The 115014-nt window shown below is 59.3% G+C and carries 111 protein-coding genes (2 of these 111 cut by a window edge); 83 read left to right on the top strand and 28 right to left on the bottom strand.

Going from position 1 to position 115014, the window contains the following annotated elements; all coding sequences use genetic code 11:
- The 3 genes from BM079_RS01905 to BM079_RS01895 all read right to left on the bottom strand — a co-directional run.
- Positions 1–43, bottom strand: partial view of a carboxymuconolactone decarboxylase family protein gene (locus BM079_RS01905; RefSeq protein ID WP_090130251.1) — the 5' portion only. 755 nt of this gene lie to the left of the window's left edge; the window shows 43 of its 798 coding nt (coding positions 1–43); its start codon is at positions 41–43; its stop codon lies beyond the left edge, outside the window.
- Between the two features lie 86 nt (positions 44–129).
- Positions 130–594, bottom strand: a complete 465-nt coding sequence (locus BM079_RS01900; RefSeq protein ID WP_090130249.1) for a (R)-mandelonitrile lyase — start codon at positions 592–594, stop codon at positions 130–132.
- Between the two features lie 267 nt (positions 595–861).
- The gene (locus tag BM079_RS01895) at positions 862–1737 is read right to left on the bottom strand and encodes a LysR family transcriptional regulator (RefSeq protein ID WP_090130247.1); all 876 of its coding nucleotides are present in this window, start codon (positions 1735–1737) and stop codon (positions 862–864) included.
- A gap of 131 nt (positions 1738–1868) precedes the next feature.
- Here BM079_RS01895 and BM079_RS01890 point away from each other — a divergent pair, with 131 nt between their 5' ends.
- From BM079_RS01890 to BM079_RS01845, 10 genes are all read left to right on the top strand, one after another.
- Positions 1869–2270 carry a (R)-mandelonitrile lyase gene (locus tag BM079_RS01890; protein WP_090130245.1) on the top strand — a complete coding sequence of 134 codons (402 nt, stop codon included), beginning with the start codon at positions 1869–1871 and terminating at the stop codon, positions 2268–2270.
- Positions 2271–2379: 109 nt separating this feature from the next.
- On the top strand, positions 2380–3111 hold the full coding sequence (locus BM079_RS01885; protein WP_090130243.1) for a dihydrofolate reductase family protein: 732 nt from the start codon (positions 2380–2382) through the stop codon (positions 3109–3111).
- A gap of 148 nt (positions 3112–3259) precedes the next feature.
- Positions 3260–4459, top strand: coding sequence for an MFS transporter (locus BM079_RS01880; RefSeq protein ID WP_090130242.1), 1200 nt, complete (start codon positions 3260–3262; stop codon positions 4457–4459).
- A 57-nt stretch (positions 4460–4516) separates the two neighbouring features.
- On the top strand, positions 4517–5161 hold the full coding sequence (locus tag BM079_RS01875) for an NADPH-dependent F420 reductase (protein WP_090130240.1): 645 nt from the start codon (positions 4517–4519) through the stop codon (positions 5159–5161).
- Between the two features lie 204 nt (positions 5162–5365).
- Positions 5366–6220 (top strand): SMP-30/gluconolactonase/LRE family protein, encoded by an 855-nt coding sequence (locus tag BM079_RS01870; protein WP_090130788.1) that lies wholly within the window; start codon positions 5366–5368, stop codon positions 6218–6220.
- A 629-nt stretch (positions 6221–6849) separates the two neighbouring features.
- The gene (locus BM079_RS01865) at positions 6850–7224 is read left to right on the top strand and encodes a hypothetical protein (RefSeq protein ID WP_090130239.1); all 375 of its coding nucleotides are present in this window, start codon (positions 6850–6852) and stop codon (positions 7222–7224) included.
- Between the two features lie 265 nt (positions 7225–7489).
- Positions 7490–8242 carry a ComF family protein gene (locus BM079_RS01860; protein ID WP_245742785.1) on the top strand — a complete coding sequence of 251 codons (753 nt, stop codon included), beginning with the start codon at positions 7490–7492 and terminating at the stop codon, positions 8240–8242.
- 34 nt (positions 8243–8276) lie between these two features.
- On the top strand, positions 8277–9251 hold the full coding sequence (locus BM079_RS01855; protein WP_090130784.1) for a serine/threonine protein kinase: 975 nt from the start codon (positions 8277–8279) through the stop codon (positions 9249–9251).
- A gap of 95 nt (positions 9252–9346) precedes the next feature.
- Positions 9347–9901: a GTP cyclohydrolase I FolE gene (gene folE / locus BM079_RS01850; protein WP_217639618.1), complete on the top strand. Its 555-nt coding sequence runs from the start codon at positions 9347–9349 to the stop codon at positions 9899–9901.
- A 126-nt stretch (positions 9902–10027) separates the two neighbouring features.
- Positions 10028–11485 carry an NAD-dependent succinate-semialdehyde dehydrogenase gene (locus BM079_RS01845; protein WP_090130235.1) on the top strand — a complete coding sequence of 486 codons (1458 nt, stop codon included), beginning with the start codon at positions 10028–10030 and terminating at the stop codon, positions 11483–11485.
- A 115-nt stretch (positions 11486–11600) separates the two neighbouring features.
- Here the strand turns inward: BM079_RS01845 and BM079_RS16540 are convergent, their stop codons facing one another.
- The 9 genes from BM079_RS16540 to ppa all read right to left on the bottom strand — a co-directional run bounded on the left by BM079_RS16540 (position 11601) and on the right by ppa (position 20796).
- Positions 11601–11957, bottom strand: a complete 357-nt coding sequence (locus BM079_RS16540) for a hypothetical protein (RefSeq protein ID WP_139215234.1) — start codon at positions 11955–11957, stop codon at positions 11601–11603.
- Between the two features lie 54 nt (positions 11958–12011).
- Positions 12012–13625 (bottom strand): bifunctional phosphoribosylaminoimidazolecarboxamide formyltransferase/IMP cyclohydrolase, encoded by a 1614-nt coding sequence (gene purH, locus BM079_RS01840; RefSeq protein WP_090130233.1) that lies wholly within the window; start codon positions 13623–13625, stop codon positions 12012–12014.
- A 52-nt stretch (positions 13626–13677) separates the two neighbouring features.
- A complete protein-coding gene (fis, locus tag BM079_RS01835) occupies positions 13678–13974 on the bottom strand; it encodes a DNA-binding transcriptional regulator Fis (protein ID WP_245742784.1) in 297 nt (98 codons plus the stop codon).
- A complete protein-coding gene (dusB, locus tag BM079_RS01830; RefSeq protein WP_090130231.1) occupies positions 13971–14984 on the bottom strand; it encodes a tRNA dihydrouridine synthase DusB in 1014 nt (337 codons plus the stop codon). Before dusB ends, fis begins: the two co-directional genes overlap by 4 nt.
- Before the next feature lie 94 nt (positions 14985–15078).
- A complete protein-coding gene (gene prmA, locus BM079_RS01825; RefSeq protein WP_090130229.1) occupies positions 15079–15999 on the bottom strand; it encodes a 50S ribosomal protein L11 methyltransferase in 921 nt (306 codons plus the stop codon).
- Positions 16000–16109: 110 nt separating this feature from the next.
- Positions 16110–17453, bottom strand: a complete 1344-nt coding sequence (accC, locus tag BM079_RS01820) for an acetyl-CoA carboxylase biotin carboxylase subunit (protein WP_090130226.1) — start codon at positions 17451–17453, stop codon at positions 16110–16112.
- A 12-nt stretch (positions 17454–17465) separates the two neighbouring features.
- Entirely contained in the window at positions 17466–17948 is a 483-nt protein-coding gene (accB, locus tag BM079_RS01815; RefSeq protein WP_090130224.1) for an acetyl-CoA carboxylase biotin carboxyl carrier protein, read from the bottom strand.
- A 228-nt stretch (positions 17949–18176) separates the two neighbouring features.
- Positions 18177–20156, bottom strand: coding sequence for a protein-disulfide reductase DsbD (gene dsbD, locus BM079_RS01810; protein ID WP_090130222.1), 1980 nt, complete (start codon positions 20154–20156; stop codon positions 18177–18179).
- A 103-nt stretch (positions 20157–20259) separates the two neighbouring features.
- Positions 20260–20796: an inorganic diphosphatase gene (ppa, locus tag BM079_RS01805; RefSeq protein WP_090130220.1), complete on the bottom strand. Its 537-nt coding sequence runs from the start codon at positions 20794–20796 to the stop codon at positions 20260–20262.
- Positions 20797–21025: 229 nt separating this feature from the next.
- On the opposite strand from ppa, the gene BM079_RS01800 reads away from it, so the two are divergent.
- A complete protein-coding gene (locus BM079_RS01800) occupies positions 21026–22708 on the top strand; it encodes a bifunctional protein-serine/threonine kinase/phosphatase (protein ID WP_090130780.1) in 1683 nt (560 codons plus the stop codon).
- A 106-nt stretch (positions 22709–22814) separates the two neighbouring features.
- Here the strand turns inward: BM079_RS01800 and BM079_RS01795 are convergent, their stop codons facing one another.
- Positions 22815–24074: a 6-phosphofructokinase gene (locus BM079_RS01795; RefSeq protein ID WP_090130218.1), complete on the bottom strand. Its 1260-nt coding sequence runs from the start codon at positions 24072–24074 to the stop codon at positions 22815–22817.
- 276 nt (positions 24075–24350) lie between these two features.
- Between BM079_RS01795 and mpl the strand changes: the two genes are divergently transcribed.
- Positions 24351–25730 (top strand): UDP-N-acetylmuramate:L-alanyl-gamma-D-glutamyl-meso-diaminopimelate ligase, encoded by a 1380-nt coding sequence (mpl, locus tag BM079_RS01790; protein WP_090130216.1) that lies wholly within the window; start codon positions 24351–24353, stop codon positions 25728–25730.
- 141 nt (positions 25731–25871) lie between these two features.
- On the opposite strand, the gene BM079_RS01785 is transcribed toward mpl, so the two are convergent.
- The gene (locus tag BM079_RS01785) at positions 25872–27290 is read right to left on the bottom strand and encodes a bifunctional DedA family/phosphatase PAP2 family protein (RefSeq protein WP_090130214.1); all 1419 of its coding nucleotides are present in this window, start codon (positions 27288–27290) and stop codon (positions 25872–25874) included.
- Positions 27291–27496: 206 nt separating this feature from the next.
- Between BM079_RS01785 and BM079_RS01780 the strand changes: the two genes are divergently transcribed.
- From BM079_RS01780 to msrQ, 14 genes are all read left to right on the top strand, one after another.
- Complete coding sequence (locus BM079_RS01780; protein ID WP_245742783.1) at positions 27497–28777, top strand: glutamate-5-semialdehyde dehydrogenase; 1281 nt, start codon at positions 27497–27499, stop codon at positions 28775–28777.
- A complete protein-coding gene (gene nadD / locus BM079_RS01775) occupies positions 28764–29426 on the top strand; it encodes a nicotinate-nucleotide adenylyltransferase (protein WP_245742782.1) in 663 nt (220 codons plus the stop codon). The genes BM079_RS01780 and nadD overlap by 14 nt, the downstream gene beginning before the upstream one ends.
- A 92-nt stretch (positions 29427–29518) precedes the next feature.
- On the top strand, positions 29519–29884 hold the full coding sequence (gene rsfS / locus BM079_RS01770) for a ribosome silencing factor (RefSeq protein WP_090130212.1): 366 nt from the start codon (positions 29519–29521) through the stop codon (positions 29882–29884).
- Complete coding sequence (gene rlmH / locus BM079_RS01765; protein WP_090130210.1) at positions 29881–30348, top strand: 23S rRNA (pseudouridine(1915)-N(3))-methyltransferase RlmH; 468 nt, start codon at positions 29881–29883, stop codon at positions 30346–30348. The genes rsfS and rlmH overlap by 4 nt, the downstream gene beginning before the upstream one ends.
- A gap of 73 nt (positions 30349–30421) precedes the next feature.
- Positions 30422–32338 carry a penicillin-binding protein 2 gene (mrdA, locus tag BM079_RS01760; RefSeq protein ID WP_090130208.1) on the top strand — a complete coding sequence of 639 codons (1917 nt, stop codon included), beginning with the start codon at positions 30422–30424 and terminating at the stop codon, positions 32336–32338.
- A 5-nt stretch (positions 32339–32343) separates the two neighbouring features.
- The gene (gene rodA, locus BM079_RS01755; protein WP_090130774.1) at positions 32344–33480 is read left to right on the top strand and encodes a rod shape-determining protein RodA; all 1137 of its coding nucleotides are present in this window, start codon (positions 32344–32346) and stop codon (positions 33478–33480) included.
- A 10-nt stretch (positions 33481–33490) separates the two neighbouring features.
- Positions 33491–34516 (top strand): lytic murein transglycosylase B, encoded by a 1026-nt coding sequence (mltB, locus tag BM079_RS01750; RefSeq protein WP_090130206.1) that lies wholly within the window; start codon positions 33491–33493, stop codon positions 34514–34516.
- Position 34517: 1 nt separating this feature from the next.
- Positions 34518–35471: a septal ring lytic transglycosylase RlpA family protein gene (locus BM079_RS01745; protein WP_090130204.1), complete on the top strand. Its 954-nt coding sequence runs from the start codon at positions 34518–34520 to the stop codon at positions 35469–35471.
- A gap of 25 nt (positions 35472–35496) precedes the next feature.
- A complete protein-coding gene (locus tag BM079_RS01740) occupies positions 35497–36690 on the top strand; it encodes a D-alanyl-D-alanine carboxypeptidase family protein (RefSeq protein WP_090130773.1) in 1194 nt (397 codons plus the stop codon).
- Positions 36691–36813: 123 nt separating this feature from the next.
- Positions 36814–37140, top strand: coding sequence for an HP0495 family protein (locus BM079_RS01735; protein WP_090130202.1), 327 nt, complete (start codon positions 36814–36816; stop codon positions 37138–37140).
- Positions 37141–37190: 50 nt separating this feature from the next.
- Entirely contained in the window at positions 37191–37895 is a 705-nt protein-coding gene (gene lipB, locus BM079_RS01730; protein WP_090130200.1) for a lipoyl(octanoyl) transferase LipB, read from the top strand.
- Positions 37895–38869, top strand: coding sequence for a lipoyl synthase (lipA, locus tag BM079_RS01725; protein ID WP_090130198.1), 975 nt, complete (start codon positions 37895–37897; stop codon positions 38867–38869). The genes lipB and lipA overlap by 1 nt, the downstream gene beginning before the upstream one ends.
- Positions 38870–39045: 176 nt before the next feature.
- Entirely contained in the window at positions 39046–40056 is a 1011-nt protein-coding gene (msrP, locus tag BM079_RS01720) for a protein-methionine-sulfoxide reductase catalytic subunit MsrP (RefSeq protein ID WP_090130771.1), read from the top strand.
- Complete coding sequence (msrQ, locus tag BM079_RS01715; protein WP_090130196.1) at positions 40056–40679, top strand: protein-methionine-sulfoxide reductase heme-binding subunit MsrQ; 624 nt, start codon at positions 40056–40058, stop codon at positions 40677–40679. The genes msrP and msrQ overlap by 1 nt, the downstream gene beginning before the upstream one ends.
- Before the next feature lie 49 nt (positions 40680–40728).
- Here the strand turns inward: msrQ and BM079_RS01710 are convergent, their stop codons facing one another.
- Positions 40729–41751, bottom strand: coding sequence for a zinc-binding alcohol dehydrogenase family protein (locus tag BM079_RS01710; protein ID WP_090130194.1), 1023 nt, complete (start codon positions 41749–41751; stop codon positions 40729–40731).
- 125 nt (positions 41752–41876) lie between these two features.
- On the opposite strand from BM079_RS01710, the gene BM079_RS01705 reads away from it, so the two are divergent.
- Both BM079_RS01705 and BM079_RS01700 read left to right on the top strand, forming a co-directional pair.
- Positions 41877–42500, top strand: a complete 624-nt coding sequence (locus tag BM079_RS01705) for an NUDIX hydrolase (RefSeq protein WP_090130192.1) — start codon at positions 41877–41879, stop codon at positions 42498–42500.
- Positions 42500–43432, top strand: a complete 933-nt coding sequence (locus tag BM079_RS01700; RefSeq protein ID WP_090130190.1) for a DUF429 domain-containing protein — start codon at positions 42500–42502, stop codon at positions 43430–43432. The genes BM079_RS01705 and BM079_RS01700 overlap by 1 nt, the downstream gene beginning before the upstream one ends.
- A gap of 143 nt (positions 43433–43575) precedes the next feature.
- Here the strand turns inward: BM079_RS01700 and pyk are convergent, their stop codons facing one another.
- The gene (gene pyk, locus BM079_RS01695; protein WP_090130187.1) at positions 43576–45045 is read right to left on the bottom strand and encodes a pyruvate kinase; all 1470 of its coding nucleotides are present in this window, start codon (positions 45043–45045) and stop codon (positions 43576–43578) included.
- A gap of 319 nt (positions 45046–45364) precedes the next feature.
- Here pyk and topA point away from each other — a divergent pair, with 319 nt between their 5' ends.
- The 4 genes from topA (at position 45365) to BM079_RS01675 (ending at position 49635) form a co-directional block, all read left to right on the top strand.
- Positions 45365–48025 carry a type I DNA topoisomerase gene (topA, locus tag BM079_RS01690; protein ID WP_090130185.1) on the top strand — a complete coding sequence of 887 codons (2661 nt, stop codon included), beginning with the start codon at positions 45365–45367 and terminating at the stop codon, positions 48023–48025.
- Positions 48022–48480, top strand: coding sequence for a DUF6586 family protein (locus BM079_RS01685; protein ID WP_090130183.1), 459 nt, complete (start codon positions 48022–48024; stop codon positions 48478–48480). Before topA ends, BM079_RS01685 begins: the two co-directional genes overlap by 4 nt.
- Before the next feature lie 89 nt (positions 48481–48569).
- A complete protein-coding gene (locus BM079_RS01680; RefSeq protein ID WP_090130178.1) occupies positions 48570–48815 on the top strand; it encodes a hypothetical protein in 246 nt (81 codons plus the stop codon).
- Between the two features lie 88 nt (positions 48816–48903).
- Positions 48904–49635, top strand: coding sequence for a lipopolysaccharide kinase InaA family protein (locus tag BM079_RS01675; RefSeq protein ID WP_090130176.1), 732 nt, complete (start codon positions 48904–48906; stop codon positions 49633–49635).
- A 6-nt stretch (positions 49636–49641) separates the two neighbouring features.
- On the opposite strand, the gene lexA is transcribed toward BM079_RS01675, so the two are convergent.
- On the bottom strand, positions 49642–50286 hold the full coding sequence (gene lexA / locus BM079_RS01670) for a transcriptional repressor LexA (RefSeq protein ID WP_090130174.1): 645 nt from the start codon (positions 50284–50286) through the stop codon (positions 49642–49644).
- Positions 50287–50450: 164 nt separating this feature from the next.
- Here lexA and BM079_RS01665 point away from each other — a divergent pair, with 164 nt between their 5' ends.
- From BM079_RS01665 to BM079_RS01650, 4 genes are read left to right on the top strand one after another with little or no spacing between them, the layout of a single operon-like run.
- Positions 50451–51161, top strand: coding sequence for a TetR/AcrR family transcriptional regulator (locus BM079_RS01665; RefSeq protein WP_090130172.1), 711 nt, complete (start codon positions 50451–50453; stop codon positions 51159–51161).
- The gene (nagZ, locus tag BM079_RS01660; protein ID WP_090130170.1) at positions 51158–52195 is read left to right on the top strand and encodes a beta-N-acetylhexosaminidase; all 1038 of its coding nucleotides are present in this window, start codon (positions 51158–51160) and stop codon (positions 52193–52195) included. Before BM079_RS01665 ends, nagZ begins: the two co-directional genes overlap by 4 nt.
- 40 nt (positions 52196–52235) lie before the next feature.
- Entirely contained in the window at positions 52236–53519 is a 1284-nt protein-coding gene (locus BM079_RS01655; protein WP_090130168.1) for a mechanosensitive ion channel family protein, read from the top strand.
- Complete coding sequence (locus tag BM079_RS01650) at positions 53512–54099, top strand: hypoxanthine-guanine phosphoribosyltransferase (protein WP_090130769.1); 588 nt, start codon at positions 53512–53514, stop codon at positions 54097–54099. The genes BM079_RS01655 and BM079_RS01650 overlap by 8 nt, the downstream gene beginning before the upstream one ends.
- A 139-nt stretch (positions 54100–54238) precedes the next feature.
- Here the strand turns inward: BM079_RS01650 and mfd are convergent, their stop codons facing one another.
- Complete coding sequence (gene mfd, locus BM079_RS01645; protein WP_090130166.1) at positions 54239–57688, bottom strand: transcription-repair coupling factor; 3450 nt, start codon at positions 57686–57688, stop codon at positions 54239–54241.
- A 394-nt stretch (positions 57689–58082) separates the two neighbouring features.
- Between mfd and BM079_RS01640 the strand changes: the two genes are divergently transcribed.
- From BM079_RS01640 to BM079_RS01595, 10 genes are all read left to right on the top strand, one after another.
- A complete protein-coding gene (locus BM079_RS01640; RefSeq protein WP_380059482.1) occupies positions 58083–59531 on the top strand; it encodes a glyceraldehyde-3-phosphate dehydrogenase in 1449 nt (482 codons plus the stop codon).
- A gap of 277 nt (positions 59532–59808) precedes the next feature.
- On the top strand, positions 59809–61164 hold the full coding sequence (locus tag BM079_RS01635; RefSeq protein ID WP_090130162.1) for a Na(+)-translocating NADH-quinone reductase subunit A: 1356 nt from the start codon (positions 59809–59811) through the stop codon (positions 61162–61164).
- 2 nt (positions 61165–61166) lie between these two features.
- Positions 61167–62393 (top strand): NADH:ubiquinone reductase (Na(+)-transporting) subunit B, encoded by a 1227-nt coding sequence (locus BM079_RS01630; protein ID WP_090130160.1) that lies wholly within the window; start codon positions 61167–61169, stop codon positions 62391–62393.
- Entirely contained in the window at positions 62390–63178 is a 789-nt protein-coding gene (locus BM079_RS01625; RefSeq protein WP_090130158.1) for a Na(+)-translocating NADH-quinone reductase subunit C, read from the top strand. Before BM079_RS01630 ends, BM079_RS01625 begins: the two co-directional genes overlap by 4 nt.
- Positions 63179–63180: 2 nt before the next feature.
- A complete protein-coding gene (locus BM079_RS01620) occupies positions 63181–63861 on the top strand; it encodes an NADH:ubiquinone reductase (Na(+)-transporting) subunit D (protein WP_090130156.1) in 681 nt (226 codons plus the stop codon).
- Entirely contained in the window at positions 63861–64481 is a 621-nt protein-coding gene (gene nqrE, locus BM079_RS01615; RefSeq protein WP_090130154.1) for an NADH:ubiquinone reductase (Na(+)-transporting) subunit E, read from the top strand. Before BM079_RS01620 ends, nqrE begins: the two co-directional genes overlap by 1 nt.
- Positions 64482–64515: 34 nt before the next feature.
- Positions 64516–65748 (top strand): NADH:ubiquinone reductase (Na(+)-transporting) subunit F, encoded by a 1233-nt coding sequence (nqrF, locus tag BM079_RS01610; RefSeq protein WP_090130152.1) that lies wholly within the window; start codon positions 64516–64518, stop codon positions 65746–65748.
- A 165-nt stretch (positions 65749–65913) separates the two neighbouring features.
- Positions 65914–66165, top strand: a complete 252-nt coding sequence (gene nqrM / locus BM079_RS01605; RefSeq protein WP_090130150.1) for a (Na+)-NQR maturation NqrM — start codon at positions 65914–65916, stop codon at positions 66163–66165.
- Between the two features lie 6 nt (positions 66166–66171).
- Positions 66172–67563 (top strand): Si-specific NAD(P)(+) transhydrogenase, encoded by a 1392-nt coding sequence (gene sthA, locus BM079_RS01600; protein ID WP_090130148.1) that lies wholly within the window; start codon positions 66172–66174, stop codon positions 67561–67563.
- An 87-nt stretch (positions 67564–67650) separates the two neighbouring features.
- Positions 67651–67935: a YrhK family protein gene (locus tag BM079_RS01595; RefSeq protein WP_175489557.1), complete on the top strand. Its 285-nt coding sequence runs from the start codon at positions 67651–67653 to the stop codon at positions 67933–67935.
- Here BM079_RS01595 and BM079_RS01590 read toward each other — a convergent pair whose 3' ends face one another.
- From BM079_RS01590 to BM079_RS01580, 3 genes are all read right to left on the bottom strand, one after another.
- Positions 67936–68796 (bottom strand): DNA replication terminus site-binding protein, encoded by an 861-nt coding sequence (locus BM079_RS01590; protein ID WP_090130765.1) that lies wholly within the window; start codon positions 68794–68796, stop codon positions 67936–67938.
- A gap of 141 nt (positions 68797–68937) precedes the next feature.
- A complete protein-coding gene (locus BM079_RS01585; RefSeq protein WP_090130146.1) occupies positions 68938–69837 on the bottom strand; it encodes a carbon-nitrogen hydrolase in 900 nt (299 codons plus the stop codon).
- A 16-nt stretch (positions 69838–69853) separates the two neighbouring features.
- A complete protein-coding gene (locus BM079_RS01580) occupies positions 69854–70915 on the bottom strand; it encodes an agmatine deiminase family protein (protein WP_090130763.1) in 1062 nt (353 codons plus the stop codon).
- 164 nt (positions 70916–71079) lie between these two features.
- On the opposite strand from BM079_RS01580, the gene BM079_RS01575 reads away from it, so the two are divergent.
- Complete coding sequence (locus BM079_RS01575) at positions 71080–72321, top strand: lipoprotein-releasing ABC transporter permease subunit (protein ID WP_090130143.1); 1242 nt, start codon at positions 71080–71082, stop codon at positions 72319–72321.
- Complete coding sequence (gene lolD / locus BM079_RS01570; RefSeq protein WP_245742781.1) at positions 72314–73033, top strand: lipoprotein-releasing ABC transporter ATP-binding protein LolD; 720 nt, start codon at positions 72314–72316, stop codon at positions 73031–73033. The genes BM079_RS01575 and lolD overlap by 8 nt, the downstream gene beginning before the upstream one ends.
- Before the next feature lie 84 nt (positions 73034–73117).
- Here lolD and BM079_RS01565 read toward each other — a convergent pair whose 3' ends face one another.
- Entirely contained in the window at positions 73118–73915 is a 798-nt protein-coding gene (locus BM079_RS01565) for an SDR family NAD(P)-dependent oxidoreductase (protein ID WP_090130759.1), read from the bottom strand.
- Between the two features lie 131 nt (positions 73916–74046).
- Positions 74047–74568, bottom strand: coding sequence for a DUF2062 domain-containing protein (locus BM079_RS01560; protein WP_090130141.1), 522 nt, complete (start codon positions 74566–74568; stop codon positions 74047–74049).
- A gap of 166 nt (positions 74569–74734) precedes the next feature.
- Between BM079_RS01560 and BM079_RS01555 the strand changes: the two genes are divergently transcribed.
- The 7 genes from BM079_RS01555 to murB all read left to right on the top strand — a co-directional run bounded on the left by BM079_RS01555 (position 74735) and on the right by murB (position 82306).
- On the top strand, positions 74735–76948 hold the full coding sequence (locus BM079_RS01555; protein WP_175489556.1) for a DNA internalization-related competence protein ComEC/Rec2: 2214 nt from the start codon (positions 74735–74737) through the stop codon (positions 76946–76948).
- 112 nt (positions 76949–77060) lie between these two features.
- Positions 77061–78815, top strand: a complete 1755-nt coding sequence (gene msbA / locus BM079_RS01550) for a lipid A export permease/ATP-binding protein MsbA (RefSeq protein ID WP_090130137.1) — start codon at positions 77061–77063, stop codon at positions 78813–78815.
- A 24-nt stretch (positions 78816–78839) separates the two neighbouring features.
- Complete coding sequence (gene lpxK / locus BM079_RS01545; protein ID WP_090130135.1) at positions 78840–79823, top strand: tetraacyldisaccharide 4'-kinase; 984 nt, start codon at positions 78840–78842, stop codon at positions 79821–79823.
- 14 nt (positions 79824–79837) lie between these two features.
- The gene (locus BM079_RS01540; RefSeq protein WP_090130133.1) at positions 79838–80047 is read left to right on the top strand and encodes a Trm112 family protein; all 210 of its coding nucleotides are present in this window, start codon (positions 79838–79840) and stop codon (positions 80045–80047) included.
- Positions 80044–80823: a 3-deoxy-manno-octulosonate cytidylyltransferase gene (kdsB, locus tag BM079_RS01535; protein ID WP_090130131.1), complete on the top strand. Its 780-nt coding sequence runs from the start codon at positions 80044–80046 to the stop codon at positions 80821–80823. The genes BM079_RS01540 and kdsB overlap by 4 nt, the downstream gene beginning before the upstream one ends.
- Complete coding sequence (locus BM079_RS01530; protein ID WP_175489555.1) at positions 80820–81299, top strand: low molecular weight protein-tyrosine-phosphatase; 480 nt, start codon at positions 80820–80822, stop codon at positions 81297–81299. The genes kdsB and BM079_RS01530 overlap by 4 nt, the downstream gene beginning before the upstream one ends.
- On the top strand, positions 81299–82306 hold the full coding sequence (gene murB, locus BM079_RS01525) for a UDP-N-acetylmuramate dehydrogenase (protein ID WP_090130129.1): 1008 nt from the start codon (positions 81299–81301) through the stop codon (positions 82304–82306). Before BM079_RS01530 ends, murB begins: the two co-directional genes overlap by 1 nt.
- An 82-nt stretch (positions 82307–82388) precedes the next feature.
- On the opposite strand, the gene rne is transcribed toward murB, so the two are convergent.
- Complete coding sequence (rne, locus tag BM079_RS01520) at positions 82389–86045, bottom strand: ribonuclease E (protein ID WP_217639617.1); 3657 nt, start codon at positions 86043–86045, stop codon at positions 82389–82391.
- 563 nt (positions 86046–86608) lie between these two features.
- On the opposite strand from rne, the gene BM079_RS01515 reads away from it, so the two are divergent.
- Genes BM079_RS01515 through BM079_RS01505 form a run of 3 tightly spaced genes read left to right on the top strand, consistent with a single transcriptional unit; the run spans position 86609 to position 89302 of the window.
- Positions 86609–87547 carry an RluA family pseudouridine synthase gene (locus BM079_RS01515; RefSeq protein ID WP_090130128.1) on the top strand — a complete coding sequence of 313 codons (939 nt, stop codon included), beginning with the start codon at positions 86609–86611 and terminating at the stop codon, positions 87545–87547.
- 59 nt (positions 87548–87606) lie between these two features.
- A complete protein-coding gene (locus tag BM079_RS01510) occupies positions 87607–88299 on the top strand; it encodes an HAD-IA family hydrolase (RefSeq protein ID WP_090130126.1) in 693 nt (230 codons plus the stop codon).
- Complete coding sequence (locus BM079_RS01505; RefSeq protein ID WP_090130124.1) at positions 88292–89302, top strand: S49 family peptidase; 1011 nt, start codon at positions 88292–88294, stop codon at positions 89300–89302. Before BM079_RS01510 ends, BM079_RS01505 begins: the two co-directional genes overlap by 8 nt.
- A gap of 38 nt (positions 89303–89340) precedes the next feature.
- Here BM079_RS01505 and BM079_RS01500 read toward each other — a convergent pair whose 3' ends face one another.
- Entirely contained in the window at positions 89341–89925 is a 585-nt protein-coding gene (locus BM079_RS01500; RefSeq protein WP_090130122.1) for a Maf family protein, read from the bottom strand.
- Positions 89926–90065: 140 nt separating this feature from the next.
- Here BM079_RS01500 and BM079_RS01495 point away from each other — a divergent pair, with 140 nt between their 5' ends.
- The 16 genes from BM079_RS01495 (at position 90066) to BM079_RS01420 (ending at position 103981) form a co-directional block, all read left to right on the top strand.
- Entirely contained in the window at positions 90066–90593 is a 528-nt protein-coding gene (locus tag BM079_RS01495) for a YceD family protein (RefSeq protein ID WP_090130753.1), read from the top strand.
- A gap of 38 nt (positions 90594–90631) precedes the next feature.
- Positions 90632–90808 (top strand): 50S ribosomal protein L32, encoded by a 177-nt coding sequence (gene rpmF / locus BM079_RS01490; RefSeq protein WP_090130120.1) that lies wholly within the window; start codon positions 90632–90634, stop codon positions 90806–90808.
- Positions 90809–90820: 12 nt separating this feature from the next.
- The gene (gene plsX / locus BM079_RS01485; RefSeq protein WP_090130118.1) at positions 90821–91831 is read left to right on the top strand and encodes a phosphate acyltransferase PlsX; all 1011 of its coding nucleotides are present in this window, start codon (positions 90821–90823) and stop codon (positions 91829–91831) included.
- Positions 91832–91929: 98 nt separating this feature from the next.
- On the top strand, positions 91930–92886 hold the full coding sequence (gene fabD / locus BM079_RS01480) for an ACP S-malonyltransferase (protein WP_090130116.1): 957 nt from the start codon (positions 91930–91932) through the stop codon (positions 92884–92886).
- A gap of 51 nt (positions 92887–92937) precedes the next feature.
- Positions 92938–93678: a 3-oxoacyl-ACP reductase FabG gene (gene fabG / locus BM079_RS01475; protein WP_090130115.1), complete on the top strand. Its 741-nt coding sequence runs from the start codon at positions 92938–92940 to the stop codon at positions 93676–93678.
- A gap of 93 nt (positions 93679–93771) precedes the next feature.
- Positions 93772–94005 carry an acyl carrier protein gene (gene acpP / locus BM079_RS01470; protein ID WP_019951639.1) on the top strand — a complete coding sequence of 78 codons (234 nt, stop codon included), beginning with the start codon at positions 93772–93774 and terminating at the stop codon, positions 94003–94005.
- Positions 94006–94272: 267 nt separating this feature from the next.
- Positions 94273–95511, top strand: coding sequence for a beta-ketoacyl-ACP synthase II (gene fabF / locus BM079_RS01465; RefSeq protein WP_090130113.1), 1239 nt, complete (start codon positions 94273–94275; stop codon positions 95509–95511).
- A gap of 10 nt (positions 95512–95521) precedes the next feature.
- Positions 95522–96355, top strand: coding sequence for an aminodeoxychorismate lyase (gene pabC / locus BM079_RS01460; RefSeq protein ID WP_090130111.1), 834 nt, complete (start codon positions 95522–95524; stop codon positions 96353–96355).
- A gap of 14 nt (positions 96356–96369) precedes the next feature.
- Positions 96370–97371, top strand: a complete 1002-nt coding sequence (mltG, locus tag BM079_RS01455) for an endolytic transglycosylase MltG (RefSeq protein WP_090130109.1) — start codon at positions 96370–96372, stop codon at positions 97369–97371.
- 8 nt (positions 97372–97379) lie between these two features.
- Positions 97380–98021 carry a dTMP kinase gene (tmk, locus tag BM079_RS01450; RefSeq protein ID WP_090130107.1) on the top strand — a complete coding sequence of 214 codons (642 nt, stop codon included), beginning with the start codon at positions 97380–97382 and terminating at the stop codon, positions 98019–98021.
- Entirely contained in the window at positions 98012–98995 is a 984-nt protein-coding gene (locus BM079_RS01445) for a DNA polymerase III subunit delta' (protein ID WP_090130104.1), read from the top strand. Before tmk ends, BM079_RS01445 begins: the two co-directional genes overlap by 10 nt.
- A 67-nt stretch (positions 98996–99062) precedes the next feature.
- Entirely contained in the window at positions 99063–99359 is a 297-nt protein-coding gene (locus BM079_RS01440) for a PilZ domain-containing protein (protein WP_090130102.1), read from the top strand.
- 146 nt (positions 99360–99505) lie between these two features.
- The gene (locus BM079_RS01435; RefSeq protein ID WP_090130100.1) at positions 99506–100363 is read left to right on the top strand and encodes a TatD family hydrolase; all 858 of its coding nucleotides are present in this window, start codon (positions 99506–99508) and stop codon (positions 100361–100363) included.
- 10 nt (positions 100364–100373) lie between these two features.
- Positions 100374–100943, top strand: a complete 570-nt coding sequence (locus tag BM079_RS01430; protein ID WP_245742780.1) for a DUF1285 domain-containing protein — start codon at positions 100374–100376, stop codon at positions 100941–100943.
- The gene (locus tag BM079_RS01425; RefSeq protein WP_090130098.1) at positions 100940–103120 is read left to right on the top strand and encodes an ATP-dependent helicase; all 2181 of its coding nucleotides are present in this window, start codon (positions 100940–100942) and stop codon (positions 103118–103120) included. Before BM079_RS01430 ends, BM079_RS01425 begins: the two co-directional genes overlap by 4 nt.
- A gap of 15 nt (positions 103121–103135) precedes the next feature.
- Positions 103136–103981, top strand: coding sequence for a sulfurtransferase (locus BM079_RS01420; RefSeq protein ID WP_090130096.1), 846 nt, complete (start codon positions 103136–103138; stop codon positions 103979–103981).
- A gap of 77 nt (positions 103982–104058) precedes the next feature.
- On the opposite strand, the gene BM079_RS01415 is transcribed toward BM079_RS01420, so the two are convergent.
- Positions 104059–105705, bottom strand: a complete 1647-nt coding sequence (locus BM079_RS01415) for an electron transfer flavoprotein-ubiquinone oxidoreductase (RefSeq protein WP_090130094.1) — start codon at positions 105703–105705, stop codon at positions 104059–104061.
- A 314-nt stretch (positions 105706–106019) separates the two neighbouring features.
- Here BM079_RS01415 and BM079_RS01410 point away from each other — a divergent pair, with 314 nt between their 5' ends.
- From BM079_RS01410 to BM079_RS01375, 8 genes are all read left to right on the top strand, one after another.
- Entirely contained in the window at positions 106020–106769 is a 750-nt protein-coding gene (locus tag BM079_RS01410) for an electron transfer flavoprotein subunit beta/FixA family protein (RefSeq protein ID WP_090130092.1), read from the top strand.
- A complete protein-coding gene (locus tag BM079_RS01405) occupies positions 106769–107704 on the top strand; it encodes an electron transfer flavoprotein subunit alpha/FixB family protein (RefSeq protein ID WP_090130090.1) in 936 nt (311 codons plus the stop codon). Before BM079_RS01410 ends, BM079_RS01405 begins: the two co-directional genes overlap by 1 nt.
- Positions 107705–107973: 269 nt before the next feature.
- Positions 107974–108723, top strand: coding sequence for a DUF3450 domain-containing protein (locus BM079_RS01400; RefSeq protein WP_090130086.1), 750 nt, complete (start codon positions 107974–107976; stop codon positions 108721–108723).
- A complete protein-coding gene (locus BM079_RS01395) occupies positions 108720–110117 on the top strand; it encodes a MotA/TolQ/ExbB proton channel family protein (protein WP_090130084.1) in 1398 nt (465 codons plus the stop codon). The genes BM079_RS01400 and BM079_RS01395 overlap by 4 nt, the downstream gene beginning before the upstream one ends.
- On the top strand, positions 110114–110650 hold the full coding sequence (locus BM079_RS01390; protein WP_090130082.1) for a MotA/TolQ/ExbB proton channel family protein: 537 nt from the start codon (positions 110114–110116) through the stop codon (positions 110648–110650). The genes BM079_RS01395 and BM079_RS01390 overlap by 4 nt, the downstream gene beginning before the upstream one ends.
- Positions 110643–111050, top strand: coding sequence for an ExbD/TolR family protein (locus tag BM079_RS01385; RefSeq protein WP_090130079.1), 408 nt, complete (start codon positions 110643–110645; stop codon positions 111048–111050). The genes BM079_RS01390 and BM079_RS01385 overlap by 8 nt, the downstream gene beginning before the upstream one ends.
- Complete coding sequence (locus tag BM079_RS01380; protein WP_090130077.1) at positions 111050–111832, top strand: energy transducer TonB; 783 nt, start codon at positions 111050–111052, stop codon at positions 111830–111832. Before BM079_RS01385 ends, BM079_RS01380 begins: the two co-directional genes overlap by 1 nt.
- 5 nt (positions 111833–111837) lie before the next feature.
- Positions 111838–113124, top strand: a complete 1287-nt coding sequence (locus BM079_RS01375) for a tetratricopeptide repeat protein (protein ID WP_139215233.1) — start codon at positions 111838–111840, stop codon at positions 113122–113124.
- Positions 113125–113205: 81 nt separating this feature from the next.
- Here BM079_RS01375 and xthA read toward each other — a convergent pair whose 3' ends face one another.
- Both xthA and BM079_RS01365 read right to left on the bottom strand, forming a co-directional pair.
- Complete coding sequence (xthA, locus tag BM079_RS01370; protein ID WP_090130073.1) at positions 113206–114021, bottom strand: exodeoxyribonuclease III; 816 nt, start codon at positions 114019–114021, stop codon at positions 113206–113208.
- A 1-nt stretch (position 114022) separates the two neighbouring features.
- A complete protein-coding gene (locus BM079_RS01365) occupies positions 114023–114277 on the bottom strand; it encodes a hypothetical protein (RefSeq protein ID WP_090130071.1) in 255 nt (84 codons plus the stop codon).
- A gap of 171 nt (positions 114278–114448) precedes the next feature.
- Between BM079_RS01365 and BM079_RS01360 the strand changes: the two genes are divergently transcribed.
- On the top strand, positions 114449–115014 hold the 5' portion of the coding sequence (locus tag BM079_RS01360) for a DEAD/DEAH box helicase (protein WP_090130069.1). 802 nt of this gene lie beyond the right edge of the window; 566 of the gene's 1368 nt are visible here — the first part of the coding sequence; it begins with the start codon at positions 114449–114451; its stop codon lies off the right edge, out of view.

The raw sequence follows: 115014 nt of genomic DNA, 5'->3' as shown, positions 1-115014 counted from the left end.
GAATACCCAGTAGTGGAACAAACCACAGATACACGGGACGCATGTCTTCATTCCTCTTGGCAGTCAGCAGACTCGAAAAGGCGACACCTGCTGATTCAGCACGAGGTGTCGCAAGTCACAACGTTTCGATCAGTCGTCGTACTGTTCGTCGCTGACAGGCTCCATCCATTCAACAGCACTGCCGTCAGCCTTGTCCTGAATGGCAATATGCGTCATGGAGTGGGTGTCGGAGGCGCCATGCCAGTGCTTGACGCCCGGTGGCGTCCAGATAACGTCGCCGGCCTTGATGACGTGCTTCTCACCGCCTTCTTCCTGTATCCAGCCGACACCATCCGTGACGACCAGCGTCTGACCGGCAGGGTGGGTGTGCCAGTTGGAGCGGGCACCCGGCGCGAAGGTCACTTCACCACCTGTGGTATGGCGGACATCGTTGCTGTCAAACAGCGGATTGATCAGGGCGTTGCCGACAAATAGATCGCTGCTGCCAACCACAGTATCGCGATCCTGAGTCGAGGTGATTTGTGTGCTTTCAGCATGCGCCATGCCTGCCACCATTGTCAGGCCTGCTGCTGCGATAAGATTCCTTGCTTTCATTGTGTCAGCCTCTTGTTTATCCGTAATTTGCTGGCTTTATGGGTCATGAGGTATGCAAAAAGCGAGTCTGGGAGACAGACTCGTTTATCAACCCTTGCACAGCTTTTCCCTCAACACCATTTCAACGAGCTGAAAACACACATGAGGCAAGCTCATGAAATTTAAGTATTAAGTTATATTTCAACATGGGCTGGCAGAACAGGTATGTGCTGCGATGTTGAAGCCTTGCAGGAACGTCATGCCCTGAGCAGGTGGCGAGTCGACTGGTCAGGCATGACTCAGGGCATCAACGAGAATCGAGAAGGCAGGGGAGGACTGCCGACGATGCGGATAGTAGAGGAAATAACCTGTAAAGGGCGGTGACCACTCTTCAAGAACAGCCTCGAGTTCTCCGGAAGCAATCGCGGGAGCCGCCAGACCATCCGGCACATAACCGATGCCATAGCCATCAATGGCGGCCTTGAGAACGGGCTCGATCGTATTGAAGGTTAATTGCCCCTGTACCTTGACCCGGACCTCTCTGCCATCCTTTTCGAATTCCCACGCATAAAGCCCGCCATGCGTCGGCAATCGGAGGTTGATGCACCGGTGCTGCGTCAGCTCCTGAGGGGTGGCGGGTTTCCCATTGGCAGCAAAATAGCCGGGTGAGCCGACGGCACGCATTGCGAAATCGGGGCCGATGCGAACCGCGATCATGCCTTCACTGACTTGCTCGCCAAGTCTGACACCGGCATCAAACTGCGACTCAACGATATCCGTCAATTGATAATCCGTGACCAGCTCGACGTGGATATCCGGGTATTTTTGAAGTACCGGGCGGAGCTTCGGCCAGAGCAGCATATCAGCGGCATAGTCGGTAGTCGTAATACGGAAATTGCCCATCGGTTTTTCCCGCGTATCGATGACCGACCAGAGCTCGTTCTCGATTTCGTCCAGCATGGGGACGACGCGATCCAGAAGACGCTGCCCTTCAACGGTCGGAGCCACCTTGCGGGTTGTGCGCGCCAATACCTTGATACCCAGGCGTTCTTCGAGGTCTCGTACGGTATGGCTAAGGGCTGACTGTGAGACACCCAGCTGCGCTGCGGCTCTGGTAAAGGTTCCTGCCCTGGCGATGGTGGCGAAGGCGACCAGTCCGGTCATGTTCTCTCTTAGCATTCATGAGTTCCCTTCATAGGTGCTGCCTGAACAGTTTTCTTATCAATTCCGATCTTGCTGCTAACCTAAGGATGCTATCACTTTGGATGGCAACTGCATTTTTTCTGGAGGACGTTATGCAAATCAATCGCATCGGCACTCAGTCATCCGTACCGGGACCGGAAGACTACTTTACGGGAACCGTTCGCATCGATCCTCTTTTCACCGCTGAAGAGCCGGGGCGTACCAGCGGTGCTGCCGTGACCTTTGAACCCGGTGCCCGTACGGCCTGGCACACACATCCTGCCGGACAAACCCTGATCGTAACAGCCGGATTTGGTCGCGTTCAGCGCGAAGGCGGACCCATCGAAGAGATTCGGCCCGGCGATGTTGTCTGGTTTCCGGCCGGAGAAAAACACTGGCATGGCGCATCACCTGACGTGGCGATGACCCACATTGCCATTCAGGAATCCATCGATGGCAGCCCGGTCACCTGGCTGGAAAAGGTCAGGGACGATCAATACGAAGGCAAGGCATAACGTCTCGCTGACAGGCTGTCAGTCGGGAGCAGTGTGACTTTCGGTCTTCACTGCTCCTGATTTTTTGTGTGCCGGCTCTGGTCCGGGCGAGATCCAGGAGAAAAAGGATATGCGACCCACGGTCATTTCACACATGATCATGTCGCTGGATGGCAGGTTGTTGCCACAGCGATGGGATACCGGCACCGGTGAGCGGCAGGTCGGCTTCATCGAGCGCCTTTATGAGACGGCCGCCAGTCGCCTTGAGGGCGATGCCTGGATGGTGGGGCGAAAAACGATGAAGGGCTTTTTTCCAGAGCGAGAGCCCTCCATTGAAACGCCCGCTTCATCGGCATCGGAGCGCGTCGTTTTTCATGGGGATCGCCGTGACCGCGGGTTGGCGATCATCATGGATCCGAGCGGACGCCATGAATACGATTCGCCCTATCTTGATGAAGACCATCTGCTGATCGTGTTGTCCACCAGCGTTGATGATGCCTATCTGGATCGCCTGCGTCGTGTCGGTGTGTCATACACGTTTGCAGGGCCGGATGGCAGGGACATTGACGCAGCGCTTGACAGTCTTGGCGATGACTTCGGCGTGTCAAGGCTTCTGCTGGAAGGTGGCGGTATCCTCAATGGTGCCTTTCTGGCAGCAAAGGCGATTGATGAAGTCAGTACGCTTGTATTCCCGGTCATTGATGGTCTGGCAGACATCCCTTCGATCTATAATCACCGTGGAGAGGTTGCCCGGTTTCCACATGCGCTTGCAGCACTGACGCTGGCTTCTCATGAAGTTCTGGATCAGGGCGTAGTGTGGCTTCGCTACTGTGTGAACAAACATGCAGAAGCAAAGGCCTGATTACCTGTCCCCGCCATGAAGATGCGTGCGGTAACTGTCTGAACCAATAATATGGGCCATTCTGATCCGTGTGCCGCCCGACCGTCATATGAGTGTTCATATGGCGGGCTTTTTTGACCTCCAATAAAACATTCGCCCGAGGATAATCATGTCATCTGCCCATACACAGCCTGACAGGTTGGGATTCTGGGCGGCATCACTGTCGCTTATTGCGGTCTTTGCCGCCTCGGCGACCCCCATACCGCTTTACGCCATTTATCGTGCTGCTGAAAATCTCACCTATTTTGAGCTGTCATTGACGGCAGTGTTTTATTTCATCAGTGCGATTACGGCGCTATTGATCCTGGGCCGTCTGTCCAATCATGTCGGACGACGTCCGGTTGTATTGTTGTCTGTCGTGCTCGGCATGCTCGCCTGCGTGGTATTCATGAACGTTTCGGGCGTGGTGTCGCTGATCATCGGGCGCATTTTACAGGGACTTTCCTGTGGGTTGGCCTCCAGTGCAGCGGCAGCCTATGTGACGGACAATGCCCCCTTGAAACCGGCCTGGCTTGCGCCGGCAGTGACAAGTACCGGCACGATGGTCGGTCTGACCATCGGGGCCATTACCTCCGGCGCGTTGACTGAATATGCGCCGTTGCGAACGGTGATTCCCTATCTGCCCATTTTTATTGGTCTGGCGGGATGTGCTGTATTGCTCCTGTTGAGTCGTGAGACTTCTCCACGACATGCCGGGGCACTGGCCTCCCTCAAACCGCGCTTTTCCATGCCGACCATGAGCTGGAAGCTGTTTCCCGTTGCAAGCTGTATTTTTGTGGCGACCTGGGCGCTGGGGGGCTTTTTCCAGGCCTTTGGTCCCTCTCTGGCAGCAGACAAGCTTGGCTCTACCAATGCCCTGATTGCCGCCATTGTCTTTTCTTCCTATATGGCACCCAGTGTTCTCGGTGGACCATTAACGACCAGGCTTTCGCCTGCTGGGGCGCAGCGTCTTGGCAGCATATTCTTTGCATTGTGCGTCGGGGGGCTATTGGCGTCGCTGATGGCTGAAGCTGTAGTGCCTTTCCTTCTGGCCAGTGCCTGCGCCGGTATCGCTCAGGGGGCTGTCCTGTCAGGCAGCATTCGAGGGCTTCTGGCCAATGCCGGGCCAAACGAGCGGGCTGGTGTCTTCGCGGTCATTTTCACTACCTGCTACTCCGGTGCCGCGATACCTTCGCTGATCGCCGGTCAGTTTGCTCGATTTGCCAGTCTGCCTCAGGTGCTGAGCGGTTACTGGATATTGGCCATTATTGCCTGCGTCGTTACTCTGATTGCAGCACGCAATCCCGTCACCTCCGCCGACACACGGTAAATCGCTCGCGGCAGCGACCATGATGGCAGCAGTTGTCACCTTTACAGGGAGAAGAGCATGAAAATCGGGATACTGGGATCGGGGCTTATGGGCGGCAAGCTTGGTGTACTGTTCGCGCAGGCCGGCCATGAAGTGATTTTCAGCTATTCGCGGCGCCAGTCGAAACTGGATGACCTCGCTCGGCGTGCCGGCCAAACGGCTGCAAGCGGGACACCTGCGGAAGCCGCGAGGGCGGATGTGATTCTGCTGGCGGTGCACTGGTCACGCCTTGACGATGTGCTGTCGCAGGCGGGCAGTCTGGTCGGCAAGACAGTTGTGACCTGCTGTGTACCGCTTGATGAGACGGATTCAAAACTCGTTGTTGGGCATACTGACTCCGGTGCCGAGCAGATTGCCAGAAAACTGCCCGGCGCGAAGGTCGCAGCGGCCTTTCAGAGCACGCCGAGCGAGGTATTTGCCGAAGTGTTCGACGCGCGTCAACACCCCGGAAAGGCAAGCTGCGTTTATTGTTCGGATGATGCTGATGCCGGACGCGCCGCGGCAGAACTTTTAACCACTATCGGATTTTCTCCCGTTAATGCGGGACCGCTGGCAATCGCACGATACATTGAACCATTCGCGCTGCTAACGGCCCAGCTTGCCTACGGCACCGAGGATGGGCCTGATTGGGCTTATCGGTTTGGAAAGTTCAACACACTATGAAAACAACAACTCTGCCTGGCGTCTTTACAGGTCTTGCCTGTACCTGATGATCCTAGTTGATTGATGAGTCAACTTGACACCGAATACGCTTCGGGTGAGGTCCGGGCCAACAGCATCCTCTGCAATGAACGCATCAAAGTCATTACTGCTGTGCGCTTTCATGAGTGGGCACTGATTCATTAAATAATATGTAAAAGGTTGGGAATGAATTTGAACGTTCACTCGACTTCTTTATTTGCAGATGATCTTGTCTTTCCTGAGGCGCCGCGCTGGCAGGGCAACAGGCTTTGGATTTCCGATGTTTTTGATAGAAAGCTTTATACCTTTGATCGCAAGGGTGATCGTGCTCTGGTTCACGACATGCCGGGGCGGCCATCTGGTATTGGTTTTTTCCCGGATGGCACGCTTCTGGTTGCTTCTTCGGAAAATCGGAAATTGATGAAAAACGTTAATGGACAGCTGGTCGTTCATGCTGATCTGCAAGATTTTGCCACTGGAGATGTCAACGATTTTGTTATAGACGATTCAGGCCGAACTTATGTCGGTAACTTTGGATCCGACCTCATGAAAGGCGCTCCTGCCGTTCCAGCGCAAATGCATGTTGTCGCGCCTGACGGTGCCATCCGAGTAGCTGCGGATGATCTGCATTTTCCCAATGGGGCCGTCTTGACGCAAGATGGCAGCACACTGATTGTCGCAGAAACCCTGGCCTGCCGTTTGACGGCTTTTACCCGCAATGCCGGGGGTGAGCTTGCTGATCGCCGTGTTTATGCCGACCTAGGGCATCGAAAACCCGATGGCATTTGTATCGATGCTGAAGATGGAATCTGGGTGGCCTGTTTCAATACCGGAGAGTTTATCCGTATAACGAGATCAGGAAATTTTTCAGACAAACTGATATTCGGAGGGTGTTCAATTTCCTGTACGTTGGGAGGGGAAGGTGGCAACACGCTCTTTTGCACTACCTTCTACGGTAAATTCAGAGAGGTGCTGACACATAAGCGTCTGGGCAGAATCTACCAAATCGACGTCGACGTCCCGGTGATGCAACATGTTTAGATATCACTTCGCCGCTTATTGGCTTGGTAGGCTGTTTCCAGCATCTAGACGACCTGAATGTATGCCTTCAATATTTTTGATGTGCGCAAGACATTGTTTTTAACAAAAGGAATTGTTCTCGCCTTCGCACCGTGTCAGTTCAATGGTTTGCGTTTTTTAACGATGTACCGAGCGCATTGAATCATGATCATGACCCCATCGCCTCTTCACTGCGATTGATCACACCCCGTTCATCCCCTCAAGCTATTCTCTCATTGCTTCATTAATATTACTGACTATCCATGAAGCAGCAGGCTCAGGATTGTATGTATCTGGGTTTGTATTTTTAAATTCTAGTGTTCTCGTTGAATGCACTTCGGATCGGCGGTGTTTGATCTCCTGCGAATATTCGTGGTGAGCTGGCGTAGTGAAACGGCTTTCTATGACCCCCTATTGAAGCTTGCGTAATTTCTGAGACAGTCGCCTCATTGTTGTTTTTTTAGCAACAGACTTTTGTCATTGCGTGCATTTATGGTGGCAGACTTAAGTCGCATAATGATTCCCACATCGAGAGAAAGACGAAATATTCCGCTGTGATACAGCGAGTGGCTCCGTTTTTCTTTTATTCGGAAGATATAAAGGAGTTTATTATGCGCACTGCACTGGTTTCCATCGTGTCCGCTTTTGTCATTGCCACTACTGCTGGCACAGCCATGGCTTCAACTCAGAGTATCTCCATCGGAAACGGCCAAAGCGCGGCCATGGCGCAAACCTATGCCAATAACAGCCAGCCCCTCGATACCTCTTTCATGCCACATCGCACCGAGAAGGGGCTTCCTGCTGTGTCCAATGGTCATAGCGTGGCGATGGCTGAAACATACGAGAACATCCATCAGCCTCTGAATCATCAGGCGCATTCAGGCGTTGCCAGGGAAAATGCCGCTTACGCATCCTATTTCGGGTATCACAGTCATAGCCCAGCCATGACGAATGCGCTGACCAGTACAGTACTGCTCAGCCAGTGAATCAGATCAGATTCGAGCAGGCCAACGATCGGATTGTCATGGACCAGGCCATTACAGCCTATCTCTGAAGAAGCACTGTTGATCCTGTTTGCCCGGCCATGACGCCGGGTTTTTTATTGTCTGGTACACCTTGCAGATACTGATAAGGCGAGCTTTGAACTCAAAAGATGGTCGGGTCAATTTCCAGACAGTTTCATTGATGAGGGGAGGTCAATCTCTCGACGATGTCAGCCGATACCTTATTGATACGGTTGAAAGGAATATCATGAAAAATAAACCAGGGTATCCCCTGCTGGCGAAAGGCCGGGGTCTGACCGACAGACTCAATCGCATGCTGGTCCGGGCCATGCCCGGGCATTGCCATTTTTGTCTGGCAGGCATTTCAGGCGACAGACCCTGGTGTGATACCTGTTTCGAAACGCTGCCGTGGCTCGAGAGTGCCTGCCCGCTGTGCAGTGAGCCCCGGCCGACCTCCGTGCCCGCTGACATGCCCTGCGGCCACTGCCTGAAAAAGCGGCCGGATTTTGATGCCAGCCGGGTGCCTTTTCTCTATGAAGGGGAGATCGCGCGGCTGATTCAGCGGTTCAAGTTCAGCGCCGATCGTCGAGCCGGTCATGTTCTTTTTCAGCTCATGCTTCATGCGCTGGTATCCCGGCCCGGTCAGATTCAGGCCATTGTCACGGCCGACCTTCATACCAGTCGCGCGCGCAGTCGTGGATTCGATCAGACCCTGTGGCTGGGCAGACAGATTGCCTGTGCACTGAAGGTACCCCTGTATCGGGCGACACGGCTGCGTCTGACGCCGACTCAGCGAGGGCTGTCGCGTGCGGCCCGAAAGCGTAACGTTCGTCACGTCTATCGCGTGACATCAGCGCTGCCTGACTCGGTCGTGATGCTTGATGATGTCATGACCACAGGCGCAACGCTTGAAGCGCTCTCCACGGCCTGCCGCGAGGCGGGCGCCGTTCATGTCGGGGCCTGTGCGATTGCCCGTACCCCGGCGGCACGCGCAATCTGATAGCATGGCGCCTTCTGACGCGGAGGTTGCCATGGTGTCCCACCCCTTTGAACAGCTCGACCCGGCCCGCGTTGTGGCGGCCATGGAAGCGCAGGGCTTTCGTATCGAAGGCGAGCCCTTTGCGCTGAACAGCTACGAGAACCGGGTTTTTTTATGGCGCGATGATCAGAATCAGCGTTTTATCGTCAAGTTTTATCGACCCGATCGGCTCAGCGACGCTGCCATCCTGGAAGAACATGCCTTCGTTGAAGAGCTTCACTCGGCGCGCTGTCCGGTCAACCGACTCTGGCGCAACGACTCTGGTGAGACGCTGCATTATCATGATGGTTTTCGTCTGGCGATCTTCCATTTCGTGCCCGGGCAGGCACCGGAACTGGATAATCCCGAGCATCTGTTTTCACTGGGCAGCATGATCGGTCGCATGCATGCCGTGGCCCGCCGCCGGCCCTTTTCGCATCGCTCGATACTGCGGCCCCATACCATTGCGCTCGAGAGTATTGAAAGCGTTCATGCCAGTCACTGGCTCAACGCTCGCCAGCAGCGTGCCCACGAGCAGGTCAGTCAGGCACTACTGGACATGCTGCCCGACAAGGCATGGCCCGATGACGCCTTTCAGCGTGTTCACGGCGACTGTCATCTGGGCAATATTCTGGGGCGGGAAGATCATTTCACGCTGGTGGATTTTGACGACTGCGTCATGGCACCCGCCATCCAGGATCTCTGGATGCTGCTGACCGGTGAGGATGAGCCGTCCTGGCAGGCGCAGCTGGCGGAATTGATAGAAGGCTATGAAGAGCACTGCGAGCTGGACAGACAGCAGTTCGGGTGGATTGAACAGCTACGAACGCTGCGGCTGGTGCGTTATAGTGCCTGGCTGGTAGAACGCTGGAGCGATCCGGCTTTCCCGCGTGCCTTTCCCTGGCTTGCCAGTGAACATTACTGGGATCAGCATATCAGAACTCTCGAACAGCAACGTGTCGCGCTCTCGTCACCTCGCTGGCTGGCGTAAAGCAGCGTGACACGGTCTCCGGGTTCGACCGGAGCTCATCCATGCCACGGTGTCCGTATGTGACGCCGGATATACCCGAAACGCAGGAAAGAAACATGAGTCAGGAGATGGAAAACCACTACCGCGAAATCCTTTCTGCGCTGGGGGAAGACCCCGAGCGTGAAGGACTTCAGGACACGCCGGCACGGGCGGCCAAGGCGATGCAGTTCCTGACGCACGGTTATCAGCAAAGTCTTGGCGACATCGTCAACGACGCCGTATTTTCATCGGATACCGATGAGATGGTCATCGTGAAGGACATCGAGCTCTACTCGATGTGCGAGCATCACATGCTGCCCTTTATCGGCAAGTGCCATATCGGCTATCTGCCCCGAGGCAAGGTGCTGGGGCTCTCCAAGTTTGCCCGTATCGTGGACATGTACGCGCGACGCCTGCAGATCCAGGAAGAGCTGACCCGACAGATCGCCAATGCCGTACAGGACGCCACCGATGCCCGCGGTGTCGGCGTTATTGTCGAGGCACGCCACATGTGCATGATGATGCGCGGCGTTGAAAAGCAGAATTCCAGCATGAAGACATCGGTCATGCTGGGGGACTTCCGCGATAATCTGCCTTCACGTCAGGAATTTCTGACGCTGGTCTACAACTAGGCGCCATGCGTTGCCCCGGGCGCTGGAAGGTGCTCGCCGGGCAACGGTTCTCCTGTTTGATGGCATGTCCTATGCTTGGCACATCTCTTGAGTGTCGCAGGAACTTCAAATCGACAGGAGAACGACATGGAAACGTTGAACGACCAGAGCCTCTTTCGCCCCTTTGCCTACATCGACGGCAGTTGGGTGGCCGCCGACAGCGGTGAGCAGATCGAGGTCGATAACCCTGCCACGGGCGAGATCATTGCCCGGGTGCCGCGTCTGGGCGCCGATGAGGCCAACCGCGCCATTGAAGCGGCGCATGCTGCCTTTCCGGACTGGCGCGGGCGTACGGCCATCGAGCGCGCCGATATTCTCTATCGCTGGTATGAGCTGATGATCGAGCACAAGCGCGATCTTGGCCGTATCATGACGCTTGAACAGGGCAAGCCCGTCGCCGAAGCCGAAGGTGAAATCGTCTACGCGGCCAGTTTCATGCGCTGGTTCGCCGAAGAAGCGCGGCGTGTCTATGGCGATACCATTCCGGGCGCGAAGGCCAATCAGCGCATCATGGTGCTCAAGCAGCCGGTCGGTGTGGTGGGCGCCATCACGCCCTGGAATTTTCCCTCTTCGATGATTACCCGCAAGGCCGCGGCCGCGCTGGCTGCAGGCTGCCCCATCGTCATCAAGCCGGCCGGCCAGACGCCGCTGTCAGCCACGGCGCTGGCAGTGCTGGCCGAGCGTGCCGGCGTGCCGCGCGGTGTGTTCAATGTTCTACCGGGCAGCGCCAGTGATATCGGCCGGGCCATGACCGATTCTCCTCTGGTGCGCAAGATTACCTTTACCGGGTCGACCGAGGTCGGACGCAAGCTGATGTCACAGGCCTCGAATCATATTCAGAAGCTCTCGCTGGAGCTTGGCGGCAATGCACCCTTTATCGTCTTTGACGATGCCGACCTTGATGCCGCAGTGGCCGGCGCCATGGCATCGAAATTCCGCAACGCGGGGCAGACCTGCATTTGTACCAATCGGTTTCTGGTGCAGTCAGGGGTGATCAACGCTTTCTGTGAAAAGCTGGCAGCCGCGATGAATGGTGATCTGGTCGTCGGCAATGGCATGGAGGATGGCGTCAATATTGGCCCCATGATCGATGACAATGCGGTCAGCAAGGTGCACGAACACGTGCAGGACGCCATTGACAAGGGCGGGGAGCTCATGATCGGTGGTCATCAGCATACGCTGGGTGGGCGCTTTTATCAGCCAACTCTGATCAACGGTGCCGATGCATCCATGAAGGTAGCCTCTGAAGAGACCTTTGGACCCCTGGCAGCGGTATTTCCCTTTGACGATGAAGGGCAGGCGATCAGCATGGCCAACGATACCGAATTTGGTCTGGCGGCCTATTTCTATACGCGTGATGCCGGGCGCATCTGGCGTGTGGGCGAGGCGCTTGAATACGGCATCGTGGGGGTCAACGAGGGGCTGGTGTCCAACGCTGCAGCACCGTTTGGCGGCATGAAAGAGTCCGGATTGGGGCGCGAAGGCTCACACTACGGGCTGGATGAGTACATGGAAACAAAGTATCTGTGCATGACGATCCAGTGATGACGCTGGCGTCACAGCCCTCCATGAACCCTCAAAAAACCCCGCTCCGGCGGGGTTTTGGGTACCGATACCGGTGTGGCCGATCATGCCGGCCGGTCCGGTCAGGCATGTGTGTTTACGAGCACATGCCGGTGCTGGCCTGAGCCGCCGGTGTGAATGACCAGCTTTCTACCTTGGAGTAGTGGTAGGTTCCTGCTGTTGTGACAGCGGTCATGGCAACGGCAATGGTGATTTTTTTCAGTGTCCATCCCTTGATGGCGAATGACTTCCACATTTGAGGCTTCTCCGGATTTTTTTGGTTTTTTGCCCTTGCAGGTGAGAACAGCCAGCACTGACCAGGCAATGCATTCTGCTGGTATAACGGTTTCAAAATTGTGCCGATTGGATTAAGTCTGGGTTCAGCGAGAAACTTTTTATCGAATAGATGCCACGCTTTTTTTGCAGTCATTGCATATAAAAAAAGAGCCGCCATTCTGTGATGGCGGCCCTTCTGGAGGGGATATGAAACTGTTTTAGGAAAACAGTTTTAGTGGCGGAAATGGCGCATACCGGTAAAGACCATGGTCATGCCGGCTTCGTCGGCGGCCTTGATGACCTCCTCATCACGCATGGAGCCGCCAGGCTGAATCACTGCCGTAATGCCGGCTGCCGCAGCATTGTCGATGCCATCACGGAAGGGGAAGAAGGCATCCGAGGCCATGACGCTGCCCTTGACCTCAAGGCCGGCATGCTCTGCCTTGATGGCTGCGATCCGGGCAGAATTGACGCGGCTCATCTGACCGGCACCCACACCCACGGTCTGGCCGTTACGGGCGTAGACAATGGCGTTGGATTTCACATATTTGGCAACCTTCCAGGCAAACAGCAGATCATCGAGCTCCTCGCTGGAGGGCGCGCGCTGTGTGACCGTGCGCAGCTCCGCTTCGGTCACCATGCCATCATCGCGTGACTGCACCAGCAGGCCGCCGGTGACACGCTTGTAATCAAAGCTTTCGGCGGCACTGTCAGGCCATGCACCGCACTCCAGCAGACGCACGTTTTTCTTGTCGGCAACCGCCTTGCGAGCGGCATCGCTGATGGTGGGTGCGATGATGACTTCAACAAACTGGCGTTCGACGATGGCAGCTGCCGTGTCGCCATCAAGCTCGCGGTTGAAGGCAATGATACCGCCGAAGGCAGATTCACTGTCAGTGGCGAAGGCGAGCTCATAGGCGCTTTTGAGCTGGCCGTCACGGCTGATGCCAACGCCACAGGGGTTGGCATGCTTGACGATGACACAGGCCGGGGCATCAAACGTCTTGACGCATTCAAGGGCTGCGTCGGTATCGGCCACGTTGTTGTAGGACAGTTCCTTGCCCTGCAGCTGCACGGCGCTGGCGACGCTACCCGATGCCGGATCATTCTCGGTATAAAAGGCGGCCTGCTGATGCGGGTTTTCGCCGTAGCGCATCTGCTGGCGCTTGTGGAACTGGGTCGACCAGGTGCGAGGCAGGGCTTTAGTGTCGCTGTCACCGGTTTCAACGATGCCGCCAAGGTAGCTGGCAATGGCGGCGTCGTAACCTGCTGTATGCTCAAAAGCCTTGACGGCCAGATCAAAGCGCAGGGCGTTGTCGGTTCCCTGAGCATTACCCTCCATCGCGTCAAGCACCCGGGTGTAATCGGTCGGATCCACTACGATGGTGGTGTAGGCATGATTCTTGGCGCAGGCACGCACCATGGTGGGCCCGCCGATATCGATGTTTTCGATGGCGCGCGCCAGCGTGCAGTCCGGGTCGGCTACGGTCTCCTCGAAGGGATAAAGATTGACCACCACCATGTCGATCGGGGCGATGTCATGCTCGGCCATGACGTTATCATCCTGACCGCGACGTCCCAGAATGCCACCGTGGATGCGCGGGTGCAGGGTCTTGACCCGGCCGTCCATGATTTCCGGGAAGCCGGTGTGCTCGGAGACTTCGGTCACGGCAATGCCCTGTTCATTGAGAAGGCGCCAAGTGCCGCCGGTCGACAGCAGCTCCACGCCAAGATCAGCGAGGCGGCGGGCGAAGTCCACGATGCCTTCCTTGTTGGACACGCTGATCAGAGCGCGGCGAATGGGCATGTGATCGTGGGGCATGGCGGTCTCGTCTTGATGGGTCATGAGGTTTCCGTGGCAGGCAGTAAGCGTGTCATGCGTGATCCGGGCAGTGGTCTCAGATCAGGTCGTACTGTTTGAGCTTCTTGCGCAATGTTCCGCGATTAAGGCCCAGCATCTGCGATGCCTGGGTCTGATTGCCGCGGGTATGGGCCATGACAGAGCGTAGAAGGGGGGCTTCTACTTCGGCCATGACCATGTTGTACAGGTCGGTGACGTTTTCACCATCAAGATGGGAAAAATACAGCGACATGGCCTGATCAACCGCCTCACGCAGCGTGCGTGACTGTGACGGATGCTGGTGAAGTTGAATGGGGGATTCACCCTCGTGATCAGACAATGGATGACTACTCATGCGGCACGCGTTCCATCTATGGGGGCGAACGGAGAATTTTCGGCGAAGAGCACCTGCAAAAAGCGCTGCTGCTCTTCGCAGTCTTCAAGGGTATTGAATTCGCGGCGCCAGCGTTCGCCATGCTCGGCGCCGGCGAGATACCAGCCAATATGCTTGCGCGCGATACGGACGCCCATGTGCTCGCCATACAGCGCATAAAGGGCTTCCAGGTGATCGGTCATGACCCCTGCACGCTCGCTGGCGGTGGGCGATGCCAGAAGGCTGCCGCTTTCAAGATAGTGCTCGATCTCGCGAAATATCCAGGGGTTGCCCTGGGCGGCACGGCCGACCATGACAGCATCCGCGCCGGTATGCGCCAGAACCTCGCGCGCCTTTTCGGGACCGTTGATGTCACCGTTGGCAAAGACCGGTATCGAAAGCTCGGACTTGATCCGGGCAATGGTGTCGTATTCGGCTTCGCCCTGATAGCGCTGCTCGCGGGTGCGGCCGTGAACGCTCAGCGCTGCAATGCCTGCCGATTCTGCCATGCGGGCGATGGTGAGCGCGTTGCGGGTCCTGTCACACCAGCCGGTGCGGATCTTGAGCGTTACCGGGATGTCCACGGCGCTGACCACGCGTTCAAGAATCTCGGCGACCAGCGCCTCATCACGCATCAGGGCTGATCCTGCCGCCTTGTTACAGACCTTCTTGGCCGGGCAGCCCATGTTGATGTCGATGATTTCGGCACCGTTGTCAGCATTGACGCGGGCGGCGTCTGCCAGCATGGCGGCGTCGCCGCCGGCAATCTGAACCGAGCGCGGGCCGGGCTCGCCGCTGTGATCCAGCCGCAGGCGCGATTTGGGCGTGTGCCACAGCCGCTTGTCGGCCGTTACCATCTCGGAAACCACCAGGCCTGCGCCCAGCGTTCTGCACAGCTGGCGAAAGGGGCGATCGGTGATTCCCGCCATGGGCGCAAGAATGACGCGCCCGGTCAGCCGGTGAGGGCCGATACAGGGCAGTCCGCTAACCATTGAAAACTTGATCCGGAAAAGGGAGGAACATGATAGCGACCTGAGCGCCGATCTTGAAGGGCCAGGTCGCGTTGCTTCGCCGAAAGAATGGTGCTCAGCCGGCCTCGCCGGGGCGATAGCCTTCGACGCAGACCCAGCCTTCACGCTCGCGGGGCTCATTCATGTAGAGTCCCTGATCACGATAGGCCTCAAGGATTTCGTCGGCCTGGTGCGACAGAATGCCCGAGAGTGCCAGGCGACCGCCCTGGGCCACATGGCCGGCAATCATGGGGGCAAGTTCGACCAGCGGTCCGGCCAGAATGTTGGCCACCACCACGTCAAAGCGTTCCTGCGGGGCCTGTTCGGGGAGATACAGGTCGAAGTCATGCTCCTTTACCTCGTTGCGCCCGGCATTGTCGCGGCTGGCCAGCAGGGCCTGCGGGTCGATATCGGTACCGACGGCGTGAGCGGCCCCCAGCTTGAGCGCGGCAATGGCCAGAATGCCCGAGCCGCAACCGATGTCGATAAGGTGCTTTTGCTCGAGTTCACCGGCCACGGCCAGTTCATCCAGCCACTGCAGGCACAGTGCGGTGGTCGGATGCGTTCCAGTGCCGAAGGCAAGGCCCGGGTCGAGCATCAGATTGACGGCATCGATCTCCGGCGGATCAAACCAGCTGGGCACGATCCACAGGCGCTGTCCCATCTTCAGGGGCTCAAAACCGTCCATCCATTCACGGCTCCAGTCGCGGTCTTCGAGCACCTCATATTCGATCTCGGGGCAAGGCTCATCGCCGACGGCGCTTGCCCAGCGCTCGCGCACCCGATCAAGCATGTCGCTGACGCCTTCGAGATTGTCATAAAGACCGGTCAGAACGGTCTGATTCCACAGGGGGGTAGTGCCACGCTCGGGCTCGAAAACCGGGTCATCAACGGCGTCTTCAAGCGTGATGGCCTGAGCACCCTCGTTGGTCAGAAGCTCTTCGAGCAGCTCGGCGTGTTCAGGCGCGATATGCGCCCTGAGTTGAAGCCAGGCCATAAGGCCTCCTCAAGCCGGGTGAGAGACAGTCAAATCTGCCATAAAAGCATCAGGGGGCGATGCGATCGCCCCCTGATGGGTCCAGTACCATGACCGCTGGGCAGCGGATATCAGTGCAGGCCCAGTTTCTTTTCAAGATAGTGGATGTTGACCCCGCCGCGCTGGAATTCCTGGTCGCGTACCAGATCCTTTTGCAGATCGATGTTGGTCTTGATGCCCTCGACCAGCAGCTCGTCCAGTGCGTTCTGCATGCGCGTCAGCGCGCTTTCGCGATGCTCACCCCAGGTGATCAGCTTGCCGATCAGGGAGTCGTAGTTGGGCGGCACCGTATAGCCGGTATACAGATGCGAATCCATGCGCACGCCCAGGCCGCCGGGGGCGTGGTAAAAGCTGATTTTGCCCGGCGAGGGGATAAAGGTGCGCGAATCCTCGGCATTGATGCGGCACTCGAAGGCGTGACCGTTGATCACCACATCTTCCTGACGAATGGACAGGGGGATGCCGGAGGCGATCTTGAGCTGTTCCTTGACGATGTCGACACCGGTGACCATTTCGGTGACTGGATGCTCCACCTGAACACGCGTGTTCATCTCGATAAAGAAGAATTCGCCGTTTTCATACAGGAACTCGAAGGTGCCGGCGCCGCGATAGCCGATCTCGATACAGGCATCCACGCAGGCCTTGAGTACGTTCTCGCGGGCCTTCTCATCAATATGGGGCGCCGGCGCTTCCTCGAGCACCTTCTGATGACGACGCTGTAGCGAACAGTCACGGTCATAAAGGTGGATGGCGTTGCCCTGACCATCGGCCAGCACCTGTACCTCAACGTGGCGCGGACGCTCGAGATACTTCTCCATATAGACGACATCACTACCAAAGGCGGCATTGGCCTCCGATTTGGTGACGGCAACGGCTGACACCAGCTGCGACTCCTCGCGCACCACGCGCATGCCGCGACCACCGCCACCGGCGGCGGCCTTGATCATCACCGGGAAGCCGATGCGACGGCCGATCTCGACGATTTCGGCATCGTTGTCGGGCAGCGGGCCGTCGGAGCCTGGTACCGTCGGAACGCCGGCCTTCTTCATGGATTCGATGGCCGAGACCTTGTCACCCATGGTGCGAATGACGTCTGCGGTCGGGCCCACAAAGACAAAGCCCGAGCGCTCGACCTGTTCGGCGAAGTTGGCGTTTTCGGAGAGAAAGCCGTAACCCGGATGGATGGCAGTGGCATCCGTGACCTCGGCGGCTGAAATCAGTGCCGGGATGTTGAGATACGACGCCGGGGAGGGCGCAGGGCCGATGCATACCGCTTCATCGGCAAGGCGGACGTGAATCAGGTCGCGGTCGGCCTTTGAGTGGACCGCTACTGTCTTGATACCGAGCTCCTTGCAGGCGCGCAGTATGCGTAGTGCGATTTCGCCGCGATTGGCGATCAGTACCTTTTCCAGCATGCTGAAGTCCTGTCAGGCAATGATGATCATGGGCTGGTCAAATTCGACCGGCTCGCCATCTTCGACAAGAATGGCATCGATCACGCCGTCCTTGTCTGCTTCGATCTGGTTCATCATCTTCATGGCTTCAACGATGCAGATGGTATCTCCCTTTCTGACGCTCTGGCCGATCTCGACGAAGGACTTGGCACCGGGTGCCGGAGAGCGGTAGAAGGTGCCTACCATGGGAGAGAGCACCTGATGACCGGCCGGAACGGCAGGGGCGGACTCTTCGGCAGCGCCAGCAGCCGGTGCGCCGCCGGAAGCCCCCTGAGGGGCCTGCTGCTGGGGCTGCGGATAATAGCCCATCGGTGCCTGGGGCATCATGGCCTGGCCCTGCTGCCCGGGCAGGTTACGGCTGATGCGAACGGACTCCTCGCCTTCCTGAATCTCGATTTCGCTGATGTTGGATTCTTCCAGCAGCTCGATGAGCTTCTTGACCTTGCGAATGTCCATGACAATACCTGTTGATCGATCGTGGCCCGTTCTACACGGGTACGGAAAATAAACCCTGTCATCAGGCAGCGGGCGTGCCCTCTGACGCCTCATGGTTAACCTGAAGGCCAACCGGCAAGATAGCGACATGATCTCAGACGATCACACCGCCGCAAATGTGTTGGAGGAGTTTGCCGAAAAAAGCGAACGGTGTCCAGAAAGTCACAAAACGATAAGGATGAAATCCGGTCAGGTATTTTCCGCGACTTTCCCGAGTAGATTACTCATCTGCTCGCGACTGATTTCCCCCTGGGTGCGCAGTGAACGCATCTCTTTTCCATTGCTGAAAAAGAGCAGGGCGGGCGGGCCGAAAAGGCTGTAGCGCTTGAGCAGCGCACGCGCCTCGCTGTCGTTGTCCGTGACATCCAGCCGGATCAGATCAAGACCCTGTAGTCGGGTGCGGATGTCGGGATTTTCCAGCACATCACGCTCAAAGCGTCGGCAGCTGATGCACCAGTCGGCGTAGACGTCAATCATGACGGGCCTGTCGGCATGATCGATCCGGCGATCGAGTGCCTCACGGGTTGTCACGGTGGTCAGGTCGAGTGTCGCATGGCGGCTGTCGGTTGAGGTCATGTTGTGACCTGCCAGCGGTGCCCATGGATCATCATGGCCCATGGCGGCGCCAGTCAGGCAAAGTGCGCCCCAGAGCGTGATCATCAGCGCAAGCGCCTGACGCAGACGGCCCCAGAGCGTGTTGACGACATGTGACAGAGCGCCCATGCCCATACCGGTCAATACCGCAAGTCCGCCCCACAGGGCCAGTGACAGCGTATCGGGCAGCAGCCGTTCCAGCAGCCACAGGGCAACGCCTGCCAGCGCCACGGCAAAAAGCTGACGTACGCCTTCCATCCAGGGCCCACGGCGCGGCAGCCAGCCGGCCCCGAGCGTGGCGACCAGGATCAGGGGAAGGCCCATGCCAAGCCCCAGCACCAGCAGCGCCAGCATGCCGGTCAATGGGTCCGAGCCCGCCGACAGGTAGACCAGAACGCCGGCCAGCGGTGCGGAGATGCAGGGAGAGACAATCAGGGTAGACAGCGCACCGGCAAGCATCGCGCCCGGCAGCCCCGCCCGACGCAGTTGATCCTGCCAGCCATTGATGCGCTGCTGAAAGCGTGTGCCCGGTGAGAACTGCCAGACATCCAGCAGCCACAGGGCAAACACCAGAAACAGAAAGGCAAAGGGCACCAGCACCCAGGGCGACTGCAGTCTGGCCTGCAGGTTGAGACCGGCACCGAAAAGGCCCATCAGGGTGCCCAGGGCGGCGTAGGTCAGTGACATACCGGCCACATAGGCTGAGGAAAGCTTCAGCGCCCGCCGCCTGTTCGCATTCTGTCCAACTACCAGTGTGGTCACGATGGGCAGCATGGGCAGCACGCAGGGCGTGAAGGCAAGCCCGAGTCCGGCCAGCAGGAAAAGACCCATCATCAGCGGCAGGCTGGATTGACCCGGCAGCGCGGTCAGCGCCGTGCCATTCGGAGCTTCGTCGCTGCGCTCTTCATTGCTGTCGGGAGGCGGGTCGCCCGGCATCAAAGCGTTGGCAAAGCGCTCGGGCGTGTTGCCGACAGCGGCCTGAATATGTCTCGTTTCGGGCGAATAGCAAAGGCCCGCCTCGGCGCACCCCTGAAAATCGACGCGAAGCGGGATCGGGGCATCGTCAGGCAGCGGTGTTTCCAGCGTGACGGTGACGATCAGGGGGTGATGGAAAACTTCGACATCGCCCAGAAACTCGTCGTGAATGGCTTCACCGCGCGGAACATCAGGTTCGCTCAGCCGGACATCGTCGCGATCGCTTTGAATGTTGAAGCGATGTCGATAGAGATAGTAGTCATCAGCGCTGGCAAATCCCACCTTGATCGTATTGCCTTCACGCCATGCCCTGTAGGTAAATGCCTGATCGACAGGCAGGAAGTCGCCATTGGTGCTGGCGTCTCTGGAGGAGCTCTGCCACGGCATGCCGGACGCGCTGTCATTCTCGACGTGGCTGGCGCCTTCGACGGCGGTGCTGTCATCGCTTGAAGAGAAAAAATTGCCGGCGGGTGCCGAGGTTGAAAGCATCATTACCAGCAGTATGACGATCAATGAAAACAGGGCGCGCGCCATCATGAACTCCGCAGCGCTGGCATTTATAATGCCGAAGGTGAAGGACAGTGGGGGTGAATAAAACATGTCGCGGCGCTGCTGCACCGCGACATGTTGATGGAAAGACAGTTTTTCAGCGAAAGGGTTCGCCGATCAGTCCTTCGGGGAGCATCGGATCAGGAAAAGATGATCAGTTGCTTTCCTTCTGGAAGGCATCGATGGATTTCTCGATGGCCTTGATGGCCGCGGCCCTGTCGCCCCAGCTGTCGATCTTGACCCACTTGCCCTTTTCAAGATCCTTGTAGTTCTCGAAGAAATGCGCGATCTGCTGACGCAGCAGCTCGGGAAGGTCGGTCACTTCCTCGACATCGTCATAGGCGGCGGAAAGCTTCTGATGGGGCACGCAGACCAGCTTGGCGTCTTCACCGGCTTCATCGGTCATGTGCAGGATGCCCACGGGGCGTGCACGAATGACGCTGCCGGGCTGTACCGGGTAGGGCGTGACGACCAGTGCATCCAGCGGGTCGCCGTCGTCGGCCAGCGTGTTGGGGATGAAACCGTAGTTGGCCGGGTAGAACATCGGTGTCGGCATGAAGCGATCGACCAGCAGCGCGTCGAGATCCTTGTCGATTTCATACTTGATCGGCGTATGGTTGGCCGGAATTTCAATCGCCACGAACAGATCGTGGGGGACATCCTTGCCGGCGGGGATCCTGTCGAAACTCATCGATCGAGTCCTTGCGTTTGCGGGGTGAAAATTCGAGAGTGAAAATCGTGGAAAATTATACGAACCAGGCAGCACGATTACCAATCCCCTCGATCGGCAGCTCCCGATCCGCACAATACGATAAATCCGTTGCCTCGTAAAAAAGGATGCCAGTAACGTGCAAAGTGGCCTGTCACTAAGTTTTGGGCATGCGTTCGTGGCGCCCGATCATCGCCGTCATCGCTCCTCGATGTCGGTCCAGATCCCCGAAAATGCTCGTCAGCTCGAAAGCAAGGGCGCCTGTGCGATCATTGCGGACTCCACCTGGCGCAACGCCATTGCCCGTCAGGCGAGCGATATTTCAGTGCGCGGCTTTCTCAGCGACTACTACTCAACACCCGATCACTGGGACATCAAGACTTCGGCCACGAGAGTGCTGCGCGCGCTCAATGGCTGGTGTTACAGCCAGAGCCGCTACGTTCAGGGCGGCAGCTATATCAGCTCGCTGTCGGCCGTTATTTTCCGTAGCCGTGAAAGCTTTCTGTTTCATATGGGCGACACGCTGGTCTTTCGCCTGCGCGGCGCCGAGTTCGAGCAGCTCTCGCGCGATCATGTCACGGATCTGGGCGGCTATCGCTATCCCTCCCGTGCGCTGGGCATGGACAACAACATCGACATCGATCACATGAGCCTGCCGCTCAAGCAGGGCGATGTCTTTTTGTTCACTTCTCAGGCAGTACGGGGCACGCTTACCCCCACCGACTACGTGCACGCGATTCGTCAAAGGGACAGCGACCTTGATGCGGCCTGCGAACGCCTGGCCGACATGGCGCGCGAGCGGGCCGGAGCGCGCGGCTATGGTGCCGAAACCTTTTGCTTTCAGCTGGTGCGCATTGATGCACTGCCCGAAGAGGACATGGGATCGCCTGTCCAGCTTCCCGGTCAGCTACCGATTCCGGCCGAGCTCGAAGTGGGCGACCGGCTGGACGGTTTTGTGATCGAGTCGATCATTTCCAGAACGGCGCGGGCACACGTTTATGGCGTCAGGGACGAAACCTCGCTGCGCCGGATGGTGATGAAGGTACCCAGTCCCGAACTGTCGTCCAGAAATACCTATCTGGAGCATTTTCTGCTCCAGCAGTGGATCGGCGAGCGAGTGCGCTCTACCTTCGTAGTCAGGGTTGTGTCGCCGCCGCGCCCTCGTCGGCATCTTTATTATCTGATGCGGCCCGTCGAGGGGTTGCCGCTGGATCGCTGGCTGGAGCAGCACCCCGAGGCCAGCATCGATCAGCGTCTTGATATCGCGCGCCAGCTGGCCCGCGCCGTCCATTCGCTGCACCGTCGCGACATTCTCCATCAGGCCATACGTCCCGATAACATCATGATCGATCAGCATGAACAGGTCGTGCTGATCGATTTCGGTGCCTGTGCCCGCCGCCTTGATGATGACAACAACGCGGCGCTGGCGCTGGCCCGCGATGGCGGACTGGGCATGCACAGCGCTCCGGAATACGCGTTGAAACTGGGGGTGAGTCGTCGCAGCGATCAGTACTCGCTGGCCTCGACCATTTACTGGCTGCTGACCGGCATCATGCCCTATGCCATTGCACCCGACACGCTCGATAGCGAAGAGGCCCTGTCGACGCTGGACTATCGTCCAGCTCGCCGGATCAATCCGCGTGTGCCGGCGTCTCTGGACATTGCGCTGGAACGCGCGCTGTCACCGCGTCGAGCGCTGCGTTTCAGGCGCCTGTCCGAGCTGGTTCAGGCGCTGCGCCATGCCACGGCATCGGCCGATGAGGGTGGCGCGGATGATATGGTCTCTTTACCCGAGAAGCGACAGCCCGCCGCGCCGCGGCAGGGAACGCTTCGTCTGTGGCAGGGGATTGCGGCCGCACTGTTGCTGCTGGTGGTCATCATGATGTTCCAGTAGGGCCTTCCATTCAACGCAAGGCATGAAAAACCCCCGGCCACTGACAATAGTGGCCGGGGGTTTGAGTCATCTCGCCGACAGGGGCGTTAAAGACCTGGCGGCTTCCCTAGAGATGATACTCGGGCAGCTTTTTGGCGATCTGTTCCAGGCGCAGGCTGGCCACCTTCGGCAGGCCGTTTTCAAAGGGCGGGAAGTCTTCGCCCTGAATCAGGGGGCTCAGATAGCGACGCCCGGCATCGTTGATGCCAAAGCCATCTTCACGGATGTACTCCGCCGGCATGAACTTTTCCTGATTGGCCACCCGCTCCAGCGGGGCATCCACGATCGACCAGCTGTAGGGCTCTTCGCTGTCGCGCTGAATGGCCGGCATGACGGCATTCTTGCCTTCAAGGGCACACTCGACGGCGCGCTGACCCACGGCGTAGGCCTGTTCAACATCGACCGCCGAGGCCAGATGGCGTGCGGCGCGCTGCAGATAGTCGGCGACCGCCCAGTGATACTTGTAGCCCAGATCCTGCTTGACCATGCCGGCCAGCGTGGGGGCTACGCCGCCAAGCTGGCGGTGACCGAAGGCGTCGGTGTTGCCGGCGTCGGCCAGAAAAGTGCCGTCTTCATAGCGTGCTCCTTCAGAGACCACCACCACGCAGTAGCCGTGCTTTTTGACCGCGGCATCGATGTGGGCCATGACGCGCTGACGGTCAAAGGGCACCTCCGGCAGCAGAATCATGTGCGGCGGGCCGTCGTTGGTGTCGCTGGCCAGTGCACCCGCGGCTGCAATCCAGCCGGCATGACGCCCCATGGCTTCCAGAATGAATACTTTCGTGGACGTCGAGCACATTGAGGCGATGTCCAGCGCCGCTTCACGAGTCGAGGTGGCGATGTACTTGGCGACCGAGCCAAATCCCGGTGAGTTATCGGTGATGGGCAGGTCGTTATCAACGGTCTTGGCGACATGGATCGCCTGCAGCGGATAACCCATGTGCTCGGAGAGACGAGAGATCTTCAGGCAGGTGTCGGCGCTGTCACCGCCACCGTTATAGAAGAAGTAGCGAATGTCGTGTGCCTTGAAGACTTCGATGAGACGCTCGTACTGACTGCGGTGCGTCTCGATATCCTTGAGCTTGTAGCGGCAGGAGCCAAAGGCGCCGCCGGGCGTGTGTCTCAATGCTGCAATGGCCTCGTCGCTCTCCAGACTGGTGTCGATCAGCTCCTCGGTGAGGGCACCGATAATGCCGTTGTGTCCGGCATAGAGGGTGCCGATGCGATCGCTGTGCTTGCGGCACGTCTCGATGACGCCGCAGGCACTGGCATTGATAACGGCCGTAACACCACCTGATTGCGCGTAAAAGGCGTTGTTGGAGGTCATGAGCTTCCTGCTTCTTATGAATGAAGGTCGACCAGCGCCGCAGTGGCTGACCGCTTTGTCTCTCGGCAACGTGGCGCACCTCTTGTGGGCAGCGCTGCTGTTGATCGGTCAGCCGGTCGATGGTCGGCATCGGGCATGGCCCGTGGGGCGATCATAGCCATTACCTGCAGTCCTGATCCAGTCAGAGATGCAGGCGTGGCAGGTCAAGCGGAGCCTGACGTCGATTCACGGGCCATGCTAGGCTGATCCGGCTTTTGACGGAGAGCCCTATTTTTCATGCATATTCATATTCTCGGCATCTGTGGCACGTTCATGGGCAGCCTGGCGCTGCTGGCACGCGAACTCGGGCATCGGGTCACCGGCTCGGACAAGGGCGTTTACCCGCCCATGAGTACTCAGCTTGCCGCGCACGGTATCGACGCCGGCAACGGCTTTGATGCGGCCAACCTGACGCCCAGGCCTGATCTGGTCATCATCGGCAATGCGCTGTCGCGCGGCAACGTCGAGGTCGAGGCCGTTCTCAACCAGCGCATTCCTTATACCTCCGGGCCTCAGTGGCTGGCAGACAACGTGCTGCAAAAGCGGCGAGTGCTGGCGGTGGCGGGTACCCATGGCAAGACGACCACGGCCAGCATGCTGGCGTGGATCCTCGAGCAGGCCGGACTGTCCCCGGGCTTTCTGATCGGCGGTGTGCCGCGCAATCTGGGCATTTCGGCGCGTGCCGGCACGCCCGGCGGTGTTTTCGTGATCGAGGCCGATGAATACGACACGGCCTTTTTCGACAAGCGCTCCAAGTTCGTGCACTACCTGCCGGAAGTGGCGGTGCTCAACAATCTGGAATTTGATCACGCCGATATTTTCGCGGACCTGGCCGCCATCGAGCGACAGTTCCACCATCTGGTGCGTCTGGTGCCCGGCAACGGACAGCTGGTGGTGGCGGATAACGAGGCCGCGCTGTCCCGCGTTCTGGAGATGGGGGTATGGTCCCCGGTGGCGCATTTCGGCCGTACAGAGCAGGCGCAGTGGCGGCTCTCTGATGGCGCCGATGAGCGGCATTTTGCTGTCAGCGCACCGCAGGGGGCGGTGACGGTCGAGTGGGGCATGAGCGGTGAGCACAACCGGCGCAACGCGCTGGCGTCGATGGCGGCCGCCAGCGCTGTCGGAGTGACGCCCGAGCAGTCCGCTGCGGCGCTGGCCACGTTTGCCTCGCCACGGCGCCGACAGGAGGTGCGCGGATGCGTCAACGACATCCAGGTGATTGATGATTTCGCCCACCATCCGACGGCCATCGCCATGACACTCGAGGGGCTGCGCGCCGTGCCGTCCGAGGGGCGACTGATTGCCGTTATCGAGCCGCGCTCCAACACCATGAAACTGGGCACCATGAAGGCCCGACTGCCGGAAAGCGTGACCAGTGCCGATCAGGTCTACTGGTATCAGCCGGCGACGCTGGGATGGTCGGTGGTCGACGTGGCCGAGGCATGCTCGGTGCCGGCATACGCAGTGACCACCACCGAGCAGTTGATTACGTCACTGGTGGCGCAGGCGCGTCCGGGTGATCGCATCGTCATAATGAGCAATGGCGGTTTTGATAACGTTCATGAGCGGCTGTTGAACGCGCTTGAGCAGTGTTACGGGCAGACGGCCGATGCCTGACAGGGCATGTCGTCCCCACGCCGGCGAGCCACGATATCGTGGCGCGCCGGCATTTTATAGGCGCTTTGAAGCTATGTGCCCTGAATTCCTGTGCCTTGAACCTCTGTGCCTTGAACTTCTGTACCTTGAAACAGGGGCCGGTTAAAAGGCGGGCAGCCACAGGATTCGTGCGGTTACCAGTACCACGGAGGCCAGCGTCAGCAGCGCCAGCTGTCGGTGGCTGACGGCACCTGCAAGATAGCGATGGGCGAAGAAGTGGTAGCTGATGCGGGTTGCGCCGCAGATGACCAGTCCCAGCAGTGCGCCGCCGATCAGGTCACTGAGCCAGTGAACGCCAAAGGTCAGCCGCGACAGGGCGACAATGCTGGCGATCACGATGGCGATCCAGTAGGGCCAGCGTCGAGCACGGCTTGAAAGCCCCTCGGCAATGAAAGCGGCGCTGAGTCCCCAGAACACGACAGCGGTCGAAGTGTGGGCGCTCGGATAGGAAAAAGATCCAACCAGATGCTCGGGCGTGTCGGGCCGGGCACGGCCCACCCAATGCTTGAGCGTCGTGTTGCTGAAGGACAGCAGTGCCATGGCGCCCCCCCAGTGGATCAGGGCGGCAAGGCGCTTTCGCCATAAAAGCCATAAAAGCCATGGCAAAAGCATGGCCATGATGCCGATGGCATCGCCAATACGATCAAGCAGCGTCGAGGCGCGCATCAGGGCAACGTTGTCCGGCCGTGAAAAGAAGTTGCGCGCTGCAACGTCAAGCGACAGCGGTTGCTGAAGGCCCGCTACCAGCCAGGTCCATCCAGCGAAGGCCACAATTCCTGCCAGTAGCAGTGCAATGGACGCCAGCGGTACTTCACCGCCAATGCGTTTTTGTCGAAGGCTCAGCCAGAGCCGTCGCGAGAGACGGTAACGCCGTGCCCTCATCAAAAGACCACGATAGATACGGCTGTCTCGATCGAACTGACGTCGCAGCCATGACAGGGCAAAGCCGAGCACGATGAGCATGAACAGCAGCGCCGAGAGCCACTGCTCGGTGCCGGGGGGCAGATGGATCAGTCGCTGCCAGCTGCGGCCCAGATAGTAACCGGGCAACAGATAGGCGGGTGCCCAGAGCAGAGCCGAGATCACGTTGACGGTCAGAAAGCGTGCCGGTGGCATATGCATCATGCCGGCCACCATGGGAATGATAGGACGCACCGGGCCCACAAAGCGGCCAAAGGCCACCGAAAGGGTGCCATGGCGAGTAAAGAATCGCTCGCCCTTGTCGACCCACTCGGGATGCCGATTGAATGGCCACCAGCTGCGGATGCGATCGCACTGCTTGCGCCCGAGCCAGTAGCTCAGACCGTCACCCAATACGGCGCCGATGAAGGCGCTGATCATCAGCGTCATGATCGAAACATGGTCGTGACCAGCCAGTGACGCGGCGGCCGTCAGCATGACCACGCCCGGCATGATCAGACCGACCACCGCCAGCGATTCGAGCAGGGCAACCATCCCGACAATCAGCACCAGAACTGTCGGGTTATGCGCCCACTGATCAATCAGGGCAACAGGATGCATCAGACAGGGCTCCACACAATGACTTGCCGCATCGGGTGCGGTTTTTACTGCTGCCGACAACTGGCTTATAGTAGCGATTCATAAGTATCGGACTAATCAACGTAAAATCGTCGGCCAGTATAGTCAGCCGCTGTGTACTCCGATAGCGTCAGGAGAGGACGACAGACGAGCGCGGCCGCGCATCCGGGATAGGGAGAACAGCGCAGATGACATCTGAGGTGCAACAGGAAGACAGCGACATCACCACGCGCATGACGCTGCTGGGTCAGCAGGCGCGCAGGGCGTCCGGCCGGCTGCGCAGCAGCACCACGCAGCAGCGTAACGGGGCGCTCATGGCCATGGCCGCCGAGCTTTCCAGCCAGCGCGATGTCGTGCTGGAGGCCAACGCTCGCGATGTCGAGCGTGGCAGAGCCGAGGGGCTGTCGGAGGCGTTGATGGACCGTTTGCAGCTGACGCCGGCACGTGTCGACGCCATGATCTCCGGCCTTGAAACCGTTGCCTCCCTGCCGGACCCGATCAATGGCATCGACGAAATGCGCACCCAGAATAACGGGCTGCGGATCGGCCGCATGCGCACGCCGCTGGGCGTGATCGGTATTATCTATGAGTCGCGCCCCAATGTGACGGTGGATGCCGCTGCGCTGTGCCTCAAGGCCGGTAACGCTGCCATTTTGCGCGGCGGATCGGAAGCTTTTGAGTCCAACTGTGCCATCGCGCGGTGCATCGCTTCGGGTCTTGAGCAGGCCGGGCTGCCGGGCCATGCCGTACAGCTGGTGGAAACAACCGACCGGCGGGCGGTGGGTGCACTGATCACGGCAAGTGAATATGTCGATGTGATCATCCCGCGGGGCGGCAAATCGCTGATCAAGCGTATTTCCGAAGAAGCCACCATTCCGGTCATCAAGCATCTGGAAGGGCTTTGCCATGTTTTCGTGGATCGCCACGCCTCGCTGGACATGGCCTTTGACGTTGCCTTTAACGCCAAGTGCTTTCGCTATGGCATCTGTGGTGCCATGGAGACGCTGCTGGTGGATCAGGCCGTGGCCGAAGCCTTTTTGCCCGGCATGATTGCCCGGTTTCAAAGCGAGGGCGTTACGGTGCGCGGCTGTGGCCGAGTACAGGCGCTTGCCGACGTCGAGCCGGCTACCGAAGAGGACTGGCTGACCGAATATCTGGGGCCGCTGCTGTCCATTCGAGTTGTTGATGGCATGGACGCCGCCATCGAGCACATCAATCACTACGGCTCGCACCATACCGATGCCATTGTCAGCGACCATTTCGGCCATACCCAACGTTTTATGGCAGAAGTGGATTCAAGCTCGGTCATGGTCAACGCCGCTACCTGCTTTGCCGATGGCGCGCAGTACGGTCTGGGCGCCGAGATCGGTATCTCGACCGACAAGTTGCACGTTCGCGGGCCGGTAGGGCTTGAGGGACTGACCACGCGTAAATATGTCGTGCTGGGCGATGGTCATGTCAGAACCTGAAACCCGTGTCGCCATGTTTGGCGGCACCTTCAACCCGATCCATATTGCGCACCTGCGCGCCGCCGTTGAACTTCGCGATGCGCTGTCACTCGATGTCGTGCATATGGTGCCGGCGCATCTGCCACCGCATCGCAGCGCGCCGGGCGTCAGTTCCGAGGATCGTCTGAGCATGCTGAAGCTGGCCCTGGCGGATACGCCGGGGCTGATCGCCGATGATCGCGAAATTCGTCGCGACGGACCGTCCTGGTCACTGGATACACTTGCCTCACTGCGAAAACAGTATGGCCACCAGGCGCGCCTGCTCATGGTGCTGGGACGGGATGCCTTTTTGAAACTGCATGAATGGCACGAACCGGCAGCGCTTTTCGATCATGCCCATATTCTGGTGATCGGGCGTCCCGAGAGTCACGAGGCACACTGTCAGGCGCTCGAGGATCTGGTAGCGTCACGACGTGTGGACAGTCTTGACGCCCTCATGGCATCCCCCTGTGGCAGTGTGTTCGACTATGACCAGACCACGGCGATGGCCATCTCTGCGACCGCCATTCGTCAGACGCTGGCTGCAGGCCGCAGCGTGCGTTATCTGATGCCGCCCGCGGTGGAAGCCTTCATCGATCACAATGGTCTATACGGCGAATCATCGCCCTGATGCCCGGTCGGGCGTCAAAAGCTGCAAATGTCTATGGTGCAGGCGTCCGACAGCGGTACAATGCCGGTTTGATCCCTTATATCCGAGGAGCTATGCAGACAGAACTTTCATCTCTGGTGGTGGATGCCCTGGAGGAGCTCAAGGGGCGTGACATCGCCGAGCTCGATGTCTCCAGAATGACCAGCGTGACCGATGTCATGGTCGTGGTCAGCGGTACTTCCAGCCGCCACGTCAAGGCACTGGCAGACAACGTGCTGGAGCGCGCCAAGGACGAAGGGTTTCGCCCGCTTGGTGTGGAAGGCGAGGCCGGCAGTGACTGGGTGCTGGTGGATCTGGGTGATGTGGTAGTTCACGTCATGATGCCGGATGCGCGCAAGCTCTATGATCTGGAAAGACTCTGGAGTGAGCTTCCCAATGATCTGGGGCGCCATGAAGCGGTCGGTGAGCATCACTCTTGAAGCTGAAAATGCTGGCGGTCGGCACCCGCATGCCGGGTTGGGTGACACAGGGTGTCGAGGAGTACCGCAAGCGCCTGCCGCGCGAAATGGCACTCGAGGTGATCGAGCTTTCGCCCGGTCCGCGTCAGAAAAGTGCGGACCCGGCAAAGGCCATACGCATCGAGGGCGATCGCCTGCTGTCAAAAATCAGGGACAGTGAACTCGTGGTGGCGCTTGATGTCGAAGGCAGGCCGTGGTCGACACCAGCGCTCTCCGAGCGCATGAAGGACTGGCAGATGTCCGGCGGTGATGTATCGCTGCTGGTGGGCGGCCCTGATGGTCTTGACCCGCGCTGTCTGTCTCGTGCCGATCTTCGCTGGTCGTTGTCGCCTCTGACATTGCCCCATCCGCTGGTGCGTGTACTGCTGGCCGAACAGCTCTACCGCGGCTGGACGCTGATGACCGGGCATCCCTACCATCGCTAGCGGCGTTCGAACGTGAATTGTTTCGTGCCCGTCGGGCGGCCTATCCGTTTATTGTTTTTGGGCAGTCTTATCAATGCGCCCACGTCGCGCCACGCTTGAGGATTCCGAACAGCAGGCCCGCATCTTTCGCCGTCGCAGCGTTCTGGCGGCGTTCGTTGTGCTTATCATGTTTTCCGGTCTGATCGGGCGCATGGTGTGGCTGCAGGTTGTTCAACACGATGTCTTTATCACGCGCTCGGACAAGAACCGTATGCGCGTCGAGCCATTGCCGCCCAACCGCGGCCTGATCTTCGATCGCAACCATCAGGTGCTGGCCGAGAACCGGCCCACCTATAACCTCACGCTGGTGCGCGAACAGGCCGGCGACGTTGGTCAGACCATCTCGCGTCTGATCGATATTCTGAACCTTCCCGAGGATCAGCACGATGTGCTGGCACAGCGCTCCCGTGAGCGGCTGCGCTCCTATGAGCCGGCACTGCTGCTCAGCGATCTCAATGAAGAGCAGATCGCCAGAATCGCGGTCAATCGCTATCGACTGCCCGGGGTCGAGGTCGAGGCCCAGCTGATTCGTTACTACCCCGATGGTGAGTGGATGTCGCATGTGCTGGGGTATGTCGGGCGCATCAGCCAGGAAGATCAGCAGCGTATCGACACCAGCAACTATGCCGGCACCCATTTCATCGGCAAGACCGGTATCGAGCGGTTTTATGAAGACGAGCTGCACGGTCAGGCCGGGGTACGTCGTGTGGAAACCAACGCCCGCGGGCGAACCCTGCGTGAAATCGATCGCACGCCTCCGAAACCGGGCAAGAATCTGACGCTGACGCTGGATTCAAGGCTTCAGAAGCTGGGACACGATCTTTTGAAGGGCAAGCGTGGCGCCATTGTGGCCATCGAGCCCAAAACCGGGGCCATTCTGGCCATGGTGTCGGAGCCCGGTTTTGACAACAACAAGTTCGTGACCGGGATCGATACGAAATCCTACGCGGCCCTGCGCGATGATGTGGACATGCCACTCTATAACCGCGCGGCGCGCGGGCAATATCCACCGGCCTCGACGGTCAAGCCCTATATGGCCTCTGCCGGCCTTGAGTACGGGCTGATCCAGCCTTCCGATACGGTCTACGATCCGGGCTATTACCAGCTTCCCAACGATTCAAGGCGCTATCGCAACTGGCTGCGCTGGGGGCATGGCCGGGTCGATATGAAACGCGCCATTACGGTCTCCAACGACACTTACTTCTTTACGCTGGCGCATCGCATGGGCATCGATCGGCTGTCTGCCTTCATGCACAAGTATGGTTTTGGTGAGGATCACAGCCTCGATGTCTGGGGTGCCGGCAACGGCCTGATGCCCAGCCGCGACTGGAAGCGGGGGCGCTATAACCAGGTCTGGTATCCGGGCGAAACGCTTTCGGTAGGCATCGGGCAGGGCTACTGGCTGGCGACACCGCTGCAGATGGCCACCGCGGTATCGGTGCTGGCCAACGACGGCAAGTGGGTGCGGCCTCACCTGGCCATGCAGGTCGGGGATGAACAGATCGCGCCACCGTTCGAAAACACACCCGATGACGTCAAACTCGACAACCCACACTGGTGGGGTCTGATTCATCAGGCCATGGAAAACGTCATGACCGGCAGCGAAGGCTCCGGGCGCGCTTCGGGTCGTAACCTTCAATATCGTATGGCGGGCAAGTCAGGCACGGCGCAGGTCTTCACGCTGGGGCAGAAGGAGAAATACAACGCTGCCGAGCTGGAGGAGCGTCTGCATGACCATGCCCTGTTCACGGCCTATGCGCCGGTGGATGACCCGAAGATCGCCGTGGCCGTCATCGTTGAAAACGGCGGTGGCGGGAGCCGGGTGGCGGCGCCGATCGCCCGGGAAATGCTGGATGCCTGGATTCTGCCTGGCATCAAGTCCGGCAATGAGGCTCAGGATCATGCCCGGCAAAACGAACACGCCGCGGACCGGATGGCGACGGGGGATTGACGATGATGATGGACTACTGGCAGCGGGTCTATCGCCGCAGCCGTCGACAGTATCAGCGTCTTGGCTGGCGCACGCTGCACCTTGATCCGTGGCTTTTGCTGGCCCTTTTGACCATCATCGCCGGCGGGCTGATCGTGCTGTACAGCGCCGGGGGGGAATCGACCTATCTGGTGGAGGCTCAGGCCCTGCGTTTTGTCGCAGCTTTCGTGGTCATGCTCCTGATTGCTCAGGTCTCGCCACGCACCATGAAACGCCTTGCGTGGTTTTTCTATATCGTCGTGACCCTGATGCTGGTCGCCGTGGATATCATCGGTACGCATGCCATGGGCGCCCAGCGCTGGCTGACCATCCCGGGCGTGATCCGCTTTCAGCCCTCCGAACTGATGAAGCTCGCCATGCCGATGACGATTGCCGCCTACCTGTCGCGTCGTGTGCTGCCGCCCGGCTGGCTTGATCTGCTGGTCTGTCTGGCCCTGATGGGCGTGCCGGTCGGGCTGATTGCCAATCAACCCGATCTGGGCACCTCCATGCTGGTCACGGCCTCGGCGGTGTTCGTGATCCTGCTGGCCGGGCTGTCCTGGCGCTTCATCGCGGTATGTGCAGGGCTTGGCATCGCCGCCATGCCGCTTTTGTGGTTCAACATGCACCAGTACCAGCGTCAGCGGGTGCTGACCTTTTTAAATCCGGAAAGTGATCCGCTGGGCAGTGGCTGGAACATCATACAGTCAAAGACGGCCATCGGCTCCGGCGGGATTCACGGCAAGGGGTGGATGCAGGGGACCCAGTCCCAGCTGGAATTTCTGCCCGAACGCCATACGGATTTTATCGTTGCCGTGCTTGGCGAAGAGTTCGGACTGATCGGCATGAGCGTTCTGATGACCTGCTATCTGCTATTGATATGGCGCGGTCTCTACATGGCCAACCAGGCACACGACACCTTCGGCAGACTCCTGGGCGGTAGCCTGGTACTGACCTTTTTTGTCTATGTCTTCGTCAATGTCGGAATGGTCAGCGGTGTGCTGCCCATCGTTGGGGTGCCGTTGCCATTGATCAGCTACGGGGGGACGGCCAGCGTGACCCTGATGGCCGGCTTCGGTATGCTGATGGCCGTTTTTACCCACCACAAGACCACCCCACGCTAGAGAGAGTCGGATGAAGCAGGATCGATATCGTTCAGGGAGTAAATGGCGCTGGGCCATGGCAGTGCTGCTGGCGGTATCGCCGCTGGCCGATGCCGAAGGCGAATATGATCCTGCCAGCAATGCGCAGGCAAGCGCCATGGTGGACCGCCTGGCCGCCGAAGGGCTCGATCGACAGGAGCTGACCACGGCGCTCAGGCAGGCCAGTCGCCAGCAAAAGATCATCGATGCCATTTCAAAACCTGCCGAACATCATCTGCGCTGGGATCAGTATCGCAATATCTTCATCAAGCCCGAGCGTGTGGCCGGCGGGGTCGACTTCATCCGCGCCCACCGTGATGCCATGGCCCGCGCTGAACAGGAATATGGCGTGCCGCGCGAGATCATCGCCGCCATCATCGGGGTGGAAACCTGGTACGGACGCCATACCGGCACCTATCGCGTTATTGATGCCCTGACGACACTGGCCTTTGACTATCCGCCGCGCAGTGATTTCTTCGGTCGCGAACTGGAAGCCTTCCTGACGCTGACCGGCGAGCAGGGGCTCGATCCGCAGGAGCTCAAGGGCTCTTATGCCGGTGCCATGGGGCTGCCCCAGTTCATGCCCAGCAGCTATCAGGCCTATGCTGTCGACTTTAATCACGATGGCATCAAGGATCTCTGGGAAGAGCCCGTTGATGCCATCGGCAGCGTGGCCAACTACTTCGCCGAGCACGGCTGGCGACCGGGTCGGCCGCTGACGGTAGCGGCGCATCTGGACACGGCAGAGAAGCCTGATGATGTCGATTTCAATCAGGCAAAGCCGCCCTGGATGACGGTTGGTGCGCTCAAGGCACGCGGCATCGCACCGGATATCGACATCCCCGATGGAGAAGAGGTCATTCCGCTGGCGCTGGATTACGCCGACGGCCACGACGACTATCTGTTCGGGCTGCATAATTTCTATGTGATTACGCGCTATAACCACAGCCATCTTTATGCCATGGCCGTGACCACGCTGGCCGAACAGATTCAGGCGGCGCTGCAGCAGGAGCGTTGACATGTTCTTCAGGAAGGTCTCATTACCCGGCTATCTTCGACATCTGAGCGTCGTGGTGCTGATGGCCACCTTGATTGCTGGCTGTGCCAGCGGCGGCGGTAGCTCCGGCGGACGCTATGCCATGTCGCGCGATGCCTATCCCTATGATCAGGTGGATGTGTCGCAGGTGCCTGATGCCGTACCACAGGTCGAGCCACGCTCGCGCAGTGGCAATCAATCGACCTATCAGGTGCGGGGCAGGCGTTATCACGTGCTCTCCTCGAGCAAGGGATATAGCCAGACGGGGCTGGCCTCCTTTTACGGAAAAAAATTCCAGGGCTATGACACGGCCAACGGCGAGCAGTACGACATGTACACCATGTCGGCAGCGCACCGTTCTTTGCCGTTGCCCACTTTCGCCCGCGTGACCAATCTGGCCAACGACCGCTCCGTCATCGTTCGCGTCAACGATCGAGGTCCATTTCATGACAATCGTTTGATTGATCTCTCCTATGCAGCGGCGTCTCGACTGGATATGCTCGGCGATGGTACTGCCAGGGTGCGGGTAACCGCCATAGACCCGCGTCAGTGGCTGGCGCAACACAACAATGATCAAGGCGTGACCACTCGTTCGGAGCGCATTGAAGATTCTCCGGGCGCATCTGCCACCCACGAGACGCTTTTGCCCGGGGCGCAGAGCGCTGGAGCATCGGAGCACGCGCCCGTGGCCGGTAGCGGTGGTCAGGCAGCAGCCGTCTACCTGCAGGTTGCGGCACTGGGATCGGACGAGCATGCCCGGGCGCTCAGGGACAGGCTCGAAGCGCGTCTTTCAAGGCCGGTTCGGGTAACACGACATGCCGCCATGCATCGGGTTCAGGTAGGACCTCTCAATGACCCTATCATGGTGGAATCAGTCAGGTCCGAACTACATGAAGCAGGCTATGACCAGCTACATCAGGTCACTGGCTCGGACTGAATACAAGCAAACAGAGAAAGGCAATATGACCCTTTTTGCAGTAAACGTATGCCGCTGGCGCCACCTTGTCGCATTTTCCTCGCTGGCGCTGACGCTGACGGCGGCGCCCGCAATGGCCTCCGATGGTCCGTCGCCCTCCAGCTTTATTCCTTCGCCGCCGGGGCTTGCTGCGAAATCATGGGTATTGATGGATGCCAAATCCGGCCGTGTACTGGTCGAGCATGATGGCGACGAGCGTGTACCGCCGGCCAGTCTGACCAAGATGATGACGGCCTATATTGCCGAAAGCGAAATCGAAAGCGGCAACATGTCTGCCGATGATGAAGTTCGCATCAGCAAGGAAGCCTGGCAGACCGGTGGCTCGCGCATGTTCGTCAAGGTGAACAGCAATGTGCCGGTCAAGGATCTGATGCAGGGTATCGTCGTGCAGTCAGGCAACGATGCCACGGTGGCCATGGCAGAGCATATTGCCGGAAGCCAATCGTCGTTTGCCGATCTGATGAACGAGCATGCCCGTCAGATGGGACTGCAGAACACACACTTCATGAACCCGACCGGGCTGCCGGATCCCGAGCATTACTCGTCGGCACATGACATGGCCATTATTGCGCGCCATATCATCAATGATTTCCCCGATCACTACTCTCTCTACGCCGAGAAATACTTTACGTGGAACGGCATCAAGCAGCCCAACCGCAACCTGCTGCTGTGGCGTGACAAGACCGTCGATGGCCTGAAAACCGGTCATACCGATGAAGCCGGATACTGCCTGGTGGCCTCGGCCCAGCAAAGCGACACCCGCCTGATCGCCGCGGTCATGGGCACCAGCTCGGAAGAGGCCCGTTCACAGGAAACCCAGAAGCTTCTGAGCTATGGCTTTCGCTACTTCCAGACCCAGAAGGTATATGACGCCGGTCAGGAGCTGACCCGCGCGCGCGTCTGGGGCGGTACTCAGGATGAAGGCAGCTTTGGTGTGGCCAACGATGTCTATCTGACGGCATCGCGTCAGAATGAGGCGGGGCTTTCCAACCGCATCAACATCAACGGTGATCTGCAGGCGCCCATCCAGGCCGGACAGCAGTACGGCACCGTTCAGATCGTTCAAAACGATGAAGTCATTGACGAGCAGCCGCTGGTCGCGCTGCAGGATGTCGAGCAGGGTGGTCTGTTCAAGCGTCTCTGGGACGGTCTGCTGAAGTTCGTTCAGGGTCTGTTTTAAGGCCTGATCATCACACAGGCGCAGGACCATGCGGGGGGATTCGGCTGACGAATCCCCCTTTTTTCAGTAAAATGGACGGTAATCGGGCGGGTATTCAGCCTGCAGAAAATCAAGAGGTTTATCATGTCCAGGCCTTCATCTCAAAAGCCTGCTGCCATCCTGTCTTCACCCGGCGATGCCGAGAAGGCACAGGAGGCGCCAAAAATCGAGTTTCCCTGCGATTACGCCATCAAGATCGTGGGCAACAACGACGTCGAGTTTGATCGCGACATGCTTGATATCGTCGAGCATTTCTCACCGGAGCTTGATCGCTCAAGAGTTACCCATCGCGACAGTCGTAATGGCAAGTATCGCTCGCTGCATGTCACTATCTACGCTACCGGTGAAGAGCAGTTGAACGCGCTTTTTCTGGCGCTCAAGGCGACCGGCCGCGTTCAGATGGTACTTTGATCGTTCATTGACTCACGAATTGTCCAGTCGGTTGCACGAGGGGAGTACTGATGAGCAGTGCAAGGCTGGAGGATGAGCCCATTGGCGTATATCGTCTGGGAACGTGCGATTACACCACGGTCTGGGAGGCGATGCGTCGCTTTACCGATGAGCGTGACGCCAGCACCCCGGATCAGATCTGGCTGGTAGAGCACTTTCCCGTGTTTACCCAGGGGCGCGCCGGTAAACCGGAACATCTGCTCAATCCTGGCGATATTCCGCTGGTACACAGTGACCGTGGTGGACAGGTCACCTATCATGGGCCCGGGCAGTTGGTCATGTATCCGCTGATTGATGTCAAACGACGTCGCGTCGGAGTACGTGCCATGGTGGATGCCCTTGAAAATGCCGTAATTCGCGTCCTTGAAAACCACGGCATCGAGGCCTGCTCGCGAGCGGATGCGCCCGGCGTCTATGTGGGGAATGCCAAGATTGCCTCGCTGGGACTGCGCATTCGGCGAGGCAGCAGTTTTCACGGTATTGCCTTTAATATCGATATGGATCTTTCTCCCTTTGACCATATCAATCCCTGCGGCTATGCAGGGCTGAGAATGACACAGCTTCGCGATCTCTTGTCCAAGCCACCCGACATGGATCGTGAAGCACAAGGATTGCTCGGAGCTTTTGCCGCCGAACTCGGCAACCCCGAGCTTCAGGAGATGGTGAGCGCACCCGGAGTGCTGACCCACATTTCTCGAGTAACAGGATCAAACTGATGACCGAGACGACTGCTACCGCCCCCAAACAGCGGGCGGAAAAAGGTGTCAAGCTTCGCGGCGCCGACAAGGTTTCCCGCATTCCGGTCAAGGTCATTCCGACCGAGACCCTGCCGACCAAACCGGACTGGCTCAAGGTGCGCATGCCCATCTCCAAGGAGGTGACCCGCATCAAGGAGACCCTGCGTCGGCACAAGCTCGTTACGGTATGCGAAGAGGCGTCCTGCCCCAATCTGGGCGAGTGTTTCAACGGCGGCACGGCCACCTTCATGATCATGGGCGACATCTGCACCCGTCGCTGCCCGTTCTGCGATGTCGCTCACGGTCGCCCCAACGCACTCAATGAAGACGAGCCTCGCGAGCTGGCCGAAGCCATCGCCGAAATGCGTCTGAAGTATGTCGTGATCACCTCCGTGGATCGTGATGATCTGCGTGATGGCGGGGCACAGCACTTTAACAACTGCATCGAAGAGATCAGAAAGCACAGCCCCGATCTCGAGATCGAGGTGCTGGTGCCGGACTTCCGCGGCCGAATGGACAAGGCGATCGACATCATGCGTCAGGAGCCGCCGGATGTGTTCAATCACAATCTGGAAACGGTGCCGTCGCTTTATCGCCGTGTGCGCCCGGGGGCGGATTATCAGTGGTCTCTGGATCTGCTCAAGCGCTACAAGGAAGCGCGTCCGGAAGTACTGACCAAGTCAGGACTGATGCTGGGCGTGGGCGAGACCGATGAAGAGGTGGTCGAGGTCATGCGTGACCTGCGTGCCCATAATGTCGATATGCTGACGCTTGGCCAGTACATGCAGCCGTCGCGCAGCCATCTGCCGGTTGATCGCTGGGTGCATCCCGACACCTTTGCCTGGTTCGCCGAGAAGGGCTACGAGCTTGGCTTCAAGCACGTCGCATCGGGCCCGCTGGTGCGTTCAAGCTACCATGCCGACAAGCAGGCGCACGGCGAAAGGGTATCCTGAGCCGCGTCACGCTGATCCGTACTATTGTTGTTCAACGACGCCCGGCACCGCCGGGCGTCGTCGTTTTCGCTATTTTCACAGTCAGTCTCGATAATTGTCTCGACCGGATACTAATGTCTGAACCATTTCATTGCGTAACGGTCAGTAACCATGATGGCCATTGAATGGAGGGTGTCATGCTGATCAGGACACGAAAGCGCCACCATATCGGTGAACACCAGGTCACCCCGGAGTCGGTTTATCTGGCGCGCCGGCACTTCATGGCAGGGGTGGCAGGTCTTGGAATGGCAGCAGCCCTGCCGCGCAGCGTCTGGGCTTCGTCTCACTACGACGATGTTGAAAAGGGCCGACAGCCTGACTGGTTGGCTTCCCGCCTTGACAATACGCATTGGCAGGCGGTGACTGCGGGAGAAAATGACAAGCTCACGCCTTTTAATGATGCTTCGCACTACAACAACTTTTTCGAGTTCGGCACCAGCAAGGATGACCCTTATAAACATGCGGGGGACATGACCACCGAGCCCTGGACCATCGAGATTGATGGGGAAGTCGCTCGGCCCGGTACTCTGGATGTCGATCAGCTGCTGGGCGAGCAGCAGCTGGAAGAGCGCATCTATCGACTGCGCTGCGTCGAGGCCTGGTCGATGGTCATTCCCTGGCTGGGTGTGCCGCTATCGGAGATCATCAAGCGCGCCGAGCCGACCAGCGATGCGAAATTTGTCCGCTTTCAGACCCTGGTGCGCCCCGAAGAGATGCCGGGACAGCGTTCGCGCTTCGCGCTGATCGACTGGCCGTATCAGGAAGGGTTGCGCATGGACGAGGCGATGCACCCGCTGACGATCCTGAGCGTGGGCATGTACGGGCGTGTGCTGCCTAACCAGAACGGTGCGCCCGTGCGTCTGGTAGTGCCCTGGAAGTATGGCTTCAAGAGTATCAAGTCGATCGTGCGTATCTCGCTGGTGAAGGAGCAACCACCGACGGCCTGGCCGACCATCAATGCCAACGAATATGGCTTCTATTCCAACGTGAATCCCGATGTGGATCATCCGCGCTGGAGTCAGGCCCGTGAGCGACGCTTGCCCAACAGTCTGTTCAGTACCAACATGATTGATACACAGATGTTCAACGGATACGAAGATGAGGTAGCCTCGCTCTACAAGGGCATGGACCTGCGGACCTATTTTTGATGCGACTCTGGCGATGTACGGTATTCGTGGCAGCGCTGCTGCCGTTTCTCTGGTGGGCCTGGCAGGTGGCAGCCGGGCAGGCAGGCCCTGAGCCCGGACAGTATCTGCTGCTCAATTTCGGACAGTGCGCGCTGATTCTGCTGCTGCTGACGCTGAGCCTGACCCCGCTGATGAAGCTGACGCGCTGGAAGGGCTTTGCGCTCATTCGCCGTCAACTCGGGCTCTGGACCTTCAGCTATGGCGTACTGCATCTGACCAGCTATCTGCTGTTTATCCTCGGTCTCGACTTTTCGGCACTGGGAGCAGACCTGCAGCGGCGCCCCTATATCATCGTGGGCTTTGCCGCACTGGTCATGCTGCTGGCGCTGGCGGTGACCTCCAATCGATATTCGATGAAGCGACTGGGCAAGCGATGGAAGTTTCTGCATCGACTGGTCTACATCGCGCTGGCGCTGGTGCTTTTACATTTCTTCTGGGTCGTGCGGGCTGATATGGGGCAGTGGAGCGCCTATGCGCTGGCCGGCGTCGTGTTGATGCTGCTTCGCATCCCGGTGATATCCCGGGCGCTGGGCCGGATTCGCCCGCGTCACGGCCGGGTCGCCAGCACGCACCGATCTCGATGAAAAGCGCCGGCTTTGAGCCGGCGCCTTGTCGTTATCCGATCAAAAGCGATCAGTCCTCGGCCATGGCGGTCAGCACCAGTTTGCCGATGGTATGGCCTTCTTCCAGCATCTGGTGTGCGCGCGTCAGATTCTTGACATTGAGCGGTCCGACGATTTCACCCAGCGTGCTGCGCAGTCGGCCTTCATCCAGCAGCCGCGCCACGGTGGTCAATGCCGCCCCTTGCAGTTCACGCTGCACATCGTGGAGTGGACGGGCAAACATGAACTCCCAGTGGAAGCTGGCGGCCTTGCCCTGTAGCGCGTTGAGATCCACCTGCTGTTTTGTCTCGGCGATCGCCACGATCTCGCCGAGCGGCTTGATCAGGGCAACCATATTGTCCCAGTGCACACCGATATCGTGGCAGTTGAAGATGTAATCGACGTCCTCGAGACCGATCCGCTTGAGTTCGTCAACGAGATCGTGGTGATCCACTACATCGTGGGCGCCCATTTCGCGACACCATTGCGCTGACTGATCACGCGAGGCGGTGGCGATGACGCGAATACCGGTGAGCTGACGGGCCATCTGAATGGCGATCGAGCCCACACCGCCGGCGCCGTTGATGATCAAAAGGGTCTGATCACCGTGATCCGTGGTGTCCTGCGCCAGGCGCAGCTTGTCAAAGAGGGCTTCCCAGGCCGTCAGTGCCGTCAGCGGCATGCCGGCGATTTCCTCGACATCCAGCGTCCGGGGTGCGTGCGCCACCAGGCGGGAGTCGATCAGCTGATACTGGGCGTTGCAGCCGGGGCGGTTGACCTCGCCGGAGTAATAGACGCGCTCGCCGACGGCCAGACCGCTGACGCCGTCACCAATGGCCTCGACGATGCCGGTGGCGTCCCAGCCCAGAATGGTCGGCGCTTCAAGTTCGCCCAGTGCGCCGGCGCGAACCTTGGTATCCACTGGATTGACCGAAACGGCCTCGATGCGTACCAGGATGTCTTCTCCAGTTGGAGAGGGGCGCTCGATTTCGATCTCTTCAAAGGCGCCGGAAGCAGTGATATCGCTGGCGCCACGTGTCGCAATGGCTTTCATGAGCTCTCCCTGGTTAATGAACGCATGCTCGTGCGTCATCCACTAGACTATCAGCCACCAATCTGGACCATGATGACGGCCGGCGCCACCCTGCCGGCAAAAGCGTCGGCAAGCGAGAGACACGAATGACACATGACTGGTTAGCCTTTGCCAGGGCACTCCGATCCATCGCGCAGACCGGGCAGACCTATACTGATAACAAGTACGAGCTGGAGCGCTATCGTCAGCTGGAGGCGCTGACCAACCAGATGTTTGCCGTACTTGGCGATGTGCCGATCGAAAAGATCGAAAACCTGATCATTCCTGATCGCGGCTACGCAACCCCCAAGGTGGACGTGCGCGGTGCCGTCTTTGACGACCGGGGGCGCGTGCTGCTGGTTCGGGAAATCAAGGATGGCCTCTGGACACTGCCGGGGGGCTGGGCTGACGTCAACGAAGGGCCCAGTACCAACGTGTTGAAGGAAATTTTCGAAGAGTCCGGACACCGCGCCAGCCAGCCGCGGCTGGCCATGCTCAAGGATCGCAGCCTTCATCCTTATGCCCACTATTCGCCGGATCACATCTACAAGCTCTTCTATGTCTGCACGCATGACGGCGGCGAATTTGTGCCCAACAACGAAACAGACGCCGCGGACTTTTTTGCGCTCGATGATCTGCCGCCCCTGTCTGAAGGGCGAACGCTGCCTGTAGACATTCACGAGTGCTGGGCCTTTGTTACCTCCGGAGCAGCAGGCATCTACAGCGACTGATGGCGATCGAGCGTATTGATCGACTGCTCCATGCTGACTGGAGCCTGTCACCTTCAAAGCGCTGGTGCGCCCGGGCCCGACGCATCAAGGGGCGGTGGCTGATCGGCGATCCGGCGCGTATCGATGATGTGTACCGCTGGCGTGACACCGTGCTGATGGCTTCTCGAGAGGGCACCACCCTTGCCGGATTCGACTTCCCGATCGGCGTGCCCGAGCGGTGGGCTTCGCAGGTTGGTGTCACCGATTTTCGCGCCTTCATGGCGACACTGGACACCCCGCAATGGCAGCGATTTTTCGAGACGGCCTCAACACCCGAAGAGATCTCGCTGACACGACCGTTTTATCCGCAGCGGACCTGCAAGGGGATACGACAGTCGGATCTGACGCAGGCGCTGGGGGTTGATGATTTCGACGCTCTGCGCCGGTCGTGCGAACGCGACATGCCCGGGCGCCGTCCCTGCCCGCTGTTCTGGACGCTGGGGGCCAATCAGGTGGGCAAGGCCGCCCAGACGGGTTGGCAGAGCTTGATCAGGCCGGCCATGGCGCAGGGGGCAGCGCTCTGGCCCTTCGATGGTTTGCTTGCAGAGCTTGCCGGTACACACCAGTGCATCCTGTGTGAGACCTGGCCGACGCTGGCGGCTCGTCTTTTGGGGGCAGAGCTGTCACCACGTCAGAGCAAGCGTCGTCAGGCAGATCGTATCGACATCGGCATGCGGCTGCTTGAAACCGGGCTGCCCGTCGTGTGGGAAACATCGGCCAGAGCCTCTCTCGAGTCCGGGTTTGGCAAGCGTCCGGAGGGCGAGGACGCCTTTGACGCCATGCTGGGGCTTTTGATGATGATCGCGGTGGTAGAGGGGGCGCTGCCGGTCGCGTCCCGTCTGTCCCCTGTAGAGCGACAGCTGGAAGGTTGGATACTGGGGCTGTGCCGTTAAAATGGCCGGGGCGAGTCTCGTGATGCTGATACTGTGCTGTGGCAATAAAAACGGCGTTGCGGCAATAAAACCGCTGCTGTAGCAATCAAAAAAGGCCTTCTTTCGAAGGCCTTTTATCACGTGCTGCCTGTGCCCGGAAGCGCTCAGCCGATGTGTTCACCGACCTGAACGATTTTCATGGCATTGGTGCCGCCCTGGGCGCTGACGTGATCACCGCGGGTGAGGATGACATAGTCGCCCGGATTGGCCAGCGCGCGCTTTTCCAGTTCGGAGACGGCGCGCTGGTTGACCTCGGCATTGGGCATATCATCGGTATTGAACTCGATGGCAAATACGCCGCGATAGAGCGCCATGCGACGCAGTGTCCGCGGGTGTGACGACAACGCCACAATGGGCAGACCGGAGCGGATGCGCGAGGCGATCAGCGGCGTGTAGCCGGTTTCGGTCAGGCAGGCAATGGCGGCCACGCCTTCAAGGTGGTTGGCGGCATACATGGCCGACAGCGCCACGGTTTCATCAATGCGATGGAACTCATCGGCCATGCGGTGCTTGGATTCCTGAGCAGCCCGTTCGCGCTCGGCACCCATGCAGCAACGGTTCATCGCTTCAATGGTTTCTACCGGATAGCTGCCGGCTGCCGTTTCGGCCGAGAGCATGACCGCATCGGTGCCATCAAGCACCGCATTGGCCACGTCAAACACCTCGGCACGCGTTGGCAGCGGTGATTCGATCATCGACTCCATCATTTGCGTGGCCGTGATCACTGCGCGGTTGAGCGTACGTGCACGGGCGATCATGCGCTTTTGAACGCCGATAAGCTGGGCATCACCGATTTCAACGCCCAGGTCGCCACGGGCAACCATGACGGCATCGGAGGCAATGATGATTTCATCCAGTGTGGCTTCGTTGGCCACGGCTTCAGCACGCTCGACCTTGGCCACAAGGGCGATGTTTTTACCGGCCTCGCCCAGCAGGTCGCGGGCCAGCTGCATGTCGGCCCCGGAGCGCGGGAAGGACACCGCCAGAAAATCGACTTCCAGGTCGATGGCGGTTTTCATGTCCTCGCGATCCTTGTCGGTCAATGCTGCCGCCGACAGGCCGCCGCCCTGCTTGTTGATGCCCTTGTTATTGGAGAGTTTGCCCCCAACTTCGACGCTGCATTCGATGCGGCCGCTATCAACATTTTTGACCTTGAGCACGACGCGACCGTCGTCGAGCAGCAGAACATCGCCGGTCTGAACGTCGTCGGGAAGTTCCTTGTAGTCGCAGCCGACCTGATGAAGGTCGCCCTCGTCACGACCCAGGTTCACGTCCAGAACAAAGTCCTGACCGTTTTCAAGCTCGACCGAGCCGTTGGCGAAACGGGCGATACGAATCTTCGGACCCTGCAGGTCGCCCAGAATGGCGACATTGCGCTTCTGGTTGCTGGCCGCCCTGCGCACGGCCTCCACGCGACGGCGATGATCTTCCGGGCTGCCGTGGGAGAAGTTGATTCGAACGACATCAACGCCTGCGTGCACCATGGCCTCGAGTACGCCTTCCTTGTCGCTGGCGGGACCCAGAGTGGCGACAATCTTTGTACGGCGAATCGGGCCTGCAGTCGCTTTCGTCATGAAGCATTCTCCTGATGCGGTGTCTGAATGTATTCACTATACCTTTTTCACCCCCTGGGGTGCGACGGCTATGCTCCAAAGTCTTGATGACACGCTCGAGAATGTCGAGGCATTTGCGGAGCGCAGTGAGATGATGCGGACTTGAAGAGAAACGGATGTCATGACGCATCGGTTTTTATCCGGTGGCGCCATGGATAAGGCCAGGGTAGGGTAGTCGCATTTTTCAGGGTGTCTGAATCTGTCCGGGTAGCGGACGTTCGGGCACGCTGCTTTTCTGACATGACAGTGCCGGCCAAACCGGTAAAAGAGACGGAGATCTATGGGCAAGTCACTGGTGATCGTCGAGTCGCCGGCCAAGGCCAAGACCATCAACAAGTACCTCGGCAACGATTTCATCGTGAAATCGAGTGTGGGCCACATTCGTGACCTGCCGACCAGTGGTAGTGGCAAGGGCGCCACTGACCCCTCCGAGCGTGCCAGACAGGCCGCTGCCACGCGCAGGATGTCGGCCGAAGAGAAGGCGGCCTACAAAAAACGCAAGAGTCATGACCAGCTGATCCGCCGTATGGGCGTTGATCCTGACAATGGCTGGCAGGCGAATTACGAGATTCTGCCCGGCAAGGAAAAGGTGGTCGACGAGCTCAAGAAGCTGGCCGAGAAGGCGGACGCCGTCTATCTCGCCACCGACCTTGACCGCGAAGGGGAGGCCATCGCCTGGCACCTGCGTGAAACCATTGGTGGTGACGATTCGCGCTATCGTCGTGTGGTGTTCAACGAGATTACCAAAAATGCCATCGCTCAGGCGTTCGAAACACCCGGTGAGCTCAAGCTGGATCGGGTCCACGCCCAGCAGGCCAGACGTTTTCTTGACCGTGTAGTGGGCTTCATGGTGTCGCCGCTGCTCTGGAGCAAGGTGGCCCGTGGCCTGTCGGCCGGTCGTGTGCAGTCGGTGGCGGTGCGGCTGATCGTCGAGCGTGAGCGCGAGATTCGTGCCTTCACGCCGGAAGAGTACTGGGACGTTCATGCCGACCTTGAAGCCGGCAGCGGCGACAGTGTTCGTTTCGAAGTCGCCAGACATCACGGCGATGCCTTCCGACCGACCAGTGAGGCGCAGACCACCTCACTGATCGCGCCGCTCGAGAAGGCGGACTACATCATTACCGGGCGCGAGGATCGCCCGACTTCGAGCAAACCCGGTGCGCCCTTTATTACCTCGACCCTGCAGCAGGCTGCCAGCGGGCGTCTCGGGTTTTCGGTCAAAAAGACCATGACCCTGGCGCAGCGTCTGTATGAAGCCGGCTTCATCACCTACATGCGTACCGATTCGACCAATCTGTCAGCGGATGCCATCACCATGGCCCGCGACTATATCGAATCGAACATGGGTGGCGATTATCTGCCCGACGCGCCCAATGTCTACAGCAGCAAGGCGGGCGCTCAGGAAGCACACGAGGCCATCAGACCGACCGACGTTCATCGTAGAGCAGATGATCTTGGCAGCATGGAACGTGACGCCGAACGTCTCTATGAGTTGATCTGGCGTCAGTTCCTCGCCTGTCAAATGGTGCCGGCACAATATCTGTCGACCACGCTGACCATCGAGGTAGAAGGGTTTGAACTGCGCGCTCGGGGCAGGGTGCTGCGTTTTGACGGCTATACCCGTGTGCTCAAGCCTTCGTCCAGAAAGGAAGAAGATCAGCAGTTGCCAGATATCGGCAAGGGTGAGCATCTCGAGCTCAAGGCGCTTGATCCGAAACAGCACTTTACCAAGCCCACGGCGCGCTACACCGAGGCCAGCCTGGTCAAGGAGCTTGAAAAGCGCGGCATCGGACGGCCATCGACCTATGCCGCGATCATTTCAACGATTCAGGAGCGTGGCTACGTCAAACTGGACAGTCGCCGCTTCTACGCCGAGAAGCTTGGCGAGATCGTGACGGATCGGCTGATCGAGTCCTTTCAGGATCTGCTGGACTACGGCTTCACGGCCCGCATGGAAGACGAGCTTGACCATGTTGCCGACGGTGAGCGCGACTGGCGCGAACTGCTGGACAGCTTTTATGGCGACTTCCACGCACGCCTTGAGCATGCTGAAGGCGAAGAGGGCATGCGCCCGAATCAGCCGGTCGAAACTGGTATCGAGTGCCCGACCTGCGGTCGACCCATGCAGATTCGTATCGCCTCCACCGGTGTCTTTCTGGGCTGCTCGGGCTATAACCTGCCGCCCAAGGAGCGTTGCAAGACCACCATCGATCTGCTGCCGGGCGAAGAGGCGGTACCGGCGGATGCCGACGAAAACGCCGAAACCGATGCTCTACGGGCCAAGCGTCGTAATCCAGACACCGGCACGGCGATGGACAGCTACCTCATCGATGAGACCCGCAAGATTCATATCAGCAATGATGACGATGGCTACTACGAGATCGAGGAGGGGCATTTTCGCATCAAGGGGTATGAAGGCCCGACCATCGAATGCGACAAGTGCGGCTCGGAAATGCAGCTGCGTTCGGGGCGATTCGGCAAGTACTTTGCCTGTACCAACGATGACTGCAAGAATACGCGCAAGCTACTGAAAAGCGGCGAGCCGGCGCCTCCCAAGATGGACCCGGTGCCGATGCCGGAGCTTCAGTGCCAGAAGGTCGAAGACCACTATGTGCTACGTGATGGTGCCAGCGGCCTTTTCCTGGCGGCCAGTCAGTTCCCGAAAAATCGTGAAACGCGACCGCCGCTGGTCAGCGAAATTCGTCCGCATGCCGAAGCGCTGCCAGAGAAGTATCACTTCCTTCTGGAAGCGCCGGATCATGATCCGGATGGTCGTCCGACCCAGATCAGATTCTCGCGCAAGACCAAAAGTCAGTATGTGCTGACCGAAGAGGACGGCAAGGCAAGCGGCTGGAAGGCGCTCTGGGATGGCAAGCGCTGGCAGGTCGAGGACAATCGCAAGGGCAGCAGCGCTAAAAAGACCGGAAAACAGGCATCATGAGTCATCAGGGCCGAACCAATCAGCTGCTGTATCAGGCCATGCTGCTGCTGGAACAGCCGGCCGGTGACGACGAGCACGCTGATGCCAGACGCAGGGCGCTCGAGGAGGGTGCGCTTTCGATGATCGAGATGGCGCTGGAAAGCGTCATCAAGGAGATTGCGCATACCTGCCGCTGGCCGCCGATGCACTGGCGTACAGTGCTTGAACAGCCACCGGCCAGGGTGGCCGAGATCGAGCTTCTCAGAGAGCTCATGGCTCAGCCCGACAGCTGGCTGGGCCGGCTGTTGACGCTCTCGGACCGGCTTCATGGTGAAGAGGGTGCGGCTCGGCTGCGTCGGCATGACAACATGATCGCCTCCAGCCAGAACGAATCTCTTTCCCGGGAGCTTGCCCGATGTCTCAAGGACTTCCGCGCTCTGCTGCCCAGACTTCGTGAAACCAGCTATGAATGGTAACTTCTTGTATTTGATGAACGTGACATCACCGACAAAGATCCTTAATATTGTGTTAATGTCGTTTGCCCATTCGATCAGTGAGCCGGCCCATGACTGAAGCTGCCGTGTTTGAAATCGTTGAGCTTGAAGATGGGCAGTTTGTGCTCAGGGCGGCCGACAGCGATGAGAGCAGTGAACCGCTGGCCAGCATCCGTTTTTCCTCCCAGACGCTTGAGCTATTGCGTCATCACCGTTTCGATGTGGCTCGCGAGATGCTGGACCATTTGATTTCCCGCTCCGTGCTGACAGAAGACGATGAAGAGGCTGATACGCCTGAGCCTGCTGCCATTCACTGATCTCATCTCCGTTTTTCTCGATCCCTGTCCACCGACAGGGATCGTCCTTTCTGGCGCTTGTGCCTGAATATTTCGGAACCGATCTGAGATGTCACAAACCTTGCAGGGTGATTTTGATTTCTGGTGGCAGGCGCCGGGAGAGTGGGTAGAGCCTCCAAATGAGCGCAAGGGCGGTCTGAGCGGCGTTCGGTTTATCAGGCCGGCCCCAGAGGGGCCGGCCTATTACGTCAAGATTCAGCACGGTCATCTGTTTCACAGTCTGCGCTATCCCATGGGGCGACCCACAACGGTACGTGAGTGGCATGGCCTCAAGCGCTGTCAGAGGCTGGGCGTCAACGCGCCGCTACCGGTGTTTTTCAAGGCCAGAAAGGGCCGTCAGGGGTGGCAGGCCGTCATGGTGACCGCGGCGCTGGAAGGTTATCAAAGCCTGCAGGCGATGCTGAAGGACGATGCTCTTGAATCCGACCAGCGTAGCGTCGTTTTCAGCGCGCTGGCGGGCAATCTGCTGAGGCTGCACCGCAGCGGCTACAAGCATGGCCATCTCTATCCCAAGGAAGTTCTGGTTCGACTGGATAGCGATGTCTCGGCCAGCACGGCGCTGGTGGATCTGGAGAAGTGTCAGCGTCGTCCCCTGGCGCGGCTGGCGGCCATGCGTGATCTGACGCGTCTTTTTGGCGACGCCCGACCGATGGGAATGCGCGATGAAGAGTGCTGTCTAATGATGGATATCTATCAGCAGGCGGGCATCAGGCTGGATCGGGATCGGCTCATGCTGCCGCGAATGTGCCAGGTGCGCCCGCAGGCACACCGTCACGTATAAACAGGCCTAAAGGCCGTTTCCATCTCCGCCGCGGATCACGCCAACACCGACACCTTCAATATCAAGGTTCTGCTGGGTCAGATCGATTCTGATGGGCTCAAAGTCGGGGTTCTCGGCGATCAGGCTGACGATGCTGCCCTGACGCTTGAAACGCTTGACCGTAACATCATCGCCCAGCCGAGCCACGACAATCTGGCCGTCGCGGGCATCGTGGGTGCGATGAACAGCCAGCAGGTCGCCGTCCAGAATGCCGGCATCCCGCATCGACAGGCCGCGAACCCGCAGTAGATAGTCCGCCCCGGGACTGAAAAAGTCGGCAGGCATCGGACAGTAGCGCGAGATATGCTCGGCGGCAAGGATTGGACTTCCAGCGGCCACTTCACCGATAACCGGCAGGCCACCGGCGCTGTTATCCTGTTCCTGATCCATCTGCGGCTGGTGTGCAAGACGAATGCCGCGCGACGTGCCCGGAATCATCTCGATGACCCCCTTCTTTCGAAGCGCCCGCAGATGCTCTTCGGCGGCATTGGGGGATCGAAATCCCAGAGCCCCGGCAATTTCGGCACGCGTCGGCGGATAACCAAGCTCATTGATGGTGCTGGCAATGAAGTCGAATACGGCCTGCTGGCGTGCGGTCAACGGTCGTGTCATGTGCAGTGGCCATTGTTGATGTATACAGTATGGGATTGTATCCAGTCATTGGAGCAATGCAAGCGCTGTGACAGGCTGCAGATGCAGGTGCCAGAGACCGGTGGTGTTACCATCTCAGGCAGGACTGCACGTTTTATTTTCATAAAAGAGAACTGATATTTTCCATGGTGCCATCCGATACCGTGACCCGAATCCTTGATGCGGCCGAAGTCCTGTTTGCCGAGCATGGTTTTTCCGAGACGTCCCTGCGCCGGATCACCAGCCGGGCCGAGGTCAACCTGGCCGCTGTCAACTACCATTTTGGCTCCAAGCAGGCGTTGATTCAGGCCGTGTTTTTCCGGTATCTGGATCCTTTCAGCACGGATCTGCATCGGCGCCTGAATGATCTGGAAGCCGGCGAGGCGGATGCCCCGGGTCTTGAGACGCTACTGGATACACTCTTTGCAAGCGTGCTGGAAATGCCGTCCGAAAATCATGACCTGAGAACCTTCATGAAGCTGCTGGGACTGGCCTATTCCCAGACGCAGGGCCATCTTCGTGACGAGCTTCGCAGCCGTTACGGCGATATCTTTTCCCGCTTTCTGGAGCTTCTCAGGCGGGCCACGCCCGAGCTGCCTGATGACGAGAGATTCTGGCGGCTGCATTTCATGCTGGGCTCGGTCATCTTTACCCTTTCCGGGCTCAATGCCCTGCGTGATATTGCAGCGCATGACTATCATCAGCGCGTCACAATCCGCGAACTGGCTCAGCGTCTGAAGCCTGTAGCACTGCACGCTCTGAGAGCGCCGGTTGCCGATATTGGTGCAGCCGCCATGGTGGATTACCCCTCACGGGGACAGGTAACTTCTCACGCCAGAACAGGAACCCACTCATGACGACTTCAATGCCCGATAGCTTCGGTGGGCCGCTGATGTGCGATATCCAGGGAACCCACCTGAGCGGTCAGGAAAGAGACTGGCTGACCCATCCTGCGGTGGGGGGAATCATTCTGTTTGCCCGCAACGTCGAGTCGCCCGAGCAGATGTGGCAGCTGTGCGACGATATTCGACAGTGTCGCCCGAACATTGTGATCGGCATTGATCAGGAGGGCGGGCGTGTTCAGCGCCTCCGCGAGGGCGTCACCAGCCTTCCACCCATGGCCGGGCTGGGACGTTATTATCTGCAGTCCCCTGATGAGGCACTGCAGCTGGCCCGGGATACCGGCTGGCTGCTGGCCATGGAAATGGCGGCCTGCGGCGTCGATTTTTCCTTTGCGCCCGTACTCGATCTGGATGATGCCCGCTGTCCGGCCATCGGCAACCGCGCCTTCTCCGATGATCCGCAGCATGTCACTGTCCTGGGCGGCGCCTTTATTGAAGGTCTTGAAGAGGCGGGCATGGCCGGTATCGGCAAGCACTTTCCGGGCCATGGCGGCGTTACGCTCGACTCGCACCTGGTCATGCCGGAGGATGATCGAACGCTTGAGATGCTCGAGTCCCGTGACCTGATTCCTTTCAGGGCTCTGGCCAAGAGGCTGACAGGTGTCATGCCGGCGCATGTTCGCTTTACCCGGGTCGACGATCAACCGGCCGGATTTTCCCGGCGCTGGCTGGAATATCTGCGTCATACAATCGGCTTCAAGGGCGTCATCGTTTCTGATGATCTTTCGATGGAAGGGGCCGCCATGGCCGGTGGACCCGGGGAGGGGGTCATGGCGGCGCTGGACGCCGGCTGTGATCTGACGCTGCTGTGCAACGACCCGGCTGCGGCTGCGCTGGCCCGCAAGGTGCTGGCCTCGCATGAGATGCCATCTGAAAGCCGTCAGCGTCTGGCAAGGCTCTATTTCAGCGGTGAGCGTCTGACCCTTGAAACACTCATGGCGATACCTCGTTGGCAGCGCACACGTGAGCGGTTACGCCTGATTGGCTGACTGACGCTCAAACACATCTGGACCCAAGAGCCTCTTTTTCATGGAAGCCACTGCACTCTGGCAACAACTGCTCACTGACATGCGCGACCGGCTGGACCATATGACCGGTTTGCCGGGCTGGGCCATGATGATCATCGGTCTGGCGCTTTTGACGGTGATGGCCGATATCGTCTCGGTCATGTTGCTGCGTCGTCTGGAGCGACGGTTGAGCAATAGTTCCAGACGCTGGGACGATGCCCTGGTCCATGGCTTTCGAGCCCCGTTCAGAGGCTGGCTGTGGAGCGGCACCCTGTGCGTGATCCTGACGCTGCTGGCTCAGGAGGTCGAGTTCGAAGGCGGCAGCCGCTACATGGCGATAGCGTTTGGCATGATCACCCTGTTGCTGCTTTTCTGGGGGGAAATTCGCCTGATGCAGCGTCTCGAGCAGCGCCTGGTCTTTCCACCCGGCAATTCGAAGTCGACTCCGGTTGATCAGACCACGGCTTCGGCCGTCACCAAAATTTCGGGTGCGGTCACCTTGATCGTCGTGCTGCTGCTTGCCATGCAGTTGCTGGGTGTCGATATGTCCAGCATTCTGGCCGTCGGCGGTGCTGGTGGTTTGCTGGTGGGGTTCGCCGCGCGTGATCTCATGGCCAATTTCTTTGGGGGCATGGTCATCCATCTGGACAAGCCTTTTCAGGTCGGGCACTGGGTTCGCTCTCCCGATCGGGAGATTGAGGGCATTGTTGAAGACATCGGCTGGCGCCTGACCCGTATCCGCACCTTTGCCGGGCCGCCCATTTATGTGCCCAATGCTGCGTTCAGCCGCATTACCATCGAAACACCCTCGCGCATGCAGGCGCGCCTTATCTGGGAAAACGTTGGCGTTCGCTATCAGGATGCCGGCGCCATCGAGGGCATCACGACCGATATCCGCGACATGCTGGATCAGGATGAAGAGATCAACAGCGATGAGCTGATCACGGTGACCTTCAGTCAGTATGGTGACTACTCGTTGAATCTGATGATCTATGCGCTGAGTTGTGTCACCGACTGGCAGCGCTACAACGAGACCCGCCAGCGTATCCTGCTCAAGGTGCGCGACATCATCTACGATCATGATGCAGAGCTGGCGCTGCCGGCCTCGAGAATTTATGTCCCTGACGAAGTGCGCCTCAACAGCGCCTCACAGGAGGAGACGCTTGAGTCCGGGGAAGATTCTCGTCAGGATGGCGCCTCTCAGGATTCCGGGTCGGCACACAACCGTCGGAGCCGTGAAAAGGACAGGGGGCAACGCGCCCCGTTTGATAGCGAACATAACAGTGAGTCAGATGGCGATGGCTGAAAAGCAGGATGGTCACCACGAGATAGCCCAGTATCACAACGACATGAAGGTTCTGATGGATGAGGCGGACTGCCTGATCGATCTGCCTGAGGTCGAAAGGGCGCTGGATGACATGGCCGAGCGGTTGACCCGGTCGCTTTCTGACAGCATGCCGGTCTTTTACTGTGTGATGAACGGTGGACTGATCACGACCGGACATCTGTTGACCCGACTCGGATTTCCGCTGGAAGTGGACTATCTGCATGCCACGCGCTATCGAGGTGGTCTGCGGGGGGGCGAACTGTTCTGGCGCGTTTCGCCAGAGATTCCCATGGCCGGTCGTCACGTGGTCATCGTTGACGACATTCTGGACGAAGGCGCAACCCTTGCTGCCATCCTGGACTATTGCCGTCAGGCGGGTGCGGCCAGCGTCTCTTCGGCAGTGCTGGTCGAGAAAATGCATGATCGCAAGGCCGTTTCCGATCTCAAGGCGGACTATTGTGGCCTGGAAGTCGAGGACCGCTACGTCTTTGGCTTCGGCATGGACTACAAGGGCTACTGGCGCAACGCACCAGGTATCTTTGCCCCGCGCGGTCTGTGATCAGGCGTTCCGAGCGACCGGCCGGTGCTGCAGTGAATCAATGATGTGAGTGCGCAGGGATGACATGGTCAGCAAAAGGCCGGCCATTGAGGCCGGCCTTTTGTTGTTTTGCTGAAGGCACTTTTGCGAGTCGATGTCTTCAGGGCTTCTGGTTGAAATGATCCAGCAGGGCCTCGATGGCGGCAAAGCGCGTCTCGGCCGATTCCATGGGCTTTTCAAAACGCAGGGTGTCGGCGCCATCGAGACGATATTGATCGGGCGCTTTCTGCATCATCTGAACCAGCGTCATGGGTTCCACCGAGGTATCTGCGCTGAACTGTATGCGCCCGCGATGATCGCCGGCCTCCAGCCGCGTGATACCCAGCTGCTCGGCACGAAAGCGCAGCGTCGCCTGTCGGAAGAGATGCTTGACCGGCTCCGGTAGCAGGCCGAATCGATCAATCATCTCGACCTGTAGTTCACGCAGCTCGCCATCGTTTCTGGCGTTACTGATGCGCTTGTACATGATCAGGCGCTGCTGAACGTCGTGCATGTAGTCATCGGGAATCAGTGCCGGCAGCCCGAGACTGATATCCACGCCTTCCGACATGGGCGCCTCTATGTTGGGCGTTTTGCCGCTTCGAATGGCATTGACGGCCCGGTCGAGCATTTCCATGTAAAGGCTGTAGCCGATGGTTTCGATCTGACCGCTTTGCTCCTCGCCCAATAGTTCACCGGCACCGCGGATTTCCAGATCGTGACTGGCCAGGGTAAATCCGGCGCCCAGATCCTCGGCCTGAGTAATGGCCTCAAGACGCTTGGTCGCATCCGTGGTGATCTGTCTGGGTGGCGGCGTCAGCAGGTAGGCGTAGGCCTGGTGGTGTGATCGACCCACACGGCCGCGCAGCTGATGAAGCTGGGCCAGACCAAACTTGTCGGCACGCTCGATGATGATGGTGTTGGCGCTGGGCACGTCGATGCCGGTTTCAATGATGGTGGAGCACACCAAAACGTTGAAGCGCTTGTGATAGAAGTCCGACATGGCCCGCTCCAGCGAGCGTTCGGCCATCTGACCGTGGGCAACGCCCACACGCGCATCGGGTACCAGCTCGCGCACCTTTTCAGCCGTGGCCTCGATCGACTTGACCTCGTTGTGCAGGTAGTAGACCTGGCCACCGCGCAGCAGCTCGCGCAGGACGGCCTCCTTGAGTACGGCCTGGTTGCGCTGCTGTACAAAGGTCTTGACCGAGAGTCGACGTGCCGGCGGCGTGGCGATAATGGAGAGATCGCGCATGCCGCTCATGGCCATCGACAGTGTTCGTGGAATGGGCGTGGCCGTCAGGGTCAGGATGTCGACCTCGGCGCGAAGCGACTTGAGTTTCTCCTTTTGGTGAACGCCGAAGCGGTGCTCTTCATCAACGATGACCAGCCCCAGATTGGCGAACTCGAGCTCCTTGCCCAGCAGCTTGTGCGTGCCGATGACAATGTCGATGCGGCCATCACCAAGACGTTCCAGCGTCTGTGACTGCAGCTTGCCGCCCTGAAAGCGCGACAGGATATCGATGTTGATGGCCGAGTCTGCGAAGCGGTCCCGGAAGTTGTCAAAATGCTGTTGCGCCAGCAGCGTGGTGGGCACCAGCACGGCCACCTGCCGGCCGGACTGCACGGCCAGAAAGGCGGCACGCATGGCCACTTCCGTCTTGCCAAAGCCCACATCGCCGCACACCACTCGATCCATTGGCTGGGTGGAGGTCATGTCATGAATGACGGCGTCGATGGCCATGCGCTGATCGGGCGTTTCCTCGAAGGGGAAGGACGCCGCAAAACGGGCGTATTCGGCCCCCGGCGGTTCGCAGGCAAACCCTTCGCGCGCTTCGCGTCGGGCGTAGACATCCAGAAGCTCGGCGGCCGTATCGCGTACCTTTTCTGCTGCCTTGCGGCGTGCCTTTTCCCACTGATCGCTGCCCAGCTTGTGGAGGGGCGCACTGTCATCGCTGGCACCGGCGTAGCGGGAGATCAGATGCAGGCTGTCGACCGGCACATAAAGGCGTGAGCCGCCGGCATACTCCAGCGTCAGAAACTCGGCCGGCATGCCGCCGGCATGCAGGGTTTCAAGCCCCAGATAGCGTCCCACACCGTGAGCCTGGTGGACCACCGGAGCGCCTTCCCGAAGCTCGGAAAGGTGGCGTATGGCCAGCTCGTTGTCATCCGTTGCTCGGCTCTGACGTCGACTCTGACGCACGATCTCGCCGTGCAGCTCGGTTTCGGTCAGTATCAGAAGTCTTTCATCTTCGAGCCACAGGCCGCGCTCAAGTCCTCCTTCCGCGATGGCATGGCGCTGATCGGCATCGAGAAAGTTCTGCCAGCCATCCGTATCCTTCAGAGAGAGATTCAAGGGCGCCAGGGTTTCATGCAGCGCCTCCTGTCTGCCACGTGATTCCGCAACAAAAAGAATGCGAAGGTTCTCATGGTCGGCCAGAAACTGTTCCAGCGAGGCCAGCGGGCGGGTGGCACGGCCGTCAATGGCAACGTTGGGCAGGGCATTACCTTCTACCGGTGTGCCTTCATCATCGGTGCGCCACTGAAGCCTCGGGTACCGATTGATCTGACCAAAAAGCTCTGCCACCGGTATAAAGGCCCTGGCGGGCGGTAGCAGCGGACGGGTGGGATCAACGCCCAGATTTTCATAGCGTCCGGTAATGGACTGCCAGTGGCTTTCAGCGGCTTCGAAGGTGCCCGGCAGCAGAGCGCAGCGCAGGCTGTCGCCGATATGGTCAAAAAGTGTCGAAGTACGCTCGAAAAACAGCGGCAGATACTGCTCAAGCCCTGGAGACGGGATGCCCTGAAGCGCATCCAGATACAGCGGGCAGTGGCGAGGGTCAACGTCAAACAGCGTCTCGAACCCTTCGCGAAAGCGCGCAATCGCTTCCTGTGTCAGCGGATACTCATGCGCCGGTAAAAGTTCCATCTGCTCGATGCGATCGGTTGAGCGCTGTGTATCCGGGTCAAAATGACGAAGCGTGTCGATCTCGTCATCGAACAGATCGATACGCAGCGGATGCTCGCTGCCCACCGGGTACAGGTCGATCAGGGCACCTCGAAAGGCGTATTCGCCGGGCTCGTAGACGGTTTCGACGGCGCGGTAGCCGGCAAGATGCAGCTGGCTGCGAAAATGCTGGCGATCCAGCGACATGCCTGTTTCGAGCTGCAGGGCCTGCACGGCCACATAGTCGGTAGGCGGCAGACGCTGCATGAGCGTGTTGACCGGCGCCAGAATAATGCTGCGGTACTGATGCTGCAGCTGACGCAGGGTGCGTAAACGCTCCGAAACGATGTCCTGATGGGGAGAAAAGCTGTCGTAGGGCAGCGTCTCCCAGTCCGGAAAGACCAGAACTTCCTGCGCACTGAAAAAGCGCAGTGCCAGCGCCATGCGCTGTGCGCTTGCCGAATCCGGCGTGATCACAAGCAGAGGCGTCTGCTCGGCGCCTGCCAGGCGGGCCATGGTCAGTGCATCGGCGCTGCCTTCGGGCACTCGCCAGCGTGTGTTCTCCCGGGCAGGGGCAAGTGCCGGGGGCGCAAGGGGGCTGATAGTGCTGCTGTGCGATGGCATGGTTCACTTTGAATCGGTGGGCACGGATACAAAAATGCGGACAGTATCGTTCATATGAAAAAGGTTTGCGCTGATGTCTGTCATTCAGATGCAGGCGACTTCTCGTTTTCATGCGTGACTGTGCCGAAGAAACGATGTCAAACGATGCGCTTTCAAACCGGAAACGCACTGCAAAAGCCGATATACGGGCAGAGGCGTCTGTCAACTTATGCTTTGGTGTAGCCCGGCTACAATTTTTGCGACCACACAATCATTGTGGGGAGGCCTCGCTCTTTCGATAATGCCGCCACCTTAAGATTGCAGCTGCCGAGAGAGCGCCCACGATACCAGTATGGATATCACATAAAACAAGGGCAGGCGCTGCAGGTTTTCGATCACTGCAAGGAAACCTGACGTGAGTATGGCAAAAGAAGAAACGTGTCTGCAGCAGTGGCAGGCACAGGAGGCGCTGGCCGAAGAGATGATCCCGCTGCTGGGACGTCTCTATCGCAGCTGTCAGGTCGTACCGCTGATGTACGGTCGTTCCATGGTCAATCAATCAGTCATTCAGCTTCTAAAGCACCATCGCTATGCCCGACACGCTGAAAACGTGGAGCTGGAAGTCGGGGATACCTTTGCTCTGGTCAAGCGTCTGATCGAGCTTGATCCAGGCCCTGCCCACATTGACATCGGCAAGCTGGCCGTCGCCTACAAACGCAGCGGTGAGCATGATGTCATGGGCTTTTTGCGTCAGACGCTCGGCCCGATCGTCGGACAGCGGGGCAAGGGAACGTCGGAGCAGCCACGCGATGTTGTGCTGTATGGCTTCGGTCGTATCGGACGCCTGCTAGCAAGGCTTTTGATCGAGCGTACCGGTAGCGGACGGATGTTGAGGCTGCGTGGCATCGTTGTGCGCGGCGACAGCTCGGATCTGGAGAAGCGGGCCAGCCTGCTGCGACGGGATTCCATTCATGGGCCGTTCCCCGGTACGCTCACGCTGGATCATGACAATGATGCCATCATTGCCAATGGCAACTACATTCAGTTCATCCGCGCCGAGTCGCCCGACAGCATCGACTATACGGCTTACGGCATCGACAACGCCATTGTGGTGGATAACACCGGCAACTGGCGTGATCGCGAAGGGCTCTCGAAACACCTGTCCTCAAGGGGTGTTTCGCGCGTGCTGCTTACCGCGCCGGGCAAGGGCGATATCAAGAATATCGTCTATGGCATCAACGAGCACGAGGCCGGGGAGAGCGAGCAGATTCTATCTGCAGCGTCGTGTACCACCAACGCTATCGTGCCGGTACTGAAATGCCTGTCGGATCGTTACGGCATCGAGCGGGGTCATGTCGAAACGGTGCATGCCTACACCAACGATCAGAATCTGACCGATAACTATCACAAGGCCGAGCGTCGTGGGCGCAGCGCGCCGATGAACATGGTTCTGACGGAGACCGGCGCGGCAAAGGCCGTCACCCGAGCGTTGCCCGAACTTGAGGGCAGGTTGACCGGCAATGCCATTCGTGTGCCCATTCCCAACGTCTCCATGGCCATTCTCAATCTGACGCTTGAGAAGGACTGTGACCGCGATACCCTGAACGGCTATCTGCGTGAGATGTCGATCGATTCGAAGCTGCGTCGACAGATCGACTTTGTTGATTCGCCTGAAGTGGTATCATCGGACTTTGTAGGGAATCGACATGGTGGCATCGTTGACGGCAAGGCCACGATTGTTGACGGCAAAAACATTGTGCTGTATGTGTGGTATGACAATGAGTTCGGCTACAGTGCTCAGGTGATCCGACTGGTACAGCACATGGCGCATGCGCGCCTTCCGTCCTTTCCTTCGCCAAACTGAAGTCGGCGTTTTTCTCCTGGACTTTGGTCCAGGAGACCCCCTGCCTCGATCTGAATCCCTTGTAACTCATGTGGTTTTTCATGTTCCAGCTCCTTATAATACGGCTGGTTTTTAAACCGTGTTAAATCATGTCCGCTCTTGCGGATCACCGAAACATCTCATCTGATTGATCATCACCCAAGGGGATCACCGGTAATAACGGTTGCTATCAATAGCTTGCGTCAAACGGTTATCAAACCCTGCATGACTGCATCAGATTCGACTACTGGGCGAGACTATGATCGAAGTCAAACGAGGCCTGGATCTCCCCATCGCGGGTTCACCTTCCCAGACCATCGAGAATGGTCAACCGGTGAAGCATGTGGCTGTTCTTGGCCCTGACTACATTGGCATGCGGCCAACCATGGAAGTCCGCGAGGGAGACCGGGTATCGCTTGGTCAGGTACTTTTCACTGACAAGAAAACCGAAGGCGTTCAATATGTCGCGCCTGCTGCCGGTGAAGTGGTAGCGATCAATCGTGGTGAAAGACGCCGTCTCATGTCGGTAGTCATTCGCGTTGAAGAAGACAACGATTCTCGGGCGCCAGCCTTTGAACAATATGATGCAGGCCGCCTTGAGTCGCTCGAGCGTCAGGCAGTGGTCGATCAGCTGGTAGCCTCCGGACTCTGGACCGGCATTCGAAAGCGTCCCTTTTCCCGTGTGCCGTCAGTATCCGAGCAGCCGCTGAACATTTTCGTGACTGCCATTGATACCCATCCCCTCAGTGCCGATCCGGCACATGTCATCGAGGAGCGTCGCGAAGATTTCGTGAATGGACTCAGGGTCATTCGGCATCTGACCCAGGGGCAGGTCTACCTGTGCAGCGCGCCCGATGCCGATATTCCCGGCGGCGAGCTGGATGGGATCAGTCATCAGCATTTTTCCGGACCGCATCCTGCTGGTCTGGCCGGTACGCATATCCATCATCTGTCACCGGTGGGCATCAGCCGTCAGGTATGGCATCTGAACTATCAGGATGTCATGGCCATCGGCACGCTCTTCACGGAAGGTCGACTGGATACACGCCGGGTCGTGGCGCTGGGTGGGCCGGCTGCCAAAAAGCCGCGCCTGGTTCGTACGCGTCTTGGTGCAAGCCTTGATGAGCTACTGACCGGTGAGGTCGAAACCGATCGTGACGTTCGCGTCATTTCAGGGTCGGTGTTCGGTGGCAGCACTGCAAAGAACAGTACGGCCTATCTCGGACGCTATCACTTGCAGGTGTCACTGATCGACGAGGGCCGTAAACGTGCGCTGTTCGGCTGGCTCTCTCTGGGATTGGATCGCCATTCTACTACCGGCATCTACCTGTCACGCCTGACCCGGCCGGCCTCCTTTCGGCCCAACACCAATACCAATGGCTCCGAGCGAGCCATGGTGCCGATCGGCTCCTATGAACAGGTCATGCCGCTGGACATCCTGCCGACCCAGCTTTTGCGTTCGCTGATCGTCGGAGACATCGAGGTCGCCATGCAGCTGGGCTGTCTCGAGCTCGACGAAGAGGATCTGGCACTTTGTACCTATGTCTGTCCGGGTAAATATGAGTACGGCCCGATCCTGCGCGACAATCTGACAACGATCGAGAAAGAGGTCTGATAATGGGGATTCGTCGTTTTCTGGATAATATCGAGCCCCATTTTCATGAGGGCGGAAAGTATCAGCGCTTTTACGCGCTGTATGAGGCAGTCGACACAATCTTTTATGTGCCGGGGCATGTCACCGGTTCTACGGCGCACGTTCGAGATGGTATCGATCTCAAGCGCATCATGATCACGGTCTGGATGTGCACCTTCCCGGCCATGTTCTTTGGCATGTACAACGCCGGTCTTCAGGCCAACGTGGCGATCGCCAATGACTACGGCATCCTTCAGGGATGGCGTGAAATGATCGTCATGGCGCTGGCCGGCGGACATGACCCTGGTAGTATATGGGCCAATTTCGTACTCGGCGCGACCTGGTTCATTCCCATCTATGCGGTCACCTTTGCGGTGGGCGGCTTCTGGGAAGTGCTCTTTGCCATTCGCCGCGGCCATGAGGTCAATGAAGGATTCTTCGTCACTTCTGTACTTTTCGCCCTGATTCTACCGGCTACCGTACCGCTGTGGCAGGTTGCTCTAGGGATCACCTTTGGCGTGGTTATCGGCAAGGAAGTCTTTGGTGGCACCGGCAAGAACTTCCTCAATCCGGCGTTGACCGGTCGTGCCTTTCTCTATTTCGCCTATCCGGCGCAGCTGTCCGGTGATTCGGTCTGGGTACCCGCGGATGGTTATACTGGTGCAACAGCACTGTCGACAGCCGCGCAGGGCGGTGTTGATCAGCTGGCTGCCCAGACGCCCTGGCTCAATGCCTTTCTGGGGTTCATTCAGGGCAGTGTCGGTGAAACCTCGACCCTGATGATTCTGCTGGGTGGCCTGATCATGATCTGGACCCGTGTGGCCTCCTGGCGCATCATCCTGGGTGTTTTTCTGGGCATGGTGGCAACGGCAACGCTTTTCAATCTGATCGGCTCCGATACCAACCCGATGTTTGCGCTGCCCTGGTACTGGCATCTGGTGATCGGTGGTTTTGCCTTCGGCATGATCTTCATGGCGACCGACCCCGTATCGGCATCAATGACCAATACCGGCAAGCTGATCTTTGGTGGTCTGATCGGTTTCATGACCGTGCTGATCAGGGTGGCCAACCCGGCATTCCCCGAGGGGATCATGCTGGCGATTCTCTTTGCCAATCTTTTCGCACCGCTGATCGACCACTTTATCGTTCAGGCCAATATCAAACGGCGGCAGAAGCGTCTGATGCCGTCAAGGGATAAGGAGGTTGCCTGATGGCCAGCAATGATTCGATCAAGAAAACGCTGACCGTGGCGCTATCGCTGTGCGTGGTCTGCTCTGTGGTGGTTTCGACGGCCGCCGTGGCACTCCGGCCCACGCAGCAGCAGAATCAGGAGCTTGATCGCAAGACCAATATCCTGCAGGTCGCCAATCTGATGGAGCCGGGCCGAAGCGTCGAGCAGCAGTTCGGTGAAATCACCCAGCGTGTGGTGGACCTGCGCTCCGGCGAATATGCTGACGATATCGATCCTGATCGCTTTGATCAGATTGCCTCGACCCAGGACCCGGCCATGTCGAGAACCCTGAGCGGCAGTCAGGACCAGGCAGGGCTTGGTGGTCGTGTCGAAAACTACGCTACGGTCTATCTGGTAGGCGATCCTGACAACCCCGACGAGATCATTCTCCCGGTCCGTGGTCAGGGGCTCTGGTCGCTGATGCTGGGTTATCTGGCCCTTGAAGGGGATGGTAATACGGTCGTCGGACTGTCGTTCTACGAGCAGGGTGAAACGCCCGGACTCGGCGGTGAGGTGGATAATCCACGCTGGAAGTCGCTCTGGCCGGGCAAGGAGATCTACCCGGAAGGCAGTGACGAGCCGGCCATTCGTCTGGTCAAGGGTGGCGTTGGCAGCAATACGCCTGATGCCGAGCACAAGGTGGATGCGCTTTCCGGTGCTACCCTGACCAGTACCGGGGTGACCAACCTGCTGCAGTTCTGGATGGGCGACGAAGGCTTTGCCAATTATCTGGCGCGCTTTCGCGACACTTCACAAGGAGCTTGATCATGGCAAAAACTGATACGGCCAGGGGTCTGCTGACAACTCCCATTTTTCAGAATAACCCTATTGCACTGCAGATCCTGGGTATCTGCAGTGCGCTGGCGGTCACCAACTCCATGAGCACCTCGCTGGTCATGGGTCTGGCAGTTATTGCGGTCACGGCATTTTCGAACATGTTCGTGTCATTGATTCGCAATCACATGCCATCGTCGATTCGAATCATCATTCAGATGACCATTATCGCGTCGCTGGTTATCGTGGTGGATCAGCTTTTGAGGGCGTTTGCCTACGATCTCTCCAAACAGCTGTCGGTGTTTGTCGGCCTGATCATTACCAACTGCATCGTCATGGGGCGTGCCGAAGCCTATGCCATGCAAAACGGTCCTGTGCTCAGCTTTCTCGACGGTGTCGGTAACGGTCTGGGATACACCTTCATTCTGCTGGCGGTCGGGTTTTTCCGCGAGCTGCTGGGGTCGGGATCCGTTTTCGGAATCACCATCATGCAGACGGTCAACAATGGCGGCTGGTATGTCCCCAATGGCCTGATGCTGCTGCCCCCGTCGGCATTTTTCGTGATCGGTCTGCTGATCTGGGCGCTCAGAAGCTTTAACCCCGAGCAGGTGGAAAGCAATGAGTTCAAGATCACGACCAATACCAAGCCTCGTACTGCAGAGGGGAGCGCGTAATGTTTGAACATTACCTCAGCCTGTTCATCAAGGCCGTGTTCGTTGAAAACATGGCGCTGGCCTTCTTTCTGGGCATGTGTACCTTTCTGGCGGTATCCAAGAAGGTCTCATCCGCCATCGGCCTGGGGGTCGCCGTTATTGTGGTGCTGACCATTACGGTGCCGGCCAACAACCTGATTCTCAATTACCTGCTCAAGGCAGGCGCGCTGTCGTGGACCGGTATCGAAGGTGCCGAAAACATCGATCTCTCGTTTCTAGGGCTTCTGAGCTATATCGGTGTGATTGCAGCCATCGTGCAGATTCTCGAGATGTTTCTCGATAAATTCGTACCGGCGCTCTACAACGCGCTCGGCGTTTATCTGCCGCTGATTACGGTGAACTGCGCCATTCTGGGGGCGGCCCTTTTCATGGTTCAGCGCGACTACGCCTTTGGTGAATCGGTTGTTTATGGTCTTGGTGCCGGGTTTGGCTGGGCGCTGGCTATCGCAGCGCTGGCCGGCATTCGTGAAAAACTCAAGTACAGCGACGTCCCGGCCGGGCTTCAGGGGCTGGGGATCACCTTCCTGACGGTAGGTCTGATGTCACTGGGCTTCATGTCGTTTTCCGGCGTTCAGCTGTAAGCGGCGGATCATCGACTGAGCAAGGAAACGAGTCATGGTAGATATCTCTGTCATTATCGTTGGCGTGGTCATGTTCACGCTGATTATTCTGGGCCTGGTGGCCATTATCCTCACCGCTCGCAGCCGGCTGGTCAGCAGCGGTGAGGTGACCATCGAAATCAATGGTGACCCCGAAAGCACCATCAAGACCCAGGCCGGGGGCAAGCTGCTGCAGACCCTGGCCGGTCAGGGCATTTTCCTGTCCTCTGCCTGTGGTGGGGGGGGGTCCTGTGCACAGTGCAAATGCCGTGTGCAGGACGGTGGCGGATCGATTCTTGCCACCGAGGAAAGCCATTTCACCATGGGTGAAAAGAAGGAAGGATGGCGTCTCTCCTGTCAGGTGCCGGTCAAGCAGGACATGAAGATCGAGGTGCCCGAAGACGTTTTCGGCGTCAAGAAATGGGAATGCACCGTTGTTAATAATGACAACGTGGCCACCTTTATCAAGGAGCTGACGTTGCGTCTGCCCGAAGGCGAGAATGTGGCCTTCCGCGCCGGCGGCTATATGCAGCTCGAGACGCCGCCGTATGACATCAATTTCAGTGATTTTGACATTGGTGAGGAGTATCGCGGGGACTGGGACAAGTTCGGGCTTTTCAATCTGAAAGCCAAAACGACCGAGCCTGTGATTCGTGCCTACTCGATGGCGAACTACCCTGAAGAGAAGGGCATTCTCAAGTTCAATATCCGTATTGCCACGCCGCCGCCCAATTCCAGTCATCAGCCGGGGCTCATGTCGAGCTGGGTCTTCAGCCTCAAGGCGGGCGACAAGGTGACGGTGTATGGTCCGTTCGGTGAATTCTTTGCCAAGGAAACCGATGCCGAGATGGTCTTTATCGGCGGTGGTGCCGGCATGGCACCGATGCGCAGCCACATCTTCGATCAGCTCAAGCGTTTGAACACAGATCGCAAGATTTCCTTCTGGTACGGCGCTCGCTCGGTTCGAGAGTCGTTCTATAACGAGGAATATGATCAGCTGCAGGAAGAAAATCCCAACTTTGAGTGGCACCTGGCGCTGTCGGATCCCCTGCCTGAAGACAACTGGACCGGCAAGACAGGTTTTATCCATAACGTATTGTATGAAAACTATCTAAAAGACCATCCGGCACCTGAAGACTGCGAATACTACATGTGCGGGCCGCCGATGATGAACGCCTCGGTCATCAAGATGCTCATGGATCTGGGCGTCGAGCCGGAAAATATCATGCTCGACGATTTTGGTGGTTGATAGATCGTTTTTCACTACGGCACCGGTATCCCCGGTGCCTTTTTTGTTTGGTGCCTATTAACGGGATTGTGCTGTCGGTGTTGGTGCTCGGGCATCCTGAACAGTTAAAATATCAACCATGGGTGATCGCCTGGGGCGATGGCCGACAACGAACAGGAGCGATCCATGCTGTTATGGTTAATGGTTCTGGCAGCCATGCTGCTTATCGTGGGCGTCATGTCCGTGGGTGTTCTGATGGGGCGCAAGCCCATCAGCGGCTCATGCGGTGGCTTGAACAATCTCGGTCTCAAGCAGGGCTGTGATATCTGCGGCGGCAAGGATGAGGTCTGTGAAGAGCAGCAGCGCAAGGAAAAGCTGGCGCAGACGGCTTACAGGCCCGAACTTGCCCTTGATGCCACTCGCAAGCCGGGAGCCTGACGGGTAATGCCAACCTATCAGTATGATGTCATCGTACTGGGCGCCGGGCCAGCAGGTGAAAGTGCTGCCGTCAATGCTGCCAAGCACGATAAACGGGTGGCGATTGTTGAACTCCAATCGGCAGTGGGTGGCAACTGCACCCACAAGGGCACGATCCCTTCCAAGACGCTGCGCCATGCGGTCAAGCAGGTGGTTCAGTTCAACAACAATCCCATGTTCAGGGATCTTGGTGAACCTCGCTGGGTATCCTTTCCTCGCATGCTCGAGCGCTCCCGCCGGGTGATCGAGGATCAGGTGGCCATGCGAACGCGATTTTATGCGCGAAACCGTATTGACGTTTTTTTCGGTACGGCCTCTTTTGCTGACCCGCACACGATTCACGTCTCGGATGGTCACGGCGCCAGGGAGTCTCTGGTGGCCGAGAACATCGTTGTGGCGACCGGCTCACGCCCCTATCGCCCCTCGGACGTCAATTTCAGACATCCTCGTATCTACTGCTCCGATACGATTCTGGGACTGTCGCATACGCCCCGGCGCATCATGATTTACGGTGCGGGGGTTATTGGCTGTGAGTATGCGTCGATCTTTTCCAATCTGGGCGTCAAGGTTGATCTGATCGATACTCGCGAACGCCTGCTGTCGTTTCTGGATGATGAAATCAGCGATGCGTTGTCCTATCACCTGCGTCACAACGGCGTTCAGATTCGTCATAACGAAGAGTATTCTCGCGTCGAAGGCGATGAGACCGGCGTGACCCTGCATCTCAAATCCGGCAAGAAGATGCGCGCTGATGCCTTCATGTGGGCCAACGGGCGAACGGGTAACACCGATACTCTCAAGCTTGAAAACGCGGGGCTGGAGGCGAATTCACGCGGGCAGCTACAGGTTGATAACAGTTATCGCACCCGTGTCGAACATATCCATGCCGCCGGCGACGTCATCGGCTGGCCAAGTCTTGCCAGTGCCGCCTATGATCAGGGACGTTCTGCTTCCGGCGATGCGCTGAGCAAGGCATCGCGTTTCGTGAACGATATTCCTACCGGTATTTACACCATCCCCGAGATCAGCTCGCTGGGCAAGACCGAGCGAGAGCTGACGGATGCCAGAACGCCGTATGAAGTCGGGCAGGCCTTTTTCAAGGACACCGCGCGGGCACAGATTACCGGTGATACGGTCGGCATGCTCAAGATACTGTTCAATCCGCGGACGCTCGAAATTTACGGTATTCACTGTTTCGGAGATCAAGCCTCCGAAATCCTTCACATTGGACAGGCGATCATGAATCAGCCGGGCGAGTCGAATACGCTGGCGTATTTTGTGAACACGACCTTTAACTATCCCACCATGGCGGAAGCCTATCGCATCGCGGCGCATAACGGTCTCAACCGGCTACACTAACGGGGCATTACGGTTTGCTCTTGAAAACGCCGACCATTGGGTCGGCGTTTTCGCGAGTCATTCGCTCATCACAGGGAGGCGACCACATTGTCCGAAAAGACGAGTCGTGCTGACAGACGAGATCTGACGCTGCATTTTGATCATCATGCTCTTGTGATCCATCGCCGCTACGAGGTTGTCAGCATCGTCAACGACGTGCTGATCGGCCTCTGGTTTCTGGCCGGCAGTATCTGTTTTTTCTATTCATCGCTGATGATGATCGGCACCTGGCTCTTTGTCGTGGGCAGCGCACAGATGCTGATTCGCCCCGCTATCCGGTTAAGCAGGCACCTTCACCTCAAGCAGCTGCCGTCACCCAGCAGTGATTTTTAGTCAGCGCCGATAGCGGTGAATGCGAAGGCTGGGAATAAAGGGCTCACTCTCTATTTTTGAATCCCCACGCAGCGCGCGGGTACGCTTCTCGGGAGGCTGGGACGGTGGCTGATTGATCTGTGGAAGACGGTTATCCGGTGACGGTACGAACAACGGCAGAGCAACATTCATGGCGCGGCGGGTGTGACCATCTTCCAGCGGTTCACGGAAAAAAATGTTGGCGCGCATCAGCGGCGCCTGCGTTTGTATCTGCGCCAGCATTTCGCCATCAGGCAGCGCAGCCAGTAGTTGGTACTGGATTTTGACGTGGGCGGCTTCGTTGTTCAGCCTGGCCAGTCTGGCTTCTACTTCGGATACGCTCATGCGCTTGATGGACCGGCCGCTGGAATACCATGCCAGTCGGATGCGCGAGACGGGGGCATCTGCCACCGGAAGGCGTCGCCAGCACTGCTTGAGATGAAGCCGTGCCATACCGCTTCCCTTGAGATGGTCATGCAGTACGGGGTGGCGAAAGGGGAGTGTGGCCTTGAGTTCGGCAACCATGGCGGGATGCAGTTTGCGGGCTGCGCTCAGTTGCGAGGAGAAGGCATTCTTGCATCGATTCACCTCGCAGACGTGTTCGAGCAGCGCATCATCGGCCATGACCACGCCGACATGATCACGTGTGGCACGTCCGTCCTGGCCATCCTGATACCAGTAATCGGTCAAGGCACGCATCAGCCAGTCAATGTCGGCGTCACCGCCAAAGCGCCACATGGCGGGAGGATGTTGCCTTGCCGTGGCTATCAGGGCTTCTGTGGCCTCGACAAGATCATCGAAGGCCCTTTCCAGCTCCGCCATCAACTGATACTGCGGTGACATGGCCATCTCCATTCATGTCATGCTTTTCGAAATATACCGTTATCTTGTATCACGATACGGCATGGCCGACAATGAGCATATCGGCATCTGTTCCTGCTACGGCAGGAACAGATGCCGATCAGTTATCGAGGCGATCCGGATTCAGCGGTCGAGATAGCGCTCGGTAATGTCCCCATAGGCGTCAATGCGGCGGTCACGCAGATAGGGCCAGATGCGTCTGACCTGTTCGCTGCGCGCCAGTGACAGGGTCACCAGAAGCTCCTCGGTGCCTTCACCGGCAAGGGCCAGCATTTCTCCCTGAGCACCGGCAACGAAGCTGCCGCCCCAGAAATCGATGCCGCCCCCCACGTCGCTGGGATCTTCCTCATGACCGACCCGGTTGGCCGCCAGCACCGGAATGCCGTTGGACACGGCATGCGAGCGCTGGATCAGTGTCCAGGCCTCCTTCTGGCGCTGCTTCTCATCAGACTCATCACTCGGGTCCCAGCCGATGGCCGTGGGGTAGAGCAGCATGTCGGCACCGGCCAGTGCCATCAGGCGTGCGGCCTCGGGATACCACTGATCCCAGCAGACCAGCACGCCCAGACGGCCCACGGAAGTGTCAATGGGCGTAAACCCCTTGCTGTGTCCGGCATCACCGGGGGTGAAATAGAATTTCTCGTAGAATCCCGGGTCATCGGGGATATGCATTTTGCGATAAGTGCCGACCAGGCCGCGGTCGGTGTCCAGCACCACGGCTGTATTGTGATAGAGCCCGGGCGCGCGCCGCTCAAAGATGGAGCCCACAATCACGATATCCAGCTCTCCGGCCAGCTCACTCAGAAACCGGGTGGTCGGGCCCTCCAGCGGTTCGGCCAGATCGAAGACCTCTGTATCCTCGCACTGACAGAAGTAGCGCGTGGCATGCAGCTCCTGCAGCAGCACAAGTTGCGCGCCGCGCTGCGCCAGTGCGCGGATGCCTCGCTCGCTCTCGGCCAGGCTTCGTTGTTTGTCGTTCCACGCCTGTTGCTGAACAACACCAACGTTGATGCTGTTTTTCATGGGCTTTCTCCGTGCATCAGTCATTGATGGCTTTCAGTGATCCGGTGGGCAACTGCATGGTAAGGCAGTGCAGGCTGCCGTGCTGACGAATGACCTGGCGACAGTCGATGGGAATGATGTCCCGCTCCGGGAAGGCTTTGGACAGTGCCTGAAGCGCCACGAAGTCAGCCGGGTCGGCGTAGGCGGGCATCAGCACCGCGCCGTTGATGATCAGGAAGTTGGCATAGGTCGCCGGCAGGCGATGGCCGTCTTCCGGATCGAAGCAAGCGCGAGGCCAGGGCAGCGGAATCAGCCGATAGGGTTCGCCGTCAGGTCGACGAAACGCCATCAGTTCGCGTTCCATGGCATTCAATGCTTCAAAATGCGGGTCAAGCGGATCATCACAGCAGACATGGGCAATGGTCTGCTCGTCACAAAAGCGCGCCAGCGTATCGATATGGCTGTCGGTGTCATCACCCTCAAGGTAGCCGTTGTCAAGCCACAGGATGCGGTCAACGCCCAGATGCGTCTTCAAATGGGCCTCGATACCGGTCTGGTCAAGATGGGCGTTGCGATTGGCATTTAAAAGGCAGCTTCGGGTGGTCATCAGGGTGCCTCGACCATCCGTCTCGATGCCGCCGCCCTCCAGCACGATCTCCTGCAGGTTCTGCATGGCGGGGGCGAAGATATCCTGTTCTGCCAGAGCGCGATTAAGGGCATTGTCCCGCTCGGCCGGAAACTTGCCGCCCCAGCCGGTAAAGCGATAGTCCAGCAGCAGCGGCGTTTCGTTGTCGATGATTGTCAACGGGCCGTGATCGCGTGCCCAGGTGTCGTCACCGGGCGCGATAACCAGCGATCGCCGATGTTCGGGAACGCCGAGGTTGGCCAGTATGGTGGCAAGGCGCTGACGGGTGTCATCGTCCGGCAGGGTGACCAGAACATGCTGATAGCGGGCGATCACCTCGATCAGGGTGATGAACGTGGTTTCAATGGCCTCAAGCATTGACGACCAGTCGCTGTCATGGCCGGGCCAGCTGAGCATGATGGCCTGCTGGGGTGTCCATTCGGGTAAAAACTGACGGGAAGGGCCCTGGGTCATGGTCACAGTGTTGTCCGCTCGATCGATGGGGCTGGTCTCTGCAGGTTCCGGCATACGGCCTGCCGGCGTATCTTATCACTGGCAGCGATTAAGGCGACGCCTGATGCAGGGTGGCATAAAAGTCCGTACCATGTCGGCTCCTGTCACTGGACTCCAGGCCAATAATGCTTGATCGAATTCCCTTCCTGATCGGGCTTCGCTATACGCGAGCCAAGCGGCGCAATCACTTCATCTCCTTTATCTCGCTGACCTCGATGCTCGGCCTGACGCTGGGCGTGGCAGTACTGATTCTGGTGCTCTCGGTGATGAACGGCTTTGACCATGAGCTGAGAACGCGCGTACTGGGCATGGTCCCGCATACCCGTATCGAGGCGCAAAACGGCGTTAACGACTGGCGCGCGCTGGCGGAGCAGCTGCAGCGACATGATCATGTCGTGGGCGCAGCGCCCTATATCGAACAACAGGGCATGTTTTCCTCCAACGGTCAGACGCAGGGCGCGATGATCGAAGGCATTCTGCCCGATGCCGAGGAAAAGGTGTCCATTATTGGTAATCACATGGTGGGGGGCGATCTGGCCTCCCTTCAGCAGGGGACCTGGAACGTTGTGCTCGGCAGCACCCTGGCGCGAAACCTTGGCGTCGGGCTGGGAGATAGCGTGACCCTGCTGGTCCCCGAGGCCTCCATTACACCGGGTGGTGTTTTCCCACGGCTGAAGCGTTTTACCGTTTCCGGTCTTTTTCAGGTGGGGGCGCAGCTTGACGGCAATCTCGCCTATACGAGCCTTGGTGACATGAAAACCCTGGCGCGACAGCAAGGGGAGGCTCAGGGCATACGCCTGAAGCTTGATGATCTCTTTCAGGCGCACAGCGTTACCCGCGAGATCATCAACTCGATGCCGCCCGGTTACCGCGGGATTGACTGGACCTACACCCAGGGCAATCTCTTCCAGGCCATTCAGATGGAAAAACGCATGATCGGTTTGCTGCTGATGGTGATTGTGGCTGTCGCGGCGTTCAATATCGTCTCGACCCTGGTCATGGTGGTGACCGACAAGCACGCCGACATCGCCATCCTGCGCACGCTGGGTGCCACGCCGGGCTCGATCATGGGCATTTTCATGGTACAGGGCATTACCATCGGCATTATCGGTATTGCGCTGGGTGTTCTGGCTGGTATCGGACTGGCGCTGTCGATTGCCGATATCATCAGCTGGGTCGAGTCGGTGTTCGGCATTCAGTTTTTGGACCCCAACGTCTATTTCATCAGCTATCTCCCTTCACGTCTTGAATTTTCGGACGTTATGGTCGTGACCGGTGTGGCGTTGCTGCTGAGTTTTCTGTCGACCCTCTATCCGGCGTGGCGCGCTGCGCGGGTACAACCGGCCGAGGTACTGCGCTATGAGTAGTCAATATGATGCGAGCGTGATGGAGCGTGACAACATGCTGGAGTGTCGCGGGCTGACCCGGGTCTATCAGGAAGGCCCACAGGATCTGACCGTGCTGGATCATCTGGAGCTGACGGTAGCTGCCGGTGAGCGCATTGCAGTGGTCGGCAGCTCCGGCAGCGGCAAGACCACGCTGCTCAACCTTCTCGGCGGGCTGGATCGCCCGACCCAGGGAGAAATCCTGATCGGCGGCCGTTCCATCAAGGGGCTTTCCGAGGCCGCCATTGGTCGGTTTCGCAATCAGCACATCGGTTTTGTCTATCAGTTTCACCATCTGCTGGCCGAGTTCACGGCACTGGAAAACGTATCGATGCCGCTGATCATTCGCGGGCAGAGTCGTAGAGAGGCGGCCGAAAGGGCCAGCGCGCTGCTGGAAAGGGTGGGCATGGCGGCGCGTGGTGAACACAAACCGGGGGAACTTTCCGGGGGTGAACGCCAGCGAGTGGCGATTGCTCGTGCGCTGGTCACGGACCCGAGTCTGGTATTGATGGACGAACCGACCGGCAACCTGGATCAGGTCACGGCCCGCCAGATTCTGGATCTGATGGATGAAGTGGCCGAGCGCTCTCGCAGCGCCTTTGTGGTCGTGACCCACGACATGGCCATCGCCCGGCATCAGGATCGAGTGCTGCGTCTGGACAAGGGGCAGCTGGCGCCCGATGTCATGACCTGATGAGCCCCTGTGCCGGCGTTAAAAGGGCCCGTCAGCATGGCTGACGGGCCCTTCGTCGTCTGGCGCCGGTGTGTTTGCTGATAATCAGTTCTGAACGGACATCACTGCGCCGCCATCCACGCGAATGTTGGCGCCGCTGATGAACGAGGCGCGTTCGGAGACGACCAGTGCGATGGCGGCAGCAACTTCTTCAGGCTGTCCGCGACGCTTGAGCTTGATGCCGGGGCGCTCTTCTTCGAGGAAGCTTTCTACTGCCTCGTCAAAGGAGCAGCTGTTCTCTGTTGAGCGTTTTTCCATCATGCCGTCGGTCATGGGGGATTCGATAAACGCAGGGGACACGGTGTTGCAGAGAATGCCGTGTTCCGCCTCGCCATAGGCCAGATTCTTGACGAAGGTGGCCAGTGCTGCCTTGGAGACGTTGTAAACGGCTTCATCCCAATAGGGCTGCACGGCGTTTTCGGAGGTAATGCAGACGAAGCGCCCCCAGCCCTTGTCACGCATGGCAGGGAAGGTGGCGCGTGCCATGCGCACTGCAGACATGAAGTTGATCTGCCAGGTGTCGGCGTAGTCCTCGTCCTTCATTTCGAGAGGGTGGCCCTTGGCTCCGGTAATGCCGGCCGTATGGACCACGATATCGATGGTGCCGAAATGCTCAAGGGCTGCCCGGGCCAGCGCATCGACATCTTCCTGTTTGGTAATGTCGGCCTTGTGGCAGATCACTTCGGTATCCAGCGCTCTGGCGTCCTTTTCCAGCTGCTCGATGTCCATATCGGACAGAACGAGCCTTGCGCCCTCATTGGCCAGTTCTCTGGCGGCAGCGAGGCCCAGGCCTCCCTTGGCGCCGGTAATAATGGCAACGCGGTTGGTGATTCCAAGATCCATGGTGTCGGCTTCCGTGTCGATGCAGGATGAATGTGCCCATGAAACGGGCTGAATCAACATAGTTTAAAAGTCGACAGGGAGAAATGTTGATCCTGGTCGAAAGGCCGGTACTGCAGGCTATTCGAGAGCGCTCAGCGCGGGCGGCGGTGCTGGCGACGCTTGCGCCAGACGCGAAGGATATGCCAGCGCCAGCATAGGCGCGTCAAGATGTTCGCTACGATGCCGATAACGAGGGCGCAGGCCAGTGATCCAATGATCAGCGATGGCATCATGTCGATCAATTGATTGGCAAACCAGCTGACGCTGACCTCATCGGGCAGGGCGCGGGGCGGGGTCTGCAGGATCCAGGCTCCTGCCCGATAGGTGACATAGAAGACCACGGGCATGGTCAGGGGATTGGTCAGCCATACCAGCGCCAGTGCCAGCGGTAGATGCCCACGCAGCCACCAGGCTCCGATGGCGGCCACCAGCATCTGCCCGGGAATCGGAAGCAGGGCGCAAAATAGCCCCACCGACATGCCATTGGCAATGCTTCGCCGCGTCACCAGCCAGAGTGCGGGATTACCAAGTAACGGATGAATCAGTCGGAGCGATTTCTGGCGCCGAATGGCCTCCGGGTCCGGCAGATAACGTTGGATCAATTGGCGCAGCATCAGGCAGCGTCCAGACAAAGCGATGCTGTCATTATCCCTGAACCCGGGAGGTTAGGAAAATTTTTCTGAATACCATGAGCGCACTGTGCCTGTTCGCCGTGAATTGATCGACGGTGTCAAAGGTATACGTCTTGCGCTGCCGTGTCTTGCCGCCTGCGCTGGTGCCGTGCTGATTCATCTCCCTTCGGAGCGCTGGGTCTGGGCTCTGGCGCTTTTCTGGTTGATGGGCGCTGCGCTTTGCCATCGTCTGTGGCTGCTCATGGCCCTGGCGCTGACCGTCACGCTCTGTCATGGCCTTTCTCAGCGGCCGGAGCCACTGGCAGATGGCCTGGCCCGGCAGGAGGTGACGCTCAGGGGACGTATCGTGTCGATTGAACATCTGGAGGGGCGAGCCAGGCTGAGCCTTGCAGTCTCTGACTGTCAGAGTGAGCCCGGCCTGCCGCGCTGTCATCGGCTCAAAAACGTTCGTCTTGACTGGTATCGAGCCCCGGCGCTTGAAAGAGGGGACCGCTGGCAGCTGGTGGCGCGTTTGAAGCCGCCCCACGGCTTTCTCAATCCGGGGCGATTTGACTATGGGATCTGGCTGATCGATCAGGGCTTTGGTGCCACCGGCTACGTTCGCGATCCGGACAGCGCCGTGCGTCTTCAGAAGGGGCGTGGGGCGGCATGGAGCGAGCGCTGGCTATCCTCCCGAGTGGACGACGATTTTACCCGACGCTGGCTAAAGGCCCTGACGCTGGGGGATGGTGGGGCGCTCGAGTCATCACAGTGGGCATTGCTCAGAGAGACCGGGACGACGCATCTGGCCGTGATTTCGGGCCTGCATGTGGGCCTTGTCTCGGGCTGGGTACTGTTGTTCGGACGTTTTCTGGCGCGTCTTTTTCAACCTCGCTGCTGGCGCATGGTGCTCTGGCCCTGGTGGATGGCGGGTCTGGCTGCGGTGGCATATTCAGGTCTGGCGGGGTTTGCACCGCCGGCCGTGCGCGCTGCCATCATGACGCTGGTGGCGCTCTGGACCGCCAGCGGCCGTCACTCTCCCGGCGTGTGGCAGGCGTGGTGGCTGGCGCTTTTGATCGTCATCATGACCACGCCGCTGTCGCTGCTGCGTCCGGGGCTTTGGCTCTCGTTTGGCGCCGTTGCCGTGCTCATACTGGCCTGGCGCTGGCGGGAAAAGCCGCTATGGTGGCAGGCCATCCTGCGAAGCCAGATGCTGCTGAGTCTGGCGACCGGTGCTGCCACGCTGCTGGTATTCGAGCAGCTGGCGGGCCTTTCCTTTCTGATCAATCTTGTCGCCATTCCCTGGGTGTCCATGATCATGGTGCCTCTGGCACTGCTGGGCTGGCTGTTCTCTCCGGTGCCTCGGGCTGGAGACGCGCTGTGGTGGCTGTTCGGGCAGGCTGCTCATCTTTTCGAGGCGGCGCTGGATCAAGTGCGACAGTGGCAGCCCCAGTGGCAACCTTCGACCGAGCAGATATGGCCGCTGGCCGTTATGGCCTTTCTGGTCTGCCTGATCTGGCTGCTGCCGGGGCTTGCGCGGATATGGCGGCTTGTTGCCAGCCTCATGGCGGTCACCCTGTGTCTGGGGGCCGGCCATACGACAGTGCTTCACAGCGGCGAGCTGTCGCTGGTGGTTCATGACGTCGGACAAGGACAGCTGATCGACATTCATACGGCCAGTGGACGCTGGCTTTATGATACCGGTCCACGCTCCCGATCGGGGTTCATGGCCATCACCACGCTCTGGGATGACCCACAGCACTTTGATGGCGTCATTGTGTCGCATGGTGATCTGGATCACGCTGGTGGCGTGCCCATTCTCAAAACGCTCCATCAGGTGGAACGCTGGTGGGCGCCGCTGCCTGATACCATTGATGTTGATGCCATTACGCCCTGTCGTGCCGGGGCGTCGTGGCGAGTCGACGGGATCAGCTTTACCTTCCTGTGGCCGCGCAGCACGGCCACCATGCCGGCAGCCGAGAACGATCACTCCTGCGTGCTGCTGATTGAAAGCGCCCATCACCGCTTTCTGATTACCGGCGATGCAGGGCAGGACGTTGAAACCCGGATTGTTGCCCACTATCAGGACCCTGTCGACGTGCTTGTGGCCGGTCACCATGGCAGCCACGGCAGCTCTTCACAGCGCCTGGTGGACATTCTGAGGCCGGCACGCGTGATCTATAGCGCCGGCTATCTCAACGCCTATGGGCACCCCGCTGATCGGGTGGTTCGACGGTTTCGTCGCGCGGGAGGCTGTCAATGGAATACGGCCATCGATGGTGCCATCGCGCTCACCAGCAGCGCGTCCGGCGTGGGTGTCAAACCCTCGCGTGTGGTCAGCGGTGTCGAACGGTGTCGACCTGGGTTAGAATCCGCCCGGTGATTGCCCGGGGGCAGTCTTCGATCATGAACGGTGGCGGGTCATCAGCGTTTCTGGCGCTGTCAGCACCCTGACATGTTAACCCGCTATCGCCCTCAGCCAGGCAGGAGAGCCCGTGAAGTCAAACGCCAGTCTGACGCTGTATGCCCGTCTGCTGACCTATGTAAAGCCTTTCTGGAAGGCCTTTGCAATTGCGCTGATCGGCAACGCCATCTATGCAGGGTCCAGTACGCTCATGGCCCGTATCATGGAGTTTCTGACGGACGGTATACAAAATCCCGATGCCGATTTTCGTCAGGCGTTGCCTCTGATGATCATCGGCATCTTTATCGCCCGAGGATTTGGCACCTTTCTGGGCACCTATGGCATGGAATACGTCGCGCGTAACGTGGTCCACCGCCTGCGGGTATCGGTCTTTGATCAGATGCTTCATCTGCCGGGACGCTTTTACGACGAAAACAGCGGCGGCCATCTGATCTCGCGCGTGACCTATCATGTGGAGCAGGTCACGGGGGCCGCCACCAAGGCGCTCAACGTCGTGCTGCAGGAAGGCATGCTGGTACTGGGACTGACGATCTATCTATTCTGGGTCAACTGGAGGCTGATGCTGATCTTCATCGCGGTAACGCCGTTGATCGGCTTTGTCGTCGCCTGGTGCAGCAAGCGTTTTCGCAAGCTGTCGCGTCGCATCCAGAAATCGGTCGGGGAGGTCACGCATGTGGCGTCCGAGACCATTACCGGCTACCGCGTGGTGCGTACACACGGTGCCGAGCAGCATGAATATAATCGCTTTAACCGTGCCAGCGAATATAACCGCGATCAGGGCCTGAAGGAGGCGCTGACCAAGGCCATCAGTGCGCCGGTCATCCAGACCCTGGTTGCCGTGTCGCTGGCGCTGCTGGTATGGCTGGCGCTGGCGCCCGAGCTTCTGGGCAACATGAGTGCTGGTCAGTTCATCGGTTTTATTACCGCTGCCAGCATGATCATCAAACCCATTAAATCGCTGACGGAAATCAACGGCGTCATTCAAAAGGGGCTGGCCGCTGCTCAGGAGCTGTTCGAGCTGATGGACAGGCCGCGTGAGCCGGACAACGGTACCCATGATCCAGGGCGCGTTCAGGGGCGGGTGCGCTTTGAAGAGGTGCGCTTTCGCTATGGCAGTGATCTGCCGGACGTACTCAAGGGCGTCAGCCATGATGTTCAGGCCGGCGAGATGATCGCGCTGGTCGGTCGCTCGGGGAGCGGCAAGAGTACCATGATGAACATGCTGCCGCGTTTTTATGACGCCACGGGCGGTCGGATCTGTATCGATGATGTCGATGTGCGCGACTATTCGATGCATGCCCTGCGTCGTCAGATTGCGCTGGTGACCCAGAACGTTACGCTGTTCAATGCCACCATCGCCGAGAACATCGCCTATGGCATCAGCAACGCATCGCGTGAGGACGTCATCGCGGCGGCCAGAGCAGCCTACGCGGATGAGTTCATCGAGAGACTGGCACAGGGGTTTGACACTCTGGTGGGAGACAACGGTGTCATGCTCTCCGGCGGGCAGCGACAGCGCATCGCCATCGCGCGAGCCATTTTCAAGGATGCCCCTATTCTGGTACTCGACGAGGCAACCTCGGCGCTGGATACGGAATCGGAGCGCTACATCCAGCAGGCCCTGGAGAAGGTCTGTGAGGGTCGCACCACCTTTGTTATTGCCCATCGACTGTCGACTATTGAACAGGCCGATCGCATTCTCGTCATGGATAACGGCGAAATCATCGAGTCGGGCAGTCACTCGACCCTGCTGGCCAGAGACGGAGCCTATGCCGCACTGCATCGCATTCAGTTCAGCGAGGAGCGCAGCAATGTACCGGTGTGAACGCCCGCTGGGGACAAAGGGCCGATGAAGCGTCTTGAGAAGGCCTGGTACAGCAGTGCGCGCTGGCCGAGTATGCTGACGCCACTTGAAGCGCTGTACAAGAGCGTGGTGGCTCGCCGCCGCCGGGCCTATCAGAGCGGCCGACGTCTGATCTGGTCGTCTCCGGTACCGGTGATTGTCATTGGCAATATCACGGTCGGGGGGACCGGCAAGTCGCCGCTGACGGCGTGGCTTGGTCGCTGGCTGCAGGAACAGGGCTGGCAGCCGGGCATTATTTCACGTGGTTACGGCGGGCATGCGCCGCGCTATCCCTTTTACGTCACTGAAGACAGCGACGTGGCCCATGCCGGAGATGAGCCGGTGATGCTGGCCCAGCAGACACAGCTGCCCGTCGTGGTTGACCCGAATCGGCCCCGGGCGGCGCGCAAGCTGATCGCGGCAGGCTGCGATATCCTGCTGTCGGATGACGGTCTGCAGCATCATGCGCTGGGGCGGGATATCGAACTGGTTGTGGTTGATGGCATGCGCGGATTTGGCAATTGTCGCTGTCTGCCGGTCGGGCCCTTGCGTGAACCGCTGTCCCGTCTGTGTGAAGTCGATGCCGTGATCTCCAACGGCGTCCTGCAGACACCGGAAAGTGCTGCACAATATGGCATGTCACTGGTGCCCAGTGCCTGGCGTCATCTCAACGACGGCGTTTGCTATAGTATCGAGGCTCGCCCCTTTGATGGGCGCGTGCACGCCATTGCCGGCATCGGTAATCCGCAGCGTTTTTTCAAAACACTCGAGACGCTGGATGTGTCGTTCGATCAGCATCCGTTACCCGACCATCACCGGTTTTCGGCACAGGATGTACGCTTTGCCGACAATCGACCCGTCGTCATGACGGCCAAGGACGCGGTGAAATGCCGTCCCTTCGCCAATGAACGGTGCTGGTCACTGGATATTGAGGCCTGCCCTGAACCCGCGCTGATCGAGTGGCTGGCAGGGCGTCTCGCAACCCTTTGATGCAGGAGATAAAAATGGATCAGGAACTGCTGGCCATGCTGGTGTGTCCCGAAAGCGGTGGAAAGCTGGAGTACAATCGCGACACCGGTGAACTTCTGTGTCGCGAAAGCGGGCTGGCCTATCCCGTCATGGATGGGATCCCCGTCATGATCGCTGGTCGTGCCCGTCGGCTGAATGTCGAAGAGGCGCTGGGTAAATCACAGGGAACATCGGCTGCGTCATGAGTCAGGACTTCACCGTCGTCATTCCGGCCAGGTTTGCTTCACAGCGCCTGCCCGGCAAGCCGCTTGTGGACATCGCCGGCAGACCCATGATCGAACACGTATGGCAGCGTGCCATGGCGTCAGGCGCCGAGCGTGTCCTGATCGCCACCGACAGCGAGCAGATTGCTACCGTTGCCAAAGGGTTTGGTGCCGACGTGGTCATGACCCATGAAGATCATGTCAATGGTACGTCACGCCTGACGGAAGTCGTCGACAGGCTCGAACTTGCCGATAACGCCTGTATTGTCAACGTCCAGGGGGATGAACCACTGCTGCCCAGCCCGTTGATCGATCAGGTGGCAGCGTCGCTCAGAGATGATGAAAGCGCTGCCATGGCAACGCTTGCCGAGCCGATTGCTGATCGCGCCACCCTGATGCGCTCCAGTGTGGTCAAGGTGGTGTGCAGCCAGCAGGGGCGCGCGCTCTATTTTTCAAGAGCCCCTATCCCCTGGGATCGCGACCGCTTTGACAGCTCTGTCGATCAGCAGAGTCACGAACTCGGGCAAGGCTGGTACCGACACATCGGCATCTACGCCTATCGCGCATCCTTTCTGCGCGATTATCAACACTTGCCGGTAGCGCCCGTCGAGGCCTGCGAACAGCTCGAACAGCTCCGGGCGCTTTATCACGGCTATGCCATCTCCGTTGGCGTTGCCTCCGAGCAGTACCCGGCCGGCGTGGATACGCCGGAGGATCTGGCGCGCGTACGTGAGTGGCTGGCAAGGAGATCGGATTGATTCGAGTCCTGTTTGTCTGCCTTGGGAACATCTGTCGCTCTCCCATGGCAGAAGGTTTTTTCCGTCAAATGCTCGAGCAGTCCGGCCTGGAGGCTCGAATTGAAACGGATTCCTGTGGTGTGGGGGATTATCACGTTGGAGAGCCCCCTGATCCGAGAGCCATACGTGAAGCGCGTCAGCGCGGCGTCGATATTGGCAGTCTGCGCGGTCGCGTGATCCGCCCCGACGATTTTGACCGTTTCGATCATGTTCTCTGCATGGATGGCAGCAACCTTGAGGCGCTGAGACGGATGGTGCCCAACGGTGCTCATGCTCATGTCGGACTGCTCATGGACTTTGCTGAAGAGAACGCCGGCGAGGAAGTTGGTGATCCCTATTTCGGCAGTACCGATAGTTTTGAGCAGGTCGCTGATCAGATCGCCGCCGGCTGTCGTGGGCTGCTCGAGCAGCTCCAGCGCAGGGATATCCAGGGTTGATGATCGAGCGCGACGTTTCGCTGAAGTCCTGTAACACGCTCGGATTCGAGGCCAGCGCCCGGGCTCTGGCCGAGGTCGATTCGCTGTGTGCGCTTCACCGCTTGCTGAAGGTGAACGGACACGGTCGCCACCGCCATATCATGGCGCTGGGCGGGGGCAGTAATGTTGTCATGAAACCCTGCATCGATGCGCTGGTCGTACGCTACACCGGACAGCGCATCTGGCAGGAAGCCATCAACGCTACCGAGTCGCTCTGGCATGTAGAGGCCGGCGTGAACTGGCATGCGCTGGTCGATCAGACGACCGCTGCCGGCTGGTGGGGTATCGAAAATCTGGCGCTGATTCCGGGGTCGACGGGTGCTGCTCCCATCCAGAATATTGGCGCCTACGGTTGTGACATCAGTGACGTGATCGAGAGCGTGCATGTGATGCACATTGATGACGGGCGCTACGAGATCATCGAGCGATCACGATGTGACTTCGGCTATCGACACAGCATTTTCAAGACGACGCTGGCCGGCAGAGTCATCGTGATCAGGGTAGTGCTGAGACTTGACCTTAAGGGCAGGCCACGCACCGGTTACGGCGATCTTGCACGACATGTCACCGATACGTCATCCCCGGCCGAGGTGGCTGCCGCGGTGGCGGCGATTCGGCGCGAAAAGCTGCCCGATCCGGCTGTGCTGGGCAACGCCGGCAGCTTTTTCAAAAATCCCGTCGTGCCGACCGAGCGGGCGGAGCGGTTTTTGTCGCAATGGCCCGATATGCCGGTATGGAAGACGGCTCAGGGTACCAAGCTGGCGGCCGGATGGTTGATTGATCAATGTGGCTGGAAGGGCGTTCGTGACCAAAATGTTGGCGTTCATCGTCATCAGGCACTGGTGCTGGTCCATTACGGTGGTGGCAGCGTCAATGATCTTCTGGCGCTGGCCGAACGTATTCAGCACTCGGTAGAAGCGCGTTTTGGCGTCACACTTGAAATGGAACCCGGCGTTATCGGGCAATAGCTTTCGACAACCTTCCTTGAGCTCAAATCAAAAGGGCCCACTCCAATGGAGTGGGCCCTTTCCTTTGAAAGCAGGTCCGGCGTTACTCGCCGGAGGACTGCTGGTTTTCCCGCTGCTGCTGGCGACGACGCTCACGCGGATCATTGTGAGCACGTCGGCGCTGACGAGGCTGGGCCGAGGCTTCATCCGATGAGTCGGTACTCTGCGGTTCAGCGCTATCGGTTGTCACCTTGTCAGCGGTCTTTCTGGCGGCGGTGTCTGCTGTCTTGCGAGCATTGCCGGTCTGTTCGGCGGACTCCCCTGAGGAAGGCCTGGGGGTCGATTTGCCGGTGTCAGCCGGAGTAGCCGATGGGCTAGTCTCGCTGGCGGCAGCGTTATCGGCAGCATGGTCCGATGTTGAATCAGCATCGGACGATGTGGCGCTCCTTGCCGCCGACTTTTCCGCACTCCTGTCGCGCGTGGTCACACTCTGTTTGTTGATGTCACGCGCGGGGGCGTCACTGGAAGCACGGTCTCTGACGGATCCCCTGGCGTCATGGGCGACCAGATGCGGCTGTTCGCGCGGCGTGGCCTCACTGGCCTCGGGCGCTACGCCTTTCTGCGCCTTTTGGGCATCTTCTCTGCCTTCGACAGGCGCAGTATCCGCAGCATCATTTGACGATGGTTTGTCAGAGCGCTTTTCGGACTTGCCGGCATCTACCTCGGTGCCTTTGGTCGTTTCGGTCGAGGCGCGCTTTTCATCCTTTTTGCCGGCATCGCCGACAGCCGGTTTTTTAGCGGCGGCCGCTGCAGCGCCTGCGATAGCCTTGTCGCCTGCAGCCTCCTTGCTGGAAGCCTTCTGCCCGGTCGAGTCGTTTCTGGACTCGGTCGTGGGTTCAGATGCCGCAACAGGGGCGTCTTCTGCGCTGGCAGACCTGCCGGTTTTGGATTCCTGCTGATCCGGAGTGGTTTCGGACGATGCAGATTCACGACCGAAGGTAGCGCTGACCGACTTGCGCGCCGTACCGGAAGCCGCAGGGGCTTTTTTATCGCTGGCAGAGTCTTGCCTGTCAGCAGTAGGTGCCTTTTCGTCAGAAGTCGTCGGCTTTTGCTCGTAAGCGGGCGTGACGTCACTAGTATCAGCGGCCTTTTTCGGCGTAGACGTGCTATCCGAAGGGGAGGTCGGCGCCTTTGAGGCCTTGCCGGCCTTTTCGGCAGACGCTGCCTCACTGGTAGATGTTGAGGCGTTATCGCGACGCTGTGTGGCGTCAGCAGCGGCCGCATCTCCGGACTGACCGGCTTCTGCCTGCAGACGTTCCTGCTCGGCAACCGCTTCCGGGTTCAAGGCCTGCTTGCGGCTACGCTGGCGCGGGTTGTTGCGGGTACGACGAGGCTTGCCGCTATCGTCACTCTGGGACTGGGTAGACGAAGACGACGTACGTTCGTTCTGAGCGCTGTCCACTTTGGTCTGTGCGTCAGCAGCGGGCTTTTGTCGATCGCCATCATCGCGCGTTTTTTCAGCGCCCTTGTCGTTCGATACGCTCTGCTGATGCTTGTCATTGCGATCAGACGTGTTGTTGTCGCCCCTGGACGTGGATCCACCCTGTGTGCGCTTGTCGGCGCGATCAGAGGCGTTGTTATCACTTCTGGAGGCCGAACCACTGTTCTGACGCTTGTCGCCGCGCTCGCTGCTGACGTTATCGCTCTTGTCCTGCTGGCGCCTGTCGTTACGGCTGCCGGCGCCGTCACTCTTTTCGGAGTCACGCGAGGGGCGGTCACGACGGGTCCTGTCGTCGCGCCCCTTGTCCGATGAGGTACGTTTGTCGTTGCGGCCGTTCCTGTTGCCGGCACTGTCGTCGCGTTTCGTGTCATCGCGTCTTGTGCTGTCGCGACGATTGTTGCGTTGATCACCGCTGTTCGAAGAGGACTTCTGCGCCTCGCGAGCTGCGTTGTCCTGAGTCGAGGACTGCGGTTTTTCTTCACGTGCGGCCGGTCGGGTGTTTTCCTTGCCGGAAGGGGCGCTACTGGCAGTACTCTGCTGCTGCTGGCTGCTTTCCTCGCTGCCCATCAGGCGGTTGAAGCCTTTCATGAGGCGGCTCAAAAAACCTGATGGCTCTTCGTTGACCGGTGTGGCCACCGGTTCCGGTGCCGGCGTGCGGTGCGCCACGGAGCGTACGGCCGCTTCGGTGCGCTTGACCGGCTTGCGATAGGTTTCGCTTTCGTCTTCCGGCGCTTCGAAGTCGTCCGACAGTTCAAAACTCGAGCGTCCGGCTTCTTCAGGATCAACCTGATCGTCACGGTAGCGCTGAACGTCGTAATGAGGTGTTTCAAGCTCGGGCTGCGGCAGCAGCATGACGCGAACACCCTGGCGACGTTCAATGTCGGTGAGCACGTTGCGCTTTTCATTGAGCAGGTAGGTGGCAACCGGTACCGGCAGCATGGCGCGAATCTGGGAGCTGCGGTCCTTCATCGCTTCTTCTTCGATCAGGCGCATGATCGACAGTGACAGCGAGCGAACGTCACGAATGGTGCCCTGACCGTTGCAGCGCGGGCAGACCACGCCACTGGTTTCACCCAGCGATGGGCGCAACCGCTGGCGCGACATTTCCATCAGACCGAAGCGGGAAATACGTCCGATCTGCACGCGGGCGCGATCAAGCTTCAGGGCATCGCGGACGCGGTTTTCAACTTCACGCTGGTTGCGCGCCGGCGACATGTCGATGAAATCGATGACCACCAGGCCGCCGATATCGCGCAGGCGCAGTTGACGGGCAATTTCGTCGGCAGCTTCAAGATTGGTCTGAAGGGCGGTTTCCTCAATATCGCCGCCCTTGGTGGCACGCGAGGAGTTGATGTCGATGGATACCAGCGCTTCGGTATGATCAATAACGACCGAGCCACCCGAGGGCAGTTTGACTTCGCGCTCGTAGGCCGTCTCGATCTGCGATTCGATCTGAAAGCGCGAGAAGAGGGGAACGTCGTCGTTATACAGCTTGATCTTCTGTTGATACGACGGCATGACCTGCTTGACGAAGTTGAGAGCTTCCTCGTGCACGTCGCCGTGATCGATCAGCACCTCGCCAATATCCTGGCGCAGGTAGTCGCGCATGGCGCGAATGATCACGTTGGATTCGCGATAAATCAGAAACGGTGCCGAGCGCTTGCCGGCTTCTTCGGTAATGGTCTCCCAGACCTGTACGAGATAGTCCAGATCCCACTGAAGCTCTTCACTGGAGCGGCCGATACCCGCCGTGCGCACGATCACGCCCATCTTCTCGGGCATGGTGAGCTGGCTCATGGCTTCCTTGAGCTCGGTACGCTCATCACCTTCGATGCGACGCGAGATGCCGCCGGCTCTGGGGTTGTTGGGCATCAGGACCAGAAAGCGTCCGGCCAGGCTGATAAAGGTGGTCAGTGCCGCGCCCTTGTTGCCGCGCTCTTCCTTGTCCACCTGGACAATGACTTCCTGACCTTCCTTGATGACTTCACGAATATTGGGCCGACCGTTGCCGGAAGGTTCCTTTGAAAAATACTCGCGCGAAATTTCCTTGAGCGGCAAAAAGCCGTGACGGTCGGCGCCAAAATCGACAAAGGCAGCCTCGAGGCTGGGTTCAACCCGGGTGATTCGACCGCGATAGATGTTGGCCTTTTTTTGTTCCCGGGCACCGGATTCGATGTCGAGGTCGTAAAGTCTTTGGCCGTCGACCAGCGCGACTCTCAGCTCTTCGGGCTGAGTCGCGTTGATAAGCATGCGTTTCATATTGTCTCACTGACTGAGCGTACCGCTAAACAAATGCCGTGCCACAGCCGTTATCAACTCATGCGGTTGATGGTCTGTAGCGCCGGACATCGGTGCAGCCGAATCGCGGGCCAGAGTGTTTGTGCTCAGCGCATGTCTACAAGTATGTTTCAATTCCTCGGGCGTCATAACGACGTGCCCTGGAAAGGCTTCATGATCATGTTGAGTACGTGACTGCCTGAAGACATGTCGCGGCAGCATGGTTGCTTAACCGGTCTTCCAGTAGGGCGGTCACACCTGATGGCCATCGAGTCGACAGCACCGGCTTTCGGCACGGAAATGGTTGATCCCGTGATGCAAGATCCGGGTACTTCTCATACTGCCAGGTGCCGGATTTATCTCATCCGACGACTGTTCTGTTGCTTCGGCCTGCGTGTCATCTGGTGCAGACGCTGTCAGGTCCATTAGACCTTAAGGAAGCTCCCGGAATATAACAGTAAACCCTGGTGCCCACAATCGGGGCCACCGCCGCATTATTTCGCTACAATGCCGGCCCTTGCAGCAGGTAATTAGAGGAAGTGGACATGGCCGAGGGGCGCGGGGTTCAGTGGCTGGACATCGATGAACATCATGATGGACAGCGGCTGGACAATTTTCTTCTTGCCCATCTCAAGGGGGCGCCCCGCACGTTGATCTATCGCATTATTCGCCGTGGTGAAGTGCGTATCAACGGCGGGCGTGGCAAGGCCAATCGACGTCTGGTGCAGGGCGATCGTGTGAGAGTGCCGCCACTGCGATTGACGCCTCAGGAAGCCGTGCAGGAGGTCAGCGACAACCTGCGCAAGGTCATTGAAGGCAGTCTTCTGCGTGAAACCCCGGACTGGATGGCTTTCAACAAGCCTTCGGGACTTGCCGTTCATGGCGGCAGCGGGGTCAGGATCGGGCTGATTGAAGCTCTGCGCCAGATACGTGATGACCTGCCTTATCTGGAACTGGTCCATCGAATTGATCGCGATACCTCGGGATGTCTGCTGGTCGCAAAGTCCCGTGATGCGCTCAATTTTCTCTCCAATGAGCTGCGCCACCATCAAATGCAAAAGCGCTATCTGGCGCTGGTGGAAGGGGGCTGGTCCAATCATTGTCGAGAGGTGAACGCCCCCCTGCTGCGTTTTGAGCTGCCAAACGGCGAACGACGCGTGCGAGTAGACGACAATGGCAAAAAATCAAAAACACGCTTCACACTGATTGAGTCCCTGCAAGGTACCTCATTGATTGAAGCCGAGCCCGTAACGGGGCGTACCCACCAGATCAGGGTGCATGCGGTGCATGCCGGTCATCCACTGCTGGGCGATAGCAAATATGGCAGCACAAGGGGCGAAAAACTGGCCGCCCGCTGCGATCTGTCCCGCCTGTTTCTACATGCCCGGACACTTGGATTTACCGATCCAGTCTCACGGAAGAGCGTTCAGCTTCATGCGCCTTTGAGCGATGACCTGCAGCGCGTACTGGCACGTCTGCGCTAGTACTGCTGGTCCTGCATAACAGCAATACCCTGAAGGTGTAAAAAAGGAGTACGGCAGCGATGCGCTATCGCCTGATGATTTTTGACTGGGATGGCACGCTCATGGATTCGGCGGATCGAATCGTGGACTGTATGCAGCGTGCCGCTATCGATGTCGGCTGGTCTGCACTGAGTCGGGAGGCGGTACTCGATATCATCGGCCTTGGTCTACCCGAGGCGATAGCAAGGCTGTGCCCGTGCATTGATGGCGCACAGGCGGAACAGCTGCGCCAGCGCTATGCCCATCATTTTGTAACGGCCGAGCGTGAAGGGCCGGCTCTGCCATTTTTTGCCGGTGTGGAAGAGGGCATCGCTCGGTTAAGGGCAATGCCGGATGTCAAACTTGCCGTTGCCACCGGCAAGAGTCGCCGGGGGCTTGATCGTATTTTTGCCGAGCGTGGCTGCGGACACTGGTTTGACGACAGTCGCACGGCCGACCTGACATGCTCGAAGCCCGATCCGCTCATGCTGACCGAGTTGCTGGATTCGCTGGAGGTTGCGCTTGAAGACGCCGTCATGATCGGGGACAGCGTGCATGACATGGGCATGGCGCAGGCGCTGGGCATGGATCGTGTGGCCGTTACCTGGGGGGTGCACAACGCCGATCAACTGGCTGATTTCGCGCCTGTGCGCGTGGTGGATGATGTTAACGAGTTAATGTCATGGCTGGAGATAACCGCCGGCCAGCATACAGGGAGCGGCGTGCATGAGTGATCGGGAAGATCGATGGACCGGGCGTGACATGGTCGACAGGGACGTGAAAGACGACAGCAATACCCGTGATGGTGTCTCCAGAGAAGCCGCCATGGAGCGATGGCTGCTTGAGATGGTGCGTGAGCAGCGCCGTAGCCGCCGCTGGAAGATTTTCTTTCGCCTGCTGTTCTGGACGTTCTGGATTGCGGTGGCAGCCGCCGTTTTTGTCATGATGACGGGTGACCGGGAGTCGATGACCGGCAGTCATATCGGCGTGGTCAAGGTGGATGGGGTGATCGACAGTCGCTCGCCCGCCAGTGCTGAAAGGGTGATTCGCGGTCTGGACAATGCCTGGCAGGGCGCCGACACGGCGGTCATCCTGCAGATCAATAGTCCCGGTGGCTCTCCGGTTCAGTCGCAGCGAATCTATGACGAGATTCGTCGTCTGCGCAGTACCGGTGACAAGCCGATTATCGCGGTCATTGAGGATATCGGAGCCAGCGGAGCCTACTACATTGCTTCTGCTGCAGATGAGATCCATGCGGCGCCGGCCAGTCTTGTGGGCTCCATCGGGGTGATCTATTCCGGGTTTGGCCTGCAGGGGGCGATCGACAAGCTGGGTGTCGAGCGTCGGGTCTTCACGGCCGGCGACAACAAGGACATGCTTGATCCTTTTCAGCCCGTTAGCGATGAACAACGGCGCTTCTGGCAGCATGTCCTTGATCAGACGCATAATCAGTTCATCAGCGCTGTCAAGGCCGGTCGTGGAGACCGCCTGTCCGATGATCCGGCACTTTTCTCGGGGCTGATATGGACCGGGGAAGAAGCCGTCGACAAGGGGTTAACGGACGGCCTCAAGAGCGTGGATGACATTGCACGTGACATGACCGGCAGCGCCGAAGTCACGGACTATACCCAAAGCGGTGATCCACTCGAGCAGCTCTCGCAGCATCTCGGTCGGGTAGCCGCTCAGTACCTGGGTATTGACTCTCATGCAGGGGAGTCACCCGTCCGACTGCGTTGAGTAAAGGGGCCGAAGGTTCTATCGCGCTCTGGATATGCTCATTTCAGCAGTGGGTTGACGCCGGCATCGCGCAGCAATCGACACAGCGTGATCAAGGGAAGCCCCATCAGGGCGCTGGGGTCGGTGGTCTCGACGCTGTCGAAAAGCGCCGTACCCAGTTGTTCCATATAAAAGCCGCCGGCGCTGTCGATGGCCGGCTCCTTTTCGAGATAGCCCTCTATTTCCTGCGCGCTCAGCGTTCTGATATCGACGCTTGTCAGATCGACATGGGTTGCGCAGTGATTGTGACGCGTATCCAGCAGTGCAAGGCCCGTCAGGAAGCTGACGCGGCGACCGGAGAAGCGTTGGAGCTGCTGACGGGCTGCGTCGATACCACCCGGTTTTCCCAAAAGTTCATTGTCGATGCTGGCGACCTGGTCGCTGCCGATGATCAGATGATCTGGATAGCGTTCAGCCAGGGCAAGGGCCTTTTCGCGCGATAGTCGCTCGGCCAGTACGGCAGGCGTTTCATGACGCCGTGGCGTTTCATCGATATCGGGAGCAGCATGGCAATAGGGCAGGCCGAGGCGATTCAGGAGCTCACGACGAGCGCCGGAACCGGATGCAAGAACAAGCAGGGGCATGATGACTCCTGAAAGGATGGTTTGAAAGGCGAATGGGGGACGTGTAACGGTGATTTAATATGAATGCCGGGAATCTCAAGGGCATCATTTGCAACAACTCTTTTGACACCTTCACGGACAATCCCTATTATTGCGCGCCTATGTCAACCACGCGACTACCCAAAACGGTCGAGCCCTATCGGCTTGCTGCCAGCGGCGAACATCTGGAGGGGAGTGTTACACTCTCTGCCATGCCTCGTATCGTCGATGTCATCGGTCGGCAGGAGGTTGAATGTCATGTCGTCATGACGTTCGATCTGGATGAACAGCGCCAGCATTACATTGAAGGCTCACTTGCCGCCGATGTTGAAATGCCCTGTCAGCGATGCCTGCAGCCCATGCCGGTTCATCTTGAAAGCACCTTTCTGCTTGGTATGGTGACCAGCGATGCGCTCGCAGCGACGCTGCCGGCACGTTACGAGCCGGTGCTCGTGGAAGACGAACATCTGGATCTGCTGCCGGTTGTCGAAGACGAGCTGCTTCTGACCCTACCGCAGGTGGTCTATCACGATGAAGCGGATTGCGCCGTTTCTCGCGATTCGCTGCAAAGCGGTGACGAAGCCGAGCAAGAAACGCCGGCGCGAGCCGATAACCCGTTCAGTGTGCTTCGTTCCCTGAAGGATCACTGAGTCATTTCTGACGTTACGTTATAACCGGAGACAACCCCATGGCTGTCCAACAGAATCGCAAGTCCCGTTCCAGGCGCGGTATGCGTCGTGCACACGATGCGCTGAGCAACCCGACCCTTTCTCAGGACAAGGAAACCGGTACGACCCATCGCCGTCACCACGTTGCACCGGATGGGTACTACCGTGGCCGCAAGGTCATCGACGTCGAAGAATAAATGATTCGGGCGATGACGCCCCTGCGTATCGCCATCGACGCCATGGGCGGGGACTACGGTCCCCGCGCTACCGTTTACGGAGCTGCACTTGCACTGGCACAAAGGCCGAATGCAGGTGTTACGCTTTATGGCAGGCGCCATCTTGTCGATGTTGAACTCGCCCGCTTGCCAGCCTCTCTTGTTCATGTTCATGACCGTATCGACATTGTCGAAGCCGGCGACTGCCTGCCCGGTGACATGACGCCTTCCCGTATCCTTCGTGATGTTTCTTCCGGCAGCCTTTATGCAAGCCTTGTTGCTCTGCAGAACGGTGAGGCCAGTGCCTGCGTGAGTGCCGAGCATACTGGTGCCATCATGGCGCTGGCACGGCGTGATGTCGGCATGCTTTCCTCGGTGACACGTCCCGCCATCAGCGCCGCCATCCCCACCGTGTCGCAAAGGCCCTGCTACATGCTTGATCTTGGCGCCAATGTGGATGCCAGGGCTGAGCATCTCGTGGATTTTTCCACCATGGGGGCGGCGATGGTCAGGCTCGTGGACAGGGTAGCATGTCCACGGGTAGGCCTTTTGAATGTGGGAACGGAGAGCGGGAAGGGAGAGCGCAGGGTGCGTGAAGCCGATGCAATGCTGCGCGCCAGCAGGCATCCGAACTTCGAATATGTCGGCTATGTGGAAGGAGATGCTCTTTTCAGTGGTCATACAGACGTTGCGGTCTGTGACGGCATGGTCGGCAACATTGCGCTCAAAAGCAGTGAAGGGTTGGCGCGTATGCTGGCGGGACGCCTGCAGGCAGGATTTCAGACCGGATTATATGCGCGTATGGTCGGACGACTGGCCGCTCCCGTATTGCGTCGCTTTCTGCAGGAGCTGGATCCCGTACGATACAATGGTGCCAGTTTTCTGGGGCTCAAGGCGACCGTGGTCAAGAGTCATGGCAGTGCACGGGCAGAAGGGTTCGCCTATGCTGTGCGCCGTGCCGTGGATGAGGCCGCAATGAATTTGCCGGACAGACTGATGACATAAGGTCGTTTTCGTATGGCGAAGTCGAAAGCAAGCCTGCATGATGGTGTTTATCAAGCTTCGCTTATTTAATCTTCAACGAGTTAGTACAGGTGAATCAGATGAGCAATGCCCTCGCCCTGGTCTTCCCCGGTCAGGGCTCTCAGCAGCTGGGCATGCTGCGAGAGCTCGCCGAACGCTATAGCGTGGTGCGAACGACCTTCGAGGAGGCTTCCGACGCGCTGGGTTACGATCTCTGGCATGTGACACAGGAAGGCCCCGAGTCGGCGCTCAATGCGACAGCCTGCACCCAGCCGGCGCTGCTGACCGCAAGCGTTGCCATCTGGCGTGTCTGGCAGGAGCTTGAAGGGCCACGTCCCACGACCATGGCCGGACACAGTCTCGGCGAATACAGCGCTCTGGTCTGTGCCGGTGCAATGAGTTTCGCCGATGGCGTTCGTCTGGTGCGTCTGCGAGGCGAAGCCATGCAGGAAGCCGTGCCGGCCGGTCAGGGAGGCATGGCGGCCATTCTCGGACTTGATGATGACGTCGTTGAGTCGGTCTGTGAACAGGCTGCGCAGGGCAGCGTTGTCTCCGCCGTCAATTACAATTCACCGGGACAGGTCGTGATCGCCGGAGAGAAAGCGGCGGTCGAGCGTGCCATCACCCTGTGTCAGGAGCATGGGGCACGTCGCGCCATGCCGCTGCCTGTTTCGGTACCGTCACACTGTGCGCTGATGAAGCCGGCGGCCGAGCGTCTTGAGCAGGCCATGGCCGATATCGATCTGCGTCAGCCGCGCTATCGTGTTATCCAGAATGTGGATGCCGCCTGGCATGATGATCTTGATACCATTAGAGCGTGTCTGGTGCAGCAGCTGTATCGCCCGGTGCTCTGGACGCGCTGCGTGGAAGCGCTAGCCGAGCAGGGCGCCAGCGTATTTATCGAATGTGGTCCGGGCAAGGTGCTGACAGGGCTTGGCAAGCGCATCACGCGCCAGAGTCGGGGGGTTGCGGTCAACGACCCCGAGTCACTTGCCGCCGGTATCGAGCTGGCAAAAGAGATGCCGGATAGCCATTAAAGGCATTTCAGGGTGCACCACAGGACATCAAGCCCAAAAGGGATAGCAAGCATGAGTGAAGCAAGAGTGGCACTGGTTACCGGTGCAACGCGCGGCATTGGTCAGGCCATTGCTCGTGAGCTGGGTCGACAGGGGCATACGGTCATCGGTACGGCCACCAGCGAAGACGGCGCGCGCCGCATCGACAACGATCTTGCCGCCCATTCGATCACCGGTGCCGGCATGGTGCTCAATGTGACCGACAGCGATGCCATCGAGCAGGTGCATAAAGAGATCGTTGAGCGTTTTGGTGCGCCCCTGGTTCTGGTCAACAATGCCGGTATTACTCGTGATAACCTGTTGATGCGCATGAAGGATAACGAGTGGGACGAGGTTCTGGATACCAACCTGACCTCGGTCTACCGTGTCTCGAAGGTCTGCATGAAAGCGATGACACGTGCGCGTTTTGGCCGCATCGTCAACATCAGTTCTGTCGTGGCAACACTGGGCAACGCTGGTCAGAGTAACTATGCTGCGGCAAAGGCCGGCATGGAAGGCTTTACCCGTTCACTGGCTCGTGAACTTGCCTCGCGCAATGTCACCGTCAATGCCGTGGCGCCGGGATTTATTGCCACCGACATGACCAGTGAGCTGCCGGAGAAACACAGAGAATCATTGCTGAATCAGATTCCGCTGTCGCGTCTGGGGCAACCCGAGGAGATTGCAGCAGCAGCGTGTTTTCTGACCAGCGATGTCGCCGGGTATATCACCGGTGAAACGCTGCATGTCAACGGCGGCATGAACATGCGCTAGAGCCGGCAAAGGACGTTGTTGCGTCCGGGAAAGACGGCCTATAAACTACCGCCAGTTTTGATCTGGCGACTCGTAAACCAGGAGTGATGATAAATGAGTACCATCGAAGAGCGCGTTAAAAAAGTTGTTGCCGAACGTTTGAACGTCAAGGAAGAAGAGATCCAGAACAGCTCTTCCTTCACTGAAGATCTGGGCGCCGACTCGCTCGACACCGTTGAACTGGTGATGGCTCTCGAAGAGGAATTCGACACTGAAATTCCCGACGAAGAAGCTGAAAAGATCACGACCGTTCAGGAAGCGATCGACTATATCGTTGCTCACCAGTAAGTTTTCGGCGCAATTCGGCCCCACCGGGCCGGGTTGACCTGTAAAGCCGCCCCATTCGGGAGCGGCTTTATTTTTAGATAATATTGACCGGCAGGCAGCGCGTGGTGCGTCGGTTCTTTCAAGCTGAATCATCAGGGATATATCCGCAGAGACCAGGCCGACAGAATCGGTATAATGGCCGCGATATATCACGCAGCAGGCGGTCGGGTATCCAGCAGGAATTCAGGCTCTCGAGCGCACTCATCTGTCTTTTTTGGAGGAAAAACGATGCCTCGCAGAAGGGTCGTGGTGACCGGCATCGGTCTGGTAACACCGGTAGGTAATACTACCGATGCCACCTGGGATAGTATCAAGGCTGGCAAAAGCGGTATCGGATCGATCGAGCACTTTGATGCCAGTGGTCTGAACACCCGTTTCAGCGGTGCTGTAAAGGGGTTCGATCCAGCGCCATGGTTCAACCCGAAAGATGCCAAGAAAATGGATCTTTTTATCCAGTATGGTATCGCGGCTTCCGTGCAGGCGATTCAGAACTCCGGAATCGCCTGTAGCGAAGAGAATGCCCACCGTATCGGGGTTGCCATCGGTTCCGGCATCGGCGGATTGCCCATGATCGAAAGCAATCATCAGTCGATGCTGAAGTCGGGAGCGCGCCGCATTTCTCCCTTTTTCGTTCCCGGCTCGATTATCAACATGATTTCCGGGAATCTGGCGATCCAGTTCGGTTTCCGCGGTCCCAATATTGCCATTACCACGGCCTGCACGTCGGGTACACACAACATTGGCTATGGCGCACGCACGATTGCCTACGGTGATGCCGATGTCATGGTCTGCGGTGGTGCCGAGATGGCCAGCACGCCGCTGGGCGTCGGTGGATTCTCCGCAGCGCGGGCACTGTCGACCCGTAACGACGATCCGCAGGCTGCCAGTCGCCCCTGGGACCGTGACCGCGACGGTTTTGTCCTTTCCGATGGTGCCGGCATTCTGGTGCTGGAGGAGTATGAGCATGCGAAAGCGCGTGGCGCCGACATCCTTGCGGAGTGCACCGGATTCGGCATGAGTGACGATGCCTGGCACATGACGGCACCGCCGAGCGATGGCGCCGGGGCGGCACTTGCCATGAGCAATGCCATTCGTGATGCCGGCCTTGACCCCTCAAGCATCGACTATATCAATGCGCACGGTACCTCCACGATGGTAGGCGACGTTGCCGAAAGCTTGGCCATCGAGAAGGTGCTTGGTAGCGCAGCACAGGACGTTGCCATCAGCTCTACCAAATCGATGATCGGTCACCTGCTGGGTGCAGCCGGTGCGGTCGAGGCCGCCTTCGCGATTCTGGCCCTTCGTGATCAGGTGGCACCGCCGACCATCAATCTGGACAACCCGGATGAGCAGTGTCGCCTCGACTATGTGCCTCATACCGCGCGCGAAATGAAGATCGAACATGTGCTGTCCAATTCGTTCGGCTTTGGCGGTACCAACGGCTCGCTGGTGTTCTCGCGCATCTGATGGCGTCAATATGACAGACACGATTGACGATGCCTTGACCGTGCCCCTGACAGATCGGGGACTGGCCTACGGAGATGGCCTGTTCGAGACTGTTCTGGTCAGGGATGGCGTTCCTGCGCTCTGGCATGAGCATTGTGAGCGTTTCGCGCTTGGGGCGCAGAGACTGGGTATCGAGGCCCCTTCACGGGAATGGCTCGATGCCTTGCTCGAAAGGGCGCCGGCAGGCCTGCAGGTGCTCAAGATCATCCTGACCCGTGGCAGTGGTGGGCGCGGTTATCGTCCGCCGATGCCCGCGACGCCTCGCTGTTACTGGCAGTTTATTCCCTTCACGCCCATGCCCGCGCGCTGGGAAAGCGGTATCGAAGCTCGTCTCTGCCGGCTGAAACTGGGGCGACAGCGCGCGCTCGCTGGTATCAAGCATCTCAATCGACTTGAAAATGTAATGGCGCGCCAGGAGTGGCAGGACGATGCCATTGCCGAGGGCATCCTGCTCAACGATCTGGATCAGCTCGTTGAGGCAACGGCCATGAACCTGGCCTGGCATGAGCATGGTCAATGGTGGACGCCGGCACTGACCGAGTGTGGCGTGGAAGGCACGCTGCGCCGGGCACTGGTGGAAAGCGGGCAGCTTGCCGTTGTCAGCGCCGCACCGCTCTCCCGGCTGCTTCAGGCGCGCAGCGCCTGCCTGCTCAACTCGGTTCAGGGACTATGGCCGATCACACAGTGTTGTGATCCGGACAATCAGCATGTGCTGGCTCGATGGCAGATCGATGAGCCGGTGCGTCATCTCCAGCGTGAAGCCCACCGCTTGCTCGGTCATGCCACTACTTTCTCAACATCCTGATCAGGAGCTCACGTATGCGGTGGTTAAAGGGTGTTCTTCTGATACTGGCGCTCATGGTTGTCGCCGCTGGCGGCGGCTGGCTCTTGTGGCAGCACAAGCTGGATGAGCCGATAGCTCTCCAGTCTCCCGAGATCTATGAAGTACGCTCGGGCATGGGCGCCCGACAGGTCATCGAGGAGCTTCATGAGCGCGGTATCATTGGTGAGCGCTGGCCGTATCAGCTGCTTGGCGTGGTTGATCCCGCGCGCCTGAGAGCGCTGCGCGCCGGAGAGTTCGAACTCTCGCCCGATATGAACGCCCATGCCCTGCTTGGAAAGCTCTCCAGCAACGACGTGGTTCGTCATTACCTGACCATTCCGGAGGGGCGTACCTTTGCCCAGATGCGTCAGATTCTGAATCAGGCCGAGCCGCTGGTGCATGACACCCGTGACATGAGCGATGAAGAGATCATGGCCGCGCTCGGAGAAGAGGGCGAATTCCCCGAAGGCTGGTTTTTTCCGGATACCTATCAGTGGCGCAAGGGGGCAACCGATCTGGAGCTGTTCAAGCGTGCCCATGAGCGAATGGTCAATACGCTTGATGAAATCTGGACCGATCGCCAGCCCGGGCTGCCGATCGACAGCCCCTATGAAGCACTGATACTGGCCTCCCTGATCGAAAAGGAGACCGGAGCCCCTGCCGAACGGACCCGGATCTCGGGTGTCTTTGTTCGTCGGCTTGAAAAGGGAATGCGTCTTCAGACGGATCCAACCGTGATCTACGGGCTGGGACAGGCTTATAGCGGTTCACTGACACGCGCCGATCTGACGAAGTCCACCCGCTGGAATACCTACGTCATTCACGGCCTGCCGCCTACGCCCATTGCCATGCCCGGACGTGCTTCTCTGGAAGCCGCGGTCAACCCGGCCGAGGGGGATGAGCTCTATTTTGTTTCCAAAGGCAATGGCGAGCATCAGTTCTCCGCCACGCTTGAAGAGCACAATGCGGCGGTACGTCGCTATATTCTGAATCGTTGAGAGTTGCCATGACCCAGCCAGGCCGCTTTATTACTCTGGAGGGCGGGGAGGGTGCCGGCAAGAGTACCAATCTCTCCTTCGTTCGCGACTATCTTCAGGCTCATGGTATTCGCGTGGTGACTACGCGAGAGCCCGGTGGAACGCCCACGGCGGAGCGTATTCGCGCGCTTTTGCTTGCCGGTGATGACAGTGATCCCCTTGATGATCTGGCGGAACTGCTGCTGGTATTTGCCGGCCGCGCCCAGCATCTGGCCCGTGTCATTCGCCCTGCGCTTGCCCGGGGAGAATGGGTGGTCAGCGACCGGTTTACCGATGCCACCTTTGCCTACCAGGGCAGCGCGCGCGGCATCGCTTCCGAACGTATTGCCCTTCTGGAGCAGTTCGTACAGCAGGGACTGACGCCGGAACTCACCCTCTGGCTCGACATGCCGATAGCGCATGCCGCTGACCGGCTGGCCGCGCGGGGCGGGGAGCGTGACCGCTTCGAGCGCGAAAGAAGCGACTTCTTTGAACGGGTTCGACAGGGCTATCGAGCGCGGGCCGAGCAGGCGCCCGAACGCATCGTGGCCGTCGATGCTGCGCAGCCGCTTGAGCAGGTGCAGCGTGATATCGCCGTATTGCTCGACCAGCAGATTGCGTCATGGACATGACCCCCTGGCCGTGGCAGACATCGATCTGGCAGCGGCTGATAGCCCTTGCCAACGAATCGCGTCTGCCGCATGCGCTCATGCTGACCGGCCCTGCTGGACTCGGCAAGGAGCGTCTGGCGCAGGCCCTGATTGCCCGTCAGCTCTGTCAGGCGCCCGGGGATACCGCTTGTGGCGCGTGTCACGCCTGCCAGATGCTGATGTCGGGCTATCATCCCGATCTCATGGAGATCATGCCCGCCGAGCGCGGCAAGCAGATTCGTATTGATGCCATTCGCGATATCAACGCCTTCGTTTCCCAGACGGCCCAGCAGGGCGGCTATCGCATCATTCATCTGGCACCGGCCGAGGCGATGACCGTGGCCGCATCCAATGCGCTGCTGAAAAGTCTCGAGGAGCCGGGCAGAGAAACGCTGTTTATTCTGCAAAGCGATATCCCCTCGCGCACGCTACCCACCATTCGCAGCCGCTGCCAGCAGTGGTCACATCCGCAGCCCGAGCGTGCGTCATCCATGGCATGGCTGACCGGTGAACTTGAAGACCGGCAGCAGGCAGAGTTCTGGTGGCAGGTGGCTGGCGGCCGTCCATTGCTGGCGCGCGATCTGGCAGCACCCGAAGCCCGTCAGCTGCGTCAGGATCTGCGCGAGCTTTTCGAATCGCTGGTGCGTGGTGGCGATCCGGTGGCAGAGGCAGCGCGACTGGATAAGCAGGCCCTGAGCGACATCCTGTGGCATGGCGTGCTCTGGCTCGAGGACCTGATTCGACTGGGCGTATCGGGTGACACGGAGAGCGTGCGCAACCGGGATCTCATGCCGCTGTACCGCCAGGCCATCAAGAACGGTCGCATTCGGGACTGGTTTCGCCTTCTGGATTACGCCCACGAACAGCGGCGCCTGCTGGCTGCGGGCGGTAACCCCAATGCCCAGCTGGTGATCGAGTCCTGGCTGATACGATGGTCGGCGTTATTACGCTCATGATCTTCAGCGCAACTTCTGTGGCCAGCAGCCGATAAGGGAGGCATCACTTTCCCGACAGGAGGTTTTCATGAGTGCCCGAGCTTTATCTCTTGTGTTCAAGGACACGGATACGCTTAAAAACGCATGGATGCCGATTCTTGAGCGTGGTGGTCTTTTTGTTCCTACCCCGACTCGCCATCGACTTGGACAGCGGGTCTACCTGCTGCTGACGCTTCCCGAGGAAGAGGCCGCGCGCCCGGCATCGGGCATCGTGGTCTGGTTATCACCCTCCGGCGCTGCCGGTCAGCGCGATGGTGGCATTGGCGTGCACCTTGATGCAGAAGAGCATGCCCTGCGTGAACATATCGAAGCACTTCTGGCCTGACGACGATAGGTGAGAAGCTCAATGAATTTGTTTTTTTATACCGTTATCTCGCGTGGCGACATCAGTAGCATTGCATCTTTTGTCCCCGTGAAAGTCGATGATCTGCGATAATTACCCGCCTAGTTATCTTCAAGCGGGTAGAAGCAATGAGCCAGTCTGCCGAACAATTGTCATGGCCTTCGGTATTGATCGATTCCCACTGTCATCTTGATCGTCTCGATGCTGAAAACGGTGATGTAGACGATGTCCTTGCGCGTGCCCGCGAAGCCGGTGTACGTGGTTTTCTGGCGGTCGCCACGACGCTGGAAGGCGTGCCGGGGCTTGCAGCGCTGGGGCGGCGCCATGAGGATGTCTTTTATGGCGCCGGCGTCCACCCCATGCAGATTCCTGACCACGAGCCGACGCTTGAAGAGATCACGGCGTGCATCGAGCAATTCGAGCCGGTGGTCGTCGGTGAAATCGGACTGGATTTCCAGCCTGACGCGCAGGGCGCACTTCGAGTGCAGCGCGATGTTCAGCTGATGCGCTTTGAGCGACATCTGCAGGCGGCCCGTGCGGCCGAACTGCCGGTCAGCGTTCATACTCGCGGTGCGCGCGAAGAAACGATGGCGATGATCGAGCAGCATCTTGATCCAGCCGTTGGCGGCGTATTGCACTGCTTTACCGAGGATATCGACATGGCGCGCCACGCTGTGGCCCACGGTTTCATGATCTCCCTTTCCGGCATCGTGACCTTTGCCAGTGCCCATAAGCTGCGAGATCTGGCACGGGCACTGCCGCTTGATCGTCTGCTACTGGAAACCGACAGCCCGTGGCTGTCGCCGGTGCCGTACAGGGGCCGGCCCAACGAGCCGGCCCGCGTGCTGGAAGTGGCTCGTGTCATCGCCTGTGAGCGCAACATCAGCCTCGATGAAGTGGCCATGCAGACCACTGCCAATTTTCATCGGCTCTTTCGCCGCGCCAGCCCTGTCAATGACGCCGTTTCAAGCCTCGTGACGGCCTGAGGAGCCCATCGTGCCATTGGAGAGACTTCTGACGGTTCAGACCGATAAGCAGCCGCTACCTCTGGAATGCTGGCATCCGCCTCTGTCCGGGGCGCTGGACATGGTGGTGGATCGTCATGGTGTCTGGTGGCATGAGGGCGCCAGAGTCGAGCATCTGCGTGTGCTGCTGACCCTGTCACGCTTGCTGAGGCGTGAAGAGGACGGTGAGTACTATCTGGTCACGCCGGTGGAAAAATGGCGCATCCGGGTCGAGGACTGTCCGTTGCTGATCGTGGCAGCCGATCGTCATGTGCTAGAAAGTGGCGACAGCCAATGGGTCGTGACCACGCAGACCGGAGAGTCGGCGGCGTTGGGCGCCGACTGCCGCCTGATCATCGACGACGATTCGGATGTCCCGCGGGTCAGCCTGCGTCATGGCCTGTCGGCTAGGCTGTCGCGACCGTGCTGGTATTACCTTGTCGAGCAGGCCGAGTGCTTCGAGGATGGTCAGGGGCGCCTGCACATGGGGCTGTATAGCGGCGGTCACTGGCAGCCGCTCGGGGCGCCCATGAATGCCGACGACACACAAGTGCCCTCATGACGCTGACCGAGCAGCAGCAGGCGGTGGTTGAACACGGCGATGGGCACGCGCGCGTTTTTGCCGTGGCCGGGGCCGGCAAGACATCGACCATGGTCGCGCGGGTGCTCCATCTCATGGCAAACGGCACACCGGCCGACCGTATCCTGATTCTGATGTTCAACCGTGCCGCCCGTGAGGATTTTGCGGCGCGGCTGCGCCTTCTGGCGCCTTCCGGCAGCCAATTGCCGCAGGTACGCACCTTTCACTCCATAGGTCATCGACTCGGGCAGAGCCTGATGCGCTGGGGCGCGCTGCCCACGCGTCGACTGCTCGACGGGGAGTGGCAGCGGGAACGTCTGGCGCGTCAGGTGCTGCAGCGCCTGCTCGCCGACGAGCCCGCTCAACTGGCGCTGGCGCTGGAAGAAGAGCGCATCGAGGCGCTGCTGCAGTTCTGTGACCTGGTCAAGTCGGAGTGCCTGCCGCCGGCCCGACTGCATGACCAGGGCGATTACGGCGCCGAGACCCGCCATTTCGTATCGGCCTTTCTGGAGATGGAGCGCCAGATGCACGAACAGGGCGTCATGACCTACGCCGATCTGCTCTATCGCCCGCTGCGGGCACTGATTCGTGATGACGCCGCACGCGCACGAATACAGGGTCGTCTTGATCACATCATTGTTGACGAATACCAGGACATCAATGAAGTACAGCTGCGTCTTTTATCGATGCTGGCGGGCAAGCGGGCCAGCGTGATGGCCGTCGGCGATGCCAATCAATGCATCTATGAATGGCGCGGGGCGCGACCGGATGCCATGAATGCCCGCTTTGGCGAGCTGTTTGGGACGCCGACCGACTATCCGCTGAGCTGGACCTTTCGCCATGGTCATGCCGTCTCCCTGATGGCCAACCATGTGATTCGCAATAACGCTGGCGCTGCGGATCAGCTGACGCTATCGGCGCCGGACAATCCGACAACGCAGGTCGAGTGCGACAGCGACGGCACGCGCCTGGTGCGTGTGCTTCAGGAGTGGCAGGACCACGGGCGGGATCTGAAGTCCTGCGTGGTACTGGTGCGCAGCTGGTCACTCAGTGTGCCCGTACAGCTGCGCCTTTTGCGCGCCGGCATCCCCTTTCAGCTGGGCCAGCAGGACCGTTTTGTCTTTCGTCTGCCGCTGGTCAGGGCACTGGCGGGCTATCTGGAGCTGACCCGGCGTCCGGAGCTTCTCAATGACAGCGAACATCTGCTGCTGCTTTACAGCCAGCCCAGTGCCTTTGTCAGTCAGGACCGTCTAGCGCCGCTGACGGCAGAGCTTGCGCGCACCGGCCGCTGGCCCGAGCATCATATCGTGCTGGAAGGGCTCAAACCCTTTCAGCGACGCCATCTCAGGAAACGCTGGGCACTGCTGCAAAAACTGCCTGCCATGCGAGATCAGGCGCCGGCTGATGTGCTTTCCCACGTGGTAGAAACGCTGGAGGCAGAAAAGCTGCTGCGCCGTGCGGCTGCCCGCCGTGACAAGGGAGAAGAGGATATTCGCCTGCTGGACGTTCTGATCGAGCAGGCGGGTGAGCTGGCCGACGATCCGGAGGGCTTCATTGCACTGCTCAAGGACCCGGTCATCAATAAGGAGCAGGGCGTGCTGCTTTCGACCATCCATGGTGCCAAGGGGCTTGAGTGGCCGATGGTGGTGCTGGCGGGCCTCAATGAGGAAGACTTTCCCCTCTATTCCAGAGAGAATCCGCTGACGCCACAGGCGCTGGAAGAGGAGCGCCGGCTTTTCTATGTCGGGATTACCCGCGCCCGGGAACGGCTGCTGCTGCTCTCCGACCCGATGCCGCGTCGCATCAGTCGCTTTGTGGAAGAGGCCGCCTGGGAAGACAGTATCAAGCTGACCCGTGCCCTCGACTCAGGACAAAAGACGGCGCCCGGCGTGCGCGACCCGTCACTGGTGAACCGCTATCTTGATGGCATCGGGGCGGACGCCTCATTTCGGGCTACTGCCGGGCAAAAAGCGCAGACGGTGCTGTCGCAGGCCGGTGACTGGCGGCCGGGGGAGCAGGTACGCCATGCTGTGTTCGGGGAAGGGCGTATCGAGCTGGTCGAGGGAGATCGCGAGCGCTGTGTGCTGGAAGTCATGTTTCATCAGGCCGGCCGTCGCCGACTCATTGCTTCACGCGCGCCGATCGAGCGCGTCAGTTAAATCCAGGGAGTTTTCATGATCACTGCATTGACAGACGTCACTACCCTTTTGATGTGGCAGCGCGATGACACCCCGCTGGTTATTCTTGACTGTCGGGCGCGGCTGGATGATGCCCGGGCGGGTGCACGCCTTTATCAGGAAGGCCATCTACCCGGCGCGCTGCTTGCCGATATGGATGAGGATCTGTCTGCGCCCGCGGGCGGGGCAAAGGGCGGCCGTCATCCGCTGCCGGCGCCTGACACCTGGCAGACGACCCTGCAGGGCTGGGGCATTACGCCCGAGACCCGGGTGATCGTTTATGACGATCTGGGCGGTCAGCTGGCCGCAGCGCGTGCCTGGTGGATGCTGCACTGGGCCGGCCATGACAACGTTTATGTCCTCAACGGCGGTATCCAGGTATGGCAGGCCGTGGGTGGAGCGCTGGAGCATGACGCACCAGAGGCGCCATCGCCCAGCGACTGGCAGTGCGATTTTCAGCATCAGATGATCGCCATTGCCGATGATGTGGCTGAGGGCGACGTCCTGCTGCTGGATGCCCGCCCGCCCACGCGCTATCGCGGCGAGAGCGAGCCGATCGATCAGGTGGCGGGGCATATCCCTGGCGCCCTCAACGTGCCGGGGGCTTCGCTGCTCGACAGTGACAACTGCCTGTCACAGAGCGAGGCCCTTGAGCAGCTGATGCCTTCGACGGGACAGTCGACCATCGCCTACTGCGGCTCCGGCATTTCTGCCTGCATGATCATTCTGGCGCATGCGGCGCTGGGCCGGCCGCTGCCGCGCCTTTATCCGGGATCATGGAGTGAGTGGAGCCGGGATCCCGCTCGACCCGTGGCAACCGATACCAGCGCCCCCACGATCTGATTGGACCGCGTCTTGATAATGAAAAGGCCCCGATGTTCAGTTGTCGGGGCCTTTTGGCGTGACGGCATTCTGCAGGATTACATGTTGGGATAGCCCGGCCCGTTGCCGCCTTCCGGCGTCACCCAGCGGATGTTCTGGGCGGGGTCCTTGATGTCGCAGGTCTTGCAGTGGATGCAGTTCTGGAAGTTGATCTGGAAGCGGGGCGCGCCATTGCTGTCCTCAACGACCTCATACACGCCCACGGGGCAGTAGCGCTGGGCCGGCTCTGCGTAGCGGGGCAGGTTGACCTCGATGGGAACGCTGGCGTCATACAGCTGGAGATGGCAGGGCTGGTCCTCTTCATGGTGCGTATTGGAGAGATACACCGACGAGGGCTTGTCAAAGGAGAGCACGCCATCAGGGCGTGGGTAATCAATTTTTCGGGCTTCTTCCGCAGGCCTGAGGCGCGCATGGTCCGCAGCGGTATCGTGCAGTACGGGCAGCGGCAGGCGCAGCTTCTGCTCCAGAAAATTCCACGCACCGCCTGCCACCATGCCAAAGCGATGCATTGCCGGGCCAAAGTTGCGGTGTTTCGCCAGCGCCTCGTGGGCCCAGCTGCTCTCAAAGCGCGTTTTGAAATCGGTCAGCGTACCGCCACCTTCATCGCCACCGGCAAGCGCTGTCACCACGCTTTCAGCGGCCAGCATGCCGGACTTCATCGCCATGTGAAGCCCCTTGATGCGGGAAAAATCCAGTGTGCCGGCATCGCAGCCGATCAGAAGGCCGCCGGGGAACGTCATCTCCGGCAGGCTGTTGAGGCCGCCCTTGGTGATGGCTCGCGCTCCGAAAGCGATTCGCGTCCCGCCCTCGAGATGACGTGACATCTCCGGGTGATGCTTCATGCGCTGGAATTCATCGAAGGGCGAGAGCCACGGGTTGTCGTAAGCCAGATCCACGATCAGACCGATCATGACCTGTCGGTCGCTGCCGTGATACAGAAAACTGCCACCGTGTGCCTCGGAGGACAGCGGCCAGCCGGCGGTGTGGATCACCAGCCCCGGCTCGTGCTGCTCGACGGGCACTTCCCAGAGCTCCTTGAAGCCGATGGCGTAGTGCTGTTCGTCACGTCCAGCCGCCAGATCGTAATGCTTGATCAGCTCCTGACCCAGATGGCCGCGTGCGCCCTCGGCAAAGAGGGTGTAGCGTCCGTAAAGTTCAATACCCGGCTCATGGGCCGGTTTGGGGTGACCGTCGTGATCAAGGCCCATGTCACCGGTAATTACGCCGGTAATCTCATTGTGTTCACCAAACATCAGTGACTGGGCGGCAAACCCCGGGAAGATATCGACCCCCAGCGCTTCGGCCTGCTCGGCCAGCCAGCGGCACAGATCGCCGGCGCTGATCAGATAGCTGCCTTCATTGAGCATGGACGGCGGCACCAGCGCATCGGGAAAGCGCACGGCACGCTCGCTGTCACGCAGATATAAAAGTTCGTCGCGCTGCGCCGGCGTGTTCAGCGGTGCGCCACGCGCCTTCCAATCCGGAAAGAGTTCCTCAAGGGCCCGCGGATCAAAGGCGGCGCCCGACAGGATATGGGCGCCCACTTCGGCACCCTTTTCCAATACGCAGACGCTGATCTCCTGTGATTGATCATGAGCGGCCTGCATCAGCCGGCAGGCGGCGGAAAGTCCGGCAACACCTGCACCTACAATCACCACGTCAAATGACATGGACTCTCTGTCCATTGCGCAACTCCTTGTGCGTGATTCATTCCCCCATCCTGATGACGTCTGGCGTGTTACACTAACGCTTTGGATAGCAATGATTCTCAGCCGCTTTCATGAGCAGCTTCAGGGGATTAAAGGATGCCTGATTATCGCATCAAGTCGTGGTCCGTCCCAATCCGAACGTCTTTTTCAGGGGTGATCGATTGTCCCGAACCCGCGACATCCCCATGTAGATCGGCAGTTGTCATGCATCAACCGTTTCAGAATCCCTTGCCGTTTTCAAAAGCGGTAACATTGACGAATTTCGAGATATTCGACACCACGAGGAAGGCATGAAAGTACTCGTCGCCATCAAGCGCGTGATTGATCACAACGTTCGTGTGCGCATCAGGGAAGACCATAGTGACGTGGATCTGACGCACGCCAAAATGGCCATGAACCCATTTTGTGAAATCGCGCTGGAGGAAGCCGTTCGGCTGAAGGAGCAGGGCATCGCCGATGAGGTGGTGGCCGTGTCCATCGGTGACAAAAGCGTGCAGGAGCAGCTGCGTACCGCCATGGCACTGGGCGCTGACCGGACCATCCACGTTAACAGCGATACGGCAGTGGATTCGCTGGGCGCTGCTCGCGTGCTGGCGGAAGTGGTCAGGCGTGAATCCCCCGGGCTGGTCCTTCTGGGCAAGCAGTCCATCGACAGCGACAGCAGTCAGACCGGTCCCATGCTGGCGGCGCTGACGCAGATGCCACAGGCCACGTTTGCCTCGAGAATTGTCATCGAAGGCGAGCGACTGCAGGTCACCCGCGAAATTGATGGCGGGCTGGAGACACTGTCGATGTCACTGCCGGCGGTGGTCACTACCGATCTGCGTCTCAACGAGCCGCGCTACGCCAAACTGCCTGCCATCATGAAGGCAAAGAAGCGACCCATCGAGAGCCTTGAAATAGACGAGCTGGGCGTTGAGGTGACCCCTCGTCAGACGCTGGTCCGGGTGGATATTCCCAGAGAGCGTCAGGCCGGGGTGCGCGTGGAATCGGTGGATGAATTGATCGATAGACTCAAGAACGAAGCGAAGGTGATCTGATGAGCGACGCACGTATTCTGGTCATCGCCGAGCAGGAGAAGGGCCATCTTTCCAGCGCCACGGCACGGGTGCTGGACGCCGCCGGTAGACTCGGCGGCAGCATTGATGTGCTAGTGGCCGGTAGCCAGTCGGGTGAAGCTGCGCAACAGGCGGCGCGTCTGACAGGTGTCGCCGGCGTGATCAGCGTTGAAGACAGCGCCTTTGATCACATGCTGGCGGAAAACATGGGCGCATTGGTCGTGTCGCTGGCAGCGCCCTACACGCACCTTCTATGCGCCTCGACCACCAGTGGTCGAAACGTCATGCCTCGTGTGGCAGCGCTTCTGGGCGTCGGGCAGATCTCCGATGTCATTGCTGTCGAATCCGCTGACACGTTCGTTCGTCCCATCTATGCCGGTAGCGTGCTGGCCACGGTGCGCAGCCTGGATGACAAAAAGGTCATGACCATTCGTCCGACGGCCTTTGAGCCGGTGGGAGAACAGGATGCTGCCAGCGTTTCAAGCGCTGCCAGCACCGGCGAGCAGGGAATGACCACCTTCGTTAATGAGCAGCTGGCTGGCGGTGAGCGGCCCGAACTGGGCGGGGCACGCGTGATTGTCTCCGGCGGACGGGGGCTTGGCAGCGCCGAGAATTTCCGTCTGATCGAAGGCGTGGCCGATCGTCTCGGTGCCGCCGTGGGCGCCTCGCGGGCAGCGGTAGACGCAGGTTACGTGCCCAATGATCTTCAGGTCGGTCAGACCGGCAAGATGGTGGCGCCGGAGCTTTATATCGCGGCCGGCATTTCCGGGGCAGTACAGCATCTGGCCGGCATGAAGGACTCAAGGATTATCGTGGCCATCAACTCCGACGAAGAGGCCCCGATCTTTCAGGTGGCCGACTACGGTCTGGTGGCCGATCTGTTTCAGGCTTTGCCGGAGCTTGAACGCAAGCTTTGATCCGCTGTCCCAGAGACAGCCACAAGCCGGCCCAGTGCCGGCTTTTTTGTGGGTAACGCCCGATAGCGGATAGAAACCGTGCCATTATGGGGATGTTATCAATGATCATTTGATAATTGTTCTTGTTTCTATTAAGTTTCCCTGGGTATCCGGCATCGCCCGTTCGTATCGCTCCCTTTTTTACTGTACGCCTCTTCCTGGAGAACCATGTGAGGACCCAACGTCGTAATTGTTGCCTGAGAGGCGCTGCCTTTTCCCTGATGACGCTAATGGCATTACCGACGCTGGCAGAGGCGTCGTCACTTCGTGATGAAACCGCTCAGCAACAGCAGCAGCAGCAGGCCATTCAGACACGTATCGATCAGGCCGACGATGAAACGCGCGAGCTTTTGACAAGGCTTCGCGACGCGCAGTCATCGACGCAGCGTCTTGAACGCTATAACACTCAGCTCGCCTCGACACTGGATGAACAGCAGCAGCGTATTGACCGCCAGCAGCATGCCCTCGAGACGCTTGATGACACCCGTGAGGCGTTGCCCGACACGCTGCAGGGCATGGTCGATCGCCTGCGGGCGCTGGTCGAGGCCGATATTCCCTTTCACCGCGACGAGCGCATGGCCCGTCTGGACAGTCTTGAACGCACGATTGCCGACCCAACCGTCTCCGAAGACAAGCGTATGGAGCAGCTGCTTTCCGTCTGGCGTACGGAGCTTGATTACGGGCATGACATGGACAGCTGGCGCGGTCGTCTGACCCGGGACAACCAGCAAAGCGATGTCCAGTTTTTGCGCATGGGTCGAGTCGGCTTTTACTACCTCACCCCCGATGGTGAGCAGGGCGGTGTCTGGAAAAACCGGGACCGTCAGTGGCACGCCCTGGACAGCGCTCAGCGCACCATGGTCAATCGCGGCATTCGCATTGCCAACGACCAGCGCGCGCCCGAGCTGCTGTCGCTGCCGTTATCCGTTGATGCGGATGACACATCCTCTGAATCCGCATCGCAGGGAGCATCTTCATGACCGTGGTGAAGCACATGACCGGGGCTCTGACGGGCGCTGCCCTGGCGCTGATGATGAGCGTGGCGCTGCCGGCCTTCGCCGCCGACCAGGCGGCGCCCTCACTTGAGGACATCGTTCAGAACTATCAGCAGAGTTCCGAGCAGGCGCGTCAGCGCGATATGTCGCGCCTCAATGATCTGCTTGATGATCGCGAGCAACTCGAGCAGGCAGTGACGGAGGCTGAAGCACGTCAGCAACAGGCTCAGGAGCGCCGTGACAGTCTCGACAGCAGGCGTCAGCGTCAGGAATCGGCCATTGCCGACATCAACAAGCAGCGAAGCGCTGAAGGCAATGATCTTCAACCCATGTTTGATCGTCTGCGTCGCCAGATCGATGACACCCGCGACAGTCTGCACAACAGCTGGCTGACACTGGGTGGCGATATCGGACTTCCAGAGCTTCAAGCCGACAGCATTGCCTCTACCGATGATCTCGAGCAGTACGCCAGCGGCATGAGTCAACTGATCGCGCGCAGCGCACAGCTCGAGCACCTGCAACTGCCCGTGGCGGGGCAGGATGGCAATATCACCCAGCGCGATGTCGTGCGTCTGGGCGGCATGAGTGCCTTCAGCGAAGGTGATCTGCTGCGGGCGCCCGACGAGGATCGGCCGCTGTCTGTGGCCGCGCATACGCCGGGCAACGTTTCAAGCAGGCTTGAAGCACTGGCCGATGGGGATGGCGACACCATGGTGCTGGACCCGACCAATGGCGAGGTGCTGCAGGCGCTGGCTCAGCAGCCGTCGCTGGTGGCGCGCATTCAGCAGGGCGGCGTGATTGGCTACATTACGCTGGCGCTGGGCGCTGTGGGGCTTTTGATCGCGCTGGCACAGTTTGGCTGGCTGGCTCTGGTCAGCGCCCGGACCCGGCAGCAGGCCCGCCGATTCGAGGACCTGCGCGATGACAATCCGTTGGGGCGGGTGCTCAAGCGCTTCGGACAGCAGCGACGCTACCATGAGCCGGAAGTGCTCGAAGCGCGCATGGATGAGATGCTGCTGGCCGAGCAGCCCGGTCTCGAACGTGGGCAGGCCGTGGTCAAGGTGATCGCTGCCATTGCCCCTCTGATGGGACTGCTGGGTACGGTTACCGGCATGATCGGCACCTTCCAGGCCATTACGGTATTTGGCAGCGGCGACCCCAAGATGATGGCTGGCGGCATCAGTCAGGCACTGGTAACTACCGTACTGGGTCTGGTCGTGGCGATTCCGCTGCTCTTTGCCAATACCGCCCTCAATAGCCGCAGCCGCAACCTGATGAACCTGCTGGAGAGACAGGCCAGCGCTCACCTGGCCGATCGACTGGACGAGCAGCAGGCCGGGCTGGAAAGCGACACCCGTCGGCATGGAAGTGCGTCATGATCGAGGCATTGGTACACCCCATCGCTCGGCTGGCCAATGCGGGTGGCCCCGTACTGGTGGTGATCGCGCTGGTGGCCGTGTTGTTGTTCACTCTGGCGCTGGAGCGGTTGATCTATTGGCAGTGGCGCTATCGTCGCCAGCGCCGGAACCTGGTGGTGCGCTGGCAGAGCCGTCACGAGCATGTCAGCTGGAGTGCGCGCACCCTGCGTGAATGCTGGTGTGGTGAACTGATCAGCGCGTTGAGGGCCTCATTACCGTGGCTGAAGCTGCTGGTGGCGCTGTGTCCGTTGCTGGGGCTGGTCGGCACCGTGACCGGCATGATCCAGGTCTTTGATACGCTTTCCATTACCGGGGTCGGACAGGCACGCAGCATGTCCGACGGCGTGGCGCGTGCCACGTTGCCAACCCTTGCCGGCATGGCGGTTGCCGTGGTGGGTATTCTTTTTACCAGCCGGTTTGAACATATCGTGCGGCGTGAGGATCAGCATCTTCACGATCGACTGACCCGAGCCACGGAGATCGATCATGCGTAGACGTCGAGCCCGCATGGAAGAAGAGACCACCGGGGTCGATCTGACGCCGATGCTGGATGTGGTCTTTATCATGCTGATCTTTTTTATCGTGACCACAAGCTTTGTGCGGGAAAGCGGGGTGGAGATCGAGCGTCCCGAGTCCAGCGAGGCCACCCAGCGCAACGATACGCAGGTGCTGGTGGCCATTACATCCGAAGGCGCCATCTGGGTCGACGGACAGGCCGTGGACAGCAATGCCGTGGGCGATCGCGTGCGTCAGGCGCTCTCGGGCAGCGAAGGTAACGTCGTCATTCAGGCCGATCGCGCCTCACAGACCGGCCTGCTGATTCAGACCATGGATCGCATTCGCCAGGCGGGCGTCGAGAACGTGGCGGTGGCCGCCTCGCAGGGGGATGGCTGATGCGTCAGGCGCTTGCGCTTCTGGGCGCGCTGGCTCTTGCGTTGCTGCTGTTCTGGGGGCTGGCCATGATGGTCGCGCCCCCGGAGCCTCGTGAGACGCCTCAGGAGACCATGACCATGGCGGTCGTTGACGACGTGGCGGCACCGGCTCAGGCACCGGAGGCCTCGAACGATATCGCCGCGGCGGCACCGCCGCCACCGCCACCGGCAGCACCGTCTCGTCCGGCGCCGGCACCTCAGCCTGCAGAAGATGTGCAAAGCGATATTGCACTGCAGACGCAGGACGTCAGTGATCCCGAGGCCGCGGATGTCGACATGAACGACAACCTGCCGGAACTCGAGGTGGAAAGGCCAGATCCGAAACCCCAGCCAAAACCCGAGCCCAGACCGCGTCCAACGCCCACGCCGCCTCAGGAGCAGTCCACGCCGACGCCGGCCTCACAGGGCACGCAGCAAAGCGAGCAGCAGGGTGAACGAAGCGGTGGTACACCGGAGGGCGCCTCTGCCGCCCAGGGCGGGGGGACGGTACAGGCACAGCCTACCAACCGGGTACAGCCGCAATATCCGATGCGGGCCCGGCGGCGCGGAGAGGAAGGCTTTGTCGAGCTGACCTTTACGATCAACACCGATGGTAGTGTCAACGCAGACTCCATTCAGGTGACGGCGTCGGAGCCTGGCGGTGTTTTTGACAGTGCTGCTCGCGATGCTATCGAGCAGTGGCAGTTCCCGACTCGGGATGCGCCGGGGCGTACACGCCAGCGGCTGGTCTTCAAGCTGAGGTAAATGTCATGTTTCGACACAGTCATCGTCGTCATGGGACGCATCGTCAGGGGCCATTGAAAGTGCTGATGGCCATGGGGGTAGGGCTTGCCATGCTGCTGGGCGGCGAACAGCGCGCCACGGCCGCCGGACCGGCGCTTTCCCAGCAGAGCATTGATCGGCTTCAGGGGCTGGAGCGCGAGCTTTCAAACGGTCATTACCAGCAGGTTGTGGAGTCGGCGCGTGCCCACGCTTCGAGCGCCGGCAGCAGTCAGGGTGATCAGTGGGCCAGGGCGCTCTATCTGCAGCTGGCCGCCAGCGCCGCCCAGCGCATGGATCAGCCCGGTCGGGCAGCGGATCTGCTCTATCAGGCTCGTGCCATCGATACGGCGCCGCTGTCACAGCGCCTGCAGTGGCTCGAGCAGGAGGCAAGGCTGCGGGTTCAGGCCCGACAGTTCGAGCAGGCGGCGGATCTCTTTGACCGCTGGCAGGGGCAGGCATCACTCGGGCCGAAGGATCTCTGGCTGGGCGCGCGCATCCATGCGCGTCTTGAGCAGTGGGACGAGGCGCTTCGCTGGGTCCGGCTGGCTCGTGCCAGCGATTCATCGCCGAGCGACAAACAGCTGGCGCTGGCGGCGAGTGTCTATCAGCAGTCAGGGCAGCTCGAGGACGCCTCCAGCGTGGTCGAGGCGCAGCTGGCGCAGGATGACAGTGACCCGGCACGCTGGCAGCAGGCCGCGGCGCTCTATCAGCGCATCGGGAAGCCGGGGCGTGCGGCCGCGCTTTGGGAAGCCGGCTGGCAGCGGGGTATCCTCAAGGGAGAAGACGCTCTGCTGAACCGGGCAAAACTGCACATGGCCGGTGGCACCCCGGCGCGCGCCGCCGAAATGCTGTCAGAAGCGCTGGATAACGGCGATATCAAGGACAGTGACGCCCATCGTCGTCTGCTGGCACGTGCCTGGGCACAGACCCGCGACCATCAGCAGGCACTCAGGGCCTGGCAGACGGTGGCCGAGCGTACCAACGAGGCTCACGACTGGTACATGCTGGGTGATCTCGCCTACGGCTGGGGCGCCTGGGGACAGGCCGAGCAGGGCTTTGCGAAGGCGCGCGCCAGAGGCGGCGACGACCCCGGCCAGCTGCTGCTGATGGAAGGCGTTGCGGTCTACGAACAGGGGCGTCTTGATCAGGCGCAGCAGGTCTTTCGGCAGGCCGAGCAGTTCGACGGTAGCGCCGAACAGGCCGGACAATGGCTGGCACTGATCGATAGCGACCGTTCACGGCCCGATCTCTCGTCGCAGGTATCAATGCGCTGACCACGAGTTTTAAAGGACGGAACGCCACACGGCCCGCGACAGGGCGGACCGTGTGGTGAAACGTTCATCGTGCGACGAACGTTAGTCCATGTTCAGGCGGGTCCAGACCGGTGCGTGATCCGATGGTTTTGCCATGGCGCGCAGATCGTAATCGATTCCGGCATCCTGAACGCGAGGCGACAGCCCCGTACTGGTCAGAATGTAGTCGATACGAAGCCCTCTTCTGGGGTCGCGCTCAAAGCCCTTTGAGCGGTAGTCAAACCAGCTGAACAGGTCATCACGCTGCGGGTAACAGCGACGATAGCTATCCTCGAATCCCCAGCTGGTCAGACGCTCGAGCCAGCTGCGCTCCTCGGGCTGGAAGCTTGTCTTGCCTTCTCTCAGCCAGCGCTTGCGAGCGGATTCACCAATACCGATATCAATGTCGGCCGGAGAGATATTGAAATCCCCCATGACCGCGATCTGTTCCTCGGAGCGATGCTGCTGCTCGAGATGGCGCGATAGCTGATCATAGAAATGACGCTTGTTGGGGAACTTGGTCGGGTGGTGAATGCTCTCGCCCTGCGGGAAATACCCGTTGTAGACGGTCAGCGGGCCGGATGACGTCTCCAGCGTGATCGCAATCATGCGCCGCTGTGCGTCCTCATCGTCATCCGGAAGTCCGAGCTGTACCCGTGACGGCGCCTGTCTGGTCAGGAGTGCCACACCGTAGTGGCCCTTCTGGCCGTGGTAATGCACGTGATAGCCAAGGCCTGCCACCGCATCGAGCGGAAATTCGCTGTCCTGTACCTTGGTCTCCTGCAGGCCAATGATGTCGGGTGCATGGGTTTCCACCAGCGCTTCAAGTTGATGCTGGCGGGCACGGATACCGTTGATGTTGAATGAAACCAGGCGCATGTCAGCTGTCTTGTGAAGAATCGGAGGGCACATTATTGTCCTGCGGATGCAGCGGCAGCGTGACGCCCTCGCGGCGCTGGCGCTCCAGCTTGCTGGCCGCCTGGCTCTTGCGCTGATCGCGCTTTTTGGCCGCAAATCGCGGTGTGGATGCGACTTCATCGGGATTGTCATGCCGCCAGCGGCGGTAATCCTTGCGCTTGCCGGTACGGATTGTCACCTTGTCGGCCAGCGAGCGCGTCTTCTTGCGACGGGTCATAAAAACCTCTCGTTTCCAGCCTGAAGCAGTGTGCTGCAGTGACATGCAGTTTAACAATTTGCACGCGTGCTGGCTTGTGTCGGACGCGGTTGATGCACAACTGGGTCAGTGGTGCTGATACAATGAACCGTTATCTTGTCTATTCATCTCAATCCAAAGTGATCGCAGCATATGAGTGAGTCGGAAAACCCTCAGCCGGCACAGACGTCGGCAGAGGCGCCCACCAATGCCAATCGTCGGCCCAAGCGTCGCCGTCGCAAGCCGCGCCGCAGCCAGTCCCGCAATGGCAACAATGCACAGACCGCCAGCGCGCAGGATGGCTCGTCAGCCGCAGGCAGCGACGTCGCCGCCAGCCTGCCTGATGTGCCCGCCGTGGCGGGCAAATGGCGCTTTCAGGACTTCAATCTGCCGATGCCCCTGATGCAGGCCATTGCCGAGCAGGGTTTTCACTACTGCACGCCCATCCAGGCGGAAGCACTGCGCCATACCCTGCTGGGCGGCGACGTGGTCGGCAAGGCGCAGACGGGAACCGGCAAGACCGCAGCCTTTCTGATCTCCATTCTGGCCTATTTCCTGGAAGAGCCGGCGCCGGACGGTCAAAAGCCGGGCGCGCCCAGAGCATTGATCATCGCCCCGACACGCGAGCTGGCCCTGCAGATCGAGAAGGATGCAAAAGCGCTGATGACGCACACCTCCCTGAGGGTGGCCAGTGCCGTTGGCGGCATGGATTATCAGAA

Origin of the sequence: Kushneria avicenniae, from assembly GCF_900112585.1 — a bacterium.
GTDB lineage: Bacteria > Pseudomonadota > Gammaproteobacteria > Pseudomonadales > Halomonadaceae > Kushneria > Kushneria avicenniae.
This window is presented reverse-complemented; position numbering and strand designations above follow the sequence as displayed.

Coding starts and splice junctions, on each gene's coding strand:
- BM079_RS01395 (WP_090130084.1), top strand. CDS start 108,720: ATGACCGTGGTGAAGCACATGACCGGGGCTCTGACGGGCGCTGCCCTG.
- BM079_RS01900 (WP_090130249.1), bottom strand. CDS start 594: ATGAAAGCAAGGAATCTTATCGCAGCAGCAGGCCTGACAATGGTGGCA.
- BM079_RS01665 (WP_090130172.1), top strand. CDS start 50,451: ATGGTGCCATCCGATACCGTGACCCGAATCCTTGATGCGGCCGAAGTC.
- BM079_RS01590 (WP_090130765.1), bottom strand. CDS start 68,796: ATGTCACCGCAGTATCAGTTGATGGCGGAGCTGGAAAGGGCCTTCGAT.
- mfd (WP_090130166.1), bottom strand. CDS start 57,688: ATGCCATCGCACAGCAGCACTATCAGCCCCCTTGCGCCCCCGGCACTT.
- BM079_RS01585 (WP_090130146.1), bottom strand. CDS start 69,837: ATGAAAAACAGCATCAACGTTGGTGTTGTTCAGCAACAGGCGTGGAAC.
- BM079_RS01410 (WP_090130092.1), top strand. CDS start 106,020: ATGAAAGTACTCGTCGCCATCAAGCGCGTGATTGATCACAACGTTCGT.
- lipA (WP_090130198.1), top strand. CDS start 37,895: ATGACCGAGACGACTGCTACCGCCCCCAAACAGCGGGCGGAAAAAGGT.
- BM079_RS01740 (WP_090130773.1), top strand. CDS start 35,497: ATGACCCTTTTTGCAGTAAACGTATGCCGCTGGCGCCACCTTGTCGCA.
- BM079_RS01890 (WP_090130245.1), top strand. CDS start 1,869: ATGCAAATCAATCGCATCGGCACTCAGTCATCCGTACCGGGACCGGAA.
- lipB (WP_090130200.1), top strand. CDS start 37,191: ATGAGCAGTGCAAGGCTGGAGGATGAGCCCATTGGCGTATATCGTCTG.
- nqrF (WP_090130152.1), top strand. CDS start 64,516: ATGGTAGATATCTCTGTCATTATCGTTGGCGTGGTCATGTTCACGCTG.
- acpP (WP_019951639.1), top strand. CDS start 93,772: ATGAGTACCATCGAAGAGCGCGTTAAAAAAGTTGTTGCCGAACGTTTG.
- BM079_RS01620 (WP_090130156.1), top strand. CDS start 63,181: ATGGCAAAAACTGATACGGCCAGGGGTCTGCTGACAACTCCCATTTTT.
- BM079_RS01390 (WP_090130082.1), top strand. CDS start 110,114: ATGATCGAGGCATTGGTACACCCCATCGCTCGGCTGGCCAATGCGGGT.
- BM079_RS01780 (WP_245742783.1), top strand. CDS start 27,497: ATGACATCTGAGGTGCAACAGGAAGACAGCGACATCACCACGCGCATG.
- BM079_RS01560 (WP_090130141.1), bottom strand. CDS start 74,568: ATGCTGCGCCAATTGATCCAACGTTATCTGCCGGACCCGGAGGCCATT.
- msrQ (WP_090130196.1), top strand. CDS start 40,056: ATGCGACTCTGGCGATGTACGGTATTCGTGGCAGCGCTGCTGCCGTTT.
- BM079_RS01675 (WP_090130176.1), top strand. CDS start 48,904: ATGTCACAAACCTTGCAGGGTGATTTTGATTTCTGGTGGCAGGCGCCG.
- nadD (WP_245742782.1), top strand. CDS start 28,764: ATGTCAGAACCTGAAACCCGTGTCGCCATGTTTGGCGGCACCTTCAAC.
- BM079_RS01800 (WP_090130780.1), top strand. CDS start 21,026: ATGTCGGTCCAGATCCCCGAAAATGCTCGTCAGCTCGAAAGCAAGGGC.
- BM079_RS16540 (WP_139215234.1), bottom strand. CDS start 11,957: ATGGCGGCTCTTTTTTTATATGCAATGACTGCAAAAAAAGCGTGGCAT.
- BM079_RS01885 (WP_090130243.1), top strand. CDS start 2,380: ATGCGACCCACGGTCATTTCACACATGATCATGTCGCTGGATGGCAGG.
- purH (WP_090130233.1), bottom strand. CDS start 13,625: ATGACCCATCAAGACGAGACCGCCATGCCCCACGATCACATGCCCATT.
- BM079_RS01425 (WP_090130098.1), top strand. CDS start 100,940: ATGACGCTGACCGAGCAGCAGCAGGCGGTGGTTGAACACGGCGATGGG.
- BM079_RS01735 (WP_090130202.1), top strand. CDS start 36,814: ATGTCCAGGCCTTCATCTCAAAAGCCTGCTGCCATCCTGTCTTCACCC.
- BM079_RS01880 (WP_090130242.1), top strand. CDS start 3,260: ATGTCATCTGCCCATACACAGCCTGACAGGTTGGGATTCTGGGCGGCA.
- folE (WP_217639618.1), top strand. CDS start 9,347: ATGAGTCAGGAGATGGAAAACCACTACCGCGAAATCCTTTCTGCGCTG.
- BM079_RS01420 (WP_090130096.1), top strand. CDS start 103,136: ATGATCACTGCATTGACAGACGTCACTACCCTTTTGATGTGGCAGCGC.
- BM079_RS01385 (WP_090130079.1), top strand. CDS start 110,643: ATGCGTAGACGTCGAGCCCGCATGGAAGAAGAGACCACCGGGGTCGAT.
- BM079_RS01440 (WP_090130102.1), top strand. CDS start 99,063: ATGAGTGCCCGAGCTTTATCTCTTGTGTTCAAGGACACGGATACGCTT.
- rsfS (WP_090130212.1), top strand. CDS start 29,519: ATGCAGACAGAACTTTCATCTCTGGTGGTGGATGCCCTGGAGGAGCTC.
- ppa (WP_090130220.1), bottom strand. CDS start 20,796: ATGAGTTTCGACAGGATCCCCGCCGGCAAGGATGTCCCCCACGATCTG.
- BM079_RS01505 (WP_090130124.1), top strand. CDS start 88,292: ATGAGTGATCGGGAAGATCGATGGACCGGGCGTGACATGGTCGACAGG.
- BM079_RS01540 (WP_090130133.1), top strand. CDS start 79,838: ATGGATCAGGAACTGCTGGCCATGCTGGTGTGTCCCGAAAGCGGTGGA.
- BM079_RS01575 (WP_090130143.1), top strand. CDS start 71,080: ATGCTTGATCGAATTCCCTTCCTGATCGGGCTTCGCTATACGCGAGCC.
- fabD (WP_090130116.1), top strand. CDS start 91,930: ATGAGCAATGCCCTCGCCCTGGTCTTCCCCGGTCAGGGCTCTCAGCAG.
- BM079_RS01630 (WP_090130160.1), top strand. CDS start 61,167: ATGGGGATTCGTCGTTTTCTGGATAATATCGAGCCCCATTTTCATGAG.
- BM079_RS01435 (WP_090130100.1), top strand. CDS start 99,506: ATGAGCCAGTCTGCCGAACAATTGTCATGGCCTTCGGTATTGATCGAT.
- BM079_RS01705 (WP_090130192.1), top strand. CDS start 41,877: ATGACACATGACTGGTTAGCCTTTGCCAGGGCACTCCGATCCATCGCG.
- BM079_RS01500 (WP_090130122.1), bottom strand. CDS start 89,925: ATGCCCCTGCTTGTTCTTGCATCCGGTTCCGGCGCTCGTCGTGAGCTC.
- BM079_RS01865 (WP_090130239.1), top strand. CDS start 6,850: ATGCGCACTGCACTGGTTTCCATCGTGTCCGCTTTTGTCATTGCCACT.
- mltG (WP_090130109.1), top strand. CDS start 96,370: ATGCGGTGGTTAAAGGGTGTTCTTCTGATACTGGCGCTCATGGTTGTC.
- prmA (WP_090130229.1), bottom strand. CDS start 15,999: ATGGCCTGGCTTCAACTCAGGGCGCATATCGCGCCTGAACACGCCGAG.
- BM079_RS01875 (WP_090130240.1), top strand. CDS start 4,517: ATGAAAATCGGGATACTGGGATCGGGGCTTATGGGCGGCAAGCTTGGT.
- BM079_RS01685 (WP_090130183.1), top strand. CDS start 48,022: ATGAGTCATCAGGGCCGAACCAATCAGCTGCTGTATCAGGCCATGCTG.
- mrdA (WP_090130208.1), top strand. CDS start 30,422: ATGCGCCCACGTCGCGCCACGCTTGAGGATTCCGAACAGCAGGCCCGC.
- BM079_RS01580 (WP_090130763.1), bottom strand. CDS start 70,915: ATGACCCAGGGCCCTTCCCGTCAGTTTTTACCCGAATGGACACCCCAG.
- sthA (WP_090130148.1), top strand. CDS start 66,172: ATGCCAACCTATCAGTATGATGTCATCGTACTGGGCGCCGGGCCAGCA.
- BM079_RS01655 (WP_090130168.1), top strand. CDS start 52,236: ATGGAAGCCACTGCACTCTGGCAACAACTGCTCACTGACATGCGCGAC.
- BM079_RS01710 (WP_090130194.1), bottom strand. CDS start 41,751: ATGAAAGCCATTGCGACACGTGGCGCCAGCGATATCACTGCTTCCGGC.
- BM079_RS01380 (WP_090130077.1), top strand. CDS start 111,050: ATGCGTCAGGCGCTTGCGCTTCTGGGCGCGCTGGCTCTTGCGTTGCTG.
- accC (WP_090130226.1), bottom strand. CDS start 17,453: ATGCTGGAAAAGGTACTGATCGCCAATCGCGGCGAAATCGCACTACGC.
- nagZ (WP_090130170.1), top strand. CDS start 51,158: ATGACGACTTCAATGCCCGATAGCTTCGGTGGGCCGCTGATGTGCGAT.
- dusB (WP_090130231.1), bottom strand. CDS start 14,984: ATGGTTAGCGGACTGCCCTGTATCGGCCCTCACCGGCTGACCGGGCGC.
- BM079_RS01400 (WP_090130086.1), top strand. CDS start 107,974: ATGGCATTACCGACGCTGGCAGAGGCGTCGTCACTTCGTGATGAAACC.
- BM079_RS01795 (WP_090130218.1), bottom strand. CDS start 24,074: ATGACCTCCAACAACGCCTTTTACGCGCAATCAGGTGGTGTTACGGCC.
- lexA (WP_090130174.1), bottom strand. CDS start 50,286: ATGACACGACCGTTGACCGCACGCCAGCAGGCCGTATTCGACTTCATT.
- mpl (WP_090130216.1), top strand. CDS start 24,351: ATGCATATTCATATTCTCGGCATCTGTGGCACGTTCATGGGCAGCCTG.
- nqrE (WP_090130154.1), top strand. CDS start 63,861: ATGTTTGAACATTACCTCAGCCTGTTCATCAAGGCCGTGTTCGTTGAA.
- fabG (WP_090130115.1), top strand. CDS start 92,938: ATGAGTGAAGCAAGAGTGGCACTGGTTACCGGTGCAACGCGCGGCATT.
- BM079_RS01565 (WP_090130759.1), bottom strand. CDS start 73,915: ATGGATCTTGGAATCACCAACCGCGTTGCCATTATTACCGGCGCCAAG.
- lpxK (WP_090130135.1), top strand. CDS start 78,840: ATGAAGCGTCTTGAGAAGGCCTGGTACAGCAGTGCGCGCTGGCCGAGT.
- pabC (WP_090130111.1), top strand. CDS start 95,522: ATGACAGACACGATTGACGATGCCTTGACCGTGCCCCTGACAGATCGG.
- xthA (WP_090130073.1), bottom strand. CDS start 114,021: ATGCGCCTGGTTTCATTCAACATCAACGGTATCCGTGCCCGCCAGCAT.
- rpmF (WP_090130120.1), top strand. CDS start 90,632: ATGGCTGTCCAACAGAATCGCAAGTCCCGTTCCAGGCGCGGTATGCGT.
- rne (WP_217639617.1), bottom strand. CDS start 86,045: ATGAAACGCATGCTTATCAACGCGACTCAGCCCGAAGAGCTGAGAGTC.
- BM079_RS01745 (WP_090130204.1), top strand. CDS start 34,518: ATGTTCTTCAGGAAGGTCTCATTACCCGGCTATCTTCGACATCTGAGC.
- BM079_RS01895 (WP_090130247.1), bottom strand. CDS start 1,737: ATGACCGGACTGGTCGCCTTCGCCACCATCGCCAGGGCAGGAACCTTT.
- BM079_RS01785 (WP_090130214.1), bottom strand. CDS start 27,290: ATGCATCCTGTTGCCCTGATTGATCAGTGGGCGCATAACCCGACAGTT.
- BM079_RS01405 (WP_090130090.1), top strand. CDS start 106,769: ATGAGCGACGCACGTATTCTGGTCATCGCCGAGCAGGAGAAGGGCCAT.
- accB (WP_090130224.1), bottom strand. CDS start 17,948: ATGGACATTCGCAAGGTCAAGAAGCTCATCGAGCTGCTGGAAGAATCC.
- pyk (WP_090130187.1), bottom strand. CDS start 45,045: ATGACGAAAGCGACTGCAGGCCCGATTCGCCGTACAAAGATTGTCGCC.
- BM079_RS01870 (WP_090130788.1), top strand. CDS start 5,366: ATGAATTTGAACGTTCACTCGACTTCTTTATTTGCAGATGATCTTGTC.
- plsX (WP_090130118.1), top strand. CDS start 90,821: ATGACGCCCCTGCGTATCGCCATCGACGCCATGGGCGGGGACTACGGT.
- mltB (WP_090130206.1), top strand. CDS start 33,491: ATGAAGCAGGATCGATATCGTTCAGGGAGTAAATGGCGCTGGGCCATG.
- BM079_RS01635 (WP_090130162.1), top strand. CDS start 59,809: ATGATCGAAGTCAAACGAGGCCTGGATCTCCCCATCGCGGGTTCACCT.
- BM079_RS01515 (WP_090130128.1), top strand. CDS start 86,609: ATGGCCGAGGGGCGCGGGGTTCAGTGGCTGGACATCGATGAACATCAT.
- kdsB (WP_090130131.1), top strand. CDS start 80,044: ATGAGTCAGGACTTCACCGTCGTCATTCCGGCCAGGTTTGCTTCACAG.
- BM079_RS01860 (WP_245742785.1), top strand. CDS start 7,490: ATGAAAAATAAACCAGGGTATCCCCTGCTGGCGAAAGGCCGGGGTCTG.
- msrP (WP_090130771.1), top strand. CDS start 39,046: ATGCTGATCAGGACACGAAAGCGCCACCATATCGGTGAACACCAGGTC.
- BM079_RS01495 (WP_090130753.1), top strand. CDS start 90,066: ATGTCAACCACGCGACTACCCAAAACGGTCGAGCCCTATCGGCTTGCT.
- topA (WP_090130185.1), top strand. CDS start 45,365: ATGGGCAAGTCACTGGTGATCGTCGAGTCGCCGGCCAAGGCCAAGACC.
- BM079_RS01415 (WP_090130094.1), bottom strand. CDS start 105,705: ATGGACAGAGAGTCCATGTCATTTGACGTGGTGATTGTAGGTGCAGGT.
- tmk (WP_090130107.1), top strand. CDS start 97,380: ATGACCCAGCCAGGCCGCTTTATTACTCTGGAGGGCGGGGAGGGTGCC.
- murB (WP_090130129.1), top strand. CDS start 81,299: ATGATCGAGCGCGACGTTTCGCTGAAGTCCTGTAACACGCTCGGATTC.
- lolD (WP_245742781.1), top strand. CDS start 72,314: ATGAGTAGTCAATATGATGCGAGCGTGATGGAGCGTGACAACATGCTG.
- fabF (WP_090130113.1), top strand. CDS start 94,273: ATGCCTCGCAGAAGGGTCGTGGTGACCGGCATCGGTCTGGTAACACCG.
- nqrM (WP_090130150.1), top strand. CDS start 65,914: ATGCTGTTATGGTTAATGGTTCTGGCAGCCATGCTGCTTATCGTGGGC.
- BM079_RS01510 (WP_090130126.1), top strand. CDS start 87,607: ATGCGCTATCGCCTGATGATTTTTGACTGGGATGGCACGCTCATGGAT.
- rodA (WP_090130774.1), top strand. CDS start 32,344: ATGATGGACTACTGGCAGCGGGTCTATCGCCGCAGCCGTCGACAGTAT.
- BM079_RS01445 (WP_090130104.1), top strand. CDS start 98,012: ATGGACATGACCCCCTGGCCGTGGCAGACATCGATCTGGCAGCGGCTG.
- dsbD (WP_090130222.1), bottom strand. CDS start 20,156: ATGTTTTATTCACCCCCACTGTCCTTCACCTTCGGCATTATAAATGCC.
- BM079_RS01680 (WP_090130178.1), top strand. CDS start 48,570: ATGACTGAAGCTGCCGTGTTTGAAATCGTTGAGCTTGAAGATGGGCAG.
- BM079_RS01845 (WP_090130235.1), top strand. CDS start 10,028: ATGGAAACGTTGAACGACCAGAGCCTCTTTCGCCCCTTTGCCTACATC.
- fis (WP_245742784.1), bottom strand. CDS start 13,974: ATGAGTAGTCATCCATTGTCTGATCACGAGGGTGAATCCCCCATTCAA.
- BM079_RS01365 (WP_090130071.1), bottom strand. CDS start 114,277: ATGACCCGTCGCAAGAAGACGCGCTCGCTGGCCGACAAGGTGACAATC.
- BM079_RS01650 (WP_090130769.1), top strand. CDS start 53,512: ATGGCTGAAAAGCAGGATGGTCACCACGAGATAGCCCAGTATCACAAC.
- BM079_RS01700 (WP_090130190.1), top strand. CDS start 42,500: ATGGCGATCGAGCGTATTGATCGACTGCTCCATGCTGACTGGAGCCTG.
- BM079_RS01375 (WP_139215233.1), top strand. CDS start 111,838: ATGTTTCGACACAGTCATCGTCGTCATGGGACGCATCGTCAGGGGCCA.